Annotated in this window: 102 protein-coding genes, 1 tRNA gene, 1 other RNA gene and 2 pseudogenes (1 of these 106 cut by a window edge); 43 read left to right on the forward strand and 63 right to left on the reverse strand. The window is 41.6% G+C overall.

Annotated features, from left to right (window positions below; all coding sequences use genetic code 11):
• Together FSC11_RS10795 and FSC11_RS10800 are read left to right on the forward strand one after the other, a co-directional pair.
• Positions 1 to 1,887 carry the 3' portion of a valine--tRNA ligase gene (locus FSC11_RS10795; RefSeq protein WP_163166823.1) on the forward strand. Its footprint begins 1,008 nt before the window's first position, so only the last 1,887 of its 2,895 coding nucleotides appear in the window; its start codon lies beyond the left edge, outside the window; it ends in the stop codon at positions 1,885 to 1,887.
• Between the two features lie 22 nt (positions 1,888 to 1,909).
• Positions 1,910 to 3,148, forward strand: coding sequence for a PIN domain-containing protein (locus FSC11_RS10800; protein ID WP_227590980.1), 1,239 nt, complete (start codon positions 1,910 to 1,912; stop codon positions 3,146 to 3,148).
• 110 nt (positions 3,149 to 3,258) lie between these two features.
• Here the strand turns inward: FSC11_RS10800 and FSC11_RS10805 are convergent, their stop codons facing one another.
• From FSC11_RS10805 to FSC11_RS10815, 3 genes and pseudogenes are all read right to left on the reverse strand, one after another.
• On the reverse strand, positions 3,259 to 3,666 hold the full coding sequence (locus tag FSC11_RS10805; protein WP_163166827.1) for an endonuclease domain-containing protein: 408 nt from the start codon (positions 3,664 to 3,666) through the stop codon (positions 3,259 to 3,261).
• Between the two features lie 206 nt (positions 3,667 to 3,872).
• Positions 3,873 to 4,901 (reverse strand): annotated as a pseudogene (locus FSC11_RS10810) (molecular chaperone DnaJ).
• A gap of 111 nt (positions 4,902 to 5,012) precedes the next feature.
• On the reverse strand, positions 5,013 to 5,732 hold the full coding sequence (locus FSC11_RS10815) for a carbonic anhydrase (protein ID WP_163166829.1): 720 nt from the start codon (positions 5,730 to 5,732) through the stop codon (positions 5,013 to 5,015).
• A 397-nt stretch (positions 5,733 to 6,129) separates the two neighbouring features.
• Here FSC11_RS10815 and FSC11_RS10820 point away from each other — a divergent pair, with 397 nt between their 5' ends.
• A complete protein-coding gene (locus FSC11_RS10820) occupies positions 6,130 to 6,810 on the forward strand; it encodes a DUF421 domain-containing protein (RefSeq protein WP_163166831.1) in 681 nt (226 codons plus the stop codon).
• Here FSC11_RS10820 and FSC11_RS10825 read toward each other — a convergent pair.
• The 3 genes from FSC11_RS10825 to FSC11_RS10835 form a co-directional block, all read right to left on the reverse strand.
• The gene (locus tag FSC11_RS10825; protein ID WP_163166833.1) at positions 6,807 to 7,496 is read right to left on the reverse strand and encodes an HAD family hydrolase; all 690 of its coding nucleotides are present in this window, start codon (positions 7,494 to 7,496) and stop codon (positions 6,807 to 6,809) included. The genes FSC11_RS10820 and FSC11_RS10825 overlap by 4 nt on opposite strands.
• Before the next feature lie 140 nt (positions 7,497 to 7,636).
• Positions 7,637 to 8,824 carry a porin gene (locus FSC11_RS10830; protein WP_163166835.1) on the reverse strand — a complete coding sequence of 396 codons (1,188 nt, stop codon included), beginning with the start codon at positions 8,822 to 8,824 and terminating at the stop codon, positions 7,637 to 7,639.
• A gap of 137 nt (positions 8,825 to 8,961) precedes the next feature.
• A complete protein-coding gene (locus FSC11_RS10835; RefSeq protein WP_163166837.1) occupies positions 8,962 to 10,206 on the reverse strand; it encodes an MFS transporter in 1,245 nt (414 codons plus the stop codon).
• A gap of 134 nt (positions 10,207 to 10,340) precedes the next feature.
• Here FSC11_RS10835 and FSC11_RS10840 point away from each other — a divergent pair, with 134 nt between their 5' ends.
• From FSC11_RS10840 to putP, 5 genes are all read left to right on the forward strand, one after another.
• A complete protein-coding gene (locus FSC11_RS10840) occupies positions 10,341 to 10,970 on the forward strand; it encodes a 1-acyl-sn-glycerol-3-phosphate acyltransferase (protein ID WP_163166839.1) in 630 nt (209 codons plus the stop codon).
• Positions 10,971 to 11,032: 62 nt separating this feature from the next.
• On the forward strand, positions 11,033 to 11,950 hold the full coding sequence (locus FSC11_RS10845; RefSeq protein WP_163166841.1) for a patatin-like phospholipase family protein: 918 nt from the start codon (positions 11,033 to 11,035) through the stop codon (positions 11,948 to 11,950).
• Positions 11,951 to 12,049: 99 nt separating this feature from the next.
• Positions 12,050 to 12,511 carry an NfeD family protein gene (locus FSC11_RS10850; protein ID WP_004810952.1) on the forward strand — a complete coding sequence of 154 codons (462 nt, stop codon included), beginning with the start codon at positions 12,050 to 12,052 and terminating at the stop codon, positions 12,509 to 12,511.
• 23 nt (positions 12,512 to 12,534) lie between these two features.
• Positions 12,535 to 13,389, forward strand: a complete 855-nt coding sequence (locus tag FSC11_RS10855) for an SPFH domain-containing protein (protein WP_004810953.1) — start codon at positions 12,535 to 12,537, stop codon at positions 13,387 to 13,389.
• A gap of 215 nt (positions 13,390 to 13,604) precedes the next feature.
• The gene (putP, locus tag FSC11_RS10860) at positions 13,605 to 15,095 is read left to right on the forward strand and encodes a sodium/proline symporter PutP (protein ID WP_004893396.1); all 1,491 of its coding nucleotides are present in this window, start codon (positions 13,605 to 13,607) and stop codon (positions 15,093 to 15,095) included.
• A gap of 64 nt (positions 15,096 to 15,159) precedes the next feature.
• Here putP and FSC11_RS10865 read toward each other — a convergent pair whose 3' ends face one another.
• Together FSC11_RS10865 and prpF are read right to left on the reverse strand one after the other, a co-directional pair.
• Positions 15,160 to 16,068 (reverse strand): polyprenyl synthetase family protein, encoded by a 909-nt coding sequence (locus FSC11_RS10865; protein ID WP_163166843.1) that lies wholly within the window; start codon positions 16,066 to 16,068, stop codon positions 15,160 to 15,162.
• A 252-nt stretch (positions 16,069 to 16,320) separates the two neighbouring features.
• Positions 16,321 to 17,514: a 2-methylaconitate cis-trans isomerase PrpF gene (prpF, locus tag FSC11_RS10870; RefSeq protein ID WP_163166845.1), complete on the reverse strand. Its 1,194-nt coding sequence runs from the start codon at positions 17,512 to 17,514 to the stop codon at positions 16,321 to 16,323.
• A gap of 332 nt (positions 17,515 to 17,846) precedes the next feature.
• On the opposite strand from prpF, the gene FSC11_RS10875 reads away from it, so the two are divergent.
• The 4 genes from FSC11_RS10875 (at position 17,847) to FSC11_RS10890 (ending at position 22,538) form a co-directional block, all read left to right on the forward strand.
• On the forward strand, positions 17,847 to 19,199 hold the full coding sequence (locus tag FSC11_RS10875) for an amino acid permease (protein ID WP_163166847.1): 1,353 nt from the start codon (positions 17,847 to 17,849) through the stop codon (positions 19,197 to 19,199).
• Positions 19,200 to 19,289: 90 nt separating this feature from the next.
• A tRNA-Arg gene (locus FSC11_RS10880) sits at positions 19,290 to 19,362 on the forward strand.
• Positions 19,363 to 19,709: 347 nt separating this feature from the next.
• Positions 19,710 to 20,996, forward strand: coding sequence for an OmpP1/FadL family transporter (locus tag FSC11_RS10885; protein WP_163166849.1), 1,287 nt, complete (start codon positions 19,710 to 19,712; stop codon positions 20,994 to 20,996).
• A 321-nt stretch (positions 20,997 to 21,317) separates the two neighbouring features.
• A complete protein-coding gene (locus tag FSC11_RS10890) occupies positions 21,318 to 22,538 on the forward strand; it encodes an OmpP1/FadL family transporter (RefSeq protein ID WP_163166851.1) in 1,221 nt (406 codons plus the stop codon).
• 69 nt (positions 22,539 to 22,607) lie between these two features.
• Here the strand turns inward: FSC11_RS10890 and thrH are convergent, their stop codons facing one another.
• Positions 22,608 to 23,225, reverse strand: a complete 618-nt coding sequence (thrH, locus tag FSC11_RS10895) for a bifunctional phosphoserine phosphatase/homoserine phosphotransferase ThrH (RefSeq protein WP_004810966.1) — start codon at positions 23,223 to 23,225, stop codon at positions 22,608 to 22,610.
• A gap of 202 nt (positions 23,226 to 23,427) precedes the next feature.
• Here thrH and FSC11_RS10900 point away from each other — a divergent pair, with 202 nt between their 5' ends.
• Together FSC11_RS10900 and FSC11_RS10905 are read left to right on the forward strand one after the other, a co-directional pair.
• A complete protein-coding gene (locus FSC11_RS10900; protein ID WP_163166853.1) occupies positions 23,428 to 24,162 on the forward strand; it encodes a phosphoadenylyl-sulfate reductase in 735 nt (244 codons plus the stop codon).
• A 478-nt stretch (positions 24,163 to 24,640) separates the two neighbouring features.
• The gene (locus FSC11_RS10905) at positions 24,641 to 26,023 is read left to right on the forward strand and encodes a WS/DGAT/MGAT family O-acyltransferase (protein ID WP_163166855.1); all 1,383 of its coding nucleotides are present in this window, start codon (positions 24,641 to 24,643) and stop codon (positions 26,021 to 26,023) included.
• Between the two features lie 156 nt (positions 26,024 to 26,179).
• Here FSC11_RS10905 and FSC11_RS16145 read toward each other — a convergent pair whose 3' ends face one another.
• The 6 genes from FSC11_RS16145 to FSC11_RS10930 form a co-directional block, all read right to left on the reverse strand.
• On the reverse strand, positions 26,180 to 26,353 hold the full coding sequence (locus FSC11_RS16145) for a PA1571 family protein (protein ID WP_004810972.1): 174 nt from the start codon (positions 26,351 to 26,353) through the stop codon (positions 26,180 to 26,182).
• Positions 26,354 to 26,488: 135 nt separating this feature from the next.
• On the reverse strand, positions 26,489 to 27,943 hold the full coding sequence (gene rng / locus FSC11_RS10910) for a ribonuclease G (protein WP_004810976.1): 1,455 nt from the start codon (positions 27,941 to 27,943) through the stop codon (positions 26,489 to 26,491).
• A 40-nt stretch (positions 27,944 to 27,983) separates the two neighbouring features.
• On the reverse strand, positions 27,984 to 28,550 hold the full coding sequence (locus tag FSC11_RS10915) for a Maf-like protein (protein ID WP_005221179.1): 567 nt from the start codon (positions 28,548 to 28,550) through the stop codon (positions 27,984 to 27,986).
• A complete protein-coding gene (gene mreD, locus FSC11_RS10920) occupies positions 28,538 to 29,029 on the reverse strand; it encodes a rod shape-determining protein MreD (protein ID WP_004893383.1) in 492 nt (163 codons plus the stop codon). The genes FSC11_RS10915 and mreD overlap by 13 nt, the downstream gene beginning before the upstream one ends.
• Entirely contained in the window at positions 29,016 to 29,873 is an 858-nt protein-coding gene (mreC, locus tag FSC11_RS10925; protein WP_004810981.1) for a rod shape-determining protein MreC, read from the reverse strand. Before mreC ends, mreD begins: the two co-directional genes overlap by 14 nt.
• 16 nt (positions 29,874 to 29,889) lie before the next feature.
• Positions 29,890 to 30,936 carry a rod shape-determining protein gene (locus tag FSC11_RS10930; RefSeq protein ID WP_004893381.1) on the reverse strand — a complete coding sequence of 349 codons (1,047 nt, stop codon included), beginning with the start codon at positions 30,934 to 30,936 and terminating at the stop codon, positions 29,890 to 29,892.
• Between the two features lie 133 nt (positions 30,937 to 31,069).
• Here FSC11_RS10930 and gatC point away from each other — a divergent pair, with 133 nt between their 5' ends.
• Genes gatC through gatB form a run of 3 tightly spaced genes read left to right on the forward strand, consistent with a single transcriptional unit; the run spans position 31,070 to position 34,390 of the window.
• Positions 31,070 to 31,384: an Asp-tRNA(Asn)/Glu-tRNA(Gln) amidotransferase subunit GatC gene (gene gatC, locus FSC11_RS10935; protein ID WP_005221175.1), complete on the forward strand. Its 315-nt coding sequence runs from the start codon at positions 31,070 to 31,072 to the stop codon at positions 31,382 to 31,384.
• A 52-nt stretch (positions 31,385 to 31,436) separates the two neighbouring features.
• A complete protein-coding gene (gene gatA, locus FSC11_RS10940) occupies positions 31,437 to 32,915 on the forward strand; it encodes an Asp-tRNA(Asn)/Glu-tRNA(Gln) amidotransferase subunit GatA (RefSeq protein ID WP_163166857.1) in 1,479 nt (492 codons plus the stop codon).
• Positions 32,915 to 34,390: an Asp-tRNA(Asn)/Glu-tRNA(Gln) amidotransferase subunit GatB gene (gene gatB, locus FSC11_RS10945; RefSeq protein WP_163166859.1), complete on the forward strand. Its 1,476-nt coding sequence runs from the start codon at positions 32,915 to 32,917 to the stop codon at positions 34,388 to 34,390. The genes gatA and gatB overlap by 1 nt, the downstream gene beginning before the upstream one ends.
• Before the next feature lie 49 nt (positions 34,391 to 34,439).
• Here the strand turns inward: gatB and FSC11_RS10950 are convergent, their stop codons facing one another.
• The 4 genes from FSC11_RS10950 to sbmA form a co-directional block, all read right to left on the reverse strand.
• Positions 34,440 to 35,141, reverse strand: a complete 702-nt coding sequence (locus FSC11_RS10950) for a DUF4145 domain-containing protein (protein ID WP_227590981.1) — start codon at positions 35,139 to 35,141, stop codon at positions 34,440 to 34,442.
• 678 nt (positions 35,142 to 35,819) lie between these two features.
• On the reverse strand, positions 35,820 to 36,341 hold the full coding sequence (locus tag FSC11_RS10955) for a hypothetical protein (RefSeq protein WP_111810539.1): 522 nt from the start codon (positions 36,339 to 36,341) through the stop codon (positions 35,820 to 35,822).
• Positions 36,342 to 36,534: 193 nt separating this feature from the next.
• Complete coding sequence (locus FSC11_RS10960) at positions 36,535 to 37,521, reverse strand: hypothetical protein (RefSeq protein WP_163166861.1); 987 nt, start codon at positions 37,519 to 37,521, stop codon at positions 36,535 to 36,537.
• Positions 37,522 to 38,132: 611 nt separating this feature from the next.
• Positions 38,133 to 39,326 (reverse strand): peptide antibiotic transporter SbmA, encoded by a 1,194-nt coding sequence (gene sbmA / locus FSC11_RS10965; protein WP_004810997.1) that lies wholly within the window; start codon positions 39,324 to 39,326, stop codon positions 38,133 to 38,135.
• Positions 39,327 to 39,738: 412 nt separating this feature from the next.
• Here sbmA and FSC11_RS10970 point away from each other — a divergent pair, with 412 nt between their 5' ends.
• Positions 39,739 to 39,933 (forward strand): hypothetical protein, encoded by a 195-nt coding sequence (locus FSC11_RS10970; RefSeq protein ID WP_004810999.1) that lies wholly within the window; start codon positions 39,739 to 39,741, stop codon positions 39,931 to 39,933.
• 192 nt (positions 39,934 to 40,125) lie between these two features.
• Here FSC11_RS10970 and FSC11_RS10975 read toward each other — a convergent pair whose 3' ends face one another.
• The 12 genes from FSC11_RS10975 to FSC11_RS11030 form a co-directional block, all read right to left on the reverse strand.
• Positions 40,126 to 40,233 (reverse strand): hypothetical protein, encoded by a 108-nt coding sequence (locus FSC11_RS10975; protein ID WP_017401650.1) that lies wholly within the window; start codon positions 40,231 to 40,233, stop codon positions 40,126 to 40,128.
• A gap of 18 nt (positions 40,234 to 40,251) precedes the next feature.
• On the reverse strand, positions 40,252 to 41,256 hold the full coding sequence (gene cydB / locus FSC11_RS10980) for a cytochrome d ubiquinol oxidase subunit II (RefSeq protein WP_004811002.1): 1,005 nt from the start codon (positions 41,254 to 41,256) through the stop codon (positions 40,252 to 40,254).
• Entirely contained in the window at positions 41,253 to 42,692 is a 1,440-nt protein-coding gene (locus FSC11_RS10985) for a cytochrome ubiquinol oxidase subunit I (protein WP_163166863.1), read from the reverse strand. Before FSC11_RS10985 ends, cydB begins: the two co-directional genes overlap by 4 nt.
• A 9-nt stretch (positions 42,693 to 42,701) precedes the next feature.
• Positions 42,702 to 42,896 carry a hypothetical protein gene (locus tag FSC11_RS10990; RefSeq protein ID WP_163166865.1) on the reverse strand — a complete coding sequence of 65 codons (195 nt, stop codon included), beginning with the start codon at positions 42,894 to 42,896 and terminating at the stop codon, positions 42,702 to 42,704.
• A 63-nt stretch (positions 42,897 to 42,959) separates the two neighbouring features.
• Positions 42,960 to 43,376 (reverse strand): hypothetical protein, encoded by a 417-nt coding sequence (locus FSC11_RS10995; protein WP_004811008.1) that lies wholly within the window; start codon positions 43,374 to 43,376, stop codon positions 42,960 to 42,962.
• 495 nt (positions 43,377 to 43,871) lie between these two features.
• Entirely contained in the window at positions 43,872 to 44,522 is a 651-nt protein-coding gene (gene bioD / locus FSC11_RS11000; RefSeq protein WP_163166867.1) for a dethiobiotin synthase, read from the reverse strand.
• Complete coding sequence (gene bioC / locus FSC11_RS11005; RefSeq protein WP_163166869.1) at positions 44,519 to 45,271, reverse strand: malonyl-ACP O-methyltransferase BioC; 753 nt, start codon at positions 45,269 to 45,271, stop codon at positions 44,519 to 44,521. Before bioC ends, bioD begins: the two co-directional genes overlap by 4 nt.
• A complete protein-coding gene (locus FSC11_RS11010) occupies positions 45,268 to 46,437 on the reverse strand; it encodes an 8-amino-7-oxononanoate synthase (protein ID WP_163166871.1) in 1,170 nt (389 codons plus the stop codon). The genes bioC and FSC11_RS11010 overlap by 4 nt, the downstream gene beginning before the upstream one ends.
• Positions 46,434 to 47,714 (reverse strand): adenosylmethionine--8-amino-7-oxononanoate transaminase, encoded by a 1,281-nt coding sequence (gene bioA, locus FSC11_RS11015; RefSeq protein WP_163166873.1) that lies wholly within the window; start codon positions 47,712 to 47,714, stop codon positions 46,434 to 46,436. Before bioA ends, FSC11_RS11010 begins: the two co-directional genes overlap by 4 nt.
• An 87-nt stretch (positions 47,715 to 47,801) precedes the next feature.
• Positions 47,802 to 48,524, reverse strand: coding sequence for an alpha/beta hydrolase family protein (locus FSC11_RS11020; protein ID WP_163166875.1), 723 nt, complete (start codon positions 48,522 to 48,524; stop codon positions 47,802 to 47,804).
• Between the two features lie 87 nt (positions 48,525 to 48,611).
• Positions 48,612 to 49,601, reverse strand: a complete 990-nt coding sequence (bioB, locus tag FSC11_RS11025; protein WP_163166877.1) for a biotin synthase BioB — start codon at positions 49,599 to 49,601, stop codon at positions 48,612 to 48,614.
• 504 nt (positions 49,602 to 50,105) lie between these two features.
• Positions 50,106 to 50,588, reverse strand: a complete 483-nt coding sequence (locus tag FSC11_RS11030) for a VOC family protein (protein WP_163166879.1) — start codon at positions 50,586 to 50,588, stop codon at positions 50,106 to 50,108.
• A 274-nt stretch (positions 50,589 to 50,862) separates the two neighbouring features.
• Between FSC11_RS11030 and FSC11_RS16290 the strand changes: the two are divergent.
• From FSC11_RS16290 to FSC11_RS11050, 4 genes and pseudogenes are all read left to right on the forward strand, one after another.
• A pseudogene (locus tag FSC11_RS16290) lies at positions 50,863 to 51,019 on the forward strand (spinster family MFS transporter); the annotation flags it as partial.
• Between the two features lie 502 nt (positions 51,020 to 51,521).
• Positions 51,522 to 52,583: a 4-hydroxyphenylpyruvate dioxygenase gene (gene hppD, locus FSC11_RS11040; protein ID WP_004893356.1), complete on the forward strand. Its 1,062-nt coding sequence runs from the start codon at positions 51,522 to 51,524 to the stop codon at positions 52,581 to 52,583.
• Positions 52,584 to 52,755: 172 nt separating this feature from the next.
• Positions 52,756 to 54,156: an amino acid permease gene (locus FSC11_RS11045; protein WP_004893355.1), complete on the forward strand. Its 1,401-nt coding sequence runs from the start codon at positions 52,756 to 52,758 to the stop codon at positions 54,154 to 54,156.
• Positions 54,157 to 54,185: 29 nt separating this feature from the next.
• Positions 54,186 to 55,412 (forward strand): amino acid aminotransferase, encoded by a 1,227-nt coding sequence (locus FSC11_RS11050; protein ID WP_163166881.1) that lies wholly within the window; start codon positions 54,186 to 54,188, stop codon positions 55,410 to 55,412.
• Between the two features lie 244 nt (positions 55,413 to 55,656).
• Here FSC11_RS11050 and FSC11_RS11055 read toward each other — a convergent pair whose 3' ends face one another.
• Positions 55,657 to 56,478 (reverse strand): IclR family transcriptional regulator, encoded by an 822-nt coding sequence (locus FSC11_RS11055; RefSeq protein WP_163166883.1) that lies wholly within the window; start codon positions 56,476 to 56,478, stop codon positions 55,657 to 55,659.
• Positions 56,479 to 56,666: 188 nt separating this feature from the next.
• On the opposite strand from FSC11_RS11055, the gene fahA reads away from it, so the two are divergent.
• From fahA to FSC11_RS11110, 11 genes are all read left to right on the forward strand, one after another.
• Entirely contained in the window at positions 56,667 to 57,950 is a 1,284-nt protein-coding gene (fahA, locus tag FSC11_RS11060; protein WP_163166885.1) for a fumarylacetoacetase, read from the forward strand.
• A 20-nt stretch (positions 57,951 to 57,970) separates the two neighbouring features.
• Positions 57,971 to 58,609, forward strand: coding sequence for a maleylacetoacetate isomerase (gene maiA, locus FSC11_RS11065; protein WP_163167786.1), 639 nt, complete (start codon positions 57,971 to 57,973; stop codon positions 58,607 to 58,609).
• A gap of 20 nt (positions 58,610 to 58,629) precedes the next feature.
• Positions 58,630 to 59,205: a VOC family protein gene (locus tag FSC11_RS11070; protein WP_163166887.1), complete on the forward strand. Its 576-nt coding sequence runs from the start codon at positions 58,630 to 58,632 to the stop codon at positions 59,203 to 59,205.
• 23 nt (positions 59,206 to 59,228) lie between these two features.
• Positions 59,229 to 59,930, forward strand: coding sequence for a CoA transferase subunit A (locus FSC11_RS11075; protein WP_163166889.1), 702 nt, complete (start codon positions 59,229 to 59,231; stop codon positions 59,928 to 59,930).
• A 2-nt stretch (positions 59,931 to 59,932) separates the two neighbouring features.
• Positions 59,933 to 60,580, forward strand: coding sequence for a CoA transferase subunit B (locus FSC11_RS11080; RefSeq protein ID WP_163166891.1), 648 nt, complete (start codon positions 59,933 to 59,935; stop codon positions 60,578 to 60,580).
• Between the two features lie 692 nt (positions 60,581 to 61,272).
• On the forward strand, positions 61,273 to 62,004 hold the full coding sequence (locus FSC11_RS11085) for a Fic family protein (RefSeq protein WP_163166893.1): 732 nt from the start codon (positions 61,273 to 61,275) through the stop codon (positions 62,002 to 62,004).
• Between the two features lie 140 nt (positions 62,005 to 62,144).
• On the forward strand, positions 62,145 to 63,215 hold the full coding sequence (locus FSC11_RS11090) for a hypothetical protein (protein WP_163166895.1): 1,071 nt from the start codon (positions 62,145 to 62,147) through the stop codon (positions 63,213 to 63,215).
• Positions 63,216 to 63,968 (forward strand): hypothetical protein, encoded by a 753-nt coding sequence (locus tag FSC11_RS11095; RefSeq protein WP_163166897.1) that lies wholly within the window; start codon positions 63,216 to 63,218, stop codon positions 63,966 to 63,968.
• A 22-nt stretch (positions 63,969 to 63,990) separates the two neighbouring features.
• Entirely contained in the window at positions 63,991 to 65,094 is a 1,104-nt protein-coding gene (locus FSC11_RS11100) for a hypothetical protein (protein WP_163166899.1), read from the forward strand.
• A 4-nt stretch (positions 65,095 to 65,098) separates the two neighbouring features.
• A complete protein-coding gene (locus tag FSC11_RS11105) occupies positions 65,099 to 65,716 on the forward strand; it encodes a hypothetical protein (RefSeq protein WP_163166901.1) in 618 nt (205 codons plus the stop codon).
• Complete coding sequence (locus FSC11_RS11110; protein WP_163166903.1) at positions 65,716 to 66,243, forward strand: hypothetical protein; 528 nt, start codon at positions 65,716 to 65,718, stop codon at positions 66,241 to 66,243. Before FSC11_RS11105 ends, FSC11_RS11110 begins: the two co-directional genes overlap by 1 nt.
• Before the next feature lie 190 nt (positions 66,244 to 66,433).
• On the opposite strand, the gene FSC11_RS11115 is transcribed toward FSC11_RS11110, so the two are convergent.
• The 21 genes from FSC11_RS11115 to FSC11_RS11215 all read right to left on the reverse strand — a co-directional run bounded on the left by FSC11_RS11115 (position 66,434) and on the right by FSC11_RS11215 (position 93,704).
• Entirely contained in the window at positions 66,434 to 67,630 is a 1,197-nt protein-coding gene (locus tag FSC11_RS11115; RefSeq protein WP_163166905.1) for a tetratricopeptide repeat protein, read from the reverse strand.
• 18 nt (positions 67,631 to 67,648) lie between these two features.
• The gene (locus tag FSC11_RS11120; protein ID WP_163166907.1) at positions 67,649 to 68,191 is read right to left on the reverse strand and encodes a DUF2799 domain-containing protein; all 543 of its coding nucleotides are present in this window, start codon (positions 68,189 to 68,191) and stop codon (positions 67,649 to 67,651) included.
• Between the two features lie 74 nt (positions 68,192 to 68,265).
• A complete protein-coding gene (locus FSC11_RS11125) occupies positions 68,266 to 68,931 on the reverse strand; it encodes a hypothetical protein (protein ID WP_227590982.1) in 666 nt (221 codons plus the stop codon).
• 23 nt (positions 68,932 to 68,954) lie between these two features.
• A complete protein-coding gene (locus FSC11_RS11130) occupies positions 68,955 to 70,394 on the reverse strand; it encodes a coiled-coil domain-containing protein (protein WP_163166911.1) in 1,440 nt (479 codons plus the stop codon).
• A 78-nt stretch (positions 70,395 to 70,472) separates the two neighbouring features.
• Positions 70,473 to 74,195 carry a tubulin-like doman-containing protein gene (locus FSC11_RS11135; protein WP_163166913.1) on the reverse strand — a complete coding sequence of 1,241 codons (3,723 nt, stop codon included), beginning with the start codon at positions 74,193 to 74,195 and terminating at the stop codon, positions 70,473 to 70,475.
• 51 nt (positions 74,196 to 74,246) lie between these two features.
• Positions 74,247 to 74,657 carry a hypothetical protein gene (locus tag FSC11_RS11140; protein WP_163166915.1) on the reverse strand — a complete coding sequence of 137 codons (411 nt, stop codon included), beginning with the start codon at positions 74,655 to 74,657 and terminating at the stop codon, positions 74,247 to 74,249.
• A gap of 40 nt (positions 74,658 to 74,697) precedes the next feature.
• Positions 74,698 to 76,161: a hypothetical protein gene (locus FSC11_RS11145; RefSeq protein WP_163166917.1), complete on the reverse strand. Its 1,464-nt coding sequence runs from the start codon at positions 76,159 to 76,161 to the stop codon at positions 74,698 to 74,700.
• Entirely contained in the window at positions 76,158 to 77,636 is a 1,479-nt protein-coding gene (locus FSC11_RS11150) for a hypothetical protein (RefSeq protein WP_227590983.1), read from the reverse strand. The genes FSC11_RS11145 and FSC11_RS11150 overlap by 4 nt, the downstream gene beginning before the upstream one ends.
• A gap of 543 nt (positions 77,637 to 78,179) precedes the next feature.
• Positions 78,180 to 81,056: a type I restriction endonuclease subunit R gene (locus FSC11_RS11155; protein WP_163166921.1), complete on the reverse strand. Its 2,877-nt coding sequence runs from the start codon at positions 81,054 to 81,056 to the stop codon at positions 78,180 to 78,182.
• Positions 81,057 to 81,084: 28 nt separating this feature from the next.
• Entirely contained in the window at positions 81,085 to 81,996 is a 912-nt protein-coding gene (locus tag FSC11_RS11160; RefSeq protein ID WP_163166923.1) for a DUF5655 domain-containing protein, read from the reverse strand.
• Between the two features lie 9 nt (positions 81,997 to 82,005).
• The gene (locus FSC11_RS11165) at positions 82,006 to 83,229 is read right to left on the reverse strand and encodes a restriction endonuclease subunit S (RefSeq protein ID WP_163166925.1); all 1,224 of its coding nucleotides are present in this window, start codon (positions 83,227 to 83,229) and stop codon (positions 82,006 to 82,008) included.
• Positions 83,229 to 84,803: a type I restriction-modification system subunit M gene (locus FSC11_RS11170; protein ID WP_163166927.1), complete on the reverse strand. Its 1,575-nt coding sequence runs from the start codon at positions 84,801 to 84,803 to the stop codon at positions 83,229 to 83,231. Before FSC11_RS11170 ends, FSC11_RS11165 begins: the two co-directional genes overlap by 1 nt.
• 203 nt (positions 84,804 to 85,006) lie before the next feature.
• Complete coding sequence (locus FSC11_RS11175; protein ID WP_163166930.1) at positions 85,007 to 86,068, reverse strand: HNH endonuclease; 1,062 nt, start codon at positions 86,066 to 86,068, stop codon at positions 85,007 to 85,009.
• Positions 86,069 to 86,070: 2 nt separating this feature from the next.
• Positions 86,071 to 86,658: a class I SAM-dependent methyltransferase gene (locus FSC11_RS11180; RefSeq protein ID WP_163166932.1), complete on the reverse strand. Its 588-nt coding sequence runs from the start codon at positions 86,656 to 86,658 to the stop codon at positions 86,071 to 86,073.
• A gap of 72 nt (positions 86,659 to 86,730) precedes the next feature.
• Positions 86,731 to 86,961 carry a helix-turn-helix transcriptional regulator gene (locus tag FSC11_RS11185; protein WP_005096077.1) on the reverse strand — a complete coding sequence of 77 codons (231 nt, stop codon included), beginning with the start codon at positions 86,959 to 86,961 and terminating at the stop codon, positions 86,731 to 86,733.
• Between the two features lie 95 nt (positions 86,962 to 87,056).
• Positions 87,057 to 87,959 carry a recombination directionality factor gene (locus FSC11_RS11190; RefSeq protein WP_163166934.1) on the reverse strand — a complete coding sequence of 301 codons (903 nt, stop codon included), beginning with the start codon at positions 87,957 to 87,959 and terminating at the stop codon, positions 87,057 to 87,059.
• Positions 87,960 to 88,134: 175 nt separating this feature from the next.
• A complete protein-coding gene (locus tag FSC11_RS11195; protein ID WP_111281997.1) occupies positions 88,135 to 89,199 on the reverse strand; it encodes a YqaJ viral recombinase family nuclease in 1,065 nt (354 codons plus the stop codon).
• Between the two features lie 151 nt (positions 89,200 to 89,350).
• Complete coding sequence (locus FSC11_RS11200) at positions 89,351 to 90,385, reverse strand: DUF932 domain-containing protein (protein ID WP_111281999.1); 1,035 nt, start codon at positions 90,383 to 90,385, stop codon at positions 89,351 to 89,353.
• Positions 90,386 to 90,429: 44 nt separating this feature from the next.
• Positions 90,430 to 90,717, reverse strand: coding sequence for a hypothetical protein (locus FSC11_RS11205; protein ID WP_032068291.1), 288 nt, complete (start codon positions 90,715 to 90,717; stop codon positions 90,430 to 90,432).
• Between the two features lie 133 nt (positions 90,718 to 90,850).
• Positions 90,851 to 91,798, reverse strand: coding sequence for a YagK/YfjJ domain-containing protein (locus FSC11_RS11210; RefSeq protein WP_075040455.1), 948 nt, complete (start codon positions 91,796 to 91,798; stop codon positions 90,851 to 90,853).
• Positions 91,799 to 92,084: 286 nt separating this feature from the next.
• Positions 92,085 to 93,704 (reverse strand): hypothetical protein, encoded by a 1,620-nt coding sequence (locus FSC11_RS11215; RefSeq protein ID WP_163166936.1) that lies wholly within the window; start codon positions 93,702 to 93,704, stop codon positions 92,085 to 92,087.
• Positions 93,705 to 93,825: 121 nt separating this feature from the next.
• Here FSC11_RS11215 and FSC11_RS11220 point away from each other — a divergent pair, with 121 nt between their 5' ends.
• The gene (locus tag FSC11_RS11220) at positions 93,826 to 94,821 is read left to right on the forward strand and encodes a hypothetical protein (RefSeq protein WP_163166938.1); all 996 of its coding nucleotides are present in this window, start codon (positions 93,826 to 93,828) and stop codon (positions 94,819 to 94,821) included.
• Here FSC11_RS11220 and FSC11_RS11225 read toward each other — a convergent pair.
• Together FSC11_RS11225 and ssrA are read right to left on the reverse strand one after the other, a co-directional pair.
• A complete protein-coding gene (locus FSC11_RS11225; RefSeq protein ID WP_032068297.1) occupies positions 94,815 to 95,954 on the reverse strand; it encodes a tyrosine-type recombinase/integrase in 1,140 nt (379 codons plus the stop codon). The genes FSC11_RS11220 and FSC11_RS11225 overlap by 7 nt on opposite strands.
• 183 nt (positions 95,955 to 96,137) lie before the next feature.
• Positions 96,138 to 96,498: a transfer-messenger RNA gene (gene ssrA / locus FSC11_RS11230) on the reverse strand.
• A gap of 130 nt (positions 96,499 to 96,628) precedes the next feature.
• Between ssrA and glpK the strand changes: the two genes are divergently transcribed.
• Positions 96,629 to 98,113: a glycerol kinase GlpK gene (gene glpK / locus FSC11_RS11235; RefSeq protein WP_163166940.1), complete on the forward strand. Its 1,485-nt coding sequence runs from the start codon at positions 96,629 to 96,631 to the stop codon at positions 98,111 to 98,113.
• Between the two features lie 51 nt (positions 98,114 to 98,164).
• Here glpK and FSC11_RS11240 read toward each other — a convergent pair whose 3' ends face one another.
• Entirely contained in the window at positions 98,165 to 98,656 is a 492-nt protein-coding gene (locus tag FSC11_RS11240) for a thioesterase family protein (RefSeq protein ID WP_004893342.1), read from the reverse strand.
• Between the two features lie 107 nt (positions 98,657 to 98,763).
• Here FSC11_RS11240 and hemB point away from each other — a divergent pair, with 107 nt between their 5' ends.
• Both hemB and thiO read left to right on the forward strand, forming a co-directional pair.
• Positions 98,764 to 99,777: a porphobilinogen synthase gene (hemB, locus tag FSC11_RS11245; RefSeq protein WP_163166942.1), complete on the forward strand. Its 1,014-nt coding sequence runs from the start codon at positions 98,764 to 98,766 to the stop codon at positions 99,775 to 99,777.
• Positions 99,778 to 99,860: 83 nt separating this feature from the next.
• On the forward strand, positions 99,861 to 100,982 hold the full coding sequence (thiO, locus tag FSC11_RS11250; protein WP_163166944.1) for a glycine oxidase ThiO: 1,122 nt from the start codon (positions 99,861 to 99,863) through the stop codon (positions 100,980 to 100,982).
• On the opposite strand, the gene FSC11_RS11255 is transcribed toward thiO, so the two are convergent.
• Together FSC11_RS11255 and FSC11_RS11260 are read right to left on the reverse strand one after the other, a co-directional pair.
• Positions 100,962 to 101,873, reverse strand: a complete 912-nt coding sequence (locus tag FSC11_RS11255; protein ID WP_163166946.1) for a TIGR01777 family oxidoreductase — start codon at positions 101,871 to 101,873, stop codon at positions 100,962 to 100,964. The genes thiO and FSC11_RS11255 overlap by 21 nt on opposite strands.
• Positions 101,874 to 102,053: 180 nt before the next feature.
• The gene (locus FSC11_RS11260; protein ID WP_004893338.1) at positions 102,054 to 102,509 is read right to left on the reverse strand and encodes an ABZJ_00895 family protein; all 456 of its coding nucleotides are present in this window, start codon (positions 102,507 to 102,509) and stop codon (positions 102,054 to 102,056) included.
• A 519-nt stretch (positions 102,510 to 103,028) separates the two neighbouring features.
• On the opposite strand from FSC11_RS11260, the gene FSC11_RS11265 reads away from it, so the two are divergent.
• The 3 genes from FSC11_RS11265 to FSC11_RS11275 are packed head-to-tail and all read left to right on the forward strand — an operon-like array spanning position 103,029 to position 109,006.
• A complete protein-coding gene (locus FSC11_RS11265; RefSeq protein WP_163166948.1) occupies positions 103,029 to 104,279 on the forward strand; it encodes an exonuclease SbcCD subunit D in 1,251 nt (416 codons plus the stop codon).
• 9 nt (positions 104,280 to 104,288) lie between these two features.
• Positions 104,289 to 107,894 carry an AAA family ATPase gene (locus tag FSC11_RS11270; RefSeq protein ID WP_163166950.1) on the forward strand — a complete coding sequence of 1,202 codons (3,606 nt, stop codon included), beginning with the start codon at positions 104,289 to 104,291 and terminating at the stop codon, positions 107,892 to 107,894.
• Positions 107,895 to 107,899: 5 nt separating this feature from the next.
• Positions 107,900 to 109,006: an acyltransferase family protein gene (locus FSC11_RS11275; RefSeq protein WP_163166952.1), complete on the forward strand. Its 1,107-nt coding sequence runs from the start codon at positions 107,900 to 107,902 to the stop codon at positions 109,004 to 109,006.
• A gap of 46 nt (positions 109,007 to 109,052) precedes the next feature.
• On the opposite strand, the gene FSC11_RS11280 is transcribed toward FSC11_RS11275, so the two are convergent.
• Positions 109,053 to 109,739, reverse strand: a complete 687-nt coding sequence (locus FSC11_RS11280; RefSeq protein WP_163167788.1) for a YggS family pyridoxal phosphate-dependent enzyme — start codon at positions 109,737 to 109,739, stop codon at positions 109,053 to 109,055.
• Between the two features lie 123 nt (positions 109,740 to 109,862).
• Here FSC11_RS11280 and FSC11_RS11285 point away from each other — a divergent pair, with 123 nt between their 5' ends.
• Positions 109,863 to 110,900 (forward strand): type IV pilus twitching motility protein PilT, encoded by a 1,038-nt coding sequence (locus FSC11_RS11285; protein ID WP_004811122.1) that lies wholly within the window; start codon positions 109,863 to 109,865, stop codon positions 110,898 to 110,900.
• 31 nt (positions 110,901 to 110,931) lie between these two features.
• The gene (locus tag FSC11_RS11290; RefSeq protein WP_163166954.1) at positions 110,932 to 112,053 is read left to right on the forward strand and encodes a PilT/PilU family type 4a pilus ATPase; all 1,122 of its coding nucleotides are present in this window, start codon (positions 110,932 to 110,934) and stop codon (positions 112,051 to 112,053) included.
• A 78-nt stretch (positions 112,054 to 112,131) separates the two neighbouring features.
• Here the strand turns inward: FSC11_RS11290 and fur are convergent, their stop codons facing one another.
• The gene (fur, locus tag FSC11_RS11295) at positions 112,132 to 112,569 is read right to left on the reverse strand and encodes a ferric iron uptake transcriptional regulator (RefSeq protein WP_004811125.1); all 438 of its coding nucleotides are present in this window, start codon (positions 112,567 to 112,569) and stop codon (positions 112,132 to 112,134) included.
• 112 nt (positions 112,570 to 112,681) lie between these two features.
• On the opposite strand from fur, the gene FSC11_RS11300 reads away from it, so the two are divergent.
• Positions 112,682 to 113,080, forward strand: coding sequence for an outer membrane protein assembly factor BamE (locus FSC11_RS11300; RefSeq protein ID WP_004811126.1), 399 nt, complete (start codon positions 112,682 to 112,684; stop codon positions 113,078 to 113,080).
• Between the two features lie 109 nt (positions 113,081 to 113,189).
• On the opposite strand, the gene FSC11_RS11305 is transcribed toward FSC11_RS11300, so the two are convergent.
• The 3 genes from FSC11_RS11305 to FSC11_RS11315 all read right to left on the reverse strand — a co-directional run bounded on the left by FSC11_RS11305 (position 113,190) and on the right by FSC11_RS11315 (position 115,190).
• Positions 113,190 to 113,516: an RnfH family protein gene (locus FSC11_RS11305; RefSeq protein WP_004811128.1), complete on the reverse strand. Its 327-nt coding sequence runs from the start codon at positions 113,514 to 113,516 to the stop codon at positions 113,190 to 113,192.
• A complete protein-coding gene (locus FSC11_RS11310) occupies positions 113,516 to 114,595 on the reverse strand; it encodes an SLC5/6 family protein (protein WP_163166956.1) in 1,080 nt (359 codons plus the stop codon). The genes FSC11_RS11305 and FSC11_RS11310 overlap by 1 nt, the downstream gene beginning before the upstream one ends.
• A 139-nt stretch (positions 114,596 to 114,734) precedes the next feature.
• Complete coding sequence (locus FSC11_RS11315; RefSeq protein WP_004893331.1) at positions 114,735 to 115,190, reverse strand: bacteriohemerythrin; 456 nt, start codon at positions 115,188 to 115,190, stop codon at positions 114,735 to 114,737.
• Positions 115,191 to 115,343 lie beyond the last annotated feature (153 nt).

A 115,343-nucleotide genomic window follows, 5' to 3' on the forward strand; every position in this document is an offset into this window, starting at 1 on the left:
TACATTGGTTTAGAGCGTTTCGAAGCTCGTAAAAAGTTAGTAGAACAAGCGGAAGCTGAAGGCTGGTTAGACCAAATTCAACCGTACACCTTGAAACCACCTCGCGGTGACCGTTCAGGTGTGATCGTTGAGCCGTTATTGACGGATCAATGGTATGTGAAAATCGCACCACTTGCGAAGCCTGCCATTGAAGCGGTTCAAGATGGTCGTATCAAGTTCGTTCCTGAGCAGTACAGCAACATGTACATGGCCTGGATGAACAACATCCAAGACTGGTGTATCTCACGTCAATTATGGTGGGGTCACCGTATCCCTGCTTGGTACGATGCGGAAGGTAACGTATATGTTGGTCGTGATGAAGCTGAAGTTCGTGCGAAAAACAACATTCCTGCTGACGTTGAACTGAACCAAGACGAAGACGTACTCGATACCTGGTTCTCTTCAGGTCTTTGGACATTCTCAACTTTAGGTTGGACTGGCGACGAAGCGAAAGATAAAGAAAACTATTTCTTAAATACTTTTCACCCGACTGATGTTCTTGTAACAGGTTTCGACATCATCTTCTTCTGGGTTGCTCGTATGATTATGCTTACGATGCACTTTATGAAAAATGAAGATGGTACACCACAAGTGCCGTTTAAAACTGTGTATGTACATGGTTTGGTACGTGATGGCGAAGGTCAGAAAATGTCTAAATCGAAGGGCAACGTGCTTGACCCATTAGACTTGATTGACGGTGTTGATCTTGAAACTTTAGTACAAAAACGTACCACAGGTTTGATGAATCCGAAACAAGCGGCGAAGATTGAAAAATCAACCCGTAAAGAATTCCCTGAAGGGATTCAATCTTACGGTACAGATGCGGTTCGTTTCACATTCTGTGCGCTTGCGAACACAGGTCGTGACATTAAGTTCGACATGAAACGTGTTGAAGGTTACCGTAACTTTGCCAACAAAATCTGGAACGCAACGCGTTTCGTGATGATGAATGTCGAAGGTCAAACCATTGGTTCAGAAGCACGTCAAGACCTTTGGGAATTACCTGAACAATGGATCGTAAGCCGTCTACAAAAAGCGGAACAAGCGGTACAAACAGCATTTGCGACTTACCGTTTAGACTTGGCAGCACAAGCGATTTACGAGTTCATTTGGAATGAATACTGTGACTGGTATGTGGAACTGACCAAACCAGTTCTGAATGATGAAAATGTGTCTGAAGAGCGTAAAGCTGAAGTACGTCGTGTTCTTCTTTCTGTGATGGAAGCGTCTTTACGTTTGGCTCATCCGTTGATGCCTTACCTGACTGAAGAAATCTGGCAAACACTTGCACCGAAACTGAATATTGTTGGCGAAACCATTATGTTGGCGCCTTACCCTGTTGCTGACCAAGCGTTAATTAACGACCAAGCTGAAGCAGATATGCAATGGCTTCAAGGTTTGATTGGTGCGGTACGTAACATCCGTGGTGAGATGGGTCTAGGTAATGCGCGTTTGTTGCCTGTTCTTCTTCAAAACACAACAGATGCGGAAAAAGCACAGATTGCACGTATTGAACCGTTGTTTAAAGCATTGGCAAAAGTTGAAAGCATTACGTTCCTAGCTGATGCTGAACAACCGCCATTGTCATCGTCTTCTGTTGTAGGTCATGTGTCTGTATTCGTTCCAATGAAGGGCTTAATTGACCCGAAAGCGGAATTGGGTCGTCTACAAAAAGACTTAGACAAGGTTCAAAAACAGCATGACCAAATTGCAACTAAACTTTCTAACGAAGGTTTTGTGGCAAAAGCACCTGCGGCTGTGGTTGAAGGCGAGAAAGTGAAACTTGCTGAGTTTGCTGACCAGTTAGCGAAGATTAAAGCGAATATGGAGCAAATTGCGGCGCTTTAATGTGTTGTTAGTTTGATCTAATTTGTGTAAAGGGCTGATTATTCAGCCCTTTATTTTTATAATTATGATTCATATAGCATTAGATACCAGTGGTATTGGCAAAAATAAAAGTCAAAAAGATGCTTCCTATTTGGCTCTCAAGAGACTAATAAAAGCTAATCTATTAACAGTACATGCTCCTTATGTAGTACAAAGAGAATTAGAAACCCAAGAATTAGAATATTATCTGAAAGAATATCGCCAACTTAAAGAAAGCCTTAAGAAGTTTTTAAGAGTTCCAAAATCTCCATTGGTACATGAAATTATTAATGATATTAAAAAAAAGATTGAAGAATCAGAAGTTAATATCAATGAGGATGCTGATTCATTTTCACAATCTTGGTTAAGGGGTTTAAATGCAAACATACAACCAATCGATACTAATCAAGCTATTTCGGCATTAGAGGCTTATTTTAGAGGAATAGCTCCACTAACATCGCCTAAAAATAGAGAAGATATTCCCGATAGTTTTATCTGCCGTGGAATTGAAGAAATCAAGAAAAATTTCTCTGAATTGGTCATTATTGCCAGTGATAAAAAAGTAGTTAATACTTTTTCTAAATTGCCAGATTATAAAATTTATCCAAATGTAGATTTTTTTATCCAAAGTACTGATATACAGGATAAATTGAAAGGGTTGGATATTATCGATCGTCAAATAGGAAATGTATTATCTTTCATACAACGTTCAGAAATTAAAAATCCTACTATTCAGGATTATTTAGCAGATTACATAAGTGAAGAAATCTGGAATAGAAAAATCTATGACATCTCCTATTCAAATGATGAAAATGAAGCAACCATTTCTTCAGCTTATCAAGGAAATAATATTGATATAGATCTGAGTAATCCCATTCACTATGGTGAGGATCAATTTGGCTTCCATTTTAACTTAAAGGTTGAAGCAGAAATTGAGTACTTTATAGATAAGCATGAATATTATAGTCGTCTCGACGATGAGTGGGCCGTATATGTAAGTGATTGGAACGATCATGTATTCGAAGCTTCAGAAACTCGTTTATTAGATATTTCTGGTATCGTTTCAATAAAAATTAATACTACATCACTAAATCTGAGTGAAATTTCTCAACTAGGTGAAGAAGAATTCGATGAATATTTTCATGACGTTTATCGAGAAGCCGAATTAAATATCGAATCTATTGAAAAAATTGTATCTGACAAAGAAAATCTGTTATCAGGACCCTCCTATAGGGAGAGGTAATGGCATTTGATTTAGTACCTACGTGGATTCCACAATGGAATTCCCTCTCCTTTTAGGAGAGGGTTAGGGAGAGGTGTTTTTTAATATTCCTTTCATTATAAATTCTGCCCTCACCCTAGCCCTCTCCCCGAGGGAGAGGGAACTTTTCCATTTTTTAGTTTTAGCTCAGTACACACATTCCATAAATCTTCCAACACCACACCCGTCCGCCCTAACACATCATGATTCCAATACCGAACCACCGTTAAACCCAAAGCCTCTAAAAACTTTGTCCGTTCAGTATCATATTCAATGGCATCATCCATTCCATGCTGACCACCATCCAACTCAATCACTAAACCAATTTCATGACAGTAAAAATCTACAATATAAGGTTGGATCACATGCTGACGACGAAATTTAAGATGCATAAAACGCTTGGCACGCAGAACTTGCCACATCAGGTGTTCTGCATCGGTGGCAGTATGGCGCAGGGATTTGGCAAAGATAAGTAGTTGGGAATCGAGTGTTTTGTTCATGAGATTTTGTTTTTATAATTTTGCGGGAGGATAACAGATTTTCATAACCTCTCCCTAACCCTCACTTGCGCTTCGTTTTAAAGCAGTGCTTTAAAACTTGCTCAGGAGAGGGAACTTTCATTTTGGATTCAATGAAATTATAAAATCACGTGCAGCACCCTCTCCCTATGGGATGAGAAGCACTGCTTCGCAAAGGGTGAGGGAAACTAAAGAACTTGATGCTCTATCAACATCTCTACCCCACTCATCTTCTTCATATATTTCAGCCTTTCTTTCTCCCCTTTTAACTGCTTTTTCATCGTTGAAGTATCTGCATCCACCTGCTTATATAAATCGGTAATTTTCACCTTGCCTATATAGCCTTTTTTATTCCAGCTCAAAAATTGAATAATTTCTTCTATTTGCTCATCCAGTTTCTGGCTTTGCATATCCAAAGCCAATTGATAAAACTTCATCTGCTCGGCACTTAAACCTTTTTGTGAAACACCCCGATTCTGCTCAATCTGGATTTGTAATTTCAGTAAATAAAATAAATCTTGCGCTGCATAGGCTTCATTCGCTCGTTGCAGTAACTCAGTCTTTTCTACTTTTTTGGTTTCATCTGGTTCACGATCCGGGTGAATGGTCGCAGCAATTTTTAAATACACTGTTTTTAAAGACTGCTCTGCCAACTTTGTAACCTGTTCCAGTTTTTCCTGCTGGCGTTTAAGCTTGGCCTGCTCTCTTGCTTGTCTGTACTTTTCCCTATCCCATTCTTCAAAATCTTCAGGTGCCACCTGATCCGAAGTATCGTCATCAGCAAAGAACAGCTCAACATCCTTTACGCTTTGCTTTTTATTTTTTCTGGCTTGGGTGTATTCAATATGTTGTTGATAGTAATTGTAAATCTCATCAACTATCTCGGCCTGTTGTTTTGATAAAGATTGGGAGTCGGTTAAATAAGCCGTAAGATACTGGATTTTAACATCTAGCTGCGTCGCCTCGGCCTTGGAAAATTCTGCCTCATGCAAATGCTTCCATAACTGTTCCAGTTACTGAAACAGTACTGTATGTAACTCATGATAGACCGGCATCAAGGTTTGACGGGTATATTGCTGAATCTGTTCCTGCGCCTGCTGCCACTGCTTCAGTTCAAGCTGCTGCTGTTCAATTTTATCAATCAGACGGTTCAGCTTTCTCTGCTGCGGTGAAAGCTCGGCATCGGGCTGAACAGTGGTTTTTAAATCAAAAGACATAGCAAACATGCAAAGCAAATAAATGCTATTTTATCCCTAAAACTTTTAAGTGACTGCTGATTTACTGCAAATAAAAAAAGCAGACCGCAGTCTGCTTAATGGAGTTATCAATTAATTTTCAACAATAACCCGTCCATTTAAGGGCTGAATCGGACGATTATTCGGATGTCCCATAAGTTTAGCGAACGCTGCAATCTGTTGTGCCGAAGCCTGCTGAATATCTTTTAGAATTAGCCAGCGTACCCCTTCCGAACATGGTGGTGTCGTCAGTGACCCGCTAAAGCGATAATAATCAAGGTTTTTAGGCAGCATCTGATTTACCGGTTGCGGCTTGCGTAATACCACTTTTTCACCTTGTTTTTTCGGCAAACGATTCCACATACGTTTGAGCATCTGGCTTTCTGCACCCTGCTCGAATATCATGCCGACCACAGCCAGCTCACCTTTAGTATTGGCATGCACAAAATGAATTTCTAGTGGATAGCTTTTACCCTTGATCAGATTTTCACTCGGGCTATGCAAATGAAACTGTTTCAGCACAAAGGTATCGCCGTCCAGCTGCAATTCGCCACCTTGAGCAAAATCCACCTGCACGGTATGACCTTTATTCTCGATCGCATGAATCATGGTGTTATAGCTGAACTTTAAAGGTTCCAGTTCTGCCTTTACGCTGCCTTCGATATTAATAGGTGACTGATTTACGCTATTACATGCAGCATATTTATCGCTCAGTGAACCCCACTGATGGGTATGCTTATAATCCCAGTCTGCATCCGCATATGCCGTATTCATTAGTCCAAAAGCAACTGCACATAACATAGCCTTTTTCATCTATTCACCCACCCTTATTATCAATCATCTTGTCAAAATGCATGAATATTCATACATTAATTTTCCATACGATATAATTAAGCAACTGATTTATTAATAAAATAATATCTATAATAATGATTATGATATTAAAAAATTCAGACGGGTATTATTAAAACAGAGCGGAAATTTGAAACAAGCACAAAAGATTCCATTCTCAAACTTGAATGTCGTTGGAGTTTTATAGTTTTGTTATTAATTGAAAAATATAATATTTTTAAATTGGTAATTCATGTTCATCATCGGCTAATTGATAACTGATGATATCGAGATCTTACCTGTATAAACATAATCACTAAACTTCGCATCCAAGTTCATTGCTACACTCAGTTCACTTAAGGAAATATGAGCTAAGCCTATGGATTTTTTCACGATTTTTATCCATGACACTGACTGGACCTTTATTGGCGAAATTCTGCTGCGCTGCTTGGTCATGTATACCATGATCATTGTATTCTTGCGCCTGACCGGTAAACGTGGGGTACGTCAACTTTCTATTTTCGAAGTCGCAATTATCTTGGCTTTGGGTTCGATCGCAGGGGATCCTATGTTCGATGAAACACTGCCTTTGCTGCAGGCGTTTATCGTCATGGCTACCATTATTATTTTATACCGTCTTACCACCTACCTGACCATGCAATATCAATCCTTCGAAGATCTGCTCGAAGGCAAACCGCTTTATATTGTGGAAAATGGTGAAATGGTGCTTGAGCATATTTCCAAAGGCAAAATGTCGCATGATGAATTCTTTGCCGAAATGCGTCAGCAAGGTGCTGAACATTTGGGACAAATTCGTACTGGACTGCTAGAAAGCGATGGTAAATTCAGCATACTCTTTTACAGTCCCGAAGAAGTCCGTTATGGCTTGCCCTTATTTCCTAAAGCCCAAAAGGATCTCATTACAAAAGTTGAACCACATACTTATTATGCCTGTCTGCATTGCGGCAACGTGGTTTTGCTGTCTAGTCCAGATGCGATCTGCCAGCGCTGTAAATATTGCAAATGGATCAAAGCCATCAATACCCAGCGTCAGACTTAATATTTGAGATAATCCAGCACTTGAGCCAGATTCTGGATCTTGTGTTCTATCTGCTGTAAAGGCGTATGGAATCCTTCCATCCATAAAGTCTGCATACCGGCATTCTGTGCACCCTGAATATCATTGACAGGATGGTCTCCAATATAAAGACAATGCTCTGGAGCCACAGCAAGTTTTTGCGCAGTATATTGAAAAATTTCAGGATTTGGTTTACTGATGCCAACCAGACCTGAACTCATGATTTCATTAAAATAATGAGCAAACCCCAGCCCGTTAATAATATTCATCCGGGTGTCATGTCCACCATTGGAAATAATCGCTAGCTTATAATCTGCGGCTTTAAGTGATTGCAATAAGTTTTCTGCTTGCGGCATGGCGACGGCAAACTGGCCAAAATTCTGGAACCAGAAATCACTCAATTCTTCTAATGCTGGCTGAGATTGCCAGGACAATTCTTGCAGAAGCGCAAAAGCGACTGATCCACCAATTGTGGAATGGGTCAGCAGTTCTTTTTTCGGATAGCCACCATTATCAATACGGCGTACGATCTCGGTAATTTTTGCGATATCGGCTAGATTTAGCATCTGACTATATTGCTCTGCCAGATAGCGACTATAAGCCTGCACACTCAAATCGCGATGTGTCAGTGTATTATCCAGGTCAAATAAAACAGCTCGTACAGTCATAATAGTTACATCAAACTTTTGTGTTTACTTTAACAGCTCAAACCCTGCGGCTAATGGGTTTAAACTCATAAGCTATACAAAATTCCATATAAAAAGGCGATGTAAAAACATCGCCTTTTTTTCAGCATACAAAGTCTAAATTAGAATTTGTATTCGAAACCTGTACCTAAAAGGAACTGATTATCTTCATCGGAACCTTGTTCAATCGTCAGGTAGCCTGCTGTACCGTACACTTTTACTTGTTTAGAGAAAGCATAGTCAACACCAGCAAGGATTTGCTTAGCTTCAAAGTCAGAAGTAGCATCATCAAACGTTACATCGCTATAGCTATACTGCCCCTTCACTGTCCAATTTTTAGCATTTGGAAAGTTATATTCCGCACCTACCAACCAAGCTTGCGCATCGTCAATATTACGAGCAAAGGCAGGGGCAACATTTACAGTTCTTTCATCCGGTGTATCTGCATCTAATACTACGTTAATAGGTGTACTTGCATTTGCATTTTCAACTTCAGAAACTTGGTACAAACCACGGATTGACAAACCATTATCTAAATTTACACGACCAATAGCACGAAGCGTATTTAACTCAGTTGTAAAATTAGAACGCACACCTACATCTCTTGAGTCAGCGTTCAGGAAACCACGTGCCAATAAACGAGATGGAATTGCTTTGTCATAACCTAAACCAGCAACAAAAGTTTTGTCTGAATAGACTACAGAAGAAGACCAGGAATCACCTAGGCCACGACCAGCAACAGTTGAACCACCTTTAGTTGCTTTAATAGTGTCATTACCTTCACCGGTCGCTAATTGAAGTTTAGCTTCGATCTTGCCTTCACCTACTTGGAAAGCTGGTGTTTCATAAACAAGTACATTATCAATACGGTTTTCACCAGCCATGATACCTGCGACATCGGCATTGTTAGCTACATAGTTATTGAAGGTATCTACTACAGATGAAAGTTGCTTTACTGGCGTATCAATTTTACCAACTTTTAATGCACCAATTTTTTCATCTTTTAAACCGATTAGAATATTACGTGGTACAAAAACGTCATTGCTACTATTTGAACCTTCATCACCATAGAAAGTAAATTCTGCTTGGTAAAGTGCACTTAGTCGGTCAGTTAGCTTTTCATCCCCTTTTAAACCAAGGAATGAGTTATTTGAATTTAGGTCAGTAATATGACGATCTTCTACGCCATTTTTATTATCTGCCTGTACATGGTCAACAGAAAGGTCAATTTCACCATAGAAAGTTGGTGCTGCAAAAGTTGTCCCCGCCAATAGGCTCAATGCAATCGCTGTCGCTAACTTGGTTTTCATTTCAATAATCCTTTGGTTTATTTTGTAACAAATCATACACAACGTCTTTATATTACAAAATTATTAAAAATGTATTTATATATTCTTTTTAGTACTTTAGGCTAATATTCAATCAAACATTTGATTTAGATAATTTTTCAATCAATTTTACGGTATTTTATCCAACCGCTTATCGGGATTAAGCACAATATTGCAATAAAAACGATGCCATACAGATAATCCTGATAACCCAATCTATCCCCTAATATTCCACTTATGCTGTAAAGCCCGCCACTCACCGTCGCCATGATCGCTACTTGAAATGTAAAGTCCGTCCCCGCCAGATGTTTACGGCTGTATTGCATAACTAAAGTCAGCATCACGACTAATAACATGGCAGAAATCATATCTTCAGCCGCATTAATCAAGTAAATCACCATGGGTGCAACTGACTGTTTGGCTTCGTATTGCATTGCCAGCCAGGCATACGCTATTAAGGTGATAATTTTGATAATTGAGAAAGCCATCAAAGTTCGGGCACGGGAAAATATTTTCAGGCACCAGCCCGCAAGTCCTGCTCCAATCAGTGCTGCAAATGCACCGAGCATAGTCACGTAAATCCCGATCTGGCTAAAACTCAGTCCCATATCTACCATTAACGGTTTTAATAGAGGTCCAGACAGGCCATCCGCAATTTTAAAAGTCACCAGAATCGCCAGCCACCAGCGTAAAGTAGGCTGTTGGAGAAAATATTGAAAATAGGTTTTTAACTGGAATTTATTTTGCTGAGCTTTGGCAATCTCGTTCAGGTTTTCATGTTGCGGCTCTTTAAATAAAAGTATTGGTAAAGTATTCAGAAAGACCAGAGCTGCTAAAATCAGGAACGTCGTTTGCCATTGCAGGACATCCAAAAGCCATAGGATGGCACCGCCACCGACAATAAAACCCAGACGTGAACCCATCACCTGAAAGGTATTGCCCCAGTGCTGCTGTTCATTTCTCAGAATATTGACCGCGAGTCCATCCGTAGCAATATCCTGTGTCGCCCCAATGCCATTCATAAATAGCAGTGCCACAAAAAAAGCCAGCAGATAAACTGGCTGATTTAATGCCTCAATTGGTATAAAGGACAGGATGATGAGTACGATGACAGACAATAACTGTGCGGGAATAATCCAGCTACGATAATGGCCTTTTGTAGAACCATAACGATCGACTAAAGGTGCCCAAAAGACTTTGATTGACCAAGGCAGCATCAGCAGGCCGAATCCCCCAATATGCGTCAAAGATACACCTTGAGCACGCAAAATTACTGGAAGTGCATGCGTCATAAATCCCACCGGTAAACCTTGCGCCCAGTATAAGGAAAATAGCAAAACATAGAGGTTGCGCATGGCTGGCATTAAAAGTCCTTGGCTGATCAAACATTCCAGAAAACATCATCTGGCATGGATATTTTGCCAGTGAAAAAATTATCACGAAGGAATAATATAATAAAAAAACAAAGAATATTGTCGTAATTCAAGAGTCTTATAAGATGGCAAATACTTCCTTTCCTGACCTGCCTGCTTTAGTCCCTGGGCGTGGCAGTAAATTCAGCCGGACATTTTATAAAAAGCTTTTTCTTGCTCAAGGCTGGAAAATGGAAGGTGAATTTCCAAATCTGACAAAAGCTGTTGCCATCATTTCTCCGCATACCTCTAATATTGATGCCTGGCTGGGCTTTAATGCTCTGCTCGGTCTCGGCATTCAGATCACGATTTTTGGCAAGGACAGTTTATTCCGCACACCACTTAAACCGATTCTGGAATGGATTGGTGTGGTTCCGGTTGTACGTGATACCCCTCAAGGACATACCCGACAGATTGTTGATGTCATTAACAAGACTGATCGGATCTGGGTAGGTATGGCACCTGAAGGTTCGCGTAAGGCACCGGAAAAAATCCGTAGCGGTTTTTATCATATTGCCAAAGCTGCCAACCTGCCGATTGTGATGTTTTCTTTTGACTATGACATTAAAACCATTCATATCCTGGGCGTATACCATTTAACCGGTGATTATGAATATGATCTGGAGCAGATCTATGCCCATTATGAAGGCAAGATCTCGGCAAAAAATCCGGACTGGATTGCCAAGCCTTTACAAAAACTGGTGAAAAAACGCTAGGCAAAATGTCTTTTTTTTGCTCTGATAACCGTAATTTGCTTATTTAATCCTCTATTTTTAGAATGAAATTAATTCGTTATGCAATAATTGGCTGTTTGGGCCTAAGCCTTGCAGCCTGTGACAGAAGCCCATCGAAACCTGTTATTACCCCGACGCTTAAAGCCCGTGAACCTGTCATTGCCCTTGCCTTGGGTGGTGGCGGAGCGAAAGGCTTTGCCCATATCGGCGTGATTAAAGTCCTTGAATCACATGGAATCAAACCTAAAATCGTGACTGGAACCAGTGCCGGCAGTTTTGTCGGCAGTCTGTATGCCAGCGGTAAAACTCCATATCAGCTGCAACAAATTGCGCTTAATTTTAAAGAAGCGGATATTCGTGATCTGACCTTAAACCGTCAGGGTATTATCGCCGGTCAAAAGCTACAGGATTATGTAAATAAGAACGTGGCCAATAAACCCATTGAACAGTTCCCGATCCGTTTTGCTGCGGTAGCTACCCGCCTGGATAATGGCCGTAAGGCTGACTTTATCAAAGGCAATGCCGGTCAGGCGGTACGTGCCTCTTGCAGTATTCCAAATGTCTTTGTGCCAGCGGTGATTGGGGGTAACAAATATGTCGATGGTGGATTAGTCAGTCCAATTCCAGTGAAAACAGCCAAAGATATGGGAGCGGATATTGTCATTGCAGTTGATATCTCAGCGCGTCCGGATGCCAACAAAGCCATGAACATGTTTGGCCTACTGGATCAGACCATTAATATTATGGGTCAGCAAAGTATTAATGAAGAACTGGCTCAGGCTAACGTGGTCATTCAGCCGAAGGTCGGACATATTGGTACACTGGATCTGAAATCGAGTAATGAAACGATTCTGGAAGGTGAAAAGGCGGCCCAGTTAAAAATCCGGGCCATTGAAAAGGCCATCAACGATTTCAGCAAGTCTCCAGCTGCATTACAACCGCCACGCAAGGCCAGGTTCTAAATCGGGATTGCAGGTATTCATCCGCTGCTGCATCTGCTACATTGAAGTGAAGATAAAAATCATGATGAATATTTAATTTTGAATTACATAGGTCAATTTATGCAATTTGTTCTTGAACCGTGGCACTGGTTTGTACTTGGCATTATCCTGATTCTGTCAGAGTTAATTCTGCCAGCATTTGCTGCACTCTGGTTTGGTATTGGGGCCATTATGGTGGGTATTCTGTACTGGATGTTCCCGATGATGGGACTGACCACGCAGCTGCTGACCTGGATCGTTCTCTCTGTACTGTGTACCCTGGCCTGGTTCAAGTTTATTAAACCGCTGTCTACAGACAAGACCAAAGCCGGACTGTCACGTGAAGCAACTATTGGTCAGGTGGGGATGGTGATTCAAACCAATCTGGATCACGGTCAAGTTAAAGTCCGCTTTCCACTCCCTGTCCTCGGTTCAGATGAATGGGAATGTCGTACCCTCAGTCCGGTACAAGTTGGCGACCGAGTTCGTGTGGTCGATATTCTCGGTAATGACCTGGTGGTACAACCACATAGCAATAATTAAGAAAAGGAAAAGGTGAAAAAGACATGAGTATAAGTTCTATTATTGTATTGGCCCTGCTGGTCTTTGTGGCCGTCACCATCTTCAAAGGTGTACGAATTGTTCCTCAAGGCTATAAGTGGATTGTACAGCGTCTGGGTAAATACCATTCTACCCTGAATCCTGGCCTGAACTTCGTGATTCCTTATATCGATGAAGTTGCTTATAAGGTGACGACCAAAGATATTGTGCTGGATATTCCTTCTCAGGAAGTGATTACCCGAGATAATGCAGTCTTGCTGATGAATGCTGTAGCTTATATTAACCTGACTACACCTGAAAAAGCCGTATACGGGATTGAAAACTATTCTTGGGCGATTCAGAACCTGGTTCAGACTTCATTGCGTTCGATTGTCGGTGAAATGGATCTGGATGATGCCTTGTCATCTCGTGATCATATTAAGGCACGTTTGAAAGCCAGTATTTCGGATGATATTTCAGATTGGGGGATTACCCTGAAAACCGTAGAAATCCAGGACATCAAACCATCGCATACCATGCAGGCAGCGATGGAAGAACAGGCAGCGGCTGAACGTCAACGTCGTGCCACAGTAACTAAAGCCGATGGTGAAAAACAGGCAGCCATTCTGGAAGCAGATGGTCGTCTTGAAGCCTCACGTCGTGATGCGGAAGCACAAGTGGTATTGGCTGAATCTTCACAGCGTGCTATTGATATGGTGACTCAGGCGATTGGTGATAAAGAAATTCCTGTGGCTTACTTACTTGGCGAGCAATATGTAAAAGCCATGCAGGATATGGCGAAATCTCCAAATGCCAAGACTGTGGTCTTGCCAGCAGATATTATGAATACCATTCGTGGCGTTATGGGTCGCAACAATTAACTGTTAAGAAATATGAATCAAATAGGCAGTCGAATGACTGCCTATTTTCATTTAAATCAAGAAAATCTCAGCAAAGATTGTGAAATTATGGTTAAATTTCGCGTTTATTTTTGAAATCTTCTGGATTTAATGTTGCATGGCTTTCGGATTAAAGACCATAACATTTGCCATAATCCTTATTTCGATCTACTGTCCAACTTAAAAATGGATACCGTATGAGCTCCCTAAATCCAACCTTAATCACCTTTCTATTTTATATTGTTGCCATGATCGTAATTGGCCTGATGGCTTATCGCGCGACAACAAACTTTTCCGACTACATCTTAGGGGGCCGACGTTTAGGTAGTTTTGTCACTGCACTTTCTGCTGGTGCTTCCGATATGAGTGGCTGGCTGCTAATGGGACTGCCCGGGGCAATTTATCTTTCAGGTCTGTCTGAAATGTGGATTGCAATTGGCCTAATTATCGGTGCCTGGCTGAACTGGCTCTTGGTGGCTGGACGTTTACGTGTACATACTGAAGTACAGCACAATGCCCTGACCTTGCCAGATTATTTCTCGAACCGCTTTAACGACCAGAAAAAAGTTCTGCGTGTGGTTTCTGCATTCGTGATCCTGATTTTCTTCGCAATTTACTGCGCTTCAGGCATGGTCGCAGGTGCACGTCTGTTTGAAAGCATGTTTGAACTGCCATACAGTACTGCCCTCTGGATTAGCGCGATTGCGACGATCAGTTATGTATTCATTGGTGGCTTCCTGGCTGTCAGCTGGACTGATACGATTCAGGCGGGTCTGATGATCTTTGCTTTGTTGCTGACACCAATTGTGGCTATTTTATCTTTCTCCGATATGTCACAAATCACTTTGGCACTTGAAGCGGCTCGTCCACAAGCCATGAATGTCATGGGTGATCTGAGCTTTGTTGCGATTATTTCCTTATTGGCTTGGGGTCTGGGTTATTTTGGTCAACCGCATATTCTGGTGCGTTTCATGGCAGCAGATTCGGTGAAATCGATTCCGAATGCACGTCGTATTGGCATGACATGGATGATACTGTGTCTGGGTGGTGCGGTCGCAGCCGGTTTCTTTGGTATTGCTTACTTCCAGGCACATCCAGAACTGGCAAGTGTGGTCAATGCCAATCCTGAAACCGTATTTATGGAGCTGACTAAAATTCTGTTCAATCCATGGATTGCCGGTGTAGTTCTGGCTGCGATTCTGGCTGCGGTAATGAGTACACTCAGCTGTCAGTTACTGGTGTGCTCAAGTACTTTGACTGAAGACTTCTATAAATCTTTTCTGCGTAAAAATGCCTCTCAGAAAGAACTGGTTTGGGTCGGCCGTTTGATGGTGCTATTGATTGCCCTGCTTGCGATCTGGATGGCGGGTAATCCGGAATCTAAAGTGCTTGGGCTGGTTGCTTATGCTTGGGCTGGTTTTGGTGCTGCATTTGGTCCATTGATTATCCTGTCACTGTTCTGGAAACGTATGACCCTGAATGGTGCCTTGGCCGGTATGATTGTGGGTGCAACTGTTGTGATCCTATGGAAAAACCTGTTTGCAGACACTGGTCTGTACGAAATCATTCCAGGTTTCATCTGTTCAATGATCACTATTATTGTGGTGAGCTTAATGGGCAAAGCGCCGACAGAAGAAATTACTGACCGTTTTGAACAGGCAGAACGTCTGTACAATGAAAGCAAATAAAATGAGCTGAAATAAAAAAGAGGACTAAATGTCCTCTTTTTTATGCGCTACATCCCTATGAAAATTAACTTTTGCGATGTAACAAAAACTGTGTAATCTGAGTTAATTCTTCAGCCTGACCTTCGAAGTGAGCCAAAGCATTTAAGGCTTGATCATGCAACTGCTTAGCATACTGTTTTGCCTGCTCGAGTCCCATAAGCGCAGGATAAGTCGATTTCTCTACCTGTTCATCCTTACCTGCTGTTTTTCCTAATACTTCAGTATCAGAAATGATATCCAGAATATCATCCTGCACCTGGAAAGCCAGACCAATGGCCTGCCCAAATTCACGCAGTTTCGGAATCGCCAAATCTGTACCTTCAAAAATCGTCACCGCAGCCATCATGATGGCTGCTGAAATCAGTGCACCGGTCTTATTACGGTGAATGGTTTCTAATGCTTCCTGGTCAATTCGTTTTCCTTCAGACTGCAGATCTAAAACCTGACCATTGACCATCTTGGAAGATGCTGTCGCCAGAATCTGCATCTGCTTTAATACAATTGCTGGCTCAACTGCAGGGCCCTGATCAAACAGACGGCTGCCTAAAATTTCAAAAGCCATGGATTGCAGAATATCGCCAGCAAGCAATGCGGTATCTTCACCAAAGGCAACATGGCAGGTTGGTTGTCCACGACGCAGCAAATCATTGTCCATACAAGGCAGATCATCATGCGCCAGTGAATAGCAATGAATGAACTCGATTGCGACTGCAGCACGACGCACAGCAGCAGTATTCTGATTCGGTTTAAGCGCGGCTGTGGCATAACACAAGGCTGGACGTACACGTTTTCCACCCAGCATCACTGCATGGTGTACGGCCGATTTCAGCGGCTCAGTAATGGCAAAAGCATCTAATGCTGTCAATAGGTCCTGTTGAATACGATGTTGTGCTTGAGTCAATGCATGGGTTGACAGCTCAGTTGTAGATGACACATTCGCCTCAGATCGGTTGTTCAATATATTTTCGATGACAAGAATAAGGAACTTGCCGCTTTATTCCTGCATTGTACCTCTAAATATCCTGAATTATCAGCTTGAATTCGTCTGCTGATTTTGCTCTATCAAGAGCCAAGATCATTTTTAATGAAAAGAAGCTATCTAGAATGTTAAAGGTGCTGACCTGAATATAAAAAACCATTGTACGAACAATGGTTTTTTATATAAGCAGATTTCATTAAATTAATTCTATTCTTTCAAAACTTCTGCAGGCACACGTACCCAGCCTTCCATCAAGACACGCGCACTACGGCTCATGATGGCTTTCTTCACTTTCCATTCACCATTTTCCTGAGTAGCTTGTGCCCCAACGCGCAAAGTCCCTGATGGATGACCAAATCGCACCGCTTCACGCTCATCCCCACCTGCTGCCAGATTTACCAATGTTCCTGGAATCGCAGCTGCAGTGCCAATCGAAACCGCGACGGTTCCCATCATGGCATGATGCAGCTTACCCATCGATAAGGCACGTACCAATACATCGGTATCTAATTCGGTGATCGCTTTACCCCCTGAAGACACATAAGCTTTAGATTGTGACACAAAAGCAATTTTCGGCGTATGCTGACGTTGAGCTGCTTCAGTAATATCTGAAATCAGCCCCATTTTTAATGCGCCATAAGCACGAATGGTTTCAAATTTAGCGAGCGCTACCGGATCACTATTAATATCTTCCTGCAGCTCTGTGCCCTGATAACCCAGGTCTTCAGCTTTCAGGAAAATTGTCGGAATACCCGCATTGATCAAAGTTGCTTCAAAGGTACCGTATTCTGGAACAACCAGCTGATCGACTAAATGACCTGTCGGAAACATGGCTCCCCCCTCGGCATCATCATCGGCAGGGTCCAGAAATTCGATCTGAACTTCAGCTGCTGGAAAGGTGACACCATCTAGCTCAAAATCACCCAATTCCTGTACCTGCCCATTCACAATTGGCACATGGGCAATAATGGTTTTCTGAATATTGACCTGCCAGATCCGTACTGTGCAGATGCCGTTTTCCGGAATACGAGAGGAATCCACTAGACCATTGCTAATCGCAAATGAACCTACACCTGCTGTCAGGTTGCCGCAGTTACCACTCCAGTCGACAAAAGGTCGGTCAATTGCAACCTGTCCAAACAGATAATCTACGTCATGATCAGGTTGCTGGCTTTTAGACAGAATGACCGTTTTGCTGGTACTGGAACTGGCTCCCCCCATCCCATCAATCTGCTTGCCATAAGGATCTGGGCTACCAATCACACGTAAGAGTAACTGGTCTCTGATTTTGCCCGGCTGTTGTGCTGCAGGTGGAAGATCTTCCAGCTTGAAAAATACACCTTTACTGGTACCGCCACGCATATAGGTAGCTGGAATCTTAATTTGCGGGGCAAAACTCATCGTTATTATCTTCCTTTGTCTGATCTTTATTTTGTAAATGCAATGTAACTGAGGTTGAATTTGAGTATAGTATATTTATATCGTGATAAATTGACTGCAAGACCTTTGTATAAAAAAACAACATATACAACGGCTGTCTTTTTAATATTCGATGAGGAATATCAGATTCAATAAAATTAATATATTGATTCATTTATCTTTTATTTAATTTATTTTTATAATAATTTTTTATTAATCTGATAATAATTTTTCATTCAAGGGTTCTACTAGGCTTCTTTTGACTGATCAATTACAATCTTTCAACTTATTTTTACATTGTCGGGCTGAATACTTTGAATAACGAGTCTTCACAACTTCAGCGTGGCTTAAAGAACCGTCATATTCAGTTGATCGCCATGGGCGGTGCAATTGGCACAGGCTTATTCTTAGGTTCCGCACAGGTGATCCAATCCGCTGGTCCTTCGATTATTCTGGGCTATGCCATTGGTGGCTTAATTGCTTTCCTTATTATGCGTCAATTGGGTGAAATGATTGTTCATGAACCTGTTGCAGGTTCTTTCAGCCATTTTGCTTATAAATATTGGGGTAAATTCCCTGGCTTCCTCGCGGGCTGGAACTACTGGATCTTGTATATCCTGGTCGCAATGACCGAGCTTACCGCTGTCGCAAAATATATTAACTACTGGTGGCCCCATATTCCTGCCTGGGCATCGGTGCTGTTTTTCTTCATTGTGATTACCCTGGTCAACCTTGGCAATGTGAAATTCTACGGTGAATCAGAGTTCTGGCTTTCAATCATTAAAGTGACTGCCGTCATCTCGATGATTGTCTTTGGTTTATACCTGATCCTGACTGCAGATGCTTCATCTACCGCATCTTTTAGCAATTTATGGACTGCAGGTGGCTTCTTCCCGAATGGCTTTGAAGGTTTATTCTTCATGCTGGCCTTCCTCATGTTCGCCTTTGGCGGGATTGAACTGATTGGTATGGCAGCAGCAGAAGCGGAGAATCCGGAAAAGACCATTCCTAAGGCGATTAACCAGGTTGTTTTCCGTATTCTGATTTTCTATGTCGGTGCGTTGACCATCTTGTTATCATTAGTGCCTTGGAATCAGTTGGAACTCGGCGGTCTGGATAAAAGTCCATTCGTAATGATCTTCAGTCAGCTTGGTATTGACTGGGCAGCCCACCTGTTAAACTTTATTATTCTAACTGCTGCACTGTCTGTATATAACAGTGGTATGTATGCGAATAGTCGCATGCTTTACGGTCTGGCCAAACAAGGCAATGCACCGAAGCTCTTCCTGAAAGTAAATAAACAAGGTACGCCAATTCCTGCAGTACTCTTCTCTGCTGCTTTGATTTTTGGCTGCGTACTGTTGAACTACTTTGTACCAGAAGATGCTTTAAGCCATCTGATCTATGTGGTGGTAGGTGCCTTGGTCTTGAACTGGGCAATGATTTCACTAACACATTTCAAGTTTATTCAGGCAATGAAAAAAGTTGGAGAAAAAACCAAATTTCCAGCACTCTGGTCTCCAGCAAGTAATGTACTTGTATTGGGCTTTATTGCGACTATTCTTTACATTATGTGGACTCAGGGCTTTCAGGAATCTGTATACATGCTGCCGATTTGGGTCGTGATCATGTTTATCCTGTTTAAACTGCTTCAGATCAAGAATTGATAAAACGTTTTAATTGACTATTTTTTAAAGTTATTGCTTCGGCAATAACTTTTTTTTTCGTCTTTTTTGGAGTAGATTAGGGAGCGTTTTGCGCCCTTAGCTTAACTGGATAGAGCAGTTGCCTCCTAAGCGACCGACGTGGGTTCGAGTCCCGCAGGGCGCACATATTTCAGATATGTGAACTAATTAACAAAAAAATTAAGCAATAGTTCAATATATTTATATTTTTTTCATTTTTTTCACTATCTCGCTATTTTAAATTAAATTTTTAAATTTCAAAAGCTTATATCCTTACATTACTTTTAAATTAGTATTTTTAATCTAATTTGATGTTTTTTTGAACTACTCATTCAAACTAGAGCATTTACTCTTTTTTATATTGTGTTATTTTTGTCACATGGAGTAACAAATCAGCCATTGAAGGCATAGGAATGACTCCAAAAACAATACCAAGCTCATACCGAATAAATGTTTTAAAACCCCAATTTGTACCTCAAGGGAAGATGAAGAATGAAATTAAAAACGCTTAGTACAGCAATGATTTTAGCAACATTACCAATGACAGGCGCGTTTGCTGCAGCTATGGATCGTTCTGGCCAGTCAATTGCAGCATTTTTGCAACCAGGTAACTACTTTGAAGCGGGGTTTTCTGTTTTAGACGCTGATGTTTCAGGCACATCAAGTCAGATCATTGTACCGCCTGCTACAGTTGTTCCACCTCAAGGAACAGGTGACATGGCAAGTTCATATTACTTTCCTTCTGCAGCACTTAAAATTCAAGCAACAGATAATATTTCTGTAGGTCTATTATATGATCAACCATTTGGCGCTAAAGCTAAGTATAAAGATCAATCAGGCGCATTTAATCCAACAGGTACTGATGGTACAACAGCAGAAGTTCACACTGAAAATTTAACATTACTTGTTGGTTTTCAACCAAATGAAAACTGGAATTTCTATGCTGGCCCTGTTTACCAAGAAGCTAAAGGTGATGTTAGTTTACGTGGTGCAGCTTATAGCTTATTAGGTGGTTATGATGCTAACATGAAAAAAGATAGTGAATTAGGATGGGCTGCAGGTTTAGCCTTCCAAATTCCTGAAATCGCTCTTAAAGCCTCATTAACTTATCGTTCAGAAATCGAACATGAATTAAATACTGATGAAAGTGCAAATGGCACATCAGTAAGGAATTCTATTGCGGGTGGTATAAATTCATTGGTGCCAGGCGCAGGAGCTCTTATACCTGCTGAATTTATTACTGGTAAAACTAATGTTACTACCCCTCAATCTGTAAATCTTGATTTACAATCAGGTATCATGGCAGACACTGTTGCATTTTTAAATGTACGCTGGGTTAATTGGGATGGTATGGCTATCCGTCCTACTCAATTCGGTCAAGCTTTAGATAGCCTAGCAAGGTTAGCTCCTGGTGCAGGTCCCTTAGGACCAACTTTAGCTAATCTAGATGGTGGTAATCTTGTTGAATATAATAAAGATCAATGGTCTGCAACAGCTGGTGTAGGTCGTAAATTAAGCGAAAGGTGGGCAGGTAATGTCTCTGTAGGCTGGGATTCAGGTGCAGGCAATCCAATTACTACTCTTGGTCCTGTAGATGGCTACTGGAATGTTGGTTTAGGTGTTCAATATAGCCCTACTCCAGCTACCTTTATTGCTGGTGGAGTAAAATACTTCTGGTTGGGTGATGCAACCGCTTTAACAGTAGCGAATCCAAACGTTGGTGAATTTGAAGACAATAATGCTATTGGTTATGGTCTAAAAATTGGTTACCGTTTCTAATTCAGTCAATTTAATAAAAAACCGCCTTCGGGTGGTTTTTTATTGCTATGAATTTATTTTTATACACTTGTAAACTATTTGATGATTTAAACATCACTTAACTTTTAAATTATTTACATGTCATTTTAGCCAATTCATCACCCTAAAATATTATTTAATTCACATATTTAACCTTATATATTTAGTACAAAAACTCTAACTCCTCCTATTTTAATTACTACTCAGTTCAAATCTTCATCGAAGCTGAGCATTTACTCTTTTTAATTTTATGTTACTTTTCCACAACTTTTTATATCTTTATGAAACATTCAAGGACGAGCCATGAAGCTTAAGCCGATTTCTAATGCAATATTACTTGCAACTCTTCCAACTACAGCAGTTTTTGCAGGTGGTTTAGATCGTTCTGGTCAATCTATACAAGCTTTTTTACAGCCTGGTAACTATGCTGAAGCAGGTATTTCTGTACTTGATCCGGATGTCAAAGGCAAGTCAAGTGTGCGTTCACTTGGTAACAGCTTTAATGGTGAAAAAATTGACGATATGGCTGAAGATTACTATTTCGTCAACACAGCAATTAAAGTACAAGCGACTGATAAAATTTCACTCGGTTTAATTTACGATCAGCCTTATGGTGCAGACGCAAGCTATTCTATTAATGGACCATTATCTAGCTTCTCTGCTGCTGGCGAAGGAACAAAAGTTGAAGTAAAAACCCAAAATATTACAGCTCTCATCGGTTATCAACCGAATGAAAACTGGAATTTATATGCCGGCCCAGTATGGCAAACAGTAGAGGCTGATATCTCTTTACGAGGCGCCGCTTATATTTCTCCTTTAGATCCAACAAAAGCATTAAGTGGATACAATATTAAACTCGATGAAAAAGAAGCATATGGCTGGTTAGCAGGTTTTGCTTATTCTATTCCTGAAATTGCCTTAAAAGCCTCTGTAACTTATCGTTCTGAAATTAAACATAAGACAACAGGAACTGAAAGTTTTACCTTTGCTCAGCCTACTACCTTAGCACCGGGATTCACTGTACCTGCAGGTACTACTGTTCCTATGAGTACTGAGCGCGTAGATGCAATTACACCACAATCTGTGAATTTAGATTTCCAATCTGGTGTTGCAAAAAATACCATCGCTTTTGCTAATATACGTTGGGTACATTGGGATCAATTTGCTGTAACTCCTCTATTCTTAAAAGCTAATTCAGGGAATAATCTTATCGATTACTCTGACGACCAATGGTCTGCAAGTATCGGTGTCGGTCATAAGTTTAATGACAAATGGTCAGCATCTACTTCAGTAGGCTGGGATTCAGGTGCAGGTAATCCTGTGACAACACTTGGCCCAACTGAAGGTTATTGGAGTTTAGGTCTAGGTGCTCAATATAGCCCTGCTGCAAATTACTTTATCCAGGCTGGTGTAAAACACCTTTGGTTAGGTGATGCGACTGCACAGACAGGAGGAAATCCAGTAGGTGAATTTGAAGATAATAATGCATGGGCATATGGCATGAAGATCGGTTACCGCTTCTAATTCAAGCTATATCTTTATGATAAAAAAGGCGCCTCAAGCGCCTTTTTTATTTCATTCAGCTTTTAACACTTACGCTGGAATATTACGGATTGAAGCATTACGGATGGCTTCTTTCAACGCTGCATAACCATGAATCGGTGGGAATTGCGGGAATTCAGCAATCACATTTTCCGGTGCATCAAACAGGAAACCGTGATCCGCTTCACCCAGCATGGTGGTATCGTTATAAGAATCCCCTGCTGCGATCACACGGAAGTTCAGGCCATGTAATGCTTTTACCGCTTGACGTTTTTGATCTGGCTGACGCAGTTTGTACGCGGTGATCATGCCTTTTTCATCAGTTTCAAGTTTATGACAGAAAATTGTTGGCCAGCCTAACTGCTTCATTAAAGGATGCGCAAATTCATAGAAAGTATCAGATAAAATAATCAGTTGGAAATGAGTGCTTACCCATTCTACAAATTCTTTGGCGCCTTCAAATGGCCCCATATCTGCAATCACTTCCTGAATATCATTCAGACCCAAGCCATGCTCTTTCAGAATATTCAGACGTTGTGTCATCAACACATCATAGTCAGGAATATCACGAGTCGTTGCTTCAAGCGCTTTAATGCCTGTTTTCTTTGCAAAATTAATCCAAATTTCAGGAACCAATACACCTTCAAGATCCAGACATACGACTTCCATGAATATTCCCCTCAGTTATCATCTAAAAAATTTTCCATATCATAGCTGAAGATTCATATTTTGCATTGTTCTTTTTTAAATCTATTTTTTTCATAAGTATTTATTTTTTAGTGATAAGACTACTAATTCTCTTCTATTAAAATACATGTGAAATTAATTAATATAGGCAGAGTCATTCCAAGCCTATATCGCCAGGATTCTCATGACCACTATTCCTACTATTGATATTGTGGATGCGCTTGCATCTGAATATGCTGATAAATCTCCAAGTGAAATTTTGGCACTTGCCCTGAATCAAACAGGTGAAATTGCCATTTCATTTTCTGGTGCAGAAGATGTTGTACTGATTGACATGGCTTCCCACCTCGGTAAACCTTTCCGTGTCTTTAGTCTGGATACAGGCCGCTTGCACGCTGAAACCTATCAATTTATCGAGCAAGTTCGAAAACACTATAATGTAGATATTGAAATCTGTTTTCCTGAACGTGAAGCCATTGAAAATTTGACTACTCGTAAAGGGATGTTCAGTTTCTATCAAGATGGTCATCAGGAATGTTGTGGCATCCGCAAGGTTCAACCATTACGTAAAAAACTTGCAACGCTTGATGGCTGGATTACCGGTCAGCGTAAAGACCAGAGCCCGGGTACACGGAATGAAATTCCGGTGGTTCAGGCAGATCCAGGTTTTTCAGGTCCCGGTAAACAGCTGATTAAATACAACCCACTTGCCAACTGGTCAAGTGCCGATGTATGGAGTTATATCCGTATGATGGAAATTCCATATAACCCATTGCATGAGAAAGGATTTATTTCTATTGGCTGTGAACCATGTACTCGTCCCGTTTTACCGAACCAGCATGAACGTGAAGGTCGCTGGTGGTGGGAAGAAGCCACACATAAAGAATGTGGCTTACATGCAGGCAACTTGAAAGAGTAAAATTAAATCAGACTGTGAATATTTGTAAGAGGCTATCCTGAATGAGGATAGCCTTTTTAACTACGAATCTTACATTTGGTGACAAGATATAAAGTTTCCTCTTTTACCATTCATCAGGAAAGATCCTGAGGATAATCAAAGAATTTATAAAATGTTATTGAATAGATTTATTTGCAAAAAAATGTGAAATTAAACTCAATACCATTCTTTTAATGATGCATAATTATTCAGTTATACTCCCACCAGACCTAAAAAACGTATTTTCAGCAGCAGCTTTAAAAACTAAAATTTTCACATTTCAAAAACTTAGGAAGGTATAAACCTCCATGTCAATTATTACTTTTTAACTTAACAGATTAAGATTAAGCAGTTCATTTCTACGTTAAAACAGCTATACTTTCTTTACTAAAGCAATAATTCTAACAAGGCTTTTCAGATAGAGAACAGCCATATAGAGTGCAGTGAGGCAATCCACGCTATGCGTCCATTACATCCAATTGATCTTATTTTTTTATCTTTAGAGAAACGGCAGCAACCTATGCATGTAGGTGGTCTTTTTTTATTTCAGATTCCCGATAATGCACCGGCAACTTTTATTCAGGACTTGGTGCGTGACATCCGTACTTCCAAATCTATTCCAATCCCACCTTTCAATAATTATTTAAATGGCTTGTTCTGGGACGAAGATCAACAGTTCGATCTGGATCATCATTTCCGGCATATTGCCCTGCCAAAACCGGGTCGCATCCGTGAATTACTCACCTATATTTCACAGGAACATAGTGCTCTGATTGACCGTGCCAAACCACTCTGGACCTGTCATATCATTGAAGGAATAGAAGGTAATCGTTTCGCGATGTATTTTAAAATCCACCATGCCATGGTCGATGGCATTGCGGGTATGCGTCTGGTAGAGAAATCACTGTCTCATGATCCACATGGAAAAAGTATTGTCCCACCATGGTGTGTAGAAGGACCACGTGCCAAGCGCCTGAAAGCACCAAAAGTTAGCCGCATTAAAGGCGTTTTATCTACGCTGAAAGGACAGCTGGAATCTACTCCGCGTGTCATCTATGAGCTGTCGCAAACTGTATTAAAAGACATGGGACGTAATCCTGATTATGTCTCCAGTTTCCAGGCCCCTTCATCCATTCTAAATCAACGTGTCAGTGCATCACGCCGATTTGCTGCGCAATCCTTTGAATTTGAGCGTCTTCGTCGTATTTCTAAAGCCTTGGGTGTAACCATTAACGATATCGTGCTGGCAATCTGTTCCGGTGCCTTACGTGAATATTTAATTAGCCAAGATGCTCTACCGAAGAAACCGTTGATTGCCATGGTACCGGCTTCTGTACGTTCTGATGACTCTGATGTATCAAACCGTATTACCATGATTCTGGCGAATCTGGGTACACATAAGGAAGATCCTTTAGAACGCCTCAAGATCGTACGTCGTAGCGTACTGAATGCCAAAGAACGTTTTAAGCGCATGAATGCCAATCAGATTCTGAACTATAGTGCTTTTGTTTATGGCGCTGCAGGTTTAAATATTGCATCAGGTCTGATGCCAAAACGCCAGGCATTTAATCTGGTGATTTCCAATGTTCCAGGTCCACAAGAACCGCTGTACTGGAATGGTGCCCGTCTGGAAGCCCTCTACCCTGCCTCTATCGTGCTCGATGGTCAGGCACTCAATATCACCATGACCAGTTATTTAGACAAACTTGAAGTAGGTCTGACCGCCTGCCGTAATTCCCTGCCTAAAATGCAGAATCTCCTTACTCATCTTGAGGACGAAATCCAGCGTTTTGAACGGATTGTCGATGGTGGCAAAACCCCAAAGCTCGCAGCAGTAAGTTAGACTGCGATGAAGACTAAAACCAAGACTAAGTTTCTATGCAAAAACAGGTATGAACATTTTTGCCAATAATTTCATGCAATAATAAAGGGGCATATGGTGCCCCTTTATTTTTATTTGATTATTTTTTATTCAAATCATTCAAGCAATATTCAAATTTTAACTTTTCACAGTACGACATTGTTTTAATAGCTGATGGCAGACCGTACGGATCATAGATGAAGTAATCTGAACTTCATTGCCGCGTTCGTCCACAATGTATCCCGCGTGGACAGTTTTCGGTTCAAGCACGTGTTTTAGACCCTTATTAATAACTGCTTTACTTATACTCATGACACACCTCATTTTTTGCTAAGCCAAAATATTGGGAGATTGGCTTTGGCTACTGGATGTGTCTAGTATTCAGAATTCACCTGCGCTTGTAAAATTCCAGTTGTAACAAGGGTTTTACGATATTCTGTTACAATTTCAGCTGAGAATGATATCGTATTGCTCTTGCGTATATAAATTCTCAACTTGGAACTTAATCACGCGATCAATAAAGTGTTCCAGATCCGCCACAGCCGGGGCTTCTGCAGTCAGCAGTCGATCAATCACTGACGGATGTGCCACTACAGTAAATCCACTTTGTGATTGATAAGCGCGCGCATAACGTAAAATTTCACGGAATATTTCGTAACACACTGATTCTGCTGTTTTGACATATCCACGTCCTTGACAGGTCGGACAGGATTCACATAACAGGTGTTCTAGAGATTCACGGGTACGTTTACGCGTCATCTCGACCAGACCCAGTTCAGATACCTGGGTAATCTTGGTTTTGGCATGATCACGTTCCAGCATTTTTTCGAACTGGTTCATTACCTCGTCACGATGCTGTGCTTCCTGCATGTCAATAAAATCAATAATAATGATCCCACCCAGATTACGCAGTCGTAACTGACGTGCAATCACCTCAGTTGCTTCCATATTGGTTTTGAAGACGGTATCTTCCAGTGAACGACCACCGACATAGGAACCGGTATTGACATCAATCGTGGTCATGGCCTCAGTCTGATCAATCATCAGATAGCCACCAGATTTTAGTGCCACACGGGTTTGTAGAGCCTTCTGGATATCATCTTCAACATTATATAAGTCAAAAATCGGGCGCTCGCCTGGATAGTGCAGCAAACGATCATTCATGCTTGGCACAAATTCTTTAACAAACTCTTTCAGTTTGCCGTGGATTTCACGTGAATCGACATAGATTTTGGCAGTGTTTTCATTGGCCAGATCACGAATCACACGCTGTGGCAGCGGCAGTTCTTCAAAGATCAGTGATGGAACAGCAATGCTCTTCTGTTTGCGCTGAATGTAGTCCCAAAGCTTGGCCAGATAAGCCATATCCTGGGCAATTTCAGCTTCATCAATGCCTTCTGCCGCAGTACGGACAATCACCGAACCGGGCAGTTTATGCTGGGCCTGAATCCGTTCAATAATCGAACGTAAACGATTACGTTCTTCTTCAGATTCAATTCGTTGCGATACGCCAATATGATTGCCATAAGGCATCAAAACCAGATAACGTGAAGGAATGGAGAGATCAGTTGAAAGACGTGCGCCTTTGGTCCCGAGCATGTCTTTCATCACCTGCACCGTCAGAATCTGACCTGGCTGCAGTAATTCAAACACATTCGGTGTCGGCTGCTGACGCGGCCAGACCATATCATTGATATGCAAAAAAGCAGTACGTGACAGACCAATATCGACAAAAGCAGCCTGCATCCCTGGCAGGACACGGACCACTTTGCCTTTATATACGTTCCCCACCAGACCGCGCTTCGCGGTACGCTCGATGAACAGTTCGTTCACCGTGCCGTTTTCGATTAACGCCACACGACATTCCATCGGTGTGAAGTTAATCAATAACTCGTCAGACATAACAACACTCAAAACATTATAAGAATTCTTTTTTCAGCAGTTAATTTAGTGCTTTAACCGTCTGTAATAACTGTACCGTTTCATATAGGGGCAAACCGACTACATTAGAGTAGCTCCCCTGAATCGCGGGGATATAACGTGCTGCAATGCCTTGAATGGCATAACCGCCTGCCTTGCCTACCGGTTCACCAGTCGCCCAATAAATTTCCATATCATGGGTGGTGAGTGATTGAAATTCAACCTGTGTTCTTACCACTATACTGTATTTTTCATTTTTTGTGCGTACGCAGACACCGCTAAATACATCATGTTTACGGCCTGATATTTTAGCCCACATTACAAAGGCATGCTGTTTGGATTCAGGCTTACCCAGAATCTCGTTATCAACCCCCAAACTGGTGTCCGCGGCAATGATAATTGCATCTGGATAACGCTCGGCCACGGCATCCGCTTTGGCACGTGCCAAACGCTCAACATAAGCCGTAACTGACTCATTGGGCAATACGGATTCGTCAATATCAGGACTGTAAATCTCGAACTCCAGTCCCAACTGTTGCAGCAGTTCACGGCGTCGAGGTGAACTGGAGGCCAGAATCAGATGCGCCATTTTCTGAGCAGATAATATAGAACAGGCCATACCATAACGCTAGTCAGTATCGGTAGCCAGTGACGTGGAATCGAGAACTGCACGCCGCTAATGATCTGAGCAAAGAAGGTCAGCATCAGATGGGCAACGAGTGCCAATGTAGCAATAATCCAAAGATTGCTAAAAGTCAGGATACGGCGCTCACGGGTCAGGAAGCGCGCCATAAAGGCAATAATAATAAAACTCAGCGCATTCAGACCCAAAGGTGCATCCAATAGCAGATCCAGCAAAATCCCGGTACTGAACGCAAACCAGATCCCACACCAGGTCGGCTGGCAGAGTACCCAGAACAGCATCACCATCAGCATAAACTGCGGACGCCAGCCAGAGAGCGAATAAGATAAAGGATAGACCACCAGAACCGAGGCAAAAATTACTGAAATAATAATCGGGAACAAGGGATCCCGATGGGTTCTGGACTGCATTTTAGCGATCGACATGTGGCTGCTCCATCGCTAATGAATCAGAGAACAGTACCACCACATGATGACCACCAGCCAGCTGTGCTGCCGGAATCACATCAATCTGGGCAAATTCACCTGAATTATGACGTTGTACTTTAGAGACGGTGCCAACCAGATAACCTGCGGGGAAATGCTGTCCCAAACCTGAGCTATAAACTTTTTCACCGACTTTGATGTTGGCACTGGTCGGTACATATTCCATTTTCAGACGCCCAAGATCACCCGTCCCCGAGACGATGGCACGCATGCCGGTGTGTTCCAGACGTACTGAAAGTGAATGTTCTTTATCTGAGAGCAGCATGACACGGCTACTGTGCGGATAGACACTAATGATCTGTCCCATGATCCCCTTGTCATCCAGCACAGTCTGCCCTATCCGTAGGTGGCTGTTAGAACCCCGGTTAATCACGATGATATGACGTAGCGGATCGGCATCAGTACCAATCACTTCTGCAATTTCCATACGTCCATCAATAATTAAAGGCGTGTCCAGTAGCCCGCGCAGACGGGTATTTTCAGCAGACAGTTCAGAAATTTTCTGTAAGCGTACCTGCGCCTGTAACAGCTCAGCCTGCATCGCGGTATTTTCACGACGCAGTTGTGCTTCAGACTTGGTTTGTTGATTCAGCCATTCTCGCGACAATACAGGATAACTGGCCACAGCATATATCGGATTATATGCCGCATTCAGCACATCCCTTGCAGGTTGAACCAGATGAGGCATGCGCCAATCAAAGAAAAGCACCACCAGACAGGTCACCAACGCAATGACGAATGAGCGAAAAGATGGCGGTTGTCGAGAAAACAGATGTGTTTGCACCCGCCGTGTCCTGTTCTTAGCCTACGAATAACATGTCATGATTTGGGTTGTCGAAGAATTCGAGAACCTTACCGCCACCACGTGTTACACATGACAGCGGATCTTCTGCAACCACCACAGGAAGACCAGTTTCTTTGGCAAGAAGCTTGTCCAAGTTACGTAGTAATGCACCACCACCCGTCAATACGATCCCGCGCTCAGCGATGTCTGAAGACAGTTCAGGAGGCGTTTGTTCCAGTGCAGATTTCACAGCAGACACGATATATTGCAATGGGTCAGAAATTGCCTGAGTCACTTCATCAGAAGTCACCGTAATTGCGCGCGGCACACCTTCAGCAAGGTTACGACCACGAACTTCAATTTCCAGTGGTTTTGCACCTTCATCCGGAAGCGCCATACCGACTTCTTTTTTAATAATTTCGGCAGTCGTTTCACCGATCACGCAACCATGTGCTTTACGCACGTAGTTAATGATCTGTTCATCAAATACATCACCGCCAATACGCAATGAGTCTGCATAGACACAGCCCTGCAGCGAGATGATCGCGATTTCTGTTGTACCACCGCCCACGTCCACAACCATCGAACCACATGCCTGCTCTACCGGCATGCCAGCGCCAATTGCAGCTGCCATCGGTTCTTCAATCAAACGTACTTCACGCGCGCCAGCGTTATACACGGCTTCACGGATCGCACGACGTTCAACCAGAGTAGATTTACATGGAACACACACCACAACACGTGGTGCAGGCGGGAATAAACGTTTTTCGTGAACCTTGCCGATGAACTGATTCAACATGGTTTCAGTGACTTCAAAGTCTGCAATCACGCCATCTTTCATCGGGCGGATTGCTGAAATATTTGCCGGGGTACGACCAAGCATTTGTTTCGCGTCAAGACCTACGGCAGCAACAATTTTTTGTGAACCACTATGACGGATTGCTACAACCGTCGGTTCATTTAATATAATGCCTCGTCCTGGCGCATAAATAAGTGTATTTGCAGTACCTAAATCAATGGCTAGATCTGGCGAAAACAAGCCTATTAGTCGTTTTAGAATCACGGGGACGTTCTCAATTAAACTTTATATGGACGCAAGGTGGCAACTTTAACTAAATGTGATGCTTTGGACAAGTCAATCGCTTATCATAACGCATGATAATTTGATTTTTTTTTAATACTGATTAGGTAATGTTATGTCTACATCGGATGCACAGCATTCTGCAGATTTAAATGCAGAAACAGTTTCAGCTATTGCGAACCTTGCACGATTATCTCTGAATGATACGCAATCTGCTGAATATGCTCAAAGTTTAAATAAAATTTTAGGCATGATGGAAACGCTGAAAGGTATCAATACTGACGGTGTTGAACCATTAAAAAGCCCTTTCGACCATCCTCAGCCATTACGTGAAGATGTAGTGAGTGAAAGTAATCACCGTGATGAATATCAGGCAGTTGCGCCAGCGGTACAGGATGGCTTGTACTTGGTTCCTCGCGTAATTGAGTAATTACTATCCAGTTCAATCTTTTTATTAAATTAAACGTAAAGAATTATTTCTCATGACAGATTTACACCGCCTATCAATTCGTGAACTTACCGAAGGTTTGGCCAATGCTAAATTTTCATCACGCGAATTGACTGAACATTACTTAAAACGCATCGAAAAAGTGGATGCTCAAGTGAAGTCATACGTGACTGTGACCGCTGAGCAAGCACTGGCACAAGCCGATGCTGCTGACGCACTGCGTCGTGCTGGTAGCGCAAATGTGCTGACTGGTGTGCCAATTGCACATAAGGATATCTTCTGTACCCAAGGCATTAAAACGACTGCTGGTTCTAAAATGCTGGACAATTTTATCTCTCCTTACGACGCAACCGTTGTAGCGAAAGGTAAAGCTGCGGGCCTGGTGACACTTGGTAAAGTGAACATGGACGAATTCGCCATGGGTTCAACTTCCGAATCATCTTACTTTGGCGCGACCAAAAACCCTTGGGCACTGGATCATGTTCCGGGCGGTTCTTCAGGCGGTTCTGCTGCGGTTGTAGCGGCTGATCTGGCACCATTTGCAACCGGTACTGATACTGGTGGTTCGATCCGTCAGCCAGCCTCTTTCTGTGGTCTGACTGGTCTGAAACCGACTTATGGCCGTGTATCGCGTTTCGGTATGATTGCCTATGCCTCATCACTGGATCAAGGTGGTCCAATGGCACGTTCTGCGGAAGACTGTGCTTACCTGATGAACGTGATGGCAGGTCACGATGCTAAAGACTCTACTTCAATGGAAAAAGAAGTAGATGATTATGTGGCAAACCTGAATGGCACATCTGTGAAAGGCCTACGTATTGGTATTCCAAAACAGTACTTCAATGTTGAAGGTCTTGCCGCTGATGTAAAAGCACGCGTTGAAGAATCCTTAAAAAAACTGGAAGAAATGGGCGCTATTCTGGTTGAGATTGATCTCAACATGACGGAAGCCTATGTTCCAACGTATTACCTGATCGCACCTGCTGAAGCATCTTCTAACTTGTCACGCTATGACGGCGTGCGTTATGGCTACCGTTGTGAAGAGCCTAAAGATCTTCTCGACCTGTATAAACGTTCCCGTTCAGAAGGTTTCGGTGCCGAAGTTCAGCGTCGTATCCTGATCGGGACTTATGCCTTATCTGCGGGCTACTACGATGCCTACTATGTGAAAGCACAGAAAGTACGTCGCTTGATTCAACAAGACTTCTTGAAAGCATTCGAATCAGTTGATGTCATCGCTGCCCCATCTGCGCCAACGACTGCCTATAAAATCGGTGCGGATTTGACTCCAGTTGAAATGTACCTAGGCGATATTTACACGCTTGCAGTAAACCTGGCAGGTCTTCCTGCGATTAACGCGCCTGTTGGTTTTGATCATAACAACTTGCCAGTTGGCTTACAGCTGATTGGTAACTACTGGTCAGAATATCAACTGTTGTCTGTGGTACACCAGTATCAACAGACAACAGATTGGCATACAAAACGCGCTGCAATTGCTGAGGAGAATGCATAATGGCGAAGAACAACGCTAAACCAAAATCTAACCTGATTGATGGTTGGGAAGTGGTGATTGGTATCGAGATTCACACTCAGCTTGCGACCAAATCTAAAATCTTCTCGGGTTCATCAACTGAATTTGGTAATGATCCTAACACTCAGGCCAGCCTTGTCGATTTGGCGATGCCGGGCGTATTGCCAGTATTAAACAAAGAAGTGGTTGATCTTGCGATTCGCTTTGGTCTGGGGATTGACGCTTACATCGACCAGGCTTCTGTATTTGCCCGTAAAAACTACTTCTATCCAGACTCTCCAAAAGGCTATCAGATCAGCCAGATGGATAACCCGATTGTGGGCTTGGGTCATATCGATATCCAGCTTGAAGATGGCACAACCAAACGTATTGGCGTGACGCGTGCACACCTTGAGGAAGATGCAGGTAAATCGATTCATGACCAGTTTGAAGGCATGTCAGGCATCGATTTGAACCGTGCGGGTACTCCGCTGCTTGAAATCGTATCTGAACCCGATATGCGTTCGGTTGAAGAAGCGGTTGCCTACATTAAAGCGATTCACACACTTGTGCGTTGGTTAGGCATCTCTGATGGTAACATGGCGGAAGGTTCATTCCGTGCTGATTGTAACGTGTCTTTACGTCGTCCGGGTCAACCCTTCGGTACACGTTGTGAATTGAAAAACCTCAACTCATTCCGTTTCATTGAACAAGCGATCAATGTTGAAATCGAACGTCAAATGGAAATCTTGGAATGGGACGGCACGATCGACCAAGAAACGCGTTTGTTCGACCCTGTGAAGATGGAAACGCGTTCCATGCGTTCGAAAGAAGAAGCGAACGATTACCGCTACTTCCCAGATCCAGACTTGTTGCCTGTGGTGATTGCTGACGCGCAAATTGAAGCGGCACGTGCGGCACTTCCTGAGCTTCCTGCGGCACGTCGTGCGCGCTTTGTGGCTGACTTTGGCGTGACTGAGTACGATGCGCACGTACTTACATTGACTCGTGAAATGTCAGAGTTTTATGAAGAAGTCGTAAAAGCTGCTGGTGGCGCTGCACAAGGTAAGATTGCTGCAAACTGGGTGATGGGGGAATTCTCAGGGGCGCTCAACAAAGCAGGCTTAGATTTGGCTGACTCTCCTGTATCTGCTGAAAAACTTGGCGGTATGATCGCACGTATTGTGGATAATACGATTAACGGTAAGATTGCGAAACAAGTATTCGGCTTTATGTGGGACGAAGGCAAATCTGCGGACGAAATTATTGCGGAAAAAGGCTTGAAACAGGAAACTGATACAGGCGCAATTGAAGCGATTATTAAGGAAGTGCTTGCTGCGAATGAGAAGATGGTTGAAGAGTACAAATCTGGTAAAGAGAAAGCGTTCAATGGTCTTGTTGGTCAAGTGATGAAAGCAGCAAAAGGTAAAGCTAACCCTGCGCAAGTAAATGAATTGATGAAGAAGTTGATTGGTTGATTTGATCTTTCTTTATAAAGAAACCCGCTTTAAAGCGGGTTTTTTACATTTAAATTGAAGCTCTTTTTTGTTCAGGAAATAGTGCATTTATCTCGTCTATTTCCTTTGGCTTTGTAATTGCATAATCCACTATTAAATTTATATAGGTGAAAATAGCTGGATTAATATCTTCTAGAACTTCATCACAAATAATTCCTGGATGAACATTTGCGTTACCAATTAATCTAATATTATCTGCAGCTTGGGCAACTTTTATTGGGATAATTTGTTGTTTTGCTAATTCTTCGATCGACTCTTTAATATTTTTCCTCTTCACATCTAAATGATGACATAATTTTTCTAATGCTAAACGAATCAATGCTGCAGCTGAACGGGGTGATAATTCAAAAATTAAGGCTGCCTCTATATAAAGTTTTTTCACATTTCCGGGCATATCAGCATTGGCATTTGGAATATCCTTATTCGCAATCTCTTGAATAGGATACAATCTAGTTAATTCATTATTATCTCTTGGCTCATGAAAATTATTTGGAGGCAACCAATCCATCTCTGGCGCATGGTTATACCATATATTGTTATTATCACATGAAGCACAATTAGCTTGATGTACCCTTGTTCTAATATAAAAATCATTACCCACTGGATCTTGTGAAATAACATATAAGTTATTCCACTCCATATAAGCAAAAGCTCCACAATGAGGACATTTAAAACTTTTTTGATTGAGAATTGTCTTTGGTTCTTCTGACATTTTGACTTTATTATGAACTTAGATACTTTTATTTAACATTTATCAATACCAATCAGCAAGTTTAAAAAGTTCAACTATTGTATGAAAGCCATTTAAGAATATGACCATCAAAAAAGTATCCTCTTTCGCCAAACTCGAAGACTTAGGGCGCGTTCAACTGTCAAAGTACTTCTTTTTGCGAGATTTCAGAATCCCCCTAAATCCCCCTTTGAAAAGGGGAGACTTTGTCACGTAATCAAATTGATACACGTAGTTCCCTCTCCTTTTTTAAAGGAGAGGGCTAGGGAGAGGATTATTAAAAGCCTCCCCCTCCTGAGCAAGTTTTAAAGTACTGCTTTAAAACGAAGCGCAAGAAAGGATGAGGGTTAGGGAAAGGTCTTAAAAAATTGAAAGATGATTAATATTAATGCTATAAAATCAAAAACACTTAAGAAAAACAAAAATGACACTTGAACTTTTGCTCTTCCTCATCCAAATTTCTATTGGCATATTTGCACTGATCATTACCATTTTGCTATTGATTCCAAAATGCCATAAATGGCTATCTAGAATGCAGCCCGAACCTCGCAGAAAACAGCGAGGATCAGGATTACCAAATAGTATCGAATTTATTTTCTATCCCATTTATGGACTAATTAGAATTGTTATTGCCATATTCAAGTAAGTCTTACAGATACGTTAATTCCCTCTGATCGAACCCAACTTATTCCAAATATCTGGCGTTAAAAACGTGGTTACCAGCTTATTCAAATCTACATAACGCAATATACCTTTAAGCTGATTGTTGATTTCAGGATTCTTTAAAATTTCCTCACCCGTACTACGTCCGAGTCCCTGAAAACTATTCCCCACAGCTTCCAGACCTTCTGCCTGAATCACTGCTTTGGTTTGTGCCGAACATTGCTCAACTAAAATACGCTGTAATACTGAAGCCAGATTTTTATCCAGACTTTCCTTCTGCTGGGCTGATACATTGCTATAGGCTTTTAAGTCGGGATGCGCAGACAAGGCCACAAAGGTCCATTGCATCACCGTGGTTTTATCGGCAGTTGTAGTAGACCTCTCCAGACAATTACTAAGTTGATCGACCGTTGGGCCTGCATTTGCTATTTGCACTACTCCCAACAAGGCAGTTGCCATCAGCGCAGAACGAACGATTTGGGAAAATCTGTGGCTTACAGGGGAAACATGGCGAGACATAAGCAAACTCCGATGAACAGTTTGCCCTTTGTACCACAAAGCATAACAGTTCATCTGTTATTGCATTGCAAAATCAATCTGATTTTTAGCAAAGTACTTGGCGCGTTGATTACGATAGGCATTCACCCAGTTTCAAAATAAGAATGCCACGTTCATAAGGCGTGGCATTCTTATCGATTAAAGTCAGATTCTTTTAATTGATCTGTTTCAACATATTCTTGGCACCCGCATGATTATATTGCGATGCCAGTCCGTTCAGGACGCGTTGAGCCTGTCCTTTGGCATTTGGAAAACGACTGCTATACGTCGAAATACTGGTCAGACAACGCGCCACCAACATACCGGATTCAGTATAAACCCGCGTTCCTTCTGTGCCTTGCTGCTTGCCATAGTTATAAGCTCGCTGGGCATTATTACAGGCATTATTCAGGTTTCTACCATTATTAATGTCACGCCGGGCAGTCACATACAGCTTCATTTGCTGCTGTTGTGGGGTTTCACTCACACTCGTACGCGGTGTGGCAACTGTCACCGGCTTAGGCTCTTTCTTCTCGACTTCGACTTTGGCCAGTTCTTTGCGCTCAAGCTCTTTACGATCGTGGTCTTTCTGTTCTGCCGTTGGTTTTGATGCTACAGACGTTTTGGTAGTAGCCGTTGCCTTCACCACATTGACCTGTTTCTTGGCTGTCTTTGCAGTGCTCGCAGTTGCCTGATAAAAATTATGTGCTTCAGCTGTTTTCATCAGTCGGGTCAGCAACCGAACGTTACGGGTCTTGCTATTATTTTCTGCCTGACGTTCCGCAACAGGTTCAATCGACACAATCCAGCTTTCCGCAAGATCACCCATCGTACATTTATAGGCACCTATTCCCTGTACAACACCTCGATTTGCAGCGAGACGTGTACGCTGGGCAGGATCATTCACCAGACCAAATTTGCTCTTATATAGCAGGGATAACTTACCCCCCTGTTCATGGCAATATTGCGTCATGACGGAACGTGGATACATGGCCTGAGTGGTATTATGGCGCTGTTGTTGATCCCATAGATAGACATAGTCTTTCGCCTTGCCATCTGGCTGATTGATGCCCCGTTTCACAATCAGTTCCTGGGGACTGTGAAAAGGATGTAATATATTTTTCTTTGCGCCTTGCATGCTATTACATGCTGCCAAGCTCATTGTTATTGTTATCAATAAAAATACTTTCAGTTTCACCGTAGATATCTCAACCCAAAGCATTCACATAAAATAATGCAAAACTATGCAAACAACAAATACAAGCATCTGATTAATAGAATTATTTTCAAATTTAAAAATATCAAAAATGATAACTATGAGACATTTTAATGGTTATTTTTGAAATTATTTGCATTAACTTTCATGTGGTGCAGTATTATTTTTGAGATAAAACCTGCTCAAGAAAAAAGACCAAAGAAGGAAGTACGTACTTCTTTGGTCACTCATCTGGCAGGCTGGATCGAGCTTTTATACTTGTATAGCAAACCACTCTCCACCATCCGCATTCAGTTTATGAGCATTAAAATACTTAATTTTCATCAACGTACATTTATTATTTTTATACGTCAGCGGGGTTGAAAATTAAGTACCAAACACGTTTGGCCCTTAGGATTCTAGTCAAGCGAATATTCACTGAATATCCCCAAATTGGGAGGTTTTACAAATATTTTGCCTATAATTGACCGTTCATCGGATACTCCGACCAATCCTGAGCTGATATAAAAAAGACCCGCCATAAGGCCGGTCTTTTTAAAATACCAACCACTATTTTTTTAATGAATATGAGATTCAAACGCTTTCAGACGCTTGTAGATCGACATTAACTCGATAATCTTTGGCCAAGACAAAATCAGGTACTGGAATGATTCACGGACCTTATTAAATACATTCAGAATCTGCATCATCAAACCTAAAGTAATTGCTCCCGCTGCAATACTCGGAAATAGCACAAACAGGCCATAGATATTGTCGAGCTGCAAATACCAGATCCGTACCATATTGAAATAGGCATAGTGGAAATACAGGCGGAAATAATTCCAGCGCACCCGGCTAAACAGCTCTTTTAGTGTCAGTGGCTGGGCTCGTTCGGCATGATCTTCCCCATACACCAGTTCTTTACGGTAAGCCGCTTCGACTTTCTGGTTATTAAATTCTAGTCCTGGCAGTTTCATACCAACGACCATTAATACCACTGTACCAAAGACCGCCCAGCCCAAGGATGCCCAGACCAGCGCGTGACTAATCTCACCCACAATCGGTAAGGTCTTGACGTGACTTGAAAGCTTGTACAGAACTGGCAAAAAAGCCATCAGCAACATAAACGATTCAATAAAGGAAACGCCGAGTTCTTCAGTACTGCGAGCAAAGCGCATGGTATCTTCCTGAATACGCTGTGACGCCCCCTCAATATGCCGCAGCTTTTCCCAGTAAGCCGTATAGTAATCATTCATTGCTGTCCGCCAGCGGAACACATAATGACTGACAAAGAACATGTTAAATACTGCCAGGGTGACATAGATCATCGCGATATAGATAAAGACCAATGCGCCCTGATAGAGCAAAGTTACGTCCCCACCACCACTGGTCAGCATCTTCTGGATCTGGTCATAGAACGGACTGTACCATTCATTCAGCACAACATTGACCTGAACTCCAAACCAGATATTGAACAGGATAAAGGCCGAACCCCACACCGACCAGCGCTGCCAAGGATGACGCGCTACCACATACCAGAATCCTGCAAAAAGCGCAGTTGCAGTCAGGAACCAGAGATAGAACCACAGGAATTTCTGTGACCAGAAACGGCTGATATCAATCGCCATCGTCGCTTCATGGTAGCCTTCGCTAAAACCCACATAACTGCCCCAGCTTGAACCTCCACTATGCCAGATCGCGAGGTTGATAAAGAACCACACCACCACGCTGAGAAAAAACCAGACGGGTTTTGGAAAGAAAGACTTAAACATGTCCTTTGCATGCTCCTTATTTTTAGTAGACCTCAGGTCAATCAATCATGATGAAATCTGCAGCAGTGTAAAGCAGTTCACAACAGGTTTTTCAACCTGATCAAAAAAATATCTGCCTAAAAACTGCTTATTTTTATTAATCTATTTATAAGCATGAATCATTATGTGTGTAGTGAACTGAGTACTTATGTGATGAATCCTGTGATCCATCCTTTGTTGGTTTTAACATCAGTTAACAAGCCTGTACAGAACAGATACGATATATGGTTATTTTCCATCTTACACTACAGCGATATGCACTATTGAAAGGGATCATTCCAATTTTGCATTTTGCAAAAACTATTAAATAACAAAGAAAAATTATGCTATCCTTGAATGAATAGTAAACATAATAACCGCGGGAAGTTAACTCATGGAAAGCTCTGTAATTGAACTACTGAAGCCAATCACCTTGGAAAAAGAAAACTGCACGCCAATTATTTATGAAGAAGGTACAGTGCTGAAAGTAGTTATGCAAACACCAACCAGTCTATTGGTCACTACAGACAACCAGTTTAACTTTACTGTTGCACTAAAAGATGAAAATACAATCTGGAGAGAATTGTAATTCTGCTAATTCAAAGTTTGGTTTGAGTTGTTGTATGTTTTACTTCTTCTCCTGAATACAGATCAACACCTGCCTGACAGTATTATTATTTTAATCCTAAAGCTGAAAACAGATAAAAAAAACCTCCCATCACATCGGGAGGTTCTTTTATTGTCTTAAGAAAAATGTAGAATCTTGAGACCTACTACACAATCAATATGCCAGCTTTAGCAGGAAGCGGAAAAAGCCTGCAATGAGAGCCATTGTGACAAAGCCTGCAAGCCATAACACAATAAACCAACCTGCCCGATTCAGTTTCATCCTGTTTCCTCCACAAGCCTAATGATAGCCATCATCACCTACCCGTACCTTATCCCGGAACACCCAATAAGACAGACCGGTATAAAACAGGATAATTGGGATGAGGATCAATGCACCAATCAAGGAAAACAGCTGACTGCTTTGTGGTGCGGCGGCTTCCCAAAGAGTAACACTTGGCGGAATGATATAAGGCCAAAGGCTAATGAGAAAACCGGTGTAAGCCAGGATCACCAGCGCCAAGGTATAGATGAACGGTGCAAATTCCTGACGGCGTTTACAGGCACGCAGCGCCATAAAGGTAAATAATACAACCAGTATCGGCACCGGACTGAAATAGAAAATCTGTGGTTGACTAAACCAGCGCTCGGCAATCTGTTGATGTGCCAGTGGCGTATACAGACTAACTGCTCCAAAGACCAGTAATAACACAATGATAAGTTTTGGCATCAGCTGGAACATCTTGTCCTGTAACTCGTGGTCGGTTTTAAAGATCAGCCAGCCACAACCTAGGGTTGCATACAGGATTACTACACCTACTCCGGTAAACAGCGAAAATGGGGTCAACCAGTCCAGTCCACCACCACTATAAATGCCATTCGTAGTTTTAATGCCCTGAATATAAGCACCAAGAATTACGCCTTGCAAGAAAGAGGTCAGAAGCGAACCGCCAATAAAAGCGATGTCCCACCAGTGCCTGCCACGATGTGCCTTAAAGCGAAATTCAAAGGCAACTCCTCGGAAAATCAGTGAAATGACCATTAGGATAATCGGCATATATAGCGCGGACAGCACGGTTGAATAGACCAGTGGAAAGGCTGCAAACAGACCTGCTCCACCGAGTACCATCCAGGTTTCATTACCATCCCAAACCGGTGCCACGGTATTCATCATCACATCGCGCTCATGCTGATCCTTAAAGAAAGGAAACAGAATACCTATACCCAGGTCAAAGCCATCCAGTACCACATACATCAGTACACCGAGCGCGATGATCGCAATCCAGATCAATGACAGGTCAATCATTTGTTATTCTCCTGATCACGTTGAGCACGGTCATCCTCTTCATTTTGCTCAAAGGTACTCATTGGACGTTTAGACGCACGGATGACTTCACCCTCAGTATGCGGACGGGCATGGATAAATTCTGGTCCCTTATGCATCATTTTCAGCATGTAATAGATGCCAACACCAAATACGACACAATAGACCACTACAAAGATAATGAGAGTAAGTCCGACCTGTTCAGCTGATACAGGTGAGAGTGCATCACGAGTGCGCATAACCCCATAGACCACCCATGGCTGACGGCCCACTTCTGTAGTAAACCAGCCTGCCAGTAAAGCAATAAATCCGGAAGGTCCCATGAAAAAGGCGAATCGGTGCAACCAGCGGGCTTCATAGAAACCACCCGTTTTACGCAGGATCAGACCCGCCAGCGCCATCAAAAGCATCAGCATCCCTAGACCGACCATGATGCGGAAGCTCCAGAACACCACCAGCGAGTTTGGGCGGTCTTCAGGCGCAAAATCTTTTAGACCCTGCACTTCACCGTCCATACTATGGGTCAAAATCAGGCTGCCCAAGTTTGGTATGCCGATAGCATATTTGGTTTCTTCGGCTTCCATATCCGGAATACCAAACAGATAAAGTGGCATGCCTTCACCGCGGTTAGTTTCCCAGTGTCCTTCAATCGCAGCAATCTTGGCTGGCTGATATTCACGGGTATTTAAACCATGAAAATCTCCCACAATTATCTGTAAGGGTGCCAGCACCAGAATCATCCACATCGCCATGGAAAAAGACTTTTTGACCAGTGCATCACGGCGACCTTTAAGTAGATGCCAAGCAGCTGTAGCCGCTACCAGCAGTGCCGAAACCAGAAAGGCAGCAATCCCCATATGTACTAGACGGTACGGAAAAGACGGGTTAAACACGATAGCGAACCAGTCCTGCGGCATGATGATGCCATTTTCAATGATAAAACCCTGCGGGGTCTGCATCCAGCTATTAGAGGACAGAATCCAAAACATGGAAATACAGGTACCCAGGGCAACCATTACCGTAGCAAAAAAATGGGTTTTCGGACCGACCCGATCCCAGCCAAAGAGCATAATGCCGAGGAAACCGGCTTCCAGGAAAAAAGCTGTCAAGACTTCATAAGCCAGCAGTGGTCCAGTAACACTTCCAGCCACTCTGGAAAATTCACTCCAGTTGGTGCCGAACTGATAACTCATGACCACACCAGAGACCACCCCCATACCGAAGGCTAATGCAAAAATTTTGATCCAGAATTTAAACAGATCCCGGTAAACTGGATCCTGGGTTTTGAGCCAGCGCCATTCCAGAACGGCCAGAAAGCTGGCCAAACCGATGGAAATCGCAGGGAAAATAATATGAAAGGAGACAGTAAAGGCAAATTGGATACGTGCCAGTTCCAGCGCAGTTAAACCTAAATCCATGTCATCACCTTATTGTAGAAGTTGTTGGTGAGAGAACTTCAGCTTAAACAGCTGAAATGGCTTCATTATTTTGTAGTTTAGGCCGTATACGATTTTCATAATGTTGCAAATCTGTAGGACTTTAATATCTGCATCCTGCCCTTTTTCCAGGCTAAGCGGGTTCGCTCCGCCATGGGTCAGCCATGCGAAATTTGTGATGTTCATGTTATTTCACTCTTTAAAACGTTTTAGATAGCGGCAAGGTCATGCCTTACCGGACTTGGCGTATTAAAGCGTGACAGGAGGTGCCCTGCCTTGCGGTAGCAAATACAGCCGTTGCAGGGAAAAATAGACATGTCGGTAAGCGGATTTATAGAAACTCAGCTTTACCTGAATCCGGTCAATGACCTCATCAATACCAAAATTAAACGGCAGCACAATGTCACCATATACGGTACAGTACTGGCATTGATGGTTATGTTCATTATGGTCATGATGATGGCCGGATTCGGCCCCTAGATGGTCAATCAACGCATGATAGCTTGCGTGTACATGCTGATGCTGCTTCGGTGAGAGAAGATTATGTGTAATAGAGAGACAGACCGGGGCAATATGGTATTGCTCCGGTAATAGCGGCTGTAAATATACAGCAAACTGTAATAGCAGCGTTGCACATGCCAACAGTAACCCACTACGTTTCAGCAAAACATTCTCTCGAATTGACCGAAGTGAAGGAATATTGAGGCTGAGCTTAGATTAAAATCCAAGCATTATACTCAACTTTAATATTATAACCTTATAATATATATATTTATTATAAAAGCCCTATTTTCATTCTTAATTTTTATAGATTTTTGAATATAAAAAAATTAATTTTCATGTTCCAGAGCTTATTCATCTCAGGAAAAGTACAACCGCATACTTTGAACAGGAATGCGCCGAGCCACAAAAATAATATCTAAATTGAGAATTTCATCTTGTTACAGTAGCAGGACCAGACAGAGAGCTACGCTTCAACTTAAAATACTTTCTGGCAGAAAAAGGTTTAGCTGAATGACTACCCTGTCCGGATCAGGCAGGCTTTTGTTGCAGTACGCTATAAATTTCACATTTTCGACAGCTCAATTCCGGTCAACAGAAACTGTTCCGGATGAATTTTCTTTATTGCATAGCGCCATACTACCGGGCTAAAACAGAGATTCAGATTTCCTGAAATACCGGAATATCCAGCCACTGTGCATTTGGAAAATCCTTTTGCAAACATTGCTGCAGATACTGAATAGTATCCTGTGCAATGACTTCATCCTGGGCATCATCGGCATGGTTAAATGCCAGCGCATACAGCTTAATCTTACGCTGTTTGAGCAGTTCCAGACTGAGCAGAGTGTGATTGATACTGCCAAGACGACCTGAGGTTACCAGAATGACAGGAAGCTGCTGTGCGGCAATATAGTCTACGGTGAGCAGATCTTCTGTCAGTGGCACCATCAGGCCACCTGCTCCTTCCAGCAGAACACGGTCAAACTGTGCGGCCAGTTGCTGTGTGGCCTGTTCAATTTTTTGAAAATCTACTGGACGCTGGTCCAAACGTGCTGCCAGATGGGGCGATGCCGGATAGCTATAAATTTCCGGCATAGTCAGCTTTTGCTGATCTTCTGGCAGCAAGCCGCAGCCCATGATCTTGCGATGCTGTTCGATATCTTCCGAGAGATCAGTGTTGCCAGTCTGGATCAACTTCTGGGTGATAGTATGAATGCCCTGCGCATTCCAGATTTTGGCCAGAAAACCGGTGGCATAGGTCTTGCCAATACCGGTATCGATACCGCTGACAAAATAGATATTTGCGTTCATGAGCGCTTCCGTGCAATGAGATAAATCGGGTGATAGGTCAAAGGATACTTCTGGCTATCTGGTAGCTGGAATTGTTGATATTGCTCATAAAAAAGCCGCAAAGAAGATTTGCTCCAGCGGAAACCATCTGCCGTCGCCTGTACGCCGGTGGCCTTGATATGTTTCAGTACCTCGCGAGGATGTTCAAACTCCAGAATCAGGCGCTGTTCCTCCTGCATCAGGACCTCATAACCACAAGATTCCAGCAGTTCAACCATTTGTGGAAGTGAGCGATATTTCAGCCCCTGCCCAGTCAATACTTTAATTTCTTTTAAATTGTCCTGTGCATAGCTGGCAAAGCAGAACCAGCCAGACGGATTTAAAGCCTGATGAATTTTCCCAAATAAAGCGTCCAGATGCTGCACCCATTGCAAGGCAGAACAGGACACCACTAGATTCAGCGATTGTGGCAGTGGCAAAGTTTCGATATTGCCAATTCCCCAGTAAATCCGGCCATCTTCCTCAAAATGCTGTTTAACTTCTGGATAAAGGTCATTTAAAAATAACTGGTCGAAACTGTAATGCTGCATCAGCTGGCGGGTAAACAGACCTGAACCACAGCCAATTTCCAGGATACGCTGTAAATTTACCGGAATATGCGCTTGCATATACTGGACCAGTTGCATTGCTACCCGACGCTGGGCAATAGCATGCTGTTCATAGCTGGACTGTGCCTGAGCAAAGCGCTGCGCGACCTGATCAGTTTTCATCGTGGCAACTCCTGCAGAGCATCCTGCAACTGTTGCAGCTGTACCGGACTGACCTGCTGATGTAAACAGATTCGCAATCTGGAAGTGTTTTTAGGTACAGTCGGTGGACGTACTGGCAGGACATAAAAACCCTTTTGCTGTAAATATTCTGCTGCAGCGACGGTTTTGGCTGCATCGCCAATAATTACCGGTACAATTTGAGAGCTGGATGGACAAGCATAACCCAAGGCCTGAATACTTTGATGACAGCACCTGGCCAGACTGCCAAGCTGTTGGCGCTCTTCCCTCATTGCTTGCATTTTCTGGAAAATAAAATGCGTCCAGGCCATACAGATTGGGGGCTGCGCAGTACTAAAAATTAGCGGACGCATGCTGTTGATCAGATATTCACGAATGAGCGGATGACAGACCAGATAGCCACCAACTGAAGCCAGCGCCTTGCCAAAAGTCCCGACCAGCAGGTCAATCTGGTCTATGACCTGATACTCCTCAGCACAACCCAGCCCGTGTTCACCACGCACACCAATGGCATGGGCTTCATCCACATACAGCATAACCTTATCAAATTGCTGTTTGAGTGCCACCAATGCACCGAGATCCGTTTCATCACCATCCATACTAAAAATGGATTCAGTGACGACAATGATGCGCTGAATATTATCATCTGCCTGATACTTTACTAAAAGCTGTTGTAGATGTTCCAGATCATTATGCCGGTAGCGTACATAGCTGGCATTGGATAAACGGATACCATCAATGATGCTGGCATGTACCAGCTTGTCGGCAATAATAATGGTCTTGCTATCCGCCAATGCTGGCAGAATCCCGATATTCATATGATAGCCGCTATTAAACAACAGCACCGAACGACCAAAAACCTGCGCCATGCTGGTCTCCAGCTGTTCATAAGCCGGGAAATTTCCAGTCAGCAGGCGCGAAGAACTGGCACTCATCTGTCGTTCAGCAAGCGGTGTCAGATCAAAAAATTCTTCCCGTAGCTGCAGATTGGCCGCCAGACCGAGATAGTCATTGGATGCCAGATTCAGCATCTCAATCCCATTCAACTGAAGATAAGGCTGGCTGGAAATCCCCTGTTTAAACTGGCGATACTGGCCCTGCTGTTTCAAATCATCCAGTTGCTGCTGAAAATATTCCAGATGCTTCATGCTGTTGCTCCCATTGCCTGAATCATCTCGCACATATGCGTCAGTAGAATTTTAAGTTGTTCAGCAGAAATCACAAATGGTGGCATCACATAGACCAACCGACCAAAGGGACGAATCCATACACCACGGCGTACACATTCTGCCTGGAAGCTAGCCAGATCAACAGGTTGCTGTAGTTCCACGACTCCAATCGCGCCAAGTACGCGGATATCAGCAACCTGTGGCAAGGCATTTAATGGCTGTAAATGGTCTTTTAATACTTGTTCAATCTGTTGCACTCTTGCCTGCCAGTCCTGTGACAATAAAAGCTGGGTGCTTTTGAGTGCCACTGCACAGGCCAGTGGATTCGCCATAAAGGTCGGGCCATGCATAAATACGCCTGCTTCACCACTGGAAATGGTTTCTGCAACATGCGCAGTCGTCAGTGTGGCTGACAAGGTCATATAACCGCCAGTCAGCGCCTTGCCCAGACACATGATATCCGGGCTAACACCCGCATGTTCACAGGCAAACAGTTTGCCGCTCCGACCAAAACCAGTCGCGATTTCATCCAGAATTAACAGAATATTGTAACGATCACACAGCTGACGTACCTGGCGCAGGTATTCTGGATGATACAGGCGCATACCACCTGCTCCCTGCACAATCGGCTCAATAATCATGGCTGCAATCTGTTCATGCTTTTCTGCTAACAATTGTTCCAGTGGCTGGATATCATCAGCTTGCCATTCCCCATCAAAGCGGCTTTGTGGTGCCGGAACAAAATAACGGTTTGGCAGACTGGAACCAAAAATCTGGTGCATACCCGTGACCGGATCGCAGACTGACATGGCATTCCAGGTATCGCCATGATAGCCAGAACGTGTAGTCACAAAATTGCTTTTCTGTGCCTGACCACGGGCATGCCAGTATTGCACCGCCATTTTCAAAGCCACTTCCACAGCAACCGAACCGGAATCGGCATAGAAAATCCGATCCAGTGGCTCTGGAGTAATCTCAATCAGCAATTTAGCCAGATCAATCGCTGGCTGATGGGTCAGGCCACCAAACATGACATGTGACATGGATTGTAACTGGGTCTGCACCGCCTCATTCAGCTCTGGATGGTTATAACCATGAATCGTGCACCACCAGGACGACATACCATCAATCAGCTGCGTACCATCTTCCAGCTCAATCACCGCACCATGTGCTGCCCTCACCTTGTAACAGGGCAAAGGATGAGTCATGGAAGTATATGGATGCCAGATATGCTGCTGGTCAAAAGAATCGTGCACGGAAAATAACCTAAACAATAGCGCTGTCCTGATCTTAACGGTTTACTTCTGAAATGAACATCCAGCGGACCTTCAAAGATTTTTTGATTAACGAAGTTTTTGTAAAAATTGCAAGATTGGTTCAATGACCAAACTGGTATCGAACAGGATAGCATCGTGCGCAGCTGAAATTTTTACCAAGTTCAGATGATCTGCATTGAAATGTGCAATATTTTGTATAACTTTGTAGGGAACTAACATATCTTTCTCAGAATTTATAAATAGCATCTTGCCAGGATAGCTTTTTAAGATATCTACCAAATTTAATTGTTCTAAAAGATAGAGATGAGCCTGCTGATAGGATAAATCAATATTTACCAATTGCTCTTGTAAATATTTTGCCCGTTCTCGTGGTGCTACTGAACCCAAAGTGACCAGTGTACAGAAGCGTTTTAGAGCCTGTTGAAGTTGTAACATCACCGCATGTTTAAATTGCTCATACTGCACTTTGGGCATAGCATGAGGCCAGTTTTCTTGTGCCACAAAGCAGGGGTTTGACATACAGGCAATTACGGGCTTGGCGACTTGTATCTGCTGATAGATTGCATTAGCCAATAACAATGCTAACTGCCCGCCAAGTGACCAGCCGATCAGTACATCTTTATCAGCTGCAACCTGTACCTTTTCTGCCAGTATTGCTGCATTATTCGGATCAAAGATATCCCAGACTTCGATCTGATGCTGTGGCATCAACTGCTGTTCTAGCTGCTGTACAAATTCATTCAGTACCTGAGTCCCCAGTCCCCAGCCGCTGATGAGCAGAATTTTCATCAATCCTGTTCCCTATTTTTTATCATCTATTCAATAAAAAAGGGACCAATCTCTTCCGGAATGATCCCTGATATACAGCTGCAAAATTTAAGCAGGCTGCATGGCATCCATAGCAAGCTCGCGGCCAGTTTTCTTCGGTGCTTCAGCTTTTAGTCCTAGTTTGGCAAATAGGGCTTTGTCCTTGCCTTCCCCACTATTCGGTGCAGTCAGTAATTTATCACCTGAGAACAGTGAGTTAGCACCTGCCATGAATGCCAGGGCCTGATCGGAATCAGATAGAGATTCACGACCTGCAGACAGACGGATATAGCTTTTTGGCATGATGATACGAGCTACGGCAATCGTCCGGATCCAGTCAATCACATCCAACTTTTCCACATCGGCGAGCGGTGTTCCTTCGATTGGCACCAGCATATTAATTGGTACCGATTCTGGGTGAATTGGCATGGTCGCCAGTTCAAATAATAATCCCACACGGTCCTGTTTACCTTCACCTAAACCGACAATCCCGCCACTACATACATTAATTCCAGCTGAACGGACATGGTCTAAAGTATTTAAGCGATCGTCAAAAGTTCGGGTGCTAATGACATTCGCGTAGTATTCACGCGAAGTATCGAGGTTATGATTGTAATAATCCAGTCCAGCATCTTTTAAACGTTCTGCCTGAGAGGCATTCAACATACCTAAGGTCATGCAGGTTTCCATACCCAGCTTTTTTACTTCCTGGATCAATTCCAGCACATAAGGCATATCGCGCTCATGCGGATTCCGCCATGCTGCGCCCATACAGAAACGGGTCGATCCTGATTCTTTCGCCTGCTTTGCTTCAGCAATGGCTTTTTGTACCTCTATTCTTTTTTCAATTTCCAGATCTGTATCGTAATGGGCAGACTGGGAACAGTATTTACAGTCTTCCGGACAACGACCGGTTTTAATAGAGAGCAAGGTGCTGACCTGTACGGTATTGGCATCAAAATGCTCACGATGAATTTGCTGTGCCTGAAATAGCAGATCCATCAGTGGTTGATCATAAAGTGCCTGAATCTCGTCACGCGTCCAGTCATTGCGAATCATAGTCTCAACATCAATGTTAAAAAGAATGCAGAAATAATACGCTGTTTTTTAAAAAATGGTTTAGCCTTTTCTATCAAAATTCGAGGGAATGGCGCTAATTTATAAGCTGAGCTTGTCAATCAATTACAATTTTATGCTGCAAGATTTTACGATTTAAGCTGCTTTAATCCTTATTATTTATATATAAAACTTATAAATAAAATTCTCAATTTCTGTCTTGATAAAGATTAATAATGAATTTGCAACTTACTCACTATCAAGCTCCTAAAAGCCAGTAAAACCAAGCTTATGGCAGAAAATTTAAAGCCCTTGGCTCTAAACATCCAAGGGCTTTTCTATAAAAGTATTGTTTAACTCAAGCTGACAATTCATTAAAGTTTAAATCTGAGTGGGTACAAATAAAAAGCGCGAGATTTTTAAAATTTAGCTCAATCTATGTCTATTCGTAAAGTGACTCGCTTCATCGGAAACATCAGATATACAAGCTGTATCAGTCCACATAACTTAACCACGAACCGCTGCCTGAATTATTGCTACATCAATTTTCTTCATTTTAAGCATGGCATCAAATGCCCTTTTTGCTACTGCAGGATCTGAACTGTAAGATGCTTCAAGTAAAGCCATTGGGATAATCTGCCAGGAAATTCCCCATTTATCCTTACACCAGCCGCATTCACTTTCCTGCCCACTATTGTTCACAATCGCATTCCAGTATCGGTCCGTTTCTTCCTGATCTTGTGTAGCCACTTGAAAGGAAAAAGCTTCATTATGCTTAAATTCTGGCCCACCATTTAAACCAATACATGGAATACCCAGGACCGTAAAATTGACTGTAATGACATCTCCCTCTTTTCCTGACGGATAATCTCCAGGGGCAAGGACTATTGCCTCTACTGACGAGTCTGGAAAGGTTTGCGCATAAAACCGTGCAGCCTCTTCAGCATCGTGATCGTACCAAAGGCAGATGGTATTTTTTGCGATATTCATGATCTCACCTCTGCGTAGATAAGAGATAACGCATTTGTTTAGCCCTGCTTTACGCTTTTGAGTGGCTAAACAAATTTATCTGTGCATTCTATATTTAACCTAAGCTGGCAAAAGGCCAGTTTCTTTGTTGTGTTTTTATTCTTCGAATTGTAATAGCAGGTACTTCTTGATCTGCTGCAGATTTTATAAAGTGCTTTGCAGCTGTTTTAAACCACTAAAATGTTTATAAAGTTGTCGATGTCCAAGTCGACAATATGCCTTGCATTTTTCATTTGCGCTGATTACAGACCGCTACTTTGAAAATACCTTAATGGTCGGAAACTCCATTTCTATCGTCAATGCGGTGGCCGGGGTAATTGGTGTTTTCCTACTGTATAAAGGCTGCCTGTATCTATCGTGAAAGGATAGAAGTGGAAAAACTGACAGATTAAATTCCTTCCCCACAGTAAGGCCCTCAATCATTTAAGGGTTTTTTCTTTCTTTGTGAAAAATCAATTTAAAACCAAGGTCTGCATATTTCAATTTTTAGGTTCTTTTCCTAAAAACCTGAGCTCAGCAAGCCTTGCAAAATAGCTCGTTTAAGACGACTTAGCCTTACAAAAAGCTACATTTCCAGTGCGTTAATTTCCTGGAATTATCTAAAAAATATTTTTATGAATAACATTAATTTATGTTATAAATTACCCCATTATTTCATTTTATTATTTATTACGTAATCAAATTACGTATTGAATAATATCTTATATCCAGTATGATGAGGTAAATTCCTTCTTTTTCTTGTATGCATCAGGAATCGATGCAGTTCAGCAAGAAAAGAAGTTAGGCAAACGGATTTGTCTACTCAATATAAAATGGCAGTGATACATCCGTGAGTCCTGAACAAGACAGTAAAAGATGAGCAATAGGATTGCTTTTAAATAATGAGGATGTTGTATGAATGAATTAGCCAATCCATTAGAACTGTGTGGATTCGAATTTATTGAATTCGTCTCTGAAGATGGCCAGCTGGATCCTGTTTTTCAAACCATCGGATTCACAAAAGTGGCGAAGCATAAATCGAAAAATGTTTACTTATGGCGTCAAGGCAATATTAATATCATTCTGAATTATCAGCCTGAATCATATGCAGCATATTTTTATAAAGAGCATGGCCCTTCTGCCTGTGCAATGGGATTCCGTACCAAAAATGCAGCGAAAGCTTTTCAAAAAGCAATTGAAATAGGTGCCGAGCCAATTTACAACAAAATCGGTCCAATGGAGCTGAACATTCCGGCGATTAAAGGCATTGGCGGTTCTCCAATCTTCCTAGTGGATTGTGATATTTACCAGAATGATTTTATTTTCTTTGATAACGTTCCATCCCGTCCACTGGGTACAGGTTTAAATGAAATCGATCATTTAACCCATAATGTGTATAAAGGCCGTATGCAGTACTGGTCAGATTTCTATGAAAAGATTTTCAATTTTCAGGAAATCCGCTATTTCGATATTAAAGGTGAATACACTGGCTTGACTTCTAAGGCACTAACAGCACCAGATGGTAAGATCCGTATTCCACTAAATGAAGATTCTGACAAAGGTAATGGTCAGATCGCTGAATTCCTGAATGAATTCAATGGTGAAGGCATTCAGCATATTGCCTTTATTTGTGATGACCTTCTGGAAACCTGGGACAAGCTTAAAGCCTTAGGTACCAAGTTTATGACACCACCGCCAAGCACCTACTATGAAATGCTGGATGAGCGCTTGCCAAATCATGGTGAACCGGCAGATGAACTGCAAAAACGCGGCATCCTGCTGGATGGCAATACCAAAGACGGTAATAAACGCCTGCTGTTACAGATTTTCTCTGAAAATATGATTGGTCCGGTGTTCTTTGAGTTTATCCAGCGCAAAGATGACGATGGCTTCGGTGAAGGGAACTTTAAAGCCTTATTTGAATCCATTGAACGTGATCAGATCAAACGTGGCGTTCTGGACATCTCGAAAGCCTGATCTTTGTTTAAAATGTACCGATGTCTATAGTGTCATATGCATCGGTATTACTGCCTCTGTTTCAACATATACGCTTATATAAAACTTAAGATTCTGCACCGATGACGGTATAAAAATAATAAAGCCCATCATCACTGTTCAGTACTTAATCTCACATGGATGATGAATAAAAATGCAGCATATTGAACAAGGAAACCTGAAAAAGGGTTTAAGTAACCGGCATATTCAACTTATTGCACTGGGTGGTTCCATTGGTACCGGCCTGTTTCTCGGCATCTCACAAACCATCAAGCTGGCCGGGCCTTCCGTTATTCTGGGTTATGCCATTGCAGGCTTGATTGCTTTTCTAATGATGCGCCAGTTGGGTGAAATGATTGTACATGAACCTGTCAGCGGTTCTTTTAGCCATTTCGCTTATAAATACTGGGGCAAGTTTGCCGGATTTATGTCTGGCTGGAATTATTGGGTACTGAACATTCTGGTCTGTATGGCCGAATTAAGCGCTGTCGGCCTGTATGTGCATTACTGGTGGCCCGAAATCCCAACCTGGGTGTCTGCGCTCGGCTTCTTTATTTTCATTAATGTAATCAACTTGCTTCACGTAAAATTATTCGGAGAAATGGAATTCTGGCTAGCGATCATTAAAGTCGGTGCCATTATTGCCATGATTGCTTTCGGCAGTTATTTACTGGCCAGTGGCAGTGGTCACAGCCAATCCAGTCTGGAAAATTTATGGCAATTGGGTGGCTTCTTCCCGAATGGGATTATGGGCCTGATTATGGCGATGGCCATGATCATGTTTGCTTTTGGAGGTATTGAACTGGTCGGCATTGCAGCGGCAGAAACAGATAACCCGAAAAAAACCTTGCCTAAAGCAGTGAACCAGATTGTTTACCGTGTTCTGTTATTTTATATCCTCAGCCTAGTGGTGATTCTATCGCTTTATCCTTGGAATATGATGGCGCAAGGCGGCAGTCCTTTCGTGCTGATTTTCGATTCGCTTGGTAGCCAGACAGTGGCCGCAGTTCTGAATTTTGTGGTTTTAACCGCAGCGATTTCGGTTTATAACAGTACTAATTACTGTACCAGCCGCATGCTGTTGGGATTAGCTCAACAAGGTAATGCACCCAAATTTCTAGCTAAAATCAATCAGCGTGGTATTCCGGTCAATGCTGTTATGGTCTCAGCATTCTGTACGCTCCTATGTGTCTTGTTGAATTATCTGGTGCCAGAAAAAGCCTTTAGCATGCTGATGATGCTGGTGGTCGCAGCCATTGTGATTAACTGGGTGGTAATTTCCTATACCCATTTAAAATTCAAGACCTCAATGAACCGCATGCAGACCAAAACAGATTTTCCAAGTGTGGCTTACCCATTCACTAACTATTTATGTATCGCATTTATGGGCGGTATTCTGCTGATTATGAGCAGTACCCCAGAAATGCGAATTGCGGTTGTTATGATCCCGGTCTGGATTGGACTTCTGATGATTGCTTATTTCTTCAAACGCAAAAAAGAAAATCAGACAGCTGTGTTAAACACGACCAAAATCAGCTCTTTACCAGAAGCGTAATACTATATTAATTAGATTAGGAAATATTCATGTTTCAACATATTGATCCCTATGCCGGTGATCCGATTCTTTCTTTAATGGAAGAATTCAACAAAGATCAACGGAGTAACAAAGTCAACTTAAGTATTGGTCTGTACTACAATGAAGATAACATTGTGCCGCAGCTAGACTCAGTTCAGAAAGCTTATACTTATCTGACCCCTGACTATCATAAAGTTCGTGTCTATTTGCCGATGGATGGACTGAACAGCTTTAACCAGGCTGCACAGAAATTAATTTTTGGAACTTCTAGCCCTGCTCGCGAGCAAGGCCGTGTGATCACAATTCAGACCTTGGGCGGCTCGGGAGCGCTGAAAGTCGGCGCAGATTTTTTAAAGAAATATTTTCCAGAATCAGAAATCTGGGTGAGCCAGCCGACTTGGGAAAATCATATTGCAATCTTTAATGGCGCTGGTATTCAAACCCATTTTTATCCTTATTATGATGCAGAAACCAATGCGGTTAATGTACCGGTGATGCTGGAATGCTTAAAACAGTTGCCAGCGCAGAGCATCGTGCTACTGCATCCCTGCTGTCATAATCCGACCGGGGCCGACTTACAGCCGCATGAGTGGGATCAAGTCATTGAAGTCTTGAAATCTCAATCCTTAATTCCGTTCCTGGATATGGCGTATCAAGGTTTTGGTCAGGGTCTGGAACAGGATGCCTATGCCATTCGTGCACTCGATCAAGCCGGAATGAACTTCATCGTGAGCCATTCATTTTCCAAAATCTTCTCTTTATACGGAGAACGAATTGGCAGCCTGAGCTTTGTCTGTGATGATGGCAGCAGTGCGAAAAATGTGTTGGGTCAGCTAAAAGCTACCGTGCGCCGGATTTATTCAAGTCCGGCGGCGAATGGTGCCCTGCTGGTCAGCCAGGTATTGAATGATCCTACGCTGTTTAGCCAGTGGCAGGCTGAAGTGGAAGAAATGCGCCAGCGTATTTTAAGCATGCGTGGCTTACTCAAAGAAAAATTATCCAAGGCGCTACCGGAGCTGGATTTTACTTACCTGACCCAGCAGCAAGGCATGTTTAGCTATACCGGCCTCACTGCCGATCAGGTGGATCTATTAAAACAGCATTACGGGATTTATCTGGTTCGTAGTGGCCGGATGTGTACGGCGGGCCTGAACCTCAGCAATATTGATTATGTTGCCAAGTCGATGGCGGCTGTGATTAAAATGCAAAATGAAGCTGAGCCCTTGATTGCTTAAAAAACATTGAGTTTTTGAAAGCCTTCTAATTCTAATATTGGAAGGCTTTTTTATGGATCTTGCTTTATTCTTTTTTAAATTAAAAGCGAGTGATCATCTTGGTTTTATGTTACAAAAATAAAATCATTTTTTAATCCTATTTAGCGATCAAAATCTTGATAAAAAAAGATCCAACCCCTGAATCAGATCTGGATCTGTGAAATAAGTTCAGGTTTAGAAAACTTATCTGCAATAAATGAAAGTTTTAGACAGCAACCTCTGGATTAAACAAGCCATCAATCTGTTTTTGGATTCCAAGCAGATAATCAATGGCTTCTTGCATCTGATCTGCTGGTAACTGGTCTTCGGTACCGATACAAGTAATTACATGATCAAGCTGTCGGCTGAAGTTATACACTGGAATCGCCACTGCATGGATGCCCGCCATCATATCGCCAGTGACTGAGGCATAGCCCTGCTGCAGGATTTTCTCTTTAAGTTGCAAGAATTCTTCCCAGTTCGCAGGATATTGGCCTGCTTTAGCGCTACTCGCCCACTCTTTTTCCAGTAAAGGTTTGATGATGTGTTCTGGCTGGAGGCAGGCATGTAAACGGCCCGTTGCCGACTTCAATAGAGGCATACGCGAGCCGACCCGGGTAATAATATTAAATACATGGTTGGATTCAAGCGACTGAACCACCACAGCACCATCGGCAAACCACTTGCTGACATGAATACTGCAATTTAAATGCTGCTGAATTTCTGCAATATATTTTTGGGTTAATTCCAGCATATCGGTACGTTTTAAGGCATTGACGCCAAATGCGTGAGCACGCTCACCCAGGCCATAACGCCCGTCACTGAGCTGCTGGGCATACCCTTTACGTATCAGACTCACCACATAGCGATGCACTTTTGCAGGATGCATAGACAGGACTTCTGACAGCTCTTTTAACATCATCGGTGCATTATGTTCAGTCAATGCATCGAGTACAGTTAATCCTACTTCTAGAGACTGCACCCCTCCCTGTAATTTTTCTTCCTCAACGTTCATCGTTTCATCCTGCATATACGCATTAATTTTCATGGTTCTATCAAGCCATTGTACTACTGAAATCAAAAATCTTGCTCAGCCAAATCTGATTCCAGATTCAGATCATAGCGGCATTTTAACAAATTTACATTATTCATAATCAAATTATTTATTGCGTAATTTAAAAATATAAGTATGATTCTGTATAGAACTTAAATTTTCCACGGAAAGGATCCCTATTTATGACGACGCGTTTAAAGTCATTTGTCGACATCGCTCCTGATTCAGATTTCCCTTTAGAAAACCTGCCTTATGGTATTTTCAGTGATGCGAAAAACACCCAACCACGTGCCGGGGTGGCACTTGGAGAATGGGTGGTTGACCTGGCAGGACTGGAAGCCAATGGATATTTAAAGCTAGAAGAAGGCCAGCAATTTTTTAACCAGCCAACCTTGAATGCTTTTATTGAGTCGGGTAAAGCCAACTGGTCTAAAGTACGAGCAGAGTTACAGACGCTGTTGTCAGCAGATCATGCCGAATTGCGTGACAATCAGGAACTCCGTGATCAGGTTTTCTTTAAACAGTCAGACGTCACAATGCATCTACCGGTGCATATCCCAGGCTATACCGATTTCTATTCATCGAAAGAGCATGCCACCAATGTTGGCTGTATGTTCCGTGATCCGAAAAATGCACTGTTAGCCAACTGGTCAGAACTTCCGGTCGGTTATAACGGCCGTGCCAGCTCCGTAATTGTTAGCGGTACAGAAATCGTGCGTCCATCAGGACAGATCAAATTACCGGATTCTGAACGTCCAGTCTTTTCTGCATGTCGTAAGCTCGACTTCGAACTGGAAACCGGTTTTATTATCGGCAAGCCAAGTCATCTAGGTGAGCCAATTGCGATTGAAAATGCTTGGGACCATATTTTTGGCATGGTGCTGTTTAATGACTGGTCGGCACGCGATTTGCAACAATGGGAATATGTACCGCTAGGTCCATTTAACGCCAAGACTTTTGCCTCTTCGATCTCGCCATGGATCGTAACGTTGGAAGCACTTGAACCATTTAAAACCAGCTCACCTACTCAAGAGCCAAAACCTCTGACTTATCTGCGTGAAGACAACAGCAGCAATAGCTATGACATTAACCTGTCTGTTGAAATCCAGCCTGAAAATTCAGACCAGGCTGATGTCATCTGCGAAACCAATTTCAAATATATGTACTGGTCTATGGCACAGCAGCTGGCTCATCACACTATCGCAGGCTGTAATGTTCAGGTCGGTGATCTGATGGGTTCAGGCACAATTTCCGGTCCTACGCCAGATTCTTATGGTTCATTACTGGAAATTACCTGGAATGCCACCAAGCCACTGACTTTATCAAATGGTGAACAGCGCACCTTCATTCAGGACGGCGACACCGTGATCATGAAAGGTCATTGTGAAAAAGATGGCCTGCGTATCGGTTTCGGTGCTGTGAGCGGCAAAATCCTGCCAGCGATTGATTTCGGTTTTACTGAATAGTCTGGGGTGAAATCATGACCATGCAACTGTATACCTATTTTCGGAGTTCGGCCGCTTACCGGGTTCGTATTGCGCTCAACCTGAAAGGACTCGAAGCAGAACATATCCCGGTTCATCTGGTGAATAACGGCGGCGAACAGCATAGTGAAACGTTTCGGCAGGTCAATCCAGGTGAGCTGATCCCTGCCTTAATCGAAGATGATTTCACGCTGACCCAGTCGCTCAGCATCATTGAATATCTGGAAGAAAAATTTCCAGAAACTCCGCTGTTGCCCAAGGATTTGCAACAGCGTGCGCTGATTCGGGCCTTTAGTCTGAATATTGCCTGTGACATTCATCCACTCAACAACCTACGTGTACTTCAATATCTTAGTAAAACCCTGAATGCCAGCGATGAACAGCAAACCGAATGGTACAGACACTGGGTCATCACCGGTTTAAAAGCACTTGAAGCTCAATTAACGCATTCAAATGGCCAATTCTGTTTTGGAGATCAGCCGAGCCTTGCAGATTGCTGTCTGATTCCACAAGTCTATAACGCCAAACGTTTCAATATCGATCTTTCAGATTTCCCAAAAATTGAATCGATTTATACCCATTGCAATTCACTGGACGCTTTTCAAAAGGCTGCACCCGAAGCACAACTGGATGCAGCATAAGAACATATAAGGATATAACCATGACCATTCAAATCGAAAAAATTCACCATGTCGCCTACCGCTGTAAAGATGCCAAAGAGACCGTGGAATGGTACAAAAAAAACCTGAACATGGAGTTTATTCTAGCTTTTGCTGAGGATCATGTCCCGTCTACCAAGGCTTTTGACCCGTATATGCACCTGTTTTTAGATGCTGGTAATGGCAATGTTTTGGCCTTCTTTGAACTGCCAACTCAACCGGAAATGGGCCGTGATGAAAATACCCCGAAATGGGTGCAGCACATTGCCTTAAAAGTGAAGGATCGTCAGGCATTAGTTCGGGCCAAAGAACATCTGGAAGCCAATGGCGTAGATGTACTGGGCATTACCAATCATGGCATTTTCCATTCGATTTACTTCTTCGATCCAAATGGTCATCGTCTGGAATTGGCTTATGATGATGAAAAAGCACACCAGAAAATTGCCATGATTACCGAAGCAATGAAGTATGACATGCTGGAACAATGGAGCAAAACCAAACGTGCACCGTCACATACCCACTTCTTGCATGCGGATGAATTAGACCAGAGCGCTCGCGAAGCCAAGATGGATGCTTAAATTTTTAAAGGAAGGGATTTCTGATGAATAAAGTCGTTGCGAATGCTCAGGAAGCTTTAGCGGATATCGTGGCAGATCATCAAACACTAGCCGTTGGTGGGTTTGGTTTATGCGGTATTCCTGAAGCGCTCATAGAAGCCTTAAAAAATACCGGTGTCACCAGCCTCACCTGTATTTCTAATAATGCGGGGGTAGATGACTTTGGTTTGGGTAAATTGTTGCGGACCAAACAGATCAAAAAAATGATTTCTTCTTATGTCGGTGAAAATAAGGAATTTGAACGTCAATATTTAAATGGTGAGCTGGAAGTAGAGCTGACACCCCAAGGAACACTGGCAGAAAAACTGCGTGCGGGCGGTGCTGGAATTCCCGCTTTCTACACCCAAACAGGCGTTGGCACATTGGTTGCTGAAGGCAAAGAAGTCCGTGAATTTGAGGGTAAAGAATTTATTCTGGAAAAGTCATTAACCGCAGATGTGGCACTGGTCAAAGCCTATAAAGCAGACAAGGCCGGCAACCTGGTCTTCCGTAAAACTGCACGTAATTTCAATCCTGAATGCGCCATGGCCGGGAAAATCACTGTGGCTGAAGTTGAACAAATCGTAGAGATTGGTGAACTTGATCCCGATGATATCCATCTGCCTGGAATCTATGTGAATCGAATTGTCGTTAATGCTTCACCAGAAAAACGCATTGAACAGATGACCTTAAAGGCGGGAGCATAATCATGGCTTGGACTCGAAATCAAATGGCTCAACGTGCAGCACAGGAACTTGAAGATGGGTTCTATGTCAATCTTGGTATCGGCTTGCCAACACTGGTGGCCAACTATATTCCGGACAATGTCAACGTCTGGCTCCAGTCTGAAAATGGCCTGTTAGGCATTGATGAATTTCCAACTGTAGAAACCGTTGATGCAGACCTAATTAATGCGGGTAAACAGACGGTGACTGCCCGTAAAGGTGCTGCCTTCTTTTCCAGTGCGGATTCCTTTGCCATGATTCGCGGTGGGCATGTCAATATTGCGATTCTGGGAGCAATGGAAGTTTCCGAAACGGGTGATCTGGCAAACTGGATGATTCCAGGCAAGAAAGTCAAAGGTATGGGCGGTGCCATGGATCTGGTAGCCGGTGTGCAGAAAGTCGTAGTCCTAATGGAACACACGGCTAAAGATGGTACCTCGAAAATCGTTCCTCAATGTACTTTACCGCTAACAGGTAAAGGTGTGGTCAACCGGATTATCACTGATCTCGGCGTTATGGATATTACTTCAAGAGGAATAGTCTTAATAGAACTGGCTCAAGATGTCACCCTTGAGCAGATCAAAGCTGCAACTGGGGTGGAGATGATTACGGATGCACTTGAAGCTGCCTGATCTGCTTCTACTGGATAATCAAAGCAGCAAAAGCTGCTTTGATTATCTTCTGAAATACTGCTTTCGCATCGTAATTATACCGAAGATAAAGCATATTTTTCTATAATACTCATACTCTTGCCGTATAATTTTAAAAATCACAATAAAATCTTATGAATGTAATTCCCCTTATTTGATCAAATAAAATTATCTTTATTTCTATTCAAATAAGTTTGCAGAAAAACTATTTTTTTTCGGTTTATTATTTTTCATTAAGCTCAATAAAACTTATAAAATTTAAGATTCAGAACTACTTTCACACTAATTTATATTTAAAGTGATCACTAAAGATAATGATGATAATAAAATTTTAATTAGTAGAAAAAATACTTAATAAAAAAGCCACTTATATAAGTGGCTTTTTTATAAGAAGAATTTTGGTGGAGGTGGCGTCAATTGAACTCAAACCCTAACCTATTAATTCTCAAGCTATTTTACTGAATAGAAAAATTCATTGACCCAATTTTGACCCAAATTAGATTTAATGCATTGAATCACTTTAAAATCTTATTCAAATCCGAATTCAGGATTTGAAGTGGCGTACCGATTCTACCATTATTATAATTCAATAAAAATACCATGTTATAACATATCATTTCTTTGATTTTCTTTTTTGATGTATCATTCTTTTAGATATATTCAGGGACAAGGTAATGTTGGAAATTATTGATGATTTAAAAAATAAATTAGATCAACATCGCCCTCTCTCTCCGTCAATTGTCAAAAACTTACAAGAAGATCTTATTGTCCGTTGGACCTATCATTCGAATGCAATTGAAGGTAATACACTTACCCTACTAGAAACAAAAGTAGTACTGGAAGGTATTACTGTTGGTGGAAAGGCATTAAGAGAACACTTCGAAGCGATCAACCATAGAAATGCAATTTACTATGTTGAAGATATTATTCGGAAAGAGGAGTCTTTTTCTGAATGGCAAATTCGTAATATCCATCAGCTTATCTTAAAGAATATTGATGATGATAATGCTGGACGTTATCGTCAACAAAATGTCCTGATATCAGGTGCTACGTCTACCCCGCCTGATTACACCTTATTAAATGACAAGATGGCTCAATTAGTAGACTGGTATAATAGTGAAGCACATAAACTACATCCAATTGAACGAGCAGCCAAAGTACATGCTGATTTTGTTGGCATTCATCCATTCATTGATGGCAATGGGCGTACATCACGTCTATTGATGAATCTTGAATTATTAAAAGCTGGCTATCCGCCTTGTGTTATCACTGTTGAAAGTCGATTAGCTTATTATGAAGCTCTTGATCAATGGATGTCTTATGGGAAAACTGACGCATTTATCCACTTGGTTTCCGATGCGGTACTCGAAGGATTTAAACCGTATCAAGTTGTTTTAGGTCTTTAAAATGAAGACTTAGTTTATACAATAGTATCAAAATTCTACTTATGCCGATCCATAATTTTATGGGCTTATAAATTATGAACAAACTCGAGTTCATGATTTAATATAATCTCGTGCTTTAATTTCTTTTTCACACAATAAACATGAATTTTTTTATAGAATCAAAACCACCTACTTCCGATGATATTAATACTTTATGTGGAAAGATTTTAAGTCATGAAATCAAAGTTCATTTTTTTGAAAAAAAAATTTCTGAGCTTGTACAACAATTTCAAATCAATCATCCTCCCCAAAATCTTCAACATATTTCTCAAACTGATTTAAACACCTTACATATCTTAGGTTTTAATTTTAAAAATGCTCAACAGTTACCATCAATTGGTTTGATCGGCTTTGGACTGTTAAACTTATTTTCCTTCTTACTTATTTTAACCCATCTACTGCTTTTTCAAACAGCATCTGATTGGGTAAATCTTATTCCTACCTATATTGAATGCAGCATATTTTTCTTAATTTGCGTAGGTTCGGGTTTAATGTTCAGAGCAACGCGTGTAACTCGAAGAGTTGATGAAATTTTATGGAGTATTTTCTCCATGATTGGACTTGTCCTTGCATTTGGTTCTGCACAACGTCTATTTTTTTATGCTGATCACTTAATTCCATTTAGCTTGCATAAAAGTTTAATCCCTAGCCAAATTTTCCATTTATATACTCAGATTCCTGCAAGCACGTGGGCACAATTTTTATTCATTTTATATTGTATTATTGGGATCGTTATTTTTTATGTAAGCTCTTATTTATTTTCTGCATCCCCTGAAATTGCCAATATTATGCGACGCTACCCTGATATTTTCCAGGTTGGAAATCCACATGAATTGCAGCAAGAAAAACGAGACTTAATCCAAGAAATCAATAAAGCAAACAGCAACCTAAGAGCATTTGAGCGTTTCAAAGCCAAGGTAATTTCGGAACTTGAAAATGATCCAATCCTAGAGCATATAAACCTCTCTCCCACTATTGAATTAATTGACCCTATTCAAAAGATACAAGAGAAATTAACCTGTCTTTCTCTTGATCACAGTCATCTAGAACAACAATATCAACTTGAGCGCATTCAACATTTACTGAGTAGCCTACAACTACTCTCTCAAGATGCATCATCTCTACAACAGCAGTTTGAAATATTTAATACTGTTCAGGCAGAGAGAATATAAATGCATTTAAGTCAAAATTCCAAGAAGCTTTGGCCACTTTTGTGGATGTTATTCTGTTGTACTGTTCTAATTAATTGTATACTTCTCTACCAATTCGATAAAAAGAATCAACGTGACCGCTTTACAGGTTGCCTCAATAAAATTGAACAAAAACATGTTTTTGTCATTGATCCATCATCGATTCATAGCACTCAAACACAATCTGAAATTCTATCTAGAATTACACAGCAAGCCCACAAGATCAAACGTGAAGATTTAGCTTTAGTATATGTGATAAATGGTCAATCCATGAGTGAATTACAACCTGTATTTAAAGCATGTCACACCGATACGAACTTTAAAAAATTATTTTTGAAATCTGTACATTATGCGGTCTATGCTCAACCACAGCATTCAACAGCCATTCCGCTTGCTGAAGCATTACTCGATATCGAGCTAAGTCAACATCAGATTCAGCCGAAGCAAACTCGATTATTTATTTTTTCCAATTTCTTACAAAATTCACAAAATTTGTCATTTGCACAAAGTACAGATCTAAAGGCAGCGATTAATCAATTCAAATTAAGCCGCCTTGGTGGTGTACAACGTCCAACTTTTATCAACACCACTGCATATTTACATATTATTCCGCCTGCACAACTCACTGAGAACCTACTCAATATTCGTGATGGTTTTTGGATATGGTTTTTTGGAGATATGCGTGGCGATAGACGTGCATATGGTTTGGAACGTCACGATCTACCAGGTTCATAATATTTTTTAGAGGGGATTCATCATGTCATTTGCAGCAAAAAAAGGGCTTCCAAGTAGCTTTTTACCGATTTTAGGTGGAGCAGCATTAGTCTCGATTATTATCATTTGGTTTAATTTACATATTGTATTACTAGCTTTCACAGTAACAGTTCCCCTTATTCTTTATTTTAATATTGTTAAAAAAAGCCTACTAAAACAACCTGACTATAATGCTGTAGATAGTGTTTATTACTTTGGTTTTAGCTTAACTATCGTAACACTTGCCACTTCTGCCATCATTCATTTTGGTCTATCTTCTGATATTGAAGACCTACAAAACTTAAATCTTGTGTTTTCACAATTTGGTGTTGGATTATTAGTAACTTGTCTTGGTTTGATCTTACGTTTGTTTTTATTGGCGTCCATGAATCAACAAAACGCAGATCAGGAACAAAATGAACGTCATGCACTTATTAATGACATCATTGACTTGAGAAAAGAAATTACTGGTTTTGCCAGTGAATTGCAGGACATTAATGTCAATTTAAAGAATCAACAGAAAGTACTTAATCTAGAAATTATTGAGAGCTTAAAAGCAGCAACTTTGACTTTTAATGAACAGTCGATCAATGTACAAAATGCTTTAATCGAGCACCAAAAGCAAAAAAATCTTGAATTAATTGAATATCAAGAACAACTACAAAAAAATCTATATGAACAGATGCAAGAAATGAATAATTCACTCTATAGCAATATGCAACAAGCGAATCAATCACATATTGCATATGTCGAAAGATCACAACAACATTTAATAGATTTAGCATCCAATATTGGTACAGCGATTCATGATTTAGCTATCCCAAGCGTTGCAGATTCTGCTAAAAAAGCATCTCAACAACTGGTCGGTGCATACAGTGACATGCAACAGAATATTGGGCATTTTAATACTCAGCTTCAAAATATGACTGAGCGATATACCCATTTACATGAACAACACCAATTGCAACTGCAACATACATTACAAAGTACGAAAGCTTCAGTAGATGCTGTCAATGATGCCCTAATTGAAGTCGCAAACAATACGTCTACAAATATGCGCAAAGCAAAACCAAATACATCAAAAAATCTTGATCAAGTCGTAGGTTAAGTAAATGAACAGAAGAGAAGATGTTTTATATCTCACCTTGATTGATTTTTTTCTGCAAATGCTTTTTCTCGTGATGATTGCATTGTTAGCTTATATTTATGTCGAACGTCGCCATAATGCTGAAGCGAAACAGTTTCTTGACCTTGCGAAGGAATATAAAGTTGATAGTGTTCAGGAGCTCATCGACCGTTTACAAACGCTTGCCCCCATCAATAATTTAGAAGATGCAAAAAAGGCACAAGACTTTATGAATTCAAATGGCGGCTTAAAAGAAGTAAATGCCATGGTGGAAAAGTTTAAGGAAGGCCAAGGCAAACCACCCTGTGTTTTTGCAATGGAGAACGGCCTAAAAGTTGCAAAAACCGTTGCAGTTTTTGAAGCAACAAATAGTTCGATTCGTTTGATTTCTTGGCAGCCTGAATTTGCGCAATTAGCCAAACAAATCAATCAACCGATCAGTAACAACCAACAATGGTCACTACGGGGGTTTAGCTCTGCTTGGCACCATGTATTGGTCAAATATCCTCAATGCCGTTATACCGTGACATTACATGAGCGTTCAAATCTTGTTGCACCACGAGATCGTGTCCAAGGCATCTTCTATACAAGGATTCGCAAATAATGTCCTTGAATAAGTTAAAAGATGCTTTACAAGATTACCAGAATAGCTACTATGAGTGTTTAGAGATCACCCCTACTTCATCTGTCCCTACTCAAGGAAGAGCTGAAACAAATTCAGCACTTCCTCAGCCAGACTTTAAATTTGAAATTCCTGACCCTCTCCAAATCAACTCGACTCAAGTCACTCAAGAAAAAGTCTCTTCTGCACAAACCGACATTGATGAAGATATTCCTCACCCAAAACTAAATCCTTTCGCCCAATATGGTGAAAATGATCAACCACACGCAAATCAGTCGAATCAAAATATTCAGCGTAGACCTCGTGCTCGTATGAAGAAAAAAGAAGGTTTCAACTTCACTCCTATTCTCATATTGTTTGTATTCATCATGCTGTGTGGTATCGGTTATGCAATTTATGATTTTTACTCACCCAAGAGGGCCGTAACATCTTTGCCTTCTCAGCCTGAAATGAGCATTCATAATGACATTCAAAAAGAAAATATTCATGAGCTGTCTCATCGGGAGTAGCCTCATGAGTACGAAAAGTTTTTCAAAATCTTGTATAGATCAATTTCAACCATAGGCTTGTTGGTTAGAAAGGTAAAAGTATTTCTCTCCAAAAGGCCAATAGCTTCCTATCTAGAGGATGAAACAGCATTTCATGCTGTCTTATCCTGCTAATTTAAAATAATAAACACCATTTTATATAAAGTTCAGTTTAAAGCTTATATTCATCAATCACTTTTCGGGCTTCTCCAAAACCATTTTGAGCGGACTGTTTTATCAACTGAACCCCTTTAGATTCATCTTTCGGAATCCCTTCTCCAAAATAATACATGAGACCAATAATATATTGTGACTGAGCATGACCTAGCTCGGCTGCTTTTGAAAACCATTTAAATGCTTCTTGATCATCTTGACGTTCACCCGCATCTTCACTGAAATAATGCGATCCCAAGGCAAAATACGTTCTTGGGATGTAATCTTTTGCTCTTTCATGACCCTGAGCAGCAGCTTTTTCAAAGAAATCTAGAGCTTTTATATAATCTTGAGGTACACCGATTCCTCTAAAGTACATGACTCCAAGCTCAAATTGTGCTTTTGCATCCCCTGATTGTGCGCTATTTGCAGCAGATACAAAATACGCATCCCCATCAATCACTTTTCCTGCCATATCCGCCACTGTCAACTGCTTATATGGTACATTCCATGATTTTTGTAGTTTATCCAGTTTTTTCTGTGCACTTACATGTCCTTGTGCAGCACTTTTTTCATACCATTCTTTCGCTAAAGATAAATTAAGCTCTGTACCTTGACCATCAGAATACATTTCACCTAGTAAGAACTGTGCATTTTTATTTCCATTTTTTGCCGCTACTGAGAACCATTTAAATGCTTCTGTTAAATTTTGCTGAAACCCTTGACCACTATAATAGCAGGCACCAGTATATAATTGTGCTGAAGGATTTTCTAGCAAGGCACCTCGCAGGAACCATTCACAAGCCTTTTCTTTATTTACTGTTGTTCCTTCACCTTTGTAATACATTAATCCCACATTAAAAGGTGCAATTTTATCACCGCTATATGAAGCATTAGTCCAGGCTTCTAATGCCTTAGCATCATCCTTTTTTATATATTGATTATTAAAATAACCATTTCCTTGATAATAAGCTTGTCCCAAGTTAAAAAAATATTCAGCATTATTTTTTTCAATATAAGGCTTTGCTAATTTTTCAACACCTTTATGCAACGGTGAAAACAGTTTCTCAATACCGAGAGAAGCCATCTCTCCTGCCTTATCAATTCCGTCTAGAACTTTGAAGTGAAGCTCTTCACTTTTCGTATTTGCAGTCACAAACGAAGGTAAAGATAGCACTAGGAATGAAAGCAGTACTTTTTCCTTTAAATATTTCATATAAAAAATCCGTTAAATTTAAAAATTATTCTTTTTAAAAATACTCAGCTCATTTTCACTTTGAGTGAAGTTTCTTTCCGCTTGCCTTCTCAGTTCAGAGTTTTTAATAACAATGCCTCGATAGTAATCCGCCCTCTCTCTAGAATCGGCTTGAGTCAGTCGACTTTTGGCTTGAGCGATTTTATATTCGATAGCTTCTAAATTTGATTTAGAATCATAGTAATTATTTGCCACAATATAATAAGGCCTTAATATATTGTGCATTTCTAAAGGACAGCTTTTATAATCTCCTTTACCATGCAATGCATATTCAAAAACAGCTTCTGGACTACAATACGTTCTTACACCTTTTTTATAACCTTCGGCATAAAGCGCTCTATCCATTACAACATTATGTTTAGCACAAACTGTTGTTCTTTTTTGAGCCAAAGAACCTGCTCCTGAAATGCCATCTTGTTGCCCAATAAATTCCCAGTTTGCACTTAAACATTCATTTTTAGACATCATGGCACAGCCATTTAAAAGCAAAAAACTACTAAATATTAGATATTTTATTTTCATGACATTCTCAAAATATTGAGTACATTGAAAAATCCCAATATATATTTATACATACTGGGATTTTTCTAGAGATTTCAGACTAACGTGATAGTACGGGTATTATTTGCAACTTTTTTACCATTCACTAGTAATTCAGTATCAAGCAAGTATTGTCCTTTAGATACACTCGCTGGAAACTTCCAATTGAAGGAATTTTCAAAATCTCCTGAACTATAACCTTGAGCTGTTGAAACCTGAACATCTTTCACTAATTCACGAATCACTTTTCCATTCGCATCTTTTAGAACTAATTTTTCTTGGACACGCTGAAGGGGATCAGCAACACCTTCTACAACAGTCAAATCTGATTTCACTGTAATATTTTGGTTAGCTGAAACAGTTTGATTTGGTAAAATAACCGTAGAATACTGTTGAACTCTTGTTGTTTGAGGCAGTTTCCCCTTATTAGCTTTTTTATATGCCGTTTCAACTTCAGCAGCTGACTTTTTCTGAATAGTATGTGCATTAATCATCATACATCCTGCTGCAAAAACCGCACCGCCAATGGCTGCACCTGTTGCAGCATAGGTACTATCACCTACAGATGCTCCAATAGCAGCACCAAGTAATGCACCTACTGCTGTAGACATTCCTGTATTACATCCACCGTTAGCTGACGTTGCTAGCCCACCTGTACTTGCACAACCAGAAACCAAAATTGCTGAACTCAGCATAGTAATAGATATCGCTTTTTTCATCATAGACCCTCTGTAAAATTTAAAAATTATTGAATTACCATATCGTCAAAGGCTGCTGACTCACCTTCTTCAGCCTGACGTAAAATACGTTTTGCTTGACTATTACTCGGGGAAGCAGACAATACTTCTCGAGCCAAAGATTTAGCCAGACCGTAGTTATTTGCATTTAATGCACGCTCTGCACGATTGAGCTGAGAATCAAAACGGGCTTCATTTTGACGACGTGCTGCTTCTGCTGCTAATTTACGTGCCGCCTCTTCAGCTTTTTGATGCTCTTTTTCTAAAGCTTGTTGACGTTCTCTTTGTGCTTGCTCAGCTTGGCGTTGTGCATCTGCACGCTCACGTTCTACTTGGGCTAAACGTTGTGCTTGTTCAACCTCATGATTGGTATTTTGTTGAGGTATACTTTGAACAACATCTTGTACAGCCTCACTTTCTAATGGAACTTCATCTGTCTCTTGTTCTTGTTGAAGATTGAATTCTTCAATCATCGATTCGATTTGTGGTAGTAGCTCTACACCACCGATAAGTTCAGCATCAAGTTCTAATGCAGCAAGCACTGTCTGATGTGCTAACTCCAAGTTTCCAGCTTGCAAATACTCTTTTGCTAAAGTGAGCTTCTCTTTTGCAGATGTGGCTTGTGCTTCAGCCGATACAACCAATTGAACAAAACTTGCATTGGTTTTACATTCTGCCTGGTTGAGTTTGATGATACTCAATGCACGTGTCGGCATTTTTTCACTCAGCAAACTGTTAATTTCTGCATTTGCATTTTCACAAGGATCAACCTGTGCCCCTTCATCTACAGATGCAACTTCTTCTACATTGTCTTTGCCACTAAATATAAAGAAAATCACAGCCAAAATCACAATAAATGCAATTGCAATATATTTAAAGCTTGATGTTTTTTGCTGTGGTGGATCGAATGGTGTAGGTTGACTATTCAAAGATGGTCGTTCTGGTGGCGTGAAGACTGGAGCTTCAGGCTTTGGTTGTTCAAGAAGTTCATCTGGCTCAGCATCTAAGACGGACAGATCACTTTGAAACTTGAGTTGATATTGTTGCAAACTTAAATATTCATTGGGAATATTCGCTAAATGTTTTAAACGTACAAAAATCCCTTCATCTTTTTTAAAGGCGTAACGATCATAACTTCGCATCAACTCAAGGGATGCACCAACAATAATGATCCCGAATAATTCTTTACCCTGTTTCGTAATATGTTTGACCACAACCGATGTATCAGCAGCCTCATTATTTTGAGCTTCACTTAGTGTTTCACTAACCGTCGATTCTGGTAGGTCACTGACTATTTCTTGTGGAATAGTCGATGTTTCTTCTGGCTCTACAGGCAGAGTTTGAGCTTGAACGCTTTGTGCAACACTACAAAAAGGACAAAACTTTACTTTGAGCTGTAGCTCCTGCTTACATCCAATACAAGCTGTATATTCTTGCTGCTTAACCATTTCATTTAACCTATTACTTCTTTTTGTGTTGAGCATGAGCAGTATTGCCCTCCTTCGAGAACAATACTGCGATGGGCATTATTGTAAAATTGGCGGCATGCCTGGAATTGGTGGTGGCACAGGAATTGCAAGCTCAGGGCATTGGGCAATTGCGATCCAATTAGCTAAACCTTCACGCCATACCATCGTTGCAGTGTTAATTTGTTGCTGCTGCAACATTTCAACCACTTTAGAATGTGAGTATGGTCCAAAGTTTTGCCCATTAATCGCTATATGATATTGATACTGAGGTTGCTGCAGAATGGGTGGTGGCATCGCGCCTGGAGGTGGCGGTGGAGTCATGCCAGGCATTGCAAAAGTCGCTATTGGCGTACCTACTTCTGCCACACTTTTTTTCACAAGAAGCTGTTCATGTGTTTGTAAGATACTTGGTGACATATTCATCACCCATTTCAGACGTCGACCTTTATTTGGCTCACGAATTTCGTCCTGATATGCATCCTCGTCTGAATCTTTGAGCACTTCAGCCCATTTTTCCATTTCTTCGCGATATTCAGTTAACTCATATGCTCGGTCGATCAATTCTTGTGAAATTTCCTTACGCTCAGCTAACTCAATAAGTTCTTTCTTCAATTCTTTCGCAATGGCACATGCAAAACCAACATGTTCAACCTGAGCACCAGTTTCATTTTGTACCAAACGTGGCGTGTAAACTTCACGCTCATAATGATCAACTAATGCAATTAGCATTGTTAAATTTGCATCACTCAGAGATTTAAATTTCTGTTGAACTTGATCATAAATGTTGTCACGGTAAGTCTGAGGTAAACCATTTAAACGGAAACCACGTTCATTACCTAAGCGGCGAACATCACCTCGTGCTACTGCAAATTCATATTGCCCACTTGGAATCAAGCCTGGAACATCACAGCGCTTTAAAATACCCAACATCACTGCTTTCAGGTAGCATTTAAAATCATCAGCTAAGCTGTTTAATTCATCAGGTGTCGGTGCATATGGATGCTTGAATCGTGTTGAGTCAATATGGGTATGTAAAGGAGTTCTTTCACTTTCTTTACGATAGCTCGTACGCCAAGTTTCAATACCCCGTAAAATCGTAAGAGGAATACCTGACAACTCGACATAGCATACTGCTCGACCAGGCTCCCCGGTTTCGACAATCGACAATGCTTGAGCATTTAAACCTAAACCACTTGGAATACAGCCAGTTAATTCGTGTTTGTACTTTTTGCTGAACTGATCTGCCCCATTCACACCAATGAAACATTTGAAACGATCTGGTGGCGGTGTGAAATCGCCACCCATTTTAGCATCAACCCAAGGCATGGCACGTTGTAACCACTCAGTGAATACATTCTGACGCTCAACCACACTCATGTTTTCAAGTGCTTTATACAGTGCATCTTCTTCTTGATCATTTTGTTCAAAAACAACCAGACGACGCTCAGCCATACGAATAATTTTAAGCAATAATGGTGTTTGCTGATCTGGATCAACAAGGACTTTAAACAGCTCTCTTGAGCCACCAAAATCTTTAAATGCTTCAGCTGCCCATTCACACAATAAACGAGGATCAATCTCACGCTCTTTCACATCGTCAGTTTCGATGATTTGCAAAGTTGCATGTTTAGTCCGAATTTGCTGATGAATCACTTCACGATCGTGATCAAGACGCTTCATCATATCCATGACAGACTCTTGACCATTTTGCAGGTCACCCATCACACCATTCCAAATCGTCTTGCCACTCTCATCTACACCCAAACTGTTACCTAACCAGTTCGAAATATCCTGCATCAACTCAATCGCTTCGACAGCAGCTTTAGCTTGTAAATGGAATGCAAGAACATTTGAAATATCATTACGCAAATGATCTAAAATATTTCGTGCCTGCTCTTCACGAGAAGATGCACCCAGGCCGAGGAAGCCCGAGCCTTTGGTTTCTTCTAAATCCTTGAGTTGTTTTTCATATTCATAGGTTTGTACAGCATCTTTAATAGCTGTATAGCGGTTTGCAGAATTTTTTAGGTATACGCAAATTCCTGTATTGGCATTTTCAATACGTCCTTTAATTTGTTCTACTAAAGAAATGACATACTCAAAACCACCTAGATCTTGATTATCAATATAAAGATAGAGGCGGTTTTCGATGTCTTTTTTCAGTGCATCAAAAATCACTTTTCTACGACGCACCACCTGATCTTCAGCAGTATCCCCTTTAGTATTCGGGTTACGGATCACTTGTTCGAGTAAATTATCCATCGCAAGACGAACTTGAACAGGCCATTGATCACGATCTACGTTACTGACTTCATTAATGCGCTTGCTAACACGTTGGCGTGTTTCATCAACAATATCAACCTCTACACCCGACTGACCTGATCGAAGCAATGTTTCAACAATTGCCAGATCCATAAATTCTGTGTTCAATTCACGAATTTCTGGATTTTTCAGTGTCGCAGCAGAAAACTCTGGCAGGTTGTTAAATGGAACTAAAGCTGAATACATATATTCAGACATAAAGTTATCACATTGCTTTTGACTCGCACGATTTGCAGCAGGATTCGCGCTTGCTACACCAAAGAAGGCTTTAAGCATGTCCGATGCCAAACTGTAGGCATATTCATCGTAGCGAGCACGGCCAAGTGTGTCCAAAGTCGACTGGCCAAATGCTGAATAGGCACATGAGTAATTTAACTTCATATCACCGAAACGACCTGTCGGAACAGGTGGCGCAAACATATGAATTTTATGTTGGCGTTGGTTGACAGCAACTGAACGTTTCCGATTGGCAAAGTCAGCAGAACGAAAATCTTCAAATAACGTATCCGCAATCATCGAGTAGACATCATTCATATTGTCCGTATGCTGGCGTGCCAGGTTACCGGAATCAATTAAATGAACTTCATCATACGGTTTCGATGCAAGCTGTGGACGATCATAATCATCCCATTTTTCCACATACTTTGAATGCCCCACCATTGCAGATTCAACTTCCATCAACGCTGCATAAGCATTCGCCTCAGTACGTGATTTATTCGCGCTTGAATAACCTGTCGGTAAAAACAACATCAACTCTACGTCAGCGGCTTCAACTTCGTTGCTTGCCACCCATTTAGATAACCACCCCATATCCAAAAATGAACCGGAACCTGTACCGCCAGCAACAGAGCCCAAAACCACAATACGAAATTTGCTTGTATCTAGTTGTAAATTTAGTTTTTTTAGAATGTCATCACGCGATAAACCTGCTTTTAATGTATTTAATTTTGAGCGAATTTTGTCACGAGTTTTTGGATATTTATCAAAGAAATATAAACGTGATACAGATCGAATTTGCCCCGCACCTTTTGCAGGATCAATACCTAATTCACGAATTTTTTTAGGAGTTAGCGGTAACCAATTTTGAATATGTGGATAACGGCTTAATGAAGCATCATCACGACTATATTTTTCAATATCAAAAGACTCAACGATCTTTTCATCATCTGTAAACTTGACTAAGTTATATTGCAAATCTTCAGTTTGTGCACGACCACTATCAATAATTGCACCCTGATCTAAGTCAAAATGCATAAATTGTGCAATTGGAAACTGTGATAAGTTTTCTAAGCGAACATTATCACTACCCCAACTTGCATTGAGAATACGACGACGCACACGCATCATCACTTCCATACCTGTACCACCGACACCAATATAAAGTGTTGGGCGGAGTTTTACGGTCTGCTCTGCTGCTTTGGCTGCAGTGCCTGTGTTGACATTTTGTGCGTCTGTCATCATCTTCCCTCTGGTTCTTTATTTTTTAATTGCTTAACTTACAGTCAGTGCTTAAGCACGGCTTGATGTGAATGTCAGGACAGCACTTACCAATGCAACAATACCTAATGGCCCTAAAATAAGCAGAGATAAGAATTTCACTGGATTGACTGCTGCCAAGACTGCACCGATAGCAACCGCAGCAAGGAAAATAAATAACCACCAACCTGCCATACTTGCTTTGCTCGGAGAAATACGTTTTTTTACCAAACTATTGCTGAAACCGCGTTTTGCAAAAAAGAAAGCGATCAGAAGAACAACGATAATTCCACTAGCAATCATGAGATCACGAGAACCTGTTTCTTCTTGAACTGTAGGCACATTCACTTCTTGAACAGTTTGTGCTGCTGTACTTGTTTCAGTTTGAGCCTGCTCATCTGCTGTTGGTAAAACAAAACCGTTATTTGTATTTGACTCTGACATATATCCCCCTGGATGCTTTTTTAAAATTAATCTTGAATATTTAACGAAGTGTTACACTAAATTCTTTATCTAAAACTTGAACAGATGCGTCTGAAATACCACGTTTTACAATCGCAATTTCTTTCCCTGAATCACCATAAACACTCATCTTGGAAAATGGTTTTAATTGGATAGTTTGTTTCTTCAAGCCATTTACCCAAACATCATATTTTTTACGTTTTGAGCTCAATGCCAAAGCCAAAATTCCGAGTACAAGTGCCAATAAAATCCCTGCAATCATTACTACAACCGGCCATAATGGATATTGCAAACGGAATTGTACCGGAATTGTGGCTGTGGACGACTGAATACTTTGTGGTGCAACAAAGACATCCGATAATGGATCACCAGGAAATAAACTCTGCAAATTCTGTTTAAAATCTTCAGATAAACTCAGCTTCTGCTCATATAAGGTCACATCAATATTTGCAGGAATCGTAACTGCCTTACCCATTGCCTTAAACACTTCCCAAGACCATGGGGACACAATTAAATGCGAAGGAATTGGCACCTGAAACTCGAGCTTGGTATTATCCCTAGTCATCAAACGGATATCCGTTTCAGAAATCTGAATCGGTGCTTGCATTCCATTTGCTAATCTTAATTTTGCTTCAACACGAGTTGCTGCAATATTGTAAGGATAAAATTTGTTTTTCAGATCTGCTGTGAGTTTTAACTCAGGAATGACATCTTTAGGCTCTAAATTAAAGACCAAAGTTTTCTGATCTGCTGCCAAAGAGGCGTGAATCGTCGATGAGTTTTTTACACCTGTCGGAATGAGCTGAACAGGTTCTTTATCTAAAGGCTTTAATAATGCAGGCTGTTGGGTAAACACTTTTTCCATCTGACCTGATTTTACCAAATGGTTTAACTCAGCTTCTGCCTGCTCACCATAAGCCAATACATAAACCATTAGTCCTGATGCATTAAAATGTTTCCCTTGTACAGGCATTTTTAATGGATAAGCCATTACTTTATTTATAGCTGGATCTAAGTGAACTAACTCATAAAACTCTTTATTGCGTTCAGCCGTTGCCTCATCATTATTAGGACTATTTTTATTGTTAGTAAAAATCCAGATAATGCCTGACTTTTTCGCAAATGGACCTGTAATCGTGGCAACGACAGCTTCTTTAAAATCTGTGTCTGCATAGGCTTTATCAGATTTTTTAGCAATCCCCTCTTGGCTGAGTTGCTGACTGACATTTTGTTTACCTGCCCCTTGATAAATCAACACAGGTGATTGGGCAGTTGTGTTACTTTGGTTAAACATGGAAACCGCAACCGTATCATTGGGCTGCGTTACCGTTTGAACCACTGCATTGACCAGCGGTTTTAATTGAGAGTTTTGATCCTGGTAAAATGGCTCCATCCAACCAGAGTTTTGGACTAAAAATGCATGCTGACCCGCACAAGTGAGCGTTGAAGCTAAACTCACAGCAACCATTAAACCAATGTGTTTCATGCAACCAGCTCCCAACCTAAGATGTCATTTAAGCTCGGGTTATAGAAATACAAAACATTCTGATGAATAAAGAATCTTGACTGTAATGGCTTTTCTACTTGAACACGATGAAAATCAATTAGTCCATCATGTGTATCTATAAATAATTTAATGTCTTGCTTTGTGTCATCTGCAAGTTTTTGTTCAATACCGATATTGGTATCTGTATCGAAGCTGAATCCTAAAATTAACTCCTTTTTCTCATCTTCAATCATTGGAACTGTAAAACGATGGATTGATTCGACCACACTTGCTTCTTTCCAAATATCTTGTTTGTTTTCCAATTTACCATCTAGGCCGAACTTTGATACACCTGTGGTAAAACGGAATGATGGAGTTTTTTCGAGTTGGTCTTCAGAATCTAATTCGATATAACACAAAGGACCTTTTTCATTACTTTGAGTTTTACCAAATTGATAAAAACTCCCTTTTTGATCATCATACGGTGCACCAAAACGGAAATCAGGCGTGTAGCTTGGTAGCCACATTTTATAGACGATATTGAGTGCTTCATCATCAGAGATTTTATATTTTAAAATCAATTGCCCTGACGTACCGACCCAAATAATACGTCTAGTGTCATAAACAACTTTTTCAAAATAAATTTCAGAGGTTTGTTCATGCAACAAAATCTCTATCTGATTCGTGACATCAAAAATTTTAACCTGATCATCAATTAAAATTGGTATTAAAATCTTTTTATTCCAATAAACCGGTGTACCTAAACATGGACTATTAAGTGGGGTGATATACTCAGCACGGTAGGTCAATGACAAACCTTCAATGGTGACTCGTGCTAAACCTGCTTTGGTTGGAATATATAAGCACTGAATACCAGCATCATTTACAACGCCTAAAAGTTGCAAATATTCTTCCAATTTTTCTGGACAACGCTCTAAACGACGTTCAACTGCTTTTAATTCCAACCATTCCTGATTGTCTTGACTCCAAATCAAGAGATTGCCATTGATTTTATTGTATGCCACGAGTTGAGGAATATCGGTACTGGCTTTGATCGACACAAATTCAAAAATACCTCTTGGTGGCATTTTTATTTTCTGTTCTGTATCAGCATCAATTTGTGGCTCATTCTTTAATTTTTTAAGTTGATGACTTAACTGTAAGCCATGGCTATCCATGTATTGACGATTATCATCATAATGTCGTCCCTGCCCATAAGGCGGAAGCCAATATGCTTCTGAATCAACCTGTTTTTTTTCTAAAGCGTTACCTGTTTCAGGATCGTATAAAAACTCAGGCGGATACACTTTTCCAGCCAAAGTTGGCAAGTTCAGCATCTGCTGAACAAAGTGAGGATTCACATGATTTTCAACATTTGAATTTGGCGTACTTTTTAAAATATAACCCACTGTCTCATCTCGCATCCAAGTACCAGATGCTAAGTTCCACACTGCCTTATCGTGATCATGAACCAAGACACACCCCATATTTTGAATTTCTTTTGCAACATTCTAGACATTTTTTTTCACTTTCAAACCATTTATTTGATTTTTTTTTAATAAAATTAACTAGTTAAATTAATCTTAACAATAGCACAAAATTAATTAACAAATCTTAACAATTATTTTATTTCTTATCCAATTTCCCTATATGCGATTTAGTCAAAATGACCTTCATTTTAGTGTGGAGATGGTGGCAGTATAATTCATAATTTAACCCATTAAAATTTCTTATAAATTTAATAAAGTGATTACCCTTATTTACCCCCTGTTGATCTATTTCATTTGTTCCACTTTAAGTTTCAAATGATCAAATCGATATCCGTGAGTTGTATTTATAACTCCGAAATTATTGCGATGCTAAAGCAATGGCGGAATGAAGGTGGTGGCCGTTTTGATCAAAAATATTGTTCATGGAACTATTGGCAACCGTTCTCTACTACCGGCTTAGAAAGGTTAAAACAAATGCATCCACCCAAAGATATAAAGCACCACCAAGTGCTTTACTTCTTTAGCAATTTAAAACCCCACATAAAACTTTTCAATCAACTTGCGTGTCTTGACCAGCAAATTGCTAAACACGTTCTCCCGTTCAAACAGCTTAACCTTGTAATTTGGCAAGTCTTTTAGCTCTTCCTTACGTGGTAGGCGTTTGGTGAACTCATAATGCTCCAGAACCTGCTTCATCGCTTCAGGCTTTAGATTTTCCTGTTCACAAAGCTGCTGGTAAGCCTGTTCTTTTTCGATATCCCAAAATTGTGCAAAGGCATCTTGTACGCTCTGTCCATTGATCATCTTAGGTATGTTTTCTTCAATGAATTTTTGAATCAGGTCTTGCTTATCGTGCAAGCTAATATCGCTACTGATTAAATCGTAAATTTGCGCTTGGTACTTCTGACGCTTGTCCTCTGAGTCCGTATCAACAACAAGCTGTAGCAGGTTGATGATATAACCAACATTGATACGGTCACTGTGCAGTAAATCCAGTTGAAAATCGACATCATCCAGCACCGATACTTTTTCTTTCTTGGTGGTCTTTCTAACGGCACGACATAAGTCAGCATACTTAGAGGCGAAATTCGCAAAGTGCTGCTTATCCAGTTGTGTTTGGTCTTGATCGTACTCAATAAAAGTTTGTAATTGCGCGTTATAGCGCATCACTTCACGGAAAGCTTTAATAAATTCCAGTTGCTGTTCTTCAGTAACAAGATCATCGACTGATTGGTAATTGGGCGTTAAGGCAAACAGTTTGCTCACCGCTGCTTGGTAATCCTGTTCGATTTCCGCATAGCTTGGAACAAGGACGATCTTGGTCGTTTCTTTATTGGAAAATAGTGCCAGCGCTTCATCCGTTGCACGTTTTAGGTTGCGGAAACAGATGATATTGCCAAATGGTTTTTTATCGTTGTAGACACGGTTGGTACGTGAGAATGCTTGAATCAAGCCATGATATTTTAAGTTTTTATCGACATACAACGTATTTAGCGGCTTAGAGTCAAAGCCCGTGAGGAACATATTGACCACAATTAGAATATCAATCTGTCTGTTTTTTACGCGCTGTGCAATGTCGCGGTAGTACGCATAAAATTGATCACCAGAATTGTAGTTGGTTTTAAACTGTCGGTTGTAATTGGCAATGTATCGATCCAGCTTATCCCGACTGGATGAGTTGACCTGACTTGGAATATCTGCGGCTTCTTCGTGAATCAAGCCAGTTAAGTCATCAGTCGGTACAGCCTCATTTGCCGCATAGGAAAAAATGGTTGCAATAGTCAACGGTTTAAATATCCGACCTTGTGCTTCATCTTCAATTTGCTTTTCAGCCTGCACCTTTTCAAAGAGGTCGTAATATTGGGTCAGTGTTTCGACCGAACTAACACAGAACATTGCGGTAAATTCACGATTACGGGTTTTGGTATCGTGAATATTGACAATGTAGCGGGCAATCATTTCAAGACGTTGCGGATTGTCATACAGTTCTTTGGTATCGATGCCTTCTACATCTTCCTCATAACTTTCATTAGTCGCCATGCCTTTGGCGGTGTATTTGCCACGATAATCAATTTGGAACTGCAATACGTTACGGTCACGGATGGCATCCACAATCACGTATTTATGCAAACATTCATTAAACAGGTAGTCTGTGGTGAGTTTTAAACCTGCTTTGCTTTGGCTATTCTTTTCAAAAATAGGCGTACCGGTAAAACCAAACATTTGTGCATTGCTGAAGAATTTTTTGATGTTCTGATGGGTCTCACCAAATTGACTGCGATGACATTCATCAAAAATAAAGACCACTTTTTTATTTTTAAGATAATCAATCGATTCTAAATAACGTTCAGTGCTGATGGCCCGATTGAGCTTTTGTATGGTGGTCACAATCAGTTTGTCATGACGTTGATCGAGCTGTTTTACCAAGGTCGATGTGTTATCGGTGCTGTCGACGCTGTCGGCTTTAAAAGCATTAAATTCGCGTGAGGTTTGCGTATCGAGGTCGTTACGATCGACCACAAACAGAACTTTTTCCACATCAGGCATTTGCATGATGATCTGACTGGCTTTAAATGAGGTCAGGGTTTTGCCTGAACCTGTAGTGTGCCAGATATAGCCGTTTTGATTTGAGTTTTGCACATGCTCCACAATTTTCTGTACTGCATAAATCTGATAGGGACGCAGCACCATCAGGCTTTTGGTGGTTTCTAGCAGCACCATGTACTGAGTCAGCATTTGGGTCAGATGCTGCTGATTGAAAAAAGCTTCGGCAAAGTCGACAATTTCATTGATGTGTTTGTTATGAACATCTGCCCATGGAAAGGCAAACTCGATGCCTGTGGTGCCGTTGGAGTAATAACGGGTATTGGCACCATTACTAATCACAAAGAGCTGAATAAAACCAAACAGCCCTTGCCCTGCCCAATAGGCTTCACGAATATAGCGTTGGGTTTGATTAAAGGCTTCGGCGATTTCCATACCGCGTTTTTTTAGCTCGATCTGTACCAAAGGCAAACCATTGACCAGTAAGGTCACATCAAAACGGCTGGTTCTGCCATTATAGTCGCGGTGGTCGATGGTGATTTGATTGGTGACCTGATAAATATTTTTACTAGGATCATCAGACAGGAAAAAAAGGTGTTTACTGGTTCCATCATCAAATTTGACTGGGAACAGATCACGCAGATTTTTGGCGCGCTCAAACACTGTGCCCGTGTTTAAAAAACTGATGACCTGCTTCCATTCCGTTTCTGACAGGGGTGCTAGTCCATTGGCGCGTTCAATCTGGGTTTTCAGGTTAGACAGTAGTTGGCTTTCATCCTTGAGCGTGACTGAGGCATAACCTAATTGCTTGAGCTGGCTAATCAGTTCGTTTTCAAGTTGGTATTCGCTTTGTACTGTCATTTCCTTTCCCTCTAAAATCTTAAATTATTCACTTCAATGTTTGTTTAATTAAACTCAAGATATATTCTAAATTTTCTGTATCTGACACGATCACCTCACAATCACCATTTCCCCAATGTCCAATATTGGTCACATCTTTCGCGAGCTGTTTCGGGTCATCCAGTTGATTAAAAGGCATATTCAGCCAAATGCGAATTTGCTTTGTCCCAATACTCATATAGACATAGTTACGCTTACCCTTACGGAAGGCGATGTACATTTTCTTGGGATGAACATCTAAATCGGTGGTTAAGCCCAGAATTGAGTCCCTGAATTGCTCATATAGCTCTTTGATGTCATCGGACTTATCCGCCAAGTGATAGGCTTCATCATATTGCTGGATTTCTTTAGCAATTTTTTGAATATCTTCAGAGTCAACCTTTTGCACTTGCTTGATTGAAGGGGCTGATTTGGCTTTCTGCAATGGATTGACTGAAACAATTCCACCTTGATAGCGTTTGATTTCCCACAGCTCAATGCCCAAATCTTTAAAATTAGTAGACTGCTTTTGAAAGTCGGTAAAGCTCGGTGAAACAAAGATGATTCGACTTTGTGACCAGTCGACATCCTGACGTTTAAGCTGTTTGCTCTGGCTCTCATTGTACTCAACGATGAAATCTGCCTTGTAGTCGAGCATCAGATTCAGATAAGAAACGCCTTGGTCGATCACGCTATAATTGCGTTCACGCTTGTATTCGATAATTACAAACGCCTGACTTTCGGGATCGAAAGCCAGTGTATCTATACGATTATTTTTGATCGTGAACTCGGACTTGATGAATTCCAGACCTGTAAAACTGTAAAGATTGCTTTCAAACAGGCTTTGAATTTCTCTTTCCAAACGAAAAGGATCTTCGGTGAGTTCTACTAATGATTGTGCTTGGGTTTGATAAAGCTGCATCATTTCCCCCTACACAAACATCTGCTGCAACAAGCCTTTTTTCCACTGTTTGGCTTGTTCTATTTGCTGTGCCACGACTTCAATTTTTTGGTCAATGGCTGATAGGAAATAGGCGATTTTGGTTTGTTCTTCTAAGGAAGATGGAAACGAGACTATGCCTGTTAAAACATGATCATTATTAACCTTCATATCATTCTTAGCCCCTTTTTTTACAAGAGGTTTTAAAAAATGATTTAGTTTTAGGTCACTTTGAAAGTAATAATCTATAAGCTCAGGGTAAATATTATCTTTACATTTATAGACCGCATATAGTGTTGATACTATGCCTGCTTTACCTTTATTAACTTTGATAATGCCATATGGATTACTTTTAAGTGGGCTCTTGGTATATACAATATCAGCATGCTCAACAACACTATATGGAGCTACTGAAACTCCAGCATAAGAGCGCCCTAATAGTTCAATCTGATTAACAACACCTAATTCCCCAGAGACAGATAGAACCTCTTGTTTGGAGAATTTTAAATCTTTATTTTTTAATTTACTTGTATATAGGTAATGATTGAGAGGCTTTTCCTCCCACTCCCCAAACTCACTGCCATCATCCGCTTTAAAACGAATTTTCTGACTAAACAGCTTTTGCATCATGCCTTGTTTATATTGGCTGAGTAGCTGATGTTTTTGCGTGAGTTGGCTAATCTTTTCATCCACTGCGGAAAGAAAAGAGGTGATTTTGGTTTGTTCTTCTAAAGAAGGATACTTAATCAAAAGCTTTCCAATTTCTTTTAAGGACAAAAAAGGCTGTGCTCCACCAGATGTCAAAGAATTAAATAATCTAGAAGAATTTTTTCGTTGTATCTGCTCTAAAAAAATAGGATTTAACAAGTTTCTATTTGGTTTGACTAGAGCAACATTTTTTAAACTAAATTGGTAATCAACTATATTTCTAGCACACGTAGCTGTACCTGCACCAATATTTACTATTAACAAATCATCTTTTTCAGGGTTACAACGCTCGTATATTTTTTTATGAGTTATCTCATCTACATAACCTATATCATCATAATTAATAAACCCATCTTTTACATTAATAGCAGTTAAAAAAGGTATCCCTTCCTTTTGTACGACAGGCGTATCATGAGTACCATCTGTAATTTTTAGAGCTAAATCCTTAAGTCTAGATTCTTTCCAATCCCCATCAAACTCTTTAAACCTTAATTTCGGTGCAGCCATTACTTCACCTCCGAAAACGGTGAAACAATGCCTAGCTCTTTACAAAATTCTGCAATCACCGCATCAGTTTTTTGGCTGTCGTGTTCCAAAGCTTGAAGCTGTTTTGCAATCGCATCTAAATCAATCTCGGCTTCCGCTTCAAAGGTATCCACATAACGCGGAATATTCAGGTTGTAATCGTTATCTTTCACTTCTTGCAAGGTCGCGACATGGGCATATTTTTCAATATTTTCACGCTTTTCAAATGCCGCAACAATCTTATCCAAATGCTCAGGCAATAACTTGTTTTGATTCTTCTGCTTTTCAAAATCGTTGCTGGCATCAATAAACAGAATATTGCCCGTATGCTCACGGTTTTTCTTCAACACCAAAATACAGGTCGGAATTGAAGTGCCATAGAAAATATTGGCGGGTAAACCAATAATGGCATCCACCACATTCAACTGTTCAATCAAATACTGACGAATCACGCCCTCACTCGAACCACGGAACAATACGCCATGCGGTAACACCACCGCCATGGTGCCGTTATCATCCAGTTGATACAGCATGTGCTGTACAAAAGCCAAATCGGCTTTGGAACTTGGCGCCAGTTTTCCATACGCAGCAAAACGCTCATCTTGTAAAAATAACGGATCGGCAGACCATTTTGCGGAAAATGGCGGATTCGCCACCACCGCATCAAACTTTTTATCTAAATGCTGCGGACGGGTTAAAGTATTTTCCTGCTTGATGTCGAACTTGGCAAAATGCACGTCATGCAGAATCATGTTCATGCGCGCCAAGTTGTAGGTGGTACGGTTCATTTCCTGACCGTAAATCATATCGACATCTTTCACTTCACGTTTTACCCGTAGCAATAACGAACCTGAACCGCAAGTCGGGTCATAGACTGAACGTAAACGGTCTTTGCCTTGGGTGACAATCTTGGCTAGTAAAGTCGATACCGTTTGAGGGGTATAGAATTCCCCCGCTTTTTTGCCCGCGCCTGAGGCAAATTCGCCAATCAGGTACTCGTAAGCATCCCCCAGTACATCGGCTTCGGTATTACTAATATCAAAATCAATATCATCTAAATGGCTCAGGACTTTCGCCACCAGTGTATTACGGTCGCTGGCATTATTGCCAAGCTTGGTCGAGTTTAGATCCAAATCTTCAAACAGGTTGGCAAAGTCATCGGCAGAGTCAGTGCCTAAAGTGCTTTGTTCAATTGATTTTAAGGTCGCAGTTAAATCATCCAAAATGAATTCGCCCTGACGACCACGCTCGGCTAAGGTATGGAATAGCTGTTTTGGTGTGAGCGCATAACCGACTTCAGAAATGGAATTTTGCTTAATGACCTCGATATATGGCTTATGTTCAGCATTACTTTCATCTAATTCATTATAAGTGAAATCGACTTCTTCATTTTTGAGTAAAGCATCACCGTAGTTCACGGCTTTTTCTGATAAGTATTTATAAAAAATAAAACCGAGAATGTAATCACGGAATTCATCAGCGCCCATGGTGCCACGCAAAGTATTGGCAATGTTCCAAAGTTGTTTTTGTAATTGTTGCAGTTGTACGTGGGTCATTGTTATAGAAGTCCAATTAAGTGAATCATTAATTAAATGATTTTACCTAAAATTCTAAATCATGCAGCAGTAAAAAGGAGGAAAAGGACATGAATTGTCGTGCTCAAGCGATGTAATCTGTCAATTCAAGCGCTAGACAGATACATGATCTAACTTTTATAGCAGTCCACTCCAGTAATCTGTACTACAGAAAAACAAAGACATCAAAATACACCAGATATGGGAGTAACCAATATCTGTTTATCTTTTCCACCCAGCCAGACTAAATACTCATTCTCTATTGCCTGCTTATACGCCCAGTCGGCAACTCGATGCGAACGCTGAATATCTGTTAAGAAACCGAATTGAGAAATTTCCCGAACAATAGATTGATCATGTAGATAATTTCGCTCCTGCCACTTTTGCAAAAACTGTTCCGATGCCAAATAATTACTTTTCTGAGAATTACATTTATCATCTGCCAGAACAAAGTTATGTCCGGTATCGGCAGGATATAGAGACCATGGAATAAAATGATCTACAGCATATTTTGAATTTTTTAGGCTTTTGCCACAGTAAAAACACTGGCATTGCTGTAAATCAATTAAGAAGTTCGCGACCAGCCCGAGTTGATTTCGACTCGGAGCAAACATGAATTCATCTAGGTCAGGCAAACCATCCAGTACCACCAGATTCTGCTTATTCAACCGGACAAAATCAATCCAGCGCTTCTGGCACAACTCTTCAATAATTTCACTAAACTGTCTCAAGCAATACATCACTTTGGGTAAAAGCTTGAGGGACTGTTTGCAATCTTCCAAATGGTAAAGAAACTCCACCGCTTGACCATTCAGGTTCTGCAAATACACCACCGGCATTTGCTTGACGGTCATTGCAACCACTTTCTTAAGCTGATTCCAGTGCAACTGATCTTTTCTCAACGCTGCCAAGGTCTTAAATTGTTGTTGTGCCTTTTGAATTTCACTGATGATCTTTGCCTGCTTACCAGGGCTTTGATGAATAGTAAAAGGCTCATAGTGATTAAACTGAAATGGCAGTGACTGTTTCCAATACAGGCCAATAAATTTTTCCGCAATATCCTGATAATCTAAATGTAATGTAGCACCAGTATCCTCACCCTGCTCAATCGCCAGACGTGTAATACTCATTAACAAGGCAAACTTATAGGTCGACGTAAACGTCCCAGACTGTAATATCTGCTGAATGTGCTTTAAGAATTTCAGTTGTTCTTGAGGTGTTGGTATTTCAGCTGTATTGAACAACATATCTAAGCCTGCTCTTTTTTAATCAGGATATTGAGCCACTTTTCTGTACGATCTGGACGTTTATCTATAGTAATCCATTGCTGTAACAGTAAAGCCTGATCAATCTGCTTGATTAATTCATGTGCTTGCTGTTCATTGAGGTCAGTGAAACTACGTCCCCCTTTCTCACGGTCTGTATTGCCATATTTAAAAGACATGTAACACATACCATTTGGTTTTAGTGCTTTGAATATGTGCCCCATCACTTCAGGCAAAAAATCTCTGTCACAGTGTAAAAGAGAAGCACAAGCCCAAATACCATCGTACTTCTCACTCTCATTTAATTCATAGAAACTTTGTTGACGTACTTCAATGCCGGTCAGCTCCTTGGCCTTCTTAACCAGCTCAGCAGAATAATCTATTGCCTCAATTTGATAGCCTTTATCTTTAAAAGCCAGAGTATCTCGTCCTGAACCACAGCCAACGTCAAGAATCCGAGCACCTTCAGGCAACTCAGCTAAAAATGGCTGATATAAGCTTTCCATATCCACTTCAAACGTTGAAGCTATAAATTCTTCTGCATGCTTATTATAGTAGTCTATTGTTTTCATTACGGACACTTAGGCTAAAAGACATTTTCAGTCTACAAGAAAACAAAAAAATAAGGGAGCTCAGAGCATCCCTTATTCTCGACTCGCCAACTTACTTTCAATCCATTGATGGATCTCATAAGCTGACCAGCCGATACGATTTTGAGTAATTTTAACTTTCTTTGGAAAGGTTGGATCATAGTAAGGTGAGTCCTCATCCATCATCTCGTAGATGGTAGAACGCCCCACACCGACAAATTCTACGACCTGCTTAATACTGATGAGTTGATTCATTTGAAATGTTTGACCGATAAACGCATTCATGAGGCTAGCTCCTAATCATTGATGCGAGCGGCTATTCGCTCAAATAATAGAGCTGGTCTGTAAAATTTAACGTTAGCTATCTTCTCTCCTCTCGCTTAATTCACAGCTCGTACACTTTGCTGTAACCCCTGCTGAATATCCTGTACAAACTCTTCAGGCGAAGCTTGTTGCTCCACCACCCGGTTTTGTTCTTGTTCAGGGTAATATTCTTCCAGCACATCCAATCCTTCCTCTATATCCGTTTCAAATCGCGCATTCGCAAAACCCTTCCTTGCCGTAAAGTCCAAAGCCTCCTGATAAAACCCTGCCTGCTTGCTCTGTTCATCAATTTTCTTGGCTTGAGTAATGGCATCATTCAGACTAATGCCCTCCCGTAAAGTCAGATCCACGTAATACACCGGCTGACGATAGCTTTGAGTAGTGCTTTTGCCTCTTAAAGTGAGTTGCAAAGGCAAGCAAGACAATAAGCCTCCTGAAGCTGCATGGTAATAACTCAGCCGTGCAGCCAAAGTCCGAATACTGTTAAAGCCCGTAGTTCTAAAGATGAAGGTGCCAAACTCATCCGAGTCATCCAGGTTCACATGTAAACGTCCATAAGGTTTACAGTTGCCGCCTTGTGCCAGAGAACATAAATCTGGCGATGGACAGGGATGTTGCTCTACACCTTGATTGGTTAATCGCTGGCATGTTTCACCGTTGCCGACACAGACTGGCCGTCCAGTCTGACGGTCAAATAGGCTGTATTCTGCACGTAGGTTTAAGTCAGGATCATTGAAGATCATTCTGACGGGGATTGAACGCAGCTTTTGATTCGGCGTATTGGCTCGAAGCTGTTCATCCAGTGGATGTTTTACCCAGCCATTCTCCTTGCTTTGGATTTGGGACGTAATGGTGAACTGATCGTCTTTTTCAGGTAGGCGTTTTCCATTCTTTTCTACTACCCGACCAATACTAATACGCCCTAGAGCTGGTGGTGTAATCGCTAAACCTTTAATCATTTTATTTTCCTCAATTTGATTTTGTACAGATCATCCAGCTTTATGCAGATCACCTGATTCAAGAAATATGTATATAGCTCGCTACAAAAGCCGCGACCGTTTGCCCTCTATTCCTAGCGAATAGAGGGCAGGCAGCGTTTTTTGCGCCTCGCTAATTGAATGGGCTGAAACAGGCTTAGTCGGTATAGATGTTGAATCGACGACTACCCTGCTTTTGAAGTGGATAAAGCTCGATGAGTTCAGGCTGATGCTGAAGTAATGCTTTGGTATTCAGACTGATGGAATCCTTAGCTTTTTTCCAGACCACCGAGCCATGAGCAAAGGTGGCTCGTTCAGCATCTTTCATCAGCATTTGGATGTGATGCTTCAGCTGGTCAAAGCGTTCCTGCTTATGCTGAATCTCTTCTTTCATTTTGATGAGTTGATCAAACATCAAATTGGCATTTTCATTTTGTGAGAGATCTTCAACGCTCAGCGGTACATGCGCTGGATAGAGTTTCAGAATGGCTTTGGCTGCGGATTCACTGGCATCGACTGATGGCGGTGTATCGTTTTCCACACATTCCCAGAAATAACGCTCTGCCTGAATGATGTGTTGAATCACTGATTCAGAACGGCTGACTTTAAAGATCTTGGTTTCATGCCCACAGATCAGGACACAGACATGCGCTGCCTGTTTACCTGTGACTGCAAGTTGATGCTGCACCTGACAGAGTACGTATAAAGGCACACCATCTCTCCAGAGTTTAGCGCCATGTTCTCCGGCTGTTTTACACTCCAGAATCTGCACGTCATCACTACCCACAACCGCATAATCCAGATTTGCCAACATAAAGGCTTTGTCTGGATCGGGATGCTGAAGCACGGCATTCACTCGTCTCACTTTATTATTGGTGTGCAGACTGTAGTACTCAGCCACCAATGGCTCTAGCTGTTTGCCCCAATACAACGGTGCAATGCCTGAGCTGTCATCATCAACATTCTGCTGAGTTCGACCAGTCTTGATCATCCACAGTTCCAACATCGACATATAGGGATTCAACCCACATGCGGTTGCGGCATCACTGCTGCCAATCCCTTGCTTACGCACTTCTAGCCATTCCTGGTAATCCATGTTTTTAGTATTGGCTAAACGTTTGGCTGTCGGTGTTCGTTTAGCTGCGGTATTTGATTCCTTCATTTCATTCGGAATTGGAAAATGAGGAAGTTGAGAGGTATTTATCGGTGCAATCTGATTCATGCTTTAATCCTTATAAAGAGTGAGGTCTGTAAAAATTTTTGGCATAAAAAAAGCCACATCTGGAGATGTGGCAAAAGGGGTGTTTTCACTGGAGAAGGATCATCTGCATGACCCTTGACCATTATTGTAATAGCACTGGCTTAAATGAAACTTAAACCACTAAGCGAAGCGCCTGTTCTAGTCCACGCTGCTTTAACGCAGCACCTGCACCAAACCAAGCAGAGTCCAAACGATGATCAGTACTCATGGCACGACGTTCATGATCGGCAAACTCGGTGATTGAACACAGCAAACCATAGGCAGTATCTTTGGCAGAGCTGAGTTCTGCACCACGTCCTTGCCCATTAAACATATCCATGACTTTAGTCATGGCGCGTCCATTCGGTTCAGACTTTTCTTTGGCTGGAGTTGGAGTAGCTATATTGCGATAGAACTGAATGATGTTCTCTTCCTGATCGGCAACACTCATGCTGGTATTGTTAAACACTGCATCAAAATAGGCAGCTGCTTCTCCTTGAGTGACTTTACGTTGAGTCAGCTGTTTCATCTCATACATATGCTCATCCCAGGCACGGACTGAGATGCCCAATTGCTGCTTAACTTTGTCAGCATCAAACTTAGTACTGTGTGGCACTTTCACGACACCAGCACTGCTATTCTGCCCACGTAACGCTATCGCCAAGGTGTTATTACACACCACCCGGATATTGGTGAACTGTGCTGTGGTGGCCAACGTACCGTCACATGCAGTTGCTAATAAAATATAGCCATTACTGACATCCTTACCCTTCAGTGCTGTGCTTTGTCCCGTGCGTGCCAATGCCCAAAACTTCTTGCCACCCTTGAGTACACCCGCAGTTTCTAATTCAAAGCCGGATTGCTCAGTCAGATCCCGATAGAACTCCAAAATCTCCATAGGCTGCACTTCCTGATAACGCTGACTGACCACAGACAAGGGGGCATGAGTATCGGAACGATACAGCACCCGCTGTTCTTCATAAGGCATGATGATACTCTGCCCGCGTTCATTCTGGGCCATGTAGCTAACATCGGAGGATTCAATCCGCCAATCCATGCCTGCTTGTTGTGCCCAGATTTCAATCGGCTGATTCTGTGTCAGTTGATTACCCAGGCCATGCCAAGGGGTATCACCGATATAGGCCATTTGTTCAAGTTGATGTGCCATAATTTTATTCCTTTTTAAAATAATGTTAAAAATTGGATCTGTTCTTAATTCAGATATTGAATGGGGAACTTTTGGTAGCAGTTATGACAGAAGCACAAACTTTGCTTTGGAGATGTATTTTGCTCTGTAAATGAATTAAACAAACCACCGAGTACAGTTCCTGCAATTCCTCCAACGATGGGAGGCAAGTTCAAAGACTTCGCAACGGTTGTGCCTAAAGCACCTAATGCTGCGGGTGATGCAAGATTTGATAATGTTGAATTTGCTTGTTGTATGTTTGCTTCAACAATCATGATGTCAGTTGAATGACAAAAGGGGCAATTCAAGCTCATGACTCGACTCCTAAATTGAGGGCATAAAAAAGCCTGCACGATGGCAGGCTTGATATTAATTTTTCATGTGTACTCAAAAGAGCTTCATGATTCTCATTAGGATGTTATATATTTGAATTTTTTTAGAATATGATCAATAGCTTATCTCTTTAACACCCCTACGCCACCCTACATTAAATTGACCTATACCGAATGTCTTCATCTGAGGAGATGTTTTGACACGCATGTGCTGACCTTTCTTATCGGGATTTGCCAAGTACATGGCTGTACGAATTGCATTATCAACTTCTAATTGTTGATCACGATGAATCATACCTATACCTAGTAATCCATTCCTTTCAAATTTCTCTTTATGCTCTTTTAGATTGCAATTGTAATACGTTCCTTGATCCATCGTAATTTGCTGCCAACATTGACCAACCAACATCGCTAATGCGGAATCCTGCTGATGTTCATTTCCATCATAAATAAGTAAAAGGTGGCAGTGATAACCTTTAGTACTACCCTGTTCTAAAGCCCATGCATATCCCTGCAGGTCCGCAAAGCAAACATCTTGATTAGCTATACGATTACGTAAAATAGCCAATGCCATAGAAAAGTCTTCAATATCCCAATTTTCCTGATGAGCTTGTAAGATACTCAGGTCTACTCTTACAAAGAGTAATCTTGAATAATGATTTAAGAGCTTCGCCACATAACCCTGTAGCTTTATAGCATTGCATTCTTCTCGACGTTGGAACTCCACTCTCTCATATAAAGCAGTTTTCATTTCATACTGAATCATGCTTTGAATATAAAAAATATGATGTTGTTCAAACTTTAAGATCTCTTCATACGAGCTTAATTCTAATTTTTCTAAGGTATAGTCTACTAGTATCAAGACTCTCTTCATTACTCTTATTACATGAGAGTAAGTAAAGCCTTCGCGATAGACTAGCTTAAATAAGCTAACAGCTTCCAACAGCTCATGTTTAAATTCTTCATCATCACTTAAGTAGTGTTCTAGATAGACACTCTCTAAAAAGTTTTCGATTGAAATTAATGATGCTGATTCATTGATTAATTGAAGATTTTGGAACATTTGGATTCTCACTTGGAACATAAGGTTCATATGTAAGTGAGAGTTGTATTTTTTTACCGATCCCGATTCATATCACTCAATCAACGTCATCCAGCTCATATATTGAAAAAGCATATACTACATAAAGCTTTGCCTTTATTGGCTAACTTCCAACCAATACCACTATATATATTCTTAATATAATAATATATTTTACCGGCTAAGTGATGGCGTTTAAAACCCACATAAAGCCTGAAATTGAGTTGAGTGTACCAACCATATTATGCAACTTCAGGTTAAGCTAAAGTTATGCCTCATCCTCACATACAATCTCTTCAAAACCATCCAATGTTTTACAACATTCGGGCAATAGCCCCATCATCTTTAAATCCTCAATTGAAGGGATAAATTCTCTGCATTTTAAATTTTTATCTGGCTCATCAAGATCAATCTGTGTAAATAAATTTGCTCTCAGATTCTTTGAAGGCTGAAAAATACATAAAGTTTGTGGATCGCTATGAGGAACAATTGTAAAAGGTCTAAAATTTTCGGCCATGTGAAGAGCCCGACTAAAAATAAAAATCTTATTCTTAACAAACATAGCTACAAAAATTTCGATAAATTTTTGTAGCTGGTAAGTCATAAAAGAGGATTCGGCTTTCTGCTGATTCCGCACATCAACTAGCGAATTAATGAATGATTTTAACCTTGAAGCATTTCCATCATTCCAAGAAATAAGCCCGTCTTTTGATCTCTTCATTGCCTCGACATTACCAAAATTCTGAATACTCCATTGCTCAAAGATTGCTTGAATCCGAGCCATAATTGCCATGTTTGAGTTCATGTTACTGTTTCGTGCACGTATAGCTTTGTATTCAAAATAATATGAAAAGCCTTCAAAACCCTTATGGCTAGCCATTATTTCTAATGCCAAATCAATCAATTGACTAAGCAAATATTGATCCGCTTGATCATAGTGCTGGTAAGCATCTTTCTTATTGATGTTACTGACATTATTAGAAAGATTATACAGCTGTGATCGAATCTGTTCGTCTATGTATTCTGATATACCTATTACATCCTTTCTTTCGATCATAGGGAGCAGATAAGTATAGTTTGCTATGAAATATTTGATATATAGATAATTGTTGTAGATTTCAAAAGTATGCTGTTTTTTGCAATTTAGGATATAAAAATAACCATAGTTCCTTTTTTCCAACCACAACTCATGCGAAAGATTTAAGAAAAATATTGGATGTGTGCCAATTAAAAATCGGTTATTAGCGATTCCACCCAACCTATGACGAATGATTCCATATTTTTTTAAGCTTTCGATACACCTAAAAATACTTGGCTTAGACAAGCCTGTCTTATCCTTGAGTCTGGTTATTCCACAATTTTCAACTACACCGAATTCATTAGTATTTCTAATTAGACACAATAATACCAATGCATCTTTAAAATCCAATTTATCTTGTAAGCTCGTCTTATTAGCTTGCGTATGGCTGATATAAAAATCATTTAAACGCTCTTTGAGGATATAAAAAAATAGCTCATTAGGTTTATAGCGAGATCGGTTGTACCATTCATCTACTGCGTACCTACTTCTAGTACTCACCTGCCAATAACGCCTAAACAGCTCCTCATTAAATCTGAGAAAATTTTGACTATCTACACATTCAATTGGCGCAATAAGAATTTGATAACTCACTAACTCCTTTAGAGCAACTGCAACTCTTCTCTCATACAACCCCAATCTAATAGCAAGGATTTTATTCGAAACCTCAAATGGAGTTCCTGCATAAGCTTCTAAAATTTTATATAGCACCCAACGACTGTACGGTTTCACAGTTGTTGGCAAAAAATCATGTACCAACAAAAATAAGACGTCAGAATTTTTATCATCCATAAGTCGTTTTATATCCATTTCTAGCTTCAATTAGCTTACTCAAAAAAACCGTTATGTGCAAAATGAAACTATTGAAATTATATTAACGTTTATTTAACATTAATTTAAACGTTAATGTGATTTAAATGAGGCTACTCTTATGGCTAGACCAAAAGAATCTTTAAAAAAATGGTTAGAAACAGATCAAGACTTAAAAGAAAAATGGATTAAAAGCAAATACAGCCATTTTTTAAACCACAATAACCCTACCAACACAAATCGACTTGTACCTACACTTTCAGCAGTACTATCAACACATGAAACATTGATCATTCCTATTTCTGAGTATGAAAAGTTACGACAAGGCTTTAGAGTTTTTAAATTCCAACAAGCACATAACAATGAGAATAAGATACAATTACGTGTAAGCAAAAAAACAAAAACAGAGTTAGAACGCCTGAGAAAAAAATTAGAAGTGGGAAGCTTGTCTCAAACCGTCAGCAGAATAACTGATAGCTTCGATACAAATTTACTCAAGCAAAAGGAACAAATTGAACAGCTAAAGACGACAGTTCAAGAATCAACAAACTATATAGCTTACCTAAAGAATAAGTATAATAGTGACCAAAACGAGCTTAAAAAAACTTACGAAACACTAGTGGATTTTCTATTAGACGAATGCGTATCAATCATTTCTGAAAATTCATCTAATGAAGCTCATAGTACAGATACTTCGGGCAAGCTGACAAAAGATATCCGTAAGCAGCTTAATGCAAAATTAAAACTTAAGCTTCAAGAGATCAACGCACTAAAAAATGATTCTAAGATTACACAAATACAAAATCACACAACATTGCCATTAAACTTAGTGCAAGAGCCCCTTTCTGAAAATCTACCTAAAACATCAAGCTTCACCCGCTACCATATGCAAGAGCAAGAGCAAGAGCAAGAGCAAGAGCAAGAGCAAGAGCAAGAGCAAGAGCAAGAGCAAGAGATAGTAGCTAAAAATGAATCATCTACTCAAATTTCTCAGAGACAAAACCCTGGTTTACCCTCTAAGCTGCTAGATGCAACAAAGCTGCTTTTATCCCATAAATCTAGTGCTGGAAAGGTCCATCCCTTCCCCCACAATGATGAGAAAGATGATTATCAATGATCCAACCAAAATTTCACTTTCTCCGCATACCACTCCATGATCTTCACACGTTCATCCCAGTACTGTGCTCGGTTATAAGCCGAACGAATTCTATTCTGAGGTACATGGGCAAGTTGGCGTTCAATAGCATCAGGATTAAATAAATTGGACTCGTTTACGACTGTACTGAATAGCGATCTAAAACCATGTGTGGTCATTCGACCTGCATAACCCGAACGTTTAATCACAGCCAAAATAGATTCACTACGCATCGGTTCTTTATTATTTAAACGATGTGGAAAAAGCAGTTCCTGATTATGAGTAAGTCTCAATGCCTGAAGCTCAGCAATCATCATGTCCGTCAACGGTACACGATGCGGAAGTCTGTTCTTCATTCGTTCTTCAGGGATATCCCACTTACGTCCTTCCAGATCGAATTCTTCCCAGCGTGCTTGCAGCAACTCACTAACCCGAACGCCTGTCAGCATAATCAGAATAATCGCATGATGTGTCTGAGCATCACTTGGGTATGCTCTTACCTTTCTTAAAAATTCAGGCATTTCAGAGGCCGAAAGCGAAGCTAAGTTTTTGACCCGTTTATTCTTGAGGGCATAAACTAAATCACCTGCCGGGTTGTCATAGCGGTATCCATGGGCAATAGCGTATTTCATGACCATGCCGCAACGAGATAAGGTACGTTTTGCAATTTCAAGCGAGCCTCTTGCCTCAATTTTCTTAATGATCTGCAGAATCTCAGGTGCCTGAATCTGATTAATACGCTTATTAGCAAGAGCAATATAAAGCTCATCCAAGGAAGCTCGAACATTACTAATATGTTTGGATGACCAGGTTTCTTTTTGATTATTGAACCAATCCTCTGCGACTTCCTTAAAATAAGGCTGCTCCTGCTCGACCTCAGTTGTATTTTTGAGTTTATATCTCAGATCAAGCGCGATCTCCCTTGCACGCTTTAAACTTAGCTCAGGATAGATACCTAATGCTTTGGACTTCCTTTGTCCATTTTCCGTGTATCTGATAGACCAATATTTTTTGCCATTCGGATCGACTCGTAAAGACAGACCATTAATATCAGAAAGGCGGTACTGTTTTTCCTGCGGTAATGCTTTTTTACACAGCACATCAGTAAGCGACATATCTTTGTCCCACATAATTAAACTTATTTAGTGGGTCAAATTGTCCCAATTTTGACCCTATTAAAGCAAAAATAGGGTCAAACAGCTTAGGACAAGGTCGGACAATACAGCCAATAAAAAAGCCTTTAAACATTGAGTTTAAAGGCTTTTTTAGATTCCGATGGATTACTTCGGAAAGAATTTTGGTGGAGGTGGCGGGAGTTGAACCCGCGTCCGCCAACATTACGCTCGAGAATACTACATGCTTAGATATCGTCTATTGATTTAGCTCTTTGTGACCCGACGAACAGGGTACAAATCGCGATCCTTTAAGATTTAGTACGAAACCCCAAGGCTTGATTTCATACGGACTTGTGTGCGTTCGCTTCAGTCGGGACCCCTAACCACAAGTATTCAGGGATGCGGACAAGCTGCCCTTAGGCAGCTAGAGCGTAAGTTTCGTCGTTTGCGACTATTAAAATGCAAATTTTATTTACGAGAGAAAATGCGCTCTCGGCATGCATCTATGAGTTTCATCATCAGCGTCGAAGCCAAGAACACCCCCAAAGTACAGAGCAATCATAGCATAACTGGTAAAAAATACGATGCATTTTCTACACAAATACACTTTTGAATGCGCCTGATTACATAATTGCGCTAATATTTAAAAATTCAAGTCAGTATTTAAAAAAATTATGAGCTATTTATTGGCCCTCGATCAGGGAACGACGTCTAGTCGTGCAATTATTTTTAATGAACATGGACAGGTTCAAGCGACAGCTCAAAAAGAAACACATATTCAAACTCCTCGTTCGGGTTGGGTCGAGCAAGATGCCTTAGAAATTTGGACTACCCAAATTGGTGTCGTTCAGCAAGCGATCGCTTCTGCGGGAGTTCTAGCAAAAGACATTAAAGCGATTGGACTCACCAATCAGCGTGAAACGACTGTTGTGTGGGATCGCCGTAATGGCAAGCCTCTTGCGCCGGCTATTATCTGGCAGGACCGCCGTGCGACAGAGTGGTGTAATCAGCTGATTCAGCAAGGCCTGATGGATCAGGTACAACAAACAACCGGTCTACGCATTGACCCCTATTTCAGTGCCGGAAAGCTGGTCTGGTTATTAGAAAATACTGAGGGTTTACGCGCATTGGCAGAACAAGGACATGTCGCTTTTGGCACCATCGATAGCTGGCTGATCTGGAACCTGACCCAAGGCGCTGAACATGTCATTGAAGCCAGTAATGCTTCCCGTACCATGCTAATGAATCTGCAAACTCAAAGTTGGGATGAAGGCCTACTGGATCTGTTTAATATTCCAGCTGCAGTCCTGCCAAGAATCATCAGCTCCGATTGCCATATTGCAGATACGGCACCTGGTTTATTAGGTGCTACCATTCCTATTACAGGTATTCTGGGCGACCAACAATCTGCCCTGTTTGGCCAATCCTGTTTTGAACCCGGTATGGCAAAAAACACTTATGGAACCGGCTGTTTTATGCTGTTTAATACTAGTCATGATATTCAACTGAGTCAGAACAAGCTGCTTTCTACACTTGCCTGGCAAGCACAGGGTCACACGACCTACGCACTGGAAGGCAGTATCTTTATGGCGGGTGCGGTGGTGCAATGGTTACGGGATGGTCTGGGGATTATTCAAAAAAGTTCAGATGTAGAAAAACTGGCCTGTAAAGTTCCAGATACAGACGGCGTAGTTTTGGTACCTGCCTTTACTGGTCTCGGTGCACCGCACTGGGACAGTGAAGCACGTGCTTTACTTTGTGGGATGTCACGCGGTACCAATAAGTCCCATATTGCACGTGCTGCTTTAGAATCTATAGCCTTTCAAGTGTCCGATATTCTGACTGCAATGCAATCTGATATTGCTCATCCTTTAAAAGAACTCCGTGTCGATGGTGGCGCAAGTTCAAATGATATGTTGATGCAGTTCCAGGCAGATCTGCTGAATGTTCCTGTGCTACGTCCAAAAATGCTGGAATCAACGGCTTGGGGAGCTGCAGCGATGGCCGGTTTAAAGTCCGGAGTTTTTTCCAGTCTGGAGGAGATTGCCCAGTCCTGGCAACTGGATCAGGCCTTTGAACCGAAAATGCAAAATGATGAACGTGAAGCACACTTGGCCAAATGGCAAAATGCCTTAAAACGAGCCAAATCAGATTTATAAGCCATAAAAAAACCGCTGAATATTCAGCGGTTTTTTTAATTATCTCAGCTTCTAGTAAGCATAAGAGGCAATCGCAGTCGCAATCGGTTTAGCTTCATCATTAATCAGGGTCATGCGCATGGTACATCCCTTACGCCCCAGACGCAGGGTTTCTGCACGTGCAGTAAAATATTTGCCACGCCCGGGTGCCAGATAGTCGACACGCATATCCACAGTCGCCAGACGTGAAACTTTTTTGCTGGTTTCTTGCATATCTTCAGGGCTGGCTTTTTTGTACAGCTCACCCATTGCGGTAATTCCGCCAATACTATCCAGAATGGTGGCAGCCACACCACCATGTAAAATCTGGAATGCCACATTGCCAATCAGATCCTTCTGCATTTCCACATAGGCTTCAATCTGTCCATCCACAACGCGCATTTGCATACCGCAATATTGGTAGAATGGTGAAGCATTAAAAGCATCGCACAACTGGTTGAATAGAACATCCTTATTCGAGCCTAAATCAATATTTCCTGTCCAACTTTTCTCTGCTACCGTCATAGTTTGCTCGAATAACCTTGATTAAATAAAAAAATGTATCCATTTGCCCTAAACGCAAATTAAGGCACTACAATACCCATAGTTTAATATTGATCAATGAGATTTTTATGACCTATACGTTCAATCGTCCCGCGTTTCCTGCAACTCGCATGCGTCGTATTCGTAAAAATGAACACCTGCGCTCAATGGTTCGTGAAACGCACCTCACGGCTGATCATCTCATTTATCCAGTATTTGTTTTACCGGGTCAAAACCAGACTCAAGACGTGCCAAGTATGCCAAATATTCAGCGTCTTTCGGCAGATCTGCTGGTGAAAAAAGCTGAACGCCTGCTCGAGTTGGGTGTCAGCAAACTAGCGCTGTTCCCGGTAACGCCACAAGAAGACAAAAGTCTGACTGCTGAAGCAGCATGGTATGAAGATGGTCTGGTTCAAACCACTGTTCGCCTGCTGAAAAAAGAATTACCAGAAATGGTACTGATTACCGACGGCGCATTGGACCCTTATACCACGCATGGTCAGGATGGCATTATCGATGAAACTGGTTATGTCTTAAATGATGAAACGGTTGAATGTCTGATTAAACAGGGCTTAAGCCATGCCGAAGCCGGTGCGGATATCTTTGCACCAAGTGACATGATGGATGGCCGTATCGGTGCGATTCGTGAAGCTTTTGAAGCCAATGGTCATATCTATACGTCTATCATGGCCTACTCTGCCAAATATGCCTCCAGCTTCTACGGCCCGTTCCGTGATGCAGTAGGTTCTTCAAGCAACCTGAAAGGCGGCAATAAGTACAATTACCAGATGGATGTCGGCAACCGTGCCGAAGCCCTGCATGAAATCGCCTTGGATATTCAGGAAGGTGCCGACATGGTCATTGTAAAACCAGGCCTTCCTTATCTGGATATCGTACGTGAAGTCAAAGATACCTTTGGCATTCCAACCTTCGTGTATCAGGTCAGCGGTGAATATGCGATGCTGGCGGGTGCAATCCAGAATGGCTGGCTATCTGACAGCGTGATTCTGGAATCATTGATGAGCTGCCGCCGTGCTGGTGCAGATGGCATCTGGACTTACTTCGCGGAAGAAGCTGCAGTAAAACTGAAAGAAATGAAATAGTCTGGAATGCCTTTCTTGATTCAAGGAAGGCATTTTTTTGGTTTTTGGTTTAAACAAGATTCGAAAATAAGGGTTAAAACCTGATGCATATTGCCATCATCGGTGCAGGGATTAATGGACTCATGACTGCACTGGAGTTGATTGAACAGGGCTGTTCAGTAACGATTCTGGATCAGCAGCAGGCAGGAAAAGCTGCCTCCTGGGCCGGTGGCGGTATTCTTTCCCCGATGTATCCATGGCGTTATCCTCAGGCAGTCAATGCCTTGGCCAAATATGCCAAACCGCTATATCAGGCCTGGAATAACAAATTAAAACCAGTTACTGGCATTGATTTTGAAATTCATGAAACCGGCATGCTGATCTTTGATGAAGAAGATTTCGACATTGGCTATCACTATGCTGAACGACATCATGAGCCGATGCAGCAAGCGCTTTATATCGAGCAGGAACAGATTGAGCAGATTAATCCGCAGGTTTCATCCGAATTTAAACATGCTTTGTACTTCCCCCACATCGCCAATGTGCGTAACCCTCGCTTACTCCAATCCATTATTCATTATTTAAAACAGCATCCCCACGTGAGCTGGCTAGAACATACACCAGTTCGGAAAATAAAAATTGGTAATGCACAAATTGATGCGGTGCAAACTGAACAGGGCGACTGGATTGCAGCAGATCAGTTTGTCTTCAGCACCGGCGCATGGTCAGCACAATGGTCGCTGCAGCTAACAAGAGATGTCCCAGTGCATCCTGTCCAGGGGCAGATGGTGTTGTTTAAAACGCCAGACCACTGGCTGCCGACCATGTGTATGAATCAGGTCATGTACCTGATTCCACGTCAGGATGGACATATTGTTTGTGGTTCCAGCATGCGCGAAGTTGGTTTTAATACCACGCCTGCTGTCGAGATTCGTCAGAAAATTCTGGATGCCAGTTTTGAGATGGTTCCAGAACTGGCTGAATTCCCGATTGTCCAGGAATGGGCTGGCTTACGTCCCGGCTCACCACAAGGCATTCCTTATATAGGTCAACTGCCAAATTTGAAAAATGGCTGGGCCAATTTTGGCCATTTCCGCAATGGCTTATGCATGGCGCCTGCCTCCGCTATTTTGCTCAGACAGCTGATGCTCGGACAATCGACTTTAGTGGATTCCCAACCCTATGCACCGGATCAGTTACAGCTTTTAACTGCGCTTGCCCACTAGATCTGTGAGTGCTTCCTTGATGCTTGGAAACTCAAATTCAAAGCCGGCATCTTGCAGTGCTTTAGGCTGGACATACTGACCATTCAAAATCAGTTGTGACTGCTCACCCAACATCCACTGCATAATGCTGCCAGGTAAAGAGAATAGCGGTTTACGTTTCAGTAGCTCTGCTGCTGTCTGGCTAAAACGCAGCTGGCTGGTTTTCTCAGGCGCAACTACATTAAAGATGTGAGCGTTGCTTTTTTCATGCAGCAGAAAATCCATCACGTTAAGCAGATCCTGGATATGCACCCAGGCGAATGGCTGCCGACCACTCCCGATTCGACCCACCAGATTCATTTTGATTGGCATCAGCATTTGTGGCAAGATGCCACCTTTTCTGCCCAGCACCACACCAAAACGCATAATCTTGGTATTCTGATCAGTATAGGATAAGGCTAGCTGCTCCCACTGTGCACAAAGCTGAGACATGAAAATCTGTTGGGGTGCAGCTTCTTCCGTATACACCTGTTGCCATTGTTCTTGAGGATCAATACCGTAATAACCCACGGCAGATGTAGACAAAATACATTTCGGGAAAATCTGATTCTTTTTTAAAAATTCATAGAGTTGACGGGTCGTGTCTAATCGGCTCTGTAAGAGAATATCTTTACGCTCGGCAGTCCAGCGCTCTGCACCGATATTTTCACCCGCCAGATTAATGACATAATCAATCTGACGGGTACGCAGTTCATCAAAATCATTGATCCAGTGAAAATCTGGATGCATTTCCAGGCGATGGTGTTCACGCGTCAGGCCAATGACATGACAATCTAGTCCAAGAAAGTGTTTGACCGCATATTGGCCAATAAAACCACTAGCTCCGGTAATGAGTACGACAGGCTTATGCATTGTTATTCAGTCGCTGTTTTTCTTAGGTCCCAAACATTGTACTGAACTGGCCAATCTTTGCAGTTATCAAAAAATACCATTCATCGTAATGACTTACAGCAAAAGATATCAAGCCTGAATATTAAGGGGTTTCAGGCTTTTTTTTTAGACTAAAGTTCTAGTCACTTATGTGCAAATAATTTACTGAGAGCTACCAAACATTTTGTTGGCCATGCGCTGAGCCTGATTTCCATAGAACCAGTAAGTCAGCAGATACAATGGAATCGCAATCAACAGGAACATGATCACCACGACACTCATAAACTGCGGTTGTTGAAGATACAGTATGAAATCCTGCCAGGCATTCGGATTGGACCGGGTTGCGACCAGAATTCCCAATAATAAAAATGCCAGGTTATACCCCCAGAAAATCAGGCTGAATCCTAAAGTGATTTTTTTACGTTCGGCTTGTGTCGGTGCCCGACGGTTCTGACGAAGAAATTTAAATAATACCCAGATCATGGCCACCAGATACGGCACCATGGTCAGCACAGCCCCCATTCCCATCGGCATTAGGGCTGCAATCACGCCGCAAATACAGGTCATCACAAAACATATTAAAAAAAACCAGAGAAAATAGCGTTTTAGCGGCGCCATAGCCATCACTCACACAAAAGGATGCAGTCAGTATAAAAAAAAATGAGTTTTTTTTCATTGTATTGTCAACCGATCCTGTAAAGCTGACGTTATATAGGGTACAAGGTCACCAAATTTGTACCGGCATCCACAAATCTGTTTGATCTTTGCTAAAGCAATAAGACTCGTGTGCAGCAGAAAGTTTTGAATAGCAGCCAAAATTTTCTTAAACAGCATACTTTGACCGACGATTTCACCATCACTCGAATCGTCGGTCTTTATTTTTTGGGCTTCTAAATTTTTATTCCTTATTGCTCCAGTTTAAACATAGATAAAAAACAAGAAATTAAATTGCCTTATTAGGGTCAGATAAAAAGTAGTTGCCCAACCCGATACTGGTTTTCTCAGATCGAGCTCACTATACTGATATTTTTCATCCAGACCAAAACGATCATTCCTGCTTCGGAAGTAAGATTTTTGCTGGTTTCATCCATGCTTTTACCCACTTCGGGTGTTTAAACTTTTATAGGCTCAGGGGACATGGCAGTTCATTTTCTACATACATCAGATTGGCATTTGGGGCAATTTTTCCATAATCATGATCGTGAATTTGAACATCGCCAATTTTTGAGCTGGTTGCTGGAACAAATTAAACAAAAACAGCCAAATACCCTGCTAATTGCAGGCGATATCTTTGATGTCATCAATCCGTCCTCCAGCGCTCAGAAACAGCTTTATCAATTTTTAACCAGTGCCCATGCACTGGCACCGCACATGCAAACCCTGATGATTGCCGGCAACCATGATTCCGGTTATCGCATCGAGCAGGTTGAGCCTTTTCTTGCCAAATTCAATGCACGTGCAGTCGGTGTCATCAGCCGCAAGGAAAATAACCAGCTGGATCTGGATCGTCTGATAGTGCCGATTTATAGCCCTGAACAGAAAATTGTAGCCTGGTGCCTGGCCTTGCCTTATCTGCGTAGTGCCGAAATTACCGGACTGAATGAACATACCACCAACAGTCAAAACGCGATTAGCTATCTGCATCAACAACTGATCGCTGAAGCCAAGGCACGTAAACAGCCAGATCAGGCGCTGATTCTGATGTCACATGCGCATATACAAGGCGGAGAAACTTCGGATTCAGAACGTCCGATTGTAGTGGGACATGAAGAAGCCTTATCGACGGCGCTTTTTGAAGATGGTATTGATTATGTCGCGTTAGGGCATTTGCATAAGCCACAGAAAGTCGGTCAGGAACATATCCGCTATAGTGGCTCGCCTATTCCTTTGTCTTTTAGTGAATTGAATTATAAACATCAGGTTGTAGAGGTACGAATTGACCCGATGCAGTCAGATGAACAACGCTTTCAATATGAGCCTCTAATCATTCCACGCACTGTAGATCTGCTCCGGATTCGTGCCGACCTCAATGATCTGATTGACCAAGTCAAGGCCTTGCCGAATGGTGAAATTGATCAGCTGTTTGCACGCCATTTCCTGGAAATTGAATACACTACCACTGCGCCTCCCCCAGTAGATCTCAGACAGCAGATTGAACAGGCTTTGCCGCCAAACCGTTACCGACTGCTACGTATTTCCCGGATTTATCAGCAAGTAGCGGACTCAAGCACGCACATTTCTAAAATTGATCTGGCGCCTCCGACCCCGGAATCCCTGTTCAGCAACCTCTGGGAAAAGATGGGTTATGATCCAGATGACTCGGTAAAGCGTGATTTCCTGCAGCTGCTACATGAAGCCCAGCAAGATATTGATGTGCAGCAGCCATAAGGAAATGCCATGAAAATTTTACGTTTGAGTTTAAATAATCTGGCTTCTCTGGCAGGCACTCATGATATTTGCTTTGATGATAGCCCGTTGGCACATGCCGGCCTGATTGCCATTACCGGTAAAACTGGTGCAGGTAAATCTACCCTGCTGGATGCCATGTGTTTGGCACTGTATAACGAAATTCCACGTTTAAAAGGTGCAACTGGCAGTCTCAAAGATACGGGTGGACAGGATGTTTCCATCAAAGATTCTAAAAATATTCTGCGTCGTGGCACAACCACCGGCTTTAGTGAACTGGAATTTATTGCGCTGGATAGCAAGCGCTATCTTGCCCGTTGGGAAATCCGCCGTGCCCGCAATAAAATTGATGGCAATTTAAAAGTCGACCGTTATATCAAATGCCTTGATGATGACACCACGCTCACCCAAAAAATATCCGAAGTCACGCCACTTATTGAAAAACTGATTGGACTCAGCTTTGAGCAGTTTACCCGTGCTGTCCTACTTGCCCAGTCTGAAGTGGGAGCCTTCTTAAAAGCCAAAGATCATGAACGTGCAGACCTGCTGGAATATCTGACCAATTCACAAATTTTCAGTGTGGTCAGTCAAAAAGCAGCACAAAAATTCAGTGAAGTAAAAAATAAGCGCAGTGATCTGGAAAAGCTGATTGGACATATTGAAACCCTGTCCGAAGAAGATATTAACGCCTTAAAACAGCAACAGACGGCGCTGTCTTTACAATTACAGAATCTTCAGCAATCTGAAAAACTGCTGGAAAATGAGAAAAAATGGCATCTGGACCGACATAAGCTGTATGCCGAAGTCCATGCAAAAAAAGAAGTGTATGATGTCCAGTTGGATGCCATAAATAAATCTGCAGGACAGCAACAATTACTGGAACAGCTGGATGAATTCCAGTCTATCCGTGATCAGTTTATTCAGCATTCCCGTTTAGAACCGAAAAAAATTCAGATTCAGCAACAAGAGGCACAATTCACCCTTGAGTTTGAAACGCTAAAAAAACGCTTTATTGAAGAAGAAACCAAACTAGTAGCCTTGGAGCAACAGCAGCAGAAATTTCAGCAGCATTTAGACCAGATCAAGCCACATCTGGAAGCAGGTTTAAAGCTGGATCATGCTATCCATACGGTATCTGAACAGTATAAAAAACTGAATACGGAGCAAAATCAGTTTCAAACTACTCACCTGCACCCCCTAGAACAGCAGTTAGTACAGCAGCAATTGGCCTTAAGTCATGCTCAGGCTAAACAGCAGCAGATTACTCAGCAGTTAACCCAGTCAGAATTTTTAAGTGTTTTTGATCAGGAGCCGCAAAGCACCCTGCAACGTATGCAGGACTATTTACAGCAGTATCAGCAACTATTGCAAAAAAATCCTGAAAGCCTAAATCAGCCTTTGTCTGCACTGGAAAAAACCGTTACCGAATTATCTGCCAAGCTCAACCACTGGATCCAGCAACATCAAAGTATTGAACAGTTAGACCAGCAACTTAAATCTGTTCAGCAGACCCTCCAACAGCATTATACCGAACAGCTTCAGCTTGATGGGCTAAAGCAACGCTTACGACAGACTCTGCAACAATCTCAAGAGTCAGAGCAGCTACAAACCTCTATAAATACCCAGCAACAGCAGCTGAAATTACTGCAAAATGCTGAACAGACTTTGCAGCAACAGATTCAATCTGAACAACAGGCTTATGAACAGCTAGAGCGGATTTTAGCTCAGCAGCGTTTATTGCATACACAAAGCGTGCAGGAACTGCGTGCCCAATTAAAACCTGATGAACCCTGTATGGTATGCGGCGGTCATGAACATCCTTTTACTCAAGGACAACATGAGCTACTGGACAAAAGCTTATGTCAGCTACAGGAACAGCAATTACAGCAAGCCAGACAACAGCTCGATCAGCTAAGTCAGACCCAGCAGCAGAAACAGATTGAAATCTCAAAGCTGCAAACTGTGATTGAACAGCAACAGCAGCGTTTGCAAGCACTCCAGCAGCAAATTCAGCAGCAACAGATTGAATATACAACGCAGCTGGCGAATTTAGGGGTTATTACTGAGAATGAAAATGACTTAAATCGTTTAACCCACCTTTTGAAAGACCATAGCAATAGTATCGTAAAGCAGACTGAACAGTTGCAACAACAGGAACAGCAGTTACAGCAGCTATTACAGCAATGGCGTCAGCAACAACAACACTTACATCAACTGCAATTGGTTCTGCAACAGCGGACCCAATTGGACCAGCTTATTCAACCCCTAATCAATGTATTGCCTGAGAACTATGCATCTCAGGATCCGATAAAATGGTTATCCACTCTACAACAACAGTTACAACAACGCATGCAGCATTTAAATGTGCAAAAGCAACTGGAATCTGAGCTGCAAGCACAGCAACAAGCAGTTGATAAAACCCAATATCAGCTGCAAGTTGAACAGCAGAATTTTGCGCAACGCCACCAGTCTTTAGAGCAACTTATCCAGCAAGGTAAGGACTTACGCCAGCAACTAGCTGAATTGACCGGGCAACATGCAGGACAAGTATATCGGGTAGCTGCAGAGTGGCAGACGACTTTGGATCAGCAAACCAAAGCTTTGCAACAGCAACTAGACATCCAGCGACAACAAACCAGTCAGGCAGAAAAACAACTGCATCAGGCCAATCTTAAGTTGCAGGATTTTATCACCCAACAAAAGCAGATTGATCAGCAACTTGAACAATATCAGCAGAATATTCAGGCTTGGCAGCAGAACCGTCCACAGGTGACTACGACGCAAATTGAACAATGGCTGCGTATTGATCTCACCAGCCATCAACGTATCCGCCAGGATTTATCCAATCAAAAACAGGCACTGGAAAATGCCAAAACCGCATGGCAGTTACTTGAAGAACAATATCAGGTACATTTAAAACTGCAGCCTGAACATGAATTTGAAGAGATTGAACAAAAACTGGCTGCACTGATACAGGAAAAGACAGCACAACAAGAAACACTGAATGAAACCGATGCCAAACTGCGTATGAATGCCAACAACCAGAGTATGTATGCCAGATACCAGCATCAGATTGAACAGATTAAGGCTGAGGAATATCGTTGGGGTCGGATTTATGACCTGATTGGACATAAAGAAGGTACCAAATTCCAGAAAATTGCCCAGGAACATCATCTGGATATTCTGGTTGAATATGCCAATCAGCAACTCCAGCCTTTGGCTCCACGCTATCAGCTGCACCGTATTCCGAACAGTCTGAGTCTGGCGATTATTGACCTGGATATGAACAGTGAGGTCCGCCCTGTACTTTCGCTGTCCGGTGGGGAAACTTTCCTGGTATCACTCGCCTTAGCCTTGGCCATTGCCAATATGGCGTCTGGCTCGATGAAGCTGGAATCGCTATTTATTGATGAAGGTTTTGGAACGCTTGACCCAGCGTCCTTACATATGGTGATGAATGCTCTCGATCATCTGCAAAGCCAGGGTCGTAAAGTGGTGCTGATCTCGCATATCCAGGAAATGCATGAACGGATTCCAGTCCAGATTCAGGTTAAACCCATTGGCTCTGGTGCCAGCACCATTCAGATTATAGGCTAGCGCTCATGAATATGACTTCACGCAGATTTTCAGCTGAATTCAGTTTACAACTGGAAAGCTTGCGTGGAGTGAGTGCAATTGTGGTGCTATTTAGTCACTGCTTTCAGGCTTTTATCGCCCCTTTTGATTTAACACTGTATTCTTGGGTCCGGCTGCTTGGTCAGGCCGCGGTGATGATGTTCTTTGCTTTAAGTGGCTATCTGATCGGAACCTCTATACAGAATAATATCCAGCAAAATAGCCAGTTTAATCTGTCTCACTATATCCGGCAGCGCTGCCGTAGAATTTTACCGCCTTTCCTGTTTGCCCTCGCTCTGACCTTAACTTTATATATTCTGGCACCTTACTTCTTTAGCTCTCATACACATCAGTTTCAAAACAGTTTTGGCATGATGATTCGTACTAACTATAGTCTGGAGTGGGACAATTTTCTGGGTTCACTGTTCTTTTTAAATGGCTTTGTGACGCCCACTCTATCTGCCAATGCGCCACTATGGAGTTTAAGTTTTGAGGTCTGGTTTTATGTGCTGGCGGGCTTTTTGCCTTTTTTAAAACAATCCGTTATTGCCAAACTCAGTTTTGCTTTAGTGTTAATTACACTTACCGCACTTAATCCCCAATTTCTGATTTATTTGCTTTTATGGCTGACGGCCTTTGCCAGTTCATTTGGTCATATTCAACAGTATGTCTTAAATCATTTGAATTCACTCAAACTGGGCTGCCTGAGCCTGGCTTTTTTCATTGCCTGTAGGGACGCCTATCACTTTCATATGATCGATCAGGTCAAAATTTATCGTGGCAACTATTTTGTACCATTTAACATGTTGATGGGATTGGCTTTTGTCTGCTGGCTGATTCAACTGCAACAAAAACTCAGTCATTATCGACCGGTCTGGGTAAAGTCCGCGAGTTTTTCTTATACCCTCTATGTGACTCATTTTCCTTTACTACTGTTTATTTTGGGCTGCTTTCCACAAAGCCGTGCTTATGGGCTAGGGGGTGCTGTTCTGGCCCTAGTTGCGACTATGCTGGTTTTAGTTCTACTGGCTAGCTTAATGGCAAAATTACTCGAACCACAACAAAGAAAAGCGTTATCCCGCTCAATGCAATAACACTTTTCTTAACAATTCTAAAAACCTGTCTAAAAATATGGATCCGTTAATTCTTTTTAGGACGTGCCCCAAACAAGGCGGTGCCGACCCGCACCATGGTTGAACCTGCCGCAATCGCTTCGGTCATATCCCCTGACATCCCCATGCTTAAAGTATCCCAATCCTCAGCTTTGGCATGTTGCATTTTAACCGCTTCGAATAAAGCCTTGGCATCAGCAAAAGCCGCTGTATTATTTGGCGCCGGAATCACCATCAAACCACGCAGACGCAGTTTTGGTAACTGGCTGATCTGCGCTACGAGATCCGCTACTTCTTCTGGCTGACAGCCATCTTTAGTATGCTGCCCGTCAATATTCACCTGAAGACAAATATTTAGGGGTACTTGATTATCTTCGCGCTGATTAGACAGACGTTCGGCAATGATCAGACGATCTACCCCATGTACCCAGTCAAACTTCTCTGCCAGATGCTTGGTCTTGTTCCGCTGAACATGCCCAATAAAATGCCATTCAATCTCCAGATCCTGCAACTTTTCAATCTTATCCAGCGCTTCCTGCAAATAGTTTTCACCAAAACTGCGCTGTCCGGCTGCATACATTTCCGCCAAGATTTCCGCTGGATGTGTCTTTGAAACAGCCAGCAGCTGCACGGTCTGTTCATCACGACCAGCCTGCTGACATGCAGTATGAATTTGGGCCAATACCTGATCTCGTGCGAGTTGCAACATTTTCATTGACGGAGTTCTCATTTCGTTCATATTTTTTTCCCTTGCCCCCCAACTAAGTGTTGGTTAAGCTGTGGGAAAGCCTTATTATTCTATCAAAATAAATAACATTTAAATGCCTTTGGGGACTTTATGGACATTACAGAATTATTAGCATTTTCTGCTAAAAATGGCGCGTCAGATTTACACTTGTCTGCGGGGATGCCACCACTGATTCGTGTTGATGGTGAAGTTCGTCGTATTAACCTGCCTGCCCTGGAACATAAAGAAGTTCACAAGCTGGTTTACGATATCATGAACGATAAACAGCGCCGTGACTATGAAGAAAATCTAGAAACTGACTTTTCCTTTGAAGTTCCTGGCGTCGCCCGTTTCCGTGTGAACGCATTTAACCAGAACCGCGGTGCCGGTGCCGTATTCCGTACCATTCCCTCTAAAGTTTTAACCATTGAAGATCTGGGCATGGGGCAGATTTTTAAAGATATTTGTGACTATCCGCGTGGTCTGGTACTGGTCACAGGCCCAACCGGTTCAGGTAAATCAACGACGCTGGCAGCGATGCTGGACTATATTAATGATAACCGTTATGACCATATTCTGACCGTCGAAGATCCAATTGAATTTGTACACCAATCCAAAAAATGTCTGATCAACCAGCGTGAAGTGCATCGTGACACGCATGGTTTCAATGAAGCATTACGTTCTGCATTACGTGAAGACCCGGATATTATCCTGGTGGGTGAGATGCGTGACCTTGAAACCATCCGTCTGGCACTCACTGCTGCTGAAACCGGTCACCTGGTGTTTGGCACCCTGCATACGACTTCTGCTGCTAAAACTATTGACCGTGTGATCGACGTATTCCCGGCCGAAGAAAAAGACATGGTTCGTGCCATGCTGTCTGAATCATTACAAGCGGTTGTCTCACAAACCCTGCTCAAGAAAAATGGTGGTGGTCGTGTCGCTGCACATGAAATCATGATCGGTATTCCGGCCATCCGTAACCTGATCCGCGAAAACAAAGTTGCTCAAATGTACTCTGCCATTCAGACCGGTGCCAACTATGGTATGACTACGCTGGATCAGAGCCTGAAAACACTGGTATCTAAAGGCGTGATCAGTCCACAAGTTGCGCGTACTGCTGCTAAACAGCCTGAATCTTTCCTATAAAAAATGTTTTTGATTTTCTCGGGGACGAAGTATGGATTTTAACGGCTTACTCGACTATATGGTGGCGCAAAAGGCATCGGATCTGTTCATTACTGCAGATGTCGAACCTTCAATTAAAGTGAATGGCTCAATTGTGCCGATTGGATCAGTCAAATTACCTGGACCAGCAGTAGGCCAGATTCTGCATTCAATTATGACGGAAAAACAGCGCAAGGAATTTGCCGATACACATGAGTGTAACTTTGCGATTACCAATCCCAGCAAATCAGCACGTTTCCGTGTCAGTGCATTTCAGCAGCGTGATCAGCCGGGTATGGTTCTGCGTCGTATTGAAACCGTCATTCCCACTATGGATGATTTAAAGTTACCGCCAATTCTGAAAGAACTGGCGATGACCAAGCGCGGTATTATCATCTTCGTGGGTGCAACAGGTACCGGTAAATCGACTTCTCTTGCCTCTTTGATTGGTTATCGTAATGAAAATTCCAAAGGTCATATCATTACCATCGAAGACCCGATCGAATTTGTGCACCAGCATAAGGGTTGTATCATCACTCAGCGTGAAGTCGGGATCGACACAGATTCATTTGAAATCGCCCTGAAAAATACCCTGCGTCAGGCACCAGACGTAATTCTGATCGGTGAGATCCGTTCCCGTGAAACCATGGACTATGCTATTGCCTTTGCGGAAACCGGTCACCTGGTATTTGCGACCCTACACGCCAATAACGCCAACCAGGCCATTGACCGGATTATTCACTTCTTTGAAGCAGACCGTCATAACCAGCTGTTTATGGACTTGTCTTTAAACCTCAAAGCGATGGTGGCACAGCAGCTAATCCCAACCATTGATGGTACAGGCCGGCGTGCCGCAATTGAGATCCTGATCAACTCACCTTTAGTTTCAGATCTGATCCGTAAAGGTGATGTGCATGAAATTAAAGACTTGATGAAGCGTTCACGTGAACTTGGAATGCAGACTTTTGACCAGGCACTGTATGACCTGTATAAGGCCAAACAGATCAGCTATAAGGATGCGTTGAAACATGCTGACTCTCCAAACGATCTGCGTCTGCAAATCAAGTTATCCGAAGAAGGTGGTGCACATCTGATGAATGCCGGCAGCAATATTACCTTTGATGGACAATCTTAAGATTAAGTCATCATCCTCATATAAAAAAAACAGGCTTCCTTTGAAGCCTGTTTTTTTTATATCCAAGAACATCTGATGTTATTTTTTACGATAAGCGTCCTGACATTCAGGTTCATCACAGTAACCATACAGATTCAGTGAGTGGCCTGTTAATTCAAAGCCGAATTTTTTCGCAACTTCGTGCTGTTCATGTTCAATCACGTCATTGGTGAATTCAACAACTTTATTGCAGTTTTGACATACCAGGTGATCATGGTGATCATCCTGCATAATTTCAAATACAGAATGATTATTTTCAAAGTGATGACGCTGAATAATGCCCGCTGCTTCAAACTGTGTTAACACACGATATACAGTTGCAAGACCCACATCTTCCCCTTGATCGAGTAAAGTCTTGTAGATATCTTCCGCGCTTAAATGGTGCTGACGTGAGTTTTCTAATAGTTCTAATATTTTAATTCTAGGCAGGGTAACTTTCAGTCCAGCTTTGCGTAAATCTTGATTTGAAATAGGCATGTAAAAAGGTCTCTCAACAAAATTAAAGTTGGAATATGCAACAAAGTTTAGATGCAGTATGATCTATCCTTGGATCAAATGCATCATAATTAATTTGGGATAGTGTAGCAAAATGCAAAAAATCATGTTGACGTTATTCGTCACTTCATTGCTCGTCGGCTGTTCGACCTTAGGTGTGTACAAAGTTGATATTCCTCAAGGAACACCTTTAACTCAAGCACAAGCCTCTAAAATCCAGGTGGGAATGAGCCACCAACAAGTCCGCTTCCTACTTGGCAGCCCAACAGTGACAGATCCTTTAAATCCATTACGCTGGGACTACATCTACAATTATACCCCAGGAACCTATGCTAAAAAAGCCAACATTCCTGCTGCACGTGGTCAGCACTTAAAAATCTACTTCAATCCAAACGGTATTGTAGAGCGCATTGAAGGTCTAGAAACCATTCCAGCGTCACAACCCGGTTTACCTGGTTCAAAAGAAGCGATTCTGACAGCGCCACCACTATAATCGCTTTTCCATAAAAAAACCCCTGTATTTCTAGGGGTTTTTCTAATTAACTGCATAGGTTTATCAAATTACTGGCATTTTGCCGATTTTATGACGCATTTGATCAACCTCAAGATTGCCACAGCTTGGACCGATTACCTTTATTATAACGTCCTACAGGATTTTGCGCTGCACGTTTACGGCGAATATCCTTAGGATTAATGATCAACGCACGGTAAATTTCTATACGGTCCCCAGCATTCAAAAGCTGTGCATGATCCTGCAAGCGCACGCCAAATATTCCCAGATTCAAAGGTTCAGGCAATTCCACCTGATCGCGGATGCCGCTTGCAGCAATTGCATCCAGTGCAGTCATGCCCTGCTGAAACGGTACTGCAATATGAAACTGTTGCTCAGGGGCAGCATACGCCACCCAAATCAACGCTGACTGATTCATCAGAACCACTGCCCTAACACGGCAATAATGGCCACAACAATCGACACTGGTAATACCACCCGAACTGCAATACGCCAGATATTATAGAACGCCTCTGAACTGAAATTCATTGATTTACGAAGATGACTGATCTTCATGATCCAGCCAGCAAACAAAGCATAGATCAGGCTGATCACCAGCCCCCAAAGGATCAGCAGGTTATTAAATACCGGTGTGATATTTGGAATCAACCAGACCAGTGTTGCTACCGCCACAATTACCCACTGAATGATGACATTTATCTGACGCTGTTGCAGCTGTTCACGCGCCATCTGTAACATCAGTGCAGCCGCAGCTACAATCGCAGCGATCAAGGCAAATGCAGGAACTTCAGCTTTTACCGCGAAGAAACCAAAAGCAATTACTGCAAGCAGTTGTGCAATCCAGATCGGTAATACTGTTTTGGTCGCTACATCCTGCTGTTTGACAACAGCCAAACTAGACTGCCAGTACAAGCCCATGCCTAAACCGCTGGCCACCAGTGCCAGTACCGTTGCATTGCCCCATTCAGAGAATTGTACCGGAGTTACTTGCCATTCAGGCAATGCTGTACCCATGACATTGGCAAGGACCAAGGATGCAATCACGCCTACAGTGGTAATTCCCACCAGAATTAGACGTGGAACTAAAGACAACAGCAAAGCCGCAATCGCCAATCCAGCCAGAATGACTGGTTGCTGCACTTCAAAATTGGCAATCGATACTACGTTGGAGGCATGATTCAGCATTGCACCCGCAAGAAATGGAATAAACACCACAGCCAGCCAACCGACAACACGCCAGCGCTGTGAACTGTCTGCCTCACGGGTCAGGCTCGACAATGCCTGTAATGCGGTGGTATTGGAACGTTTCGCTAAAGCAATTTCCAGATAACAGACTGGAAGCGCCAGGATCAGCATTGTCGCTAACCACAACATCCAGAAATCAAGCTGACGATCAATCTGAATACCTGTTATTGGTGCGAGGGTCGCAATAATAAGAAAAGATAAACAAAAAGCCATCAGAGGCGATAACCATTTTGACATAGCATTGTCCTGCATGATGCATTCCTATAAAAATCTAGCGCTATTTTGCCTTGCATAGCGGTGAAAATCAAAAACAAAAAGCAAACCACCCGAAGATGATTTGCTGCGCAAAATGATCATTAGACTTTAATTTTTGTTATAGGGAAAAATTACTTTATGAGAAGAAACGAGCGAACCAGTTTTTGCCCTTTTTCTTTTCTTTTTCTTTGATCAGGCCGATCATGTTTTCCTTCACCGCACCCACATAATCCGCGTCATCATGCTGGATATGGTTGATCAGCCATTTAGATAATACTTCATGCAATTCAGCTTCAATCGAATGTCCCATTTCAAAACGGTCACGATACGACTCAATTTTTTTAATGAACAGATCATGCACGCGTTTATGCGGTACACGATATTTATAACCCGCCTCTTCTTGAAGTGATTCTTCAAAAGTGAAATGCGATTGTGTGTAATCAATAATATTTTCTAGAATTTGCTTAACACGCGCACGATTGGTATTGACATCAATTTCGTCGATTTCATTAATGTAATCGAGAATTCGTTTATGCTGATCGTCAATCACATCGATACCAGTATTGTATTCTGGAACCCATTTCATTTTCATTACGACCACCTATAAATATTGAGGATTTATCACATAAATTGAAGCATATAGGGTATTGATTTAAATAAAAATGAAGTGAATTAGTCGGCTTTAGTGATAAAATTACACTTTTAGATTTAAGTATTTGTTATATATAATTAAAATTAATTTATT

This window comes from Acinetobacter schindleri, assembly GCF_010918895.1.
GTDB classification, from domain to species: Bacteria; Pseudomonadota; Gammaproteobacteria; order Pseudomonadales; family Moraxellaceae; genus Acinetobacter; species Acinetobacter schindleri.

What these genes read in the sequence shown, in the direction of transcription:
- FSC11_RS10975 (WP_017401650.1), bottom strand. Translation starts at nt 40,233, where the DNA reads ATGAAACTGAATCGGGCAGGTTGGTTTATTGTGTTATGGCTTGCAGGC.
- FSC11_RS11020 (WP_163166875.1), bottom strand. Translation starts at nt 48,524, where the DNA reads ATGAAAATTCTGCTCATCAGCGGCTGGGGACTGGGGACTCAGGTACTG.
- FSC11_RS11215 (WP_163166936.1), bottom strand. Translation starts at nt 93,704, where the DNA reads ATGGATATAAAACGACTTATGGATGATAAAAATTCTGACGTCTTATTT.
- FSC11_RS11220 (WP_163166938.1), top strand. Translation starts at nt 93,826, where the DNA reads ATGGCTAGACCAAAAGAATCTTTAAAAAAATGGTTAGAAACAGATCAA.
- FSC11_RS10960 (WP_163166861.1), bottom strand. Translation starts at nt 37,521, where the DNA reads ATGAGCTTGGCAGCATGTAATAGCATGCAAGGCGCAAAGAAAAATATA.
- FSC11_RS11195 (WP_111281997.1), bottom strand. Translation starts at nt 89,199, where the DNA reads ATGAATCAGATTGCACCGATAAATACCTCTCAACTTCCTCATTTTCCA.
- FSC11_RS11260 (WP_004893338.1), bottom strand. Translation starts at nt 102,509, where the DNA reads ATGGCGCCGCTAAAACGCTATTTTCTCTGGTTTTTTTTAATATGTTTT.
- rng (WP_004810976.1), bottom strand. Translation starts at nt 27,943, where the DNA reads ATGTCTGACGAGTTATTGATTAACTTCACACCGATGGAATGTCGTGTG.
- FSC11_RS11095 (WP_163166897.1), top strand. Translation starts at nt 63,216, where the DNA reads ATGCATTTAAGTCAAAATTCCAAGAAGCTTTGGCCACTTTTGTGGATG.
- FSC11_RS11050 (WP_163166881.1), top strand. Translation starts at nt 54,186, where the DNA reads ATGTTTCAACATATTGATCCCTATGCCGGTGATCCGATTCTTTCTTTA.
- fur (WP_004811125.1), bottom strand. Translation starts at nt 112,569, where the DNA reads ATGCCTATTTCAAATCAAGATTTACGCAAAGCTGGACTGAAAGTTACC.
- FSC11_RS11175 (WP_163166930.1), bottom strand. Translation starts at nt 86,068, where the DNA reads ATGTTGTTCAATACAGCTGAAATACCAACACCTCAAGAACAACTGAAA.
- FSC11_RS11105 (WP_163166901.1), top strand. Translation starts at nt 65,099, where the DNA reads ATGAACAGAAGAGAAGATGTTTTATATCTCACCTTGATTGATTTTTTT.
- FSC11_RS10915 (WP_005221179.1), bottom strand. Translation starts at nt 28,550, where the DNA reads ATGGCGCATCTGATTCTGGCCTCCAGTTCACCTCGACGCCGTGAACTG.
- FSC11_RS10805 (WP_163166827.1), bottom strand. Translation starts at nt 3,666, where the DNA reads ATGAACAAAACACTCGATTCCCAACTACTTATCTTTGCCAAATCCCTG.
- FSC11_RS10855 (WP_004810953.1), top strand. Translation starts at nt 12,535, where the DNA reads ATGAGTATAAGTTCTATTATTGTATTGGCCCTGCTGGTCTTTGTGGCC.
- FSC11_RS10840 (WP_163166839.1), top strand. Translation starts at nt 10,341, where the DNA reads ATGGCAAATACTTCCTTTCCTGACCTGCCTGCTTTAGTCCCTGGGCGT.
- bioD (WP_163166867.1), bottom strand. Translation starts at nt 44,522, where the DNA reads ATGAACGCAAATATCTATTTTGTCAGCGGTATCGATACCGGTATTGGC.
- FSC11_RS11010 (WP_163166871.1), bottom strand. Translation starts at nt 46,437, where the DNA reads ATGAAGCATCTGGAATATTTTCAGCAGCAACTGGATGATTTGAAACAG.
- cydB (WP_004811002.1), bottom strand. Translation starts at nt 41,256, where the DNA reads ATGATTGACCTGTCATTGATCTGGATTGCGATCATCGCGCTCGGTGTA.
- FSC11_RS10820 (WP_163166831.1), top strand. Translation starts at nt 6,130, where the DNA reads ATGGATTTTTTCACGATTTTTATCCATGACACTGACTGGACCTTTATT.
- FSC11_RS10845 (WP_163166841.1), top strand. Translation starts at nt 11,033, where the DNA reads ATGAAATTAATTCGTTATGCAATAATTGGCTGTTTGGGCCTAAGCCTT.
- FSC11_RS11285 (WP_004811122.1), top strand. Translation starts at nt 109,863, where the DNA reads ATGGACATTACAGAATTATTAGCATTTTCTGCTAAAAATGGCGCGTCA.
- bioC (WP_163166869.1), bottom strand. Translation starts at nt 45,271, where the DNA reads ATGAAAACTGATCAGGTCGCGCAGCGCTTTGCTCAGGCACAGTCCAGC.
- FSC11_RS10955 (WP_111810539.1), bottom strand. Translation starts at nt 36,341, where the DNA reads ATGTCTCGCCATGTTTCCCCTGTAAGCCACAGATTTTCCCAAATCGTT.
- FSC11_RS10830 (WP_163166835.1), bottom strand. Translation starts at nt 8,824, where the DNA reads ATGAAAACCAAGTTAGCGACAGCGATTGCATTGAGCCTATTGGCGGGG.
- FSC11_RS11115 (WP_163166905.1), bottom strand. Translation starts at nt 67,630, where the DNA reads ATGAAATATTTAAAGGAAAAAGTACTGCTTTCATTCCTAGTGCTATCT.
- FSC11_RS10970 (WP_004810999.1), top strand. Translation starts at nt 39,739, where the DNA reads ATGGAAAGCTCTGTAATTGAACTACTGAAGCCAATCACCTTGGAAAAA.
- bioB (WP_163166877.1), bottom strand. Translation starts at nt 49,601, where the DNA reads ATGATTCGCAATGACTGGACGCGTGACGAGATTCAGGCACTTTATGAT.
- FSC11_RS10885 (WP_163166849.1), top strand. Translation starts at nt 19,710, where the DNA reads ATGAAATTAAAAACGCTTAGTACAGCAATGATTTTAGCAACATTACCA.
- FSC11_RS11265 (WP_163166948.1), top strand. Translation starts at nt 103,029, where the DNA reads ATGGCAGTTCATTTTCTACATACATCAGATTGGCATTTGGGGCAATTT.
- FSC11_RS11090 (WP_163166895.1), top strand. Translation starts at nt 62,145, where the DNA reads ATGAATTTTTTTATAGAATCAAAACCACCTACTTCCGATGATATTAAT.
- putP (WP_004893396.1), top strand. Translation starts at nt 13,605, where the DNA reads ATGAGCTCCCTAAATCCAACCTTAATCACCTTTCTATTTTATATTGTT.
- prpF (WP_163166845.1), bottom strand. Translation starts at nt 17,514, where the DNA reads ATGAGTTTTGCCCCGCAAATTAAGATTCCAGCTACCTATATGCGTGGC.
- FSC11_RS11185 (WP_005096077.1), bottom strand. Translation starts at nt 86,961, where the DNA reads ATGAATGCGTTTATCGGTCAAACATTTCAAATGAATCAACTCATCAGT.
- FSC11_RS11130 (WP_163166911.1), bottom strand. Translation starts at nt 70,394, where the DNA reads ATGGTTAAGCAGCAAGAATATACAGCTTGTATTGGATGTAAGCAGGAG.
- FSC11_RS10850 (WP_004810952.1), top strand. Translation starts at nt 12,050, where the DNA reads ATGCAATTTGTTCTTGAACCGTGGCACTGGTTTGTACTTGGCATTATC.
- FSC11_RS11145 (WP_163166917.1), bottom strand. Translation starts at nt 76,161, where the DNA reads ATGAAACACATTGGTTTAATGGTTGCTGTGAGTTTAGCTTCAACGCTC.
- FSC11_RS11055 (WP_163166883.1), bottom strand. Translation starts at nt 56,478, where the DNA reads ATGAAAATTAATGCGTATATGCAGGATGAAACGATGAACGTTGAGGAA.
- FSC11_RS10905 (WP_163166855.1), top strand. Translation starts at nt 24,641, where the DNA reads ATGCGTCCATTACATCCAATTGATCTTATTTTTTTATCTTTAGAGAAA.
- FSC11_RS10985 (WP_163166863.1), bottom strand. Translation starts at nt 42,692, where the DNA reads ATGGATTTAGGTTTAACTGCGCTGGAACTGGCACGTATCCAATTTGCC.
- FSC11_RS11290 (WP_163166954.1), top strand. Translation starts at nt 110,932, where the DNA reads ATGGATTTTAACGGCTTACTCGACTATATGGTGGCGCAAAAGGCATCG.
- FSC11_RS11205 (WP_032068291.1), bottom strand. Translation starts at nt 90,717, where the DNA reads ATGAGCTTGAATTGCCCCTTTTGTCATTCAACTGACATCATGATTGTT.
- FSC11_RS11155 (WP_163166921.1), bottom strand. Translation starts at nt 81,056, where the DNA reads ATGACAGTACAAAGCGAATACCAACTTGAAAACGAACTGATTAGCCAG.
- FSC11_RS11315 (WP_004893331.1), bottom strand. Translation starts at nt 115,190, where the DNA reads ATGAAAATGAAATGGGTTCCAGAATACAATACTGGTATCGATGTGATT.
- FSC11_RS11160 (WP_163166923.1), bottom strand. Translation starts at nt 81,996, where the DNA reads ATGCAGCTTTATCAAACCCAAGCACAATCATTAGTAGAACTCACCGAA.
- FSC11_RS11120 (WP_163166907.1), bottom strand. Translation starts at nt 68,191, where the DNA reads ATGAAAATAAAATATCTAATATTTAGTAGTTTTTTGCTTTTAAATGGC.
- FSC11_RS11275 (WP_163166952.1), top strand. Translation starts at nt 107,900, where the DNA reads ATGAATATGACTTCACGCAGATTTTCAGCTGAATTCAGTTTACAACTG.
- FSC11_RS11030 (WP_163166879.1), bottom strand. Translation starts at nt 50,588, where the DNA reads ATGAATATCGCAAAAAATACCATCTGCCTTTGGTACGATCACGATGCT.
- FSC11_RS10835 (WP_163166837.1), bottom strand. Translation starts at nt 10,206, where the DNA reads ATGCCAGCCATGCGCAACCTCTATGTTTTGCTATTTTCCTTATACTGG.
- FSC11_RS11210 (WP_075040455.1), bottom strand. Translation starts at nt 91,798, where the DNA reads ATGTTCCAAAATCTTCAATTAATCAATGAATCAGCATCATTAATTTCA.
- FSC11_RS11085 (WP_163166893.1), top strand. Translation starts at nt 61,273, where the DNA reads ATGTTGGAAATTATTGATGATTTAAAAAATAAATTAGATCAACATCGC.
- FSC11_RS10990 (WP_163166865.1), bottom strand. Translation starts at nt 42,896, where the DNA reads ATGAACATCACAAATTTCGCATGGCTGACCCATGGCGGAGCGAACCCG.
- FSC11_RS11135 (WP_163166913.1), bottom strand. Translation starts at nt 74,195, where the DNA reads ATGACAGACGCACAAAATGTCAACACAGGCACTGCAGCCAAAGCAGCA.
- FSC11_RS10900 (WP_163166853.1), top strand. Translation starts at nt 23,428, where the DNA reads ATGACCACTATTCCTACTATTGATATTGTGGATGCGCTTGCATCTGAA.
- FSC11_RS10890 (WP_163166851.1), top strand. Translation starts at nt 21,318, where the DNA reads ATGAAGCTTAAGCCGATTTCTAATGCAATATTACTTGCAACTCTTCCA.
- FSC11_RS11110 (WP_163166903.1), top strand. Translation starts at nt 65,716, where the DNA reads ATGTCCTTGAATAAGTTAAAAGATGCTTTACAAGATTACCAGAATAGC.
- FSC11_RS11080 (WP_163166891.1), top strand. Translation starts at nt 59,933, where the DNA reads ATGGCTTGGACTCGAAATCAAATGGCTCAACGTGCAGCACAGGAACTT.
- FSC11_RS11100 (WP_163166899.1), top strand. Translation starts at nt 63,991, where the DNA reads ATGTCATTTGCAGCAAAAAAAGGGCTTCCAAGTAGCTTTTTACCGATT.
- FSC11_RS10815 (WP_163166829.1), bottom strand. Translation starts at nt 5,732, where the DNA reads ATGAAAAAGGCTATGTTATGTGCAGTTGCTTTTGGACTAATGAATACG.
- FSC11_RS10950 (WP_227590981.1), bottom strand. Translation starts at nt 35,141, where the DNA reads ATGTCAGAAGAACCAAAGACAATTCTCAATCAAAAAAGTTTTAAATGT.
- FSC11_RS11190 (WP_163166934.1), bottom strand. Translation starts at nt 87,959, where the DNA reads ATGATTAAAGGTTTAGCGATTACACCACCAGCTCTAGGGCGTATTAGT.
- FSC11_RS11075 (WP_163166889.1), top strand. Translation starts at nt 59,229, where the DNA reads ATGAATAAAGTCGTTGCGAATGCTCAGGAAGCTTTAGCGGATATCGTG.
- FSC11_RS11045 (WP_004893355.1), top strand. Translation starts at nt 52,756, where the DNA reads ATGCAGCATATTGAACAAGGAAACCTGAAAAAGGGTTTAAGTAACCGG.
- FSC11_RS11170 (WP_163166927.1), bottom strand. Translation starts at nt 84,803, where the DNA reads ATGACCCACGTACAACTGCAACAATTACAAAAACAACTTTGGAACATT.
- FSC11_RS11305 (WP_004811128.1), bottom strand. Translation starts at nt 113,516, where the DNA reads ATGAATCAGTCAGCGTTGATTTGGGTGGCGTATGCTGCCCCTGAGCAA.
- FSC11_RS11270 (WP_163166950.1), top strand. Translation starts at nt 104,289, where the DNA reads ATGAAAATTTTACGTTTGAGTTTAAATAATCTGGCTTCTCTGGCAGGC.
- glpK (WP_163166940.1), top strand. Translation starts at nt 96,629, where the DNA reads ATGAGCTATTTATTGGCCCTCGATCAGGGAACGACGTCTAGTCGTGCA.
- gatA (WP_163166857.1), top strand. Translation starts at nt 31,437, where the DNA reads ATGACAGATTTACACCGCCTATCAATTCGTGAACTTACCGAAGGTTTG.
- gatC (WP_005221175.1), top strand. Translation starts at nt 31,070, where the DNA reads ATGTCTACATCGGATGCACAGCATTCTGCAGATTTAAATGCAGAAACA.
- FSC11_RS11070 (WP_163166887.1), top strand. Translation starts at nt 58,630, where the DNA reads ATGACCATTCAAATCGAAAAAATTCACCATGTCGCCTACCGCTGTAAA.
- FSC11_RS10825 (WP_163166833.1), bottom strand. Translation starts at nt 7,496, where the DNA reads ATGACTGTACGAGCTGTTTTATTTGACCTGGATAATACACTGACACAT.
- FSC11_RS11310 (WP_163166956.1), bottom strand. Translation starts at nt 114,595, where the DNA reads ATGCAGGACAATGCTATGTCAAAATGGTTATCGCCTCTGATGGCTTTT.
- FSC11_RS11300 (WP_004811126.1), top strand. Translation starts at nt 112,682, where the DNA reads ATGCAAAAAATCATGTTGACGTTATTCGTCACTTCATTGCTCGTCGGC.
- sbmA (WP_004810997.1), bottom strand. Translation starts at nt 39,326, where the DNA reads ATGTTTAAGTCTTTCTTTCCAAAACCCGTCTGGTTTTTTCTCAGCGTG.
- FSC11_RS11200 (WP_111281999.1), bottom strand. Translation starts at nt 90,385, where the DNA reads ATGGCACATCAACTTGAACAAATGGCCTATATCGGTGATACCCCTTGG.
- gatB (WP_163166859.1), top strand. Translation starts at nt 32,915, where the DNA reads ATGGCGAAGAACAACGCTAAACCAAAATCTAACCTGATTGATGGTTGG.
- hppD (WP_004893356.1), top strand. Translation starts at nt 51,522, where the DNA reads ATGAATGAATTAGCCAATCCATTAGAACTGTGTGGATTCGAATTTATT.
- FSC11_RS11240 (WP_004893342.1), bottom strand. Translation starts at nt 98,656, where the DNA reads ATGACGGTAGCAGAGAAAAGTTGGACAGGAAATATTGATTTAGGCTCG.
- FSC11_RS11280 (WP_163167788.1), bottom strand. Translation starts at nt 109,739, where the DNA reads ATGAAAATGTTGCAACTCGCACGAGATCAGGTATTGGCCCAAATTCAT.
- FSC11_RS16145 (WP_004810972.1), bottom strand. Translation starts at nt 26,353, where the DNA reads ATGAGTATAAGTAAAGCAGTTATTAATAAGGGTCTAAAACACGTGCTT.
- maiA (WP_163167786.1), top strand. Translation starts at nt 57,971, where the DNA reads ATGCAACTGTATACCTATTTTCGGAGTTCGGCCGCTTACCGGGTTCGT.
- mreD (WP_004893383.1), bottom strand. Translation starts at nt 29,029, where the DNA reads ATGTCGATCGCTAAAATGCAGTCCAGAACCCATCGGGATCCCTTGTTC.
- FSC11_RS11225 (WP_032068297.1), bottom strand. Translation starts at nt 95,954, where the DNA reads ATGTCGCTTACTGATGTGCTGTGTAAAAAAGCATTACCGCAGGAAAAA.
- thiO (WP_163166944.1), top strand. Translation starts at nt 99,861, where the DNA reads ATGCATATTGCCATCATCGGTGCAGGGATTAATGGACTCATGACTGCA.
- FSC11_RS11180 (WP_163166932.1), bottom strand. Translation starts at nt 86,658, where the DNA reads ATGAAAACAATAGACTACTATAATAAGCATGCAGAAGAATTTATAGCT.
- hemB (WP_163166942.1), top strand. Translation starts at nt 98,764, where the DNA reads ATGACCTATACGTTCAATCGTCCCGCGTTTCCTGCAACTCGCATGCGT.
- FSC11_RS11125 (WP_227590982.1), bottom strand. Translation starts at nt 68,931, where the DNA reads ATGATGAAAAAAGCGATATCTATTACTATGCTGAGTTCAGCAATTTTG.
- fahA (WP_163166885.1), top strand. Translation starts at nt 56,667, where the DNA reads ATGACGACGCGTTTAAAGTCATTTGTCGACATCGCTCCTGATTCAGAT.
- FSC11_RS11140 (WP_163166915.1), bottom strand. Translation starts at nt 74,657, where the DNA reads ATGTCAGAGTCAAATACAAATAACGGTTTTGTTTTACCAACAGCAGAT.
- thrH (WP_004810966.1), bottom strand. Translation starts at nt 23,225, where the DNA reads ATGGAAGTCGTATGTCTGGATCTTGAAGGTGTATTGGTTCCTGAAATT.
- FSC11_RS11165 (WP_163166925.1), bottom strand. Translation starts at nt 83,229, where the DNA reads ATGGCTGCACCGAAATTAAGGTTTAAAGAGTTTGATGGGGATTGGAAA.
- FSC11_RS11255 (WP_163166946.1), bottom strand. Translation starts at nt 101,873, where the DNA reads ATGCATAAGCCTGTCGTACTCATTACCGGAGCTAGTGGTTTTATTGGC.